Raw genomic sequence first — 115,343 nt, forward strand, 5'->3', positions numbered from 1 at the left:
CGCATAAACACCGACCGCAGACACCGCGGCAATCGCCGGTACCAGGAACCACAGTGGAATGGTCAGCATGCGGGTGAACAGACCAACCAGCGGCAGGTTCATGATCAACAAAATGACGTTGGCAATCAGTAGTGCGGCGATCAGCCCCCAGACAATATCCGGCTGTTCGGTGAACATTGCCGGGCCTGGCGTGATGTTGTACAGCGTCAGTGCGCCCATCATCACCGCCGTGGTACCGGAACCCGGCACGCCTAGCGTCAGCATCGGAATGAACGATCCGCAGGCCGAGGCGTTATTGGCCGCCTCAGGAGCCGCCACGCCACGGATATCTCCTTTACCGAAGGTGTCGCTGTTGCCGCTGATTTTCTTTTCGGTCATATAGGTCAGCGCACTGGCGATGGTGGCACCCGCACCCGGCAGAATGCCGACGAAGAAACCGATCACCGAAGAACGCAGCGTTGGGCCAACACATTCGGCAGCCTCTTTGCGATTAAACAGTAAGCGGCCGGTTTTACGCACCAGCTTCTGCCCGGTGCTGGTACTTTCCAGCATCAGTAAAATTTCACTGACCGAGAACAGGCCGATCACCACCACGATAAACTGTACGCCGTCGGAGAGATGAACGCTGTCGAAGGTGAAACGATAAACACCGGTATTGGCATCTACCCCGACCGTCGCCAGCCCCAAACCAATCAGCGCCGCCAGCAGCGACTTCAGCGGGTTCTGGCTCATCATGCTACCCAGGCAGGCGATGGCGAATACCATCAGGGCAAAATATTCCGCCGGGCCGAACGCCAGTGACCAGCGTGCCAGCAGCGGGGCAAACAGGATAATGCCACCGATAGCGATCATCGAACCGATGAAAGAACTTACCGCCGAGATTGATAGCGCCACACCGGCGCGGCCCTGTTGCGCCATCGGATAACCGTCCAGTGCGGTCATGATCGCCGCCGCGTCACCCGGTACGTTGAGCAGTATCGAGGAGATACGACCGCCGTACTCGCAGCCGATATACACCGTCGCCAGCAGGATCAGAGCGGACTCAGCCGGCAGTTTGAGAGCGAATGCCAGAGGCAGCAAAATAGCCACGCCGTTGATCGGCCCCAATCCCGGCAGCAGTCCGACAATGGTGCCAACGAAGCAGCCGATCAGGGCGATAATCAGGTTCTGTGGCACCAACGCCACCTCGAACCCTTGAGTCAAATACATCCAGGTTTCCATCGTCGCCCCCGTTAGCTCAGCCAAACGCCGAGTGGCAGTGTCACATCAAGTAAGCGGTCAAAGGCGTAATACAGCGCCACGCCCATCACCACGCCGGACACCAAGGCCGCTTTCAGGCTGGCCTGGAACAGCAGGCCAATGCTGAAGGTCAGCAGTGCGGTTGCCAGCGGGAAGCCCAGCCATTCGAAGCCCCAGGCGTACAGCACCAGGGTTATTACCAGCACCAGCAGGCGTTGCATCACCTTGTTATGCGGCCATTCAACCACCTGCGGCTTATTCAGCAGCAACAACGCTGCGCACAGCGCCATCAGGCTGAGAATTGCCAGCGGGAAGGGACGGGGTCCCAGCGGCTCGTAGCTGTATTCGCTCTGAATACCCCAGCCGATAAACAGGCCGCTGATGCACAGCAGCAGCCAGAAACCGGCGAAAATGCGATCGCTCATGGTAGCCTCCGGTTACTTGGCCAGACCGAAAACTTTGGCCTGTTCGCGGTACTGATTGACCTGGTTTTTCACGTAGGCATCCAGTTCCTTGCCGGCCAGGTTGAATTCAAACAGACCGCGCAGATCGCGTTGTTTTTTGAACTCGTCGGTTGCCATCATTTTTTGGAAGGTGTCGAGCCACCACTGGTACTCCTCTTCGTTGACCTTCGGGCCAACGTAGAAACCGCGGATAATCGGCCATACCAGATTGAAGCCTTGCTCTTTAGCGGTTGGCACATTGGCTAACTGGCCCGGCAGGCGTTGATCCGAGTACACCGCCAGCACGCGGATTTTGTCGCCCTGCAGGTAAGGCACCATCTCGCTCAGATCGCCGGAAACGGCCTGAATGTGATTGCCGAGCAATGCGGTAACCGGCTCGCCGCCGCCTTCGAATGCCACGTAACGCATCTTGTGAGGATCGACCCCAACTTCACGGGCCAGCAGGGCGGTTTTCATCCAGTCTTGGCTGCCGATCGAGGCACCGGCGCCGAATACCACGCTGTTCGGATCTTTTTGGAAGGCGTCCATCAGGTCTTTCAGGGTTTTGTAAGGCGAATCGGCACGGACGGCAATCATGCCGTAGTCGGTACCGACGGCGGCCAGCCATTTCACGTCGTCCACGTTATAGCGGCCGAATTTCCCTTGAGAAAGGTTCAGTAACGAGCCACCGGAGAAGGCGACGACCGTGCCGAACTCTGCCGGACGTTGGGCAACGATGGCGTTGTAGGCTACTGCGCCAACGCCGCCGGGCATATAGGTAACGCGCATCGGTTTATCGATGGCTTTGGTTTCCTGCAACGAAACCTGAATCAGCTTGCAGGTCAGGTCAAACCCACCGCCGGGCTTAGCAGGGGCGATACATTCGGTGCGTTTCGGTGCTTCTACGGCAAAGGCCAGATTGGCTGCCAGCAGCAGGGCGGTGGCGGTCAGAGTGTGGGTGATTATTTTTTTCATTGCTTTCCCCAAGGTATTTTTCAGTCGGTGCGGATCCCCGCCGATACGGGTTGCTGGATTGTTAAATCAACAACCTTTCATTTACCTTTCAACCGGCGGAAAAGTTTTCGGGATGTGATATGCATCTCCTGGCTGGGATAATAATGTTGTACTCACCGTCCAGGTTGACCGCTGCACTAACACATGCCACGGGGCAATAACAGCCCGTAAACCTTGCTTAAAGTCTACGTAATATCATTTTTGCCTTTTCGACCTTGGGATAAAATGACTAAAAATAAAATCATGACAGGTGTGCGTTTATGTTTTCATTAGGGAAGTTATTCGGTGGCAGGGAAAGTGATAAAATTAAAGCTATCAAGATGTTGCCGTCGGTGTATGCCGGCATTTATGGAGAGGAAGGCGAGTGCCGGTTGAAACGTCTGCGTCCGGAACTCGGTGTTTTTGAGCTGCATTTCGCCGATCCCAAAGGCGATAAATACGTATGCCCTATGACGGCTTGTATTACCGGTATTGATATTGTGTTTGCCGCCAATAATCGCTCGGTATTGGTTTCCCCGCCGTTCACGCCAGCCAAATTGCAGCCGGTGTTGGATATTGCTCTGGCCTACAGCGAAAAATAACGGCGAACCAACGCAATCAACCGCAGTGGCTGGCCGACTGTGGTTTATTGCGTGTTGCAATTGTGCCCCAGCTCCCAAAACTGACCCGGTGTAACTCTTCTTTCCCTGCGTTTTCCATGCCATCCTGCTGTTATAAATATGTTAATTGACCGTCGTCCTGGCCTGATTGTTATTTCACACAGAGCATAGGCATAGGTAAATCAATGGAATGGAAACATGCGTCTGTTATTGGTTGAAGACCATCCCGAGCTATCCCACTGGCTGCAAAAGGCGTTAACCGGCGTCGGTTTTGCTGTTGACGTTGCGCCGGACGGACTGGCAGCCGACCACCTGTTGTTAAACGAGACCTATGCGCTGGTGGTACTGGATGTCGCGCTGCCGCGGCTTAATGGTCTGGAATTGTTGGCCCGACTGCGCAAACGCGGGCAGGATTTGCCGGTACTGTTGCTGACGGCCAGAACCGACGTTACCGATCGCGTCAAGGGGCTGAATCTGGGGGCCGACGACTACCTGACCAAGCCGTTCGAACTCGATGAATTGGAAGCGCGCATTCGGGCGTTGCTGCGCCGTAGCGTTGGCGTCACTCAGCAGGCGTTGCAGTATGGCGCGCTAACCTATCACGATGAAGGTTATTTCCAACTCGACGACAAGCCGCTGCAGTTGACGCCCCGAGAGTTGGCGGTGCTGACCGCTTTGATCCACCGGCGTGGCCGCCCGGTTGCCAAACAGCAACTGTTTGAACAGGTGTTTACCCTGTCCGATGAGGCTAATCCAGAAAGCATCGAGCTGTACGTTCATCGGCTGCGGAAAAAGCTGCAGGGCAGTAATGTGGCGATCATCACTCTGCGTGGTCTGGGCTACAGCCTGGAGCTTTGCAATGAGGTGGTTTAACGCACCGCGATCGCTGTTTTATCAACTGTTATTGTTCTTTGGCCTGCCGTTGTTGGTGCTGGGCGGTATCTCGATTTATACCCACTACTTCAGTGCGATGAATGCCGCTACGCTGGCCTACGATCGCACGTTGCTGGCGTCGGCACGTACCGTGGCGGAAAGACTGGTAGTGCGCAATGGTCGACTGGAAGCGGACGTGCCCTATGTGGTACTCGACAGTTTCGAGCGCAACATGAACGATCAGCTTTATTACGAAGTGATCTCCCCGCAGGGCGACAGTATTTCAGGCTATAACGATTTACCGCCGATGCCGCCCCATATCCTGCGTTCCAGCCTGTATCCGGCGCTGGTCCATTTTTATGATGCGCAATATCGCGGCCGACCGATTCGCGTGGCCGCGCTGTACCAGCCGATTAACGAATCCGGCGTTATGGGCATGGCGACCATTCTGGTCGCGGAGACGCTGGAATCACGGCGCTATCTGGCGCGGCAAATGATGCTTTCCGCTTTGCTCAGCCAGGGAACGGTGGTGGTTTTGACCATGCTCCTGGCCTTCGCGCTACTCAAGCGGGTGCTGAAACCGATGCGTAAGCTTTCCGGTATCATGCTGCGGCGCGATCCGGGCGAACTGACGCCGTTGCCGATGGTGTTGCCCTGGTCGGAAATGCAGCCGCTGTTGCTGGCATTCAACCGTTATATTGAACGACTGCGGCTGATGGTGGCGCGTCAGGAGCGTTTTAGCGCAGACGCTTCGCACCAGCTACGCACGCCGTTAACCGTGCTGAAAACTCAGGTGGGGGTGGCACTGGCCAGTGATCAACCGCAGCAGTGGCGGGAAAGCCTGCTAGCGATGAGCAGCACGCTGGATAACACCGTGGCACTGACCGATCGCCTGCTTTATCTTTCCAGACTTAAAGCCCATGAACACCAGGCTGACCACCAGTTACAGCCGGTGAATCTGGCGCAGGTTCTGCGCGATGCCTGTTTTTCACGGCTGCCGCAGGCGCGCAGTAAGCGCATCGATCTGGGGTATGAGGGGGAATCAGTCTGTTGGGTCGGTGGGGAGGTGTTGCTGCTGACTGAATTGTGCGCCAATCTGCTTGATAATGCGCTGAAATATACTCCGAATCAGGGCACGGTTACGGCCCGGTTAAGCATCGATAAGTTGGCTGGGGAGTGCGTGCTGGAAATTGAAGACAGCGGTCCGGGGATTGCCGAGCAGGACACGGCGCAGGCGCTGCAGCCGTTTCATCGGCTGGATAACGTGGGCAATCAGCCCGGTGCCGGTTTGGGGTTGGCGCTGGTGAGCGACATCACCCGTTATCACGGCACCCGCCCGGAGCTGCTGACCTCGGCCACCCTCGGGGGCCTGTTGGTGCGGGTGCGTTTTCAATTGCTGCCTTAGCTTTCACACTCTGTGGTTTGCTTGGCCTTGCGGCCCAGAGGTGTGCGCAGACGCTGCGACAGGATCACCCCCAACAGGGTGATGCCGCCACCGAGCAAATGGTAGCTGTGCAGATGTTCATGCAGGAACACTACTGCAATGATGGCGGTAAATACCGGAGCCAGATTCATAAAGATCGACGCGGTATTGGCACCCAGGCGCATCACGCCGTGGATCCACAGATATGGCGCGATGATCGAGGCCGGGATACCGGCGAATAGCACCAGCGGAATATTTTGGCGGGTCAAGGCAACGTCCTGCGCCATCAGGAAGTTAGGCAGCAGCAACACCACGCCGAACAGGATCTGCACATACAATGATTGCCAGTTTGGCAGCGCAATCGCCCAGCGCTTGGTCAGCACGCCGTACAGCGCATAGGCGGCGGTGGCGGCAAACATCATCAACTCGCCTTTGCCTATGCCATGTTGCAGCAACTCGGCCGGATTACCAGCGCTCACCAGCCAAATCAAACCGGCCAGCGACAACAGGCTGCCGATCGCAATACCCACCGTCGGTGCCACTCGCAGCAGCACTATGCTGATCAGAATAGTCAGTAACGGGATCAGGGAAACAATAATCCCCATAAACAACGCGCTGACGCTGTGGGCCGCGTAATAAGCCAGACTCTGGTACAACACCATACCCAGCATGCCGAGGATCATTAATTTCCACCAGTTGGCGCGTATCGCCGCCCAGTGGCGGATCACGCCGGGCAACACGAAAGGCGTCAGTGTGATCAGCGCCAGTAACCAGCGATAGAAGGAGATGGCGGCCGGATCAATGGCGGTAGCGGAGAGCTTGCTGACCACGGCATTAATGGACCAAATCAACACCGCCAGCAGGGGGAATAGCATATTCATGATAATTATTCTCATTAACAACGGACATGCTGGCTAGTTTACCCGTGTCCGGTTTATTATATATAGTGATATCCAGACAATATTTGCCCTAAACAAGACAAGTCACGGGACGAAACCATGCCAGAAATTCGTCATTACCCCGAATCACTGATCCCGGCACCATGTCCGGTGCAGTTCCGCTGCGAGGAATTCAACGCCCGTACGGAGTTCCAGCCGCACCGGCACAGTTGGGGGCAACTGATGTGGGTCAAGGCCGGTGTTATGGTGCTGCGCATCGGCGGTCAACGTTTTCTGGCACCGCCGGAATTTGTGCTGTGGGCGCCGGCGGAAATTGAACACTCTTGTTATAACCAGCGCTTGGCGCAGTGCCGCATGGTCGATATTGCGTTGCCGCTGTGCGCCGGGATGCCGGTCGATCCCTGTCTGGTCAGCGTGACGCCCATTTTCCGCGCCATTGCCGAAGATTTTTACGCACGCAAACAATATATCCCACAGAGTAAACAGGACTTGCGCCTGTGCCGGGCGCTGATCGACCAACTGCATCTGTCGCCGGTTCAACAAACCTACCTGCCGTCATCCGAAGACAAATTCCTGGCACCGGTGCTGGAGGCGCTGGAACACTGTCCTTCGGACAATACGTCGCTCGCCAACTGGGCTGCCCGGGTGTATACCACCGAACGTACGCTGTCGCGCCGTTGCCAGCAGGATCTGGGCATGTCATTTAGCGAATGGCGCCAGCGTTTGCGTTTCCTACATGCCGTGTCCCTGCTGGAACAGGGCAAAACCGTGCAGGAGGTGGCGCTGGAGGTAGGGTACAGCTCGGCCTCGGCGTTTATTGTCATGTTCCAGCAAATCGCCGGTACCACCCCCGAGCGCTTTCGCCGGGCCTGATTCAGTGGCACACTATTTCCCAGATAACTCTTCATACTTGACGCCGCCTCTGTGTTGGCTGCGAGCACTCACCCCAGTCTAAGCTCCTGGGGACTCCTGCTCTTACCGCCTTGATGCAGCGCCAATTATTTTGGGTATAAATAGCCGTAAACCGTCGGAGCAATAAGTGAAAATCCTGGTTGATGAAAATATGCCGTACGCGACTGATTTGTTCAGTCGTTTGGGGAATGTGCAGGCGGTACCTGGCCGCCCGATCCCGAGTGATTCGCTGGCCGATGCCGATGTGCTGATGGTGCGTTCGGTGACTAAAGTGAACGAGGCCTTGCTGGCCGGTACCCGCATTGGTTTTGTCGGCACCGCGACCGCCGGTACCGACCACGTAGACGACGTTTGGCTGCAACAGCAGGGCATCGGTTTTTCTGCGGCACCGGGCTGCAACGCCATTGCGGTAGTGGAATATGTGTTCTCCGCGCTGATGCTGCTGGCCGAACGCGATGGTTTCCAACTGCGGGATAAAACCGTCGGTATTATCGGCGTCGGCAACGTAGGTTCACGCCTGGATGCCCGCCTGAAAGCCTTGGGCGTCCGTACCTTGCTATGCGATCCGCCGCGCGCTGAACGCGGTGATGCTGGTGAGTTTTGGCCGTTGGAAAAGCTGGTGGCAGAAGCCGACGTGCTCACTTTCCATACGCCATTGAATAAATCCGGCCCTTATAACTCGCTGCATCTGGTGGACGCAGAATTGCTTTCGGCGTTGCCGGACAATCGCATTCTGATCAACGCCTGTCGCGGTGCAGTGGTGGACAATGCTGCGCTGTTGCAGGCATTGGAGAAAGGCAAAAAACTGAGTACCGTGCTGGACGTGTGGGAGCCGGAACCGGAGCTTTCGCTGCCGTTGCTGGCACGGGTGGATATTGGCACCGCGCATATTGCCGGTTACACGCTGGAAGGCAAGGCACGTGGCACCACTCAGGTGTTTGAAGCCTTCAGCCGCCACTTGGGCCAGCCGCAACAGATCGAGCTGGCCTCGCTGTTGCCGGTGCCTGAATTCAGCCAGGTCCAACTCAATGGGCCGCTGGACGAAGGCAAATTAAAACGATTGATGCACTTGGTGTATGATGTGCGCCGCGATGATGCGCCGCTGCGCAAAGTGGCCGGGCAACCGGGCGAATTTGATCGTCTGCGCAAGTATTACCAGGAACGCCGCGAATGGTCTTCATTACGCGTCCAGTGCGATGACAGCGCCAGTGCGGAGCTGCTGCACAAGCTGGGTTTCCTGACGGCATAAGGCTTTCTTAAGCCACAACGACTAATTTTGTTATCAGGGCGGTGCAGTAGCCGCCCATCTGCATTTGAATAAATACTCTGGAGAAACCCAATGTCTGACGGCTGGAATATCGCTCTGCTTGGTGCCACTGGCGCGGTAGGTGAAGCGTTGCTGGAATTATTACAGGAACGCCAGTTCCCGGTGGGCGAACTCTATCCATTGGCAAGTGAACGCAGCGCCGGTGCCACGGTGCGCTTCAACGGCAAATCGGTACTGGTGCAAAACGCGGAAGAATTTGACTGGTCACAGGCGCAGTTGGCTTTCTTCGTCGCCGGTACCGAAGCCTCGGCTCGTTACGCGGAAGAAGCCGGCAACATGGGCTGCCTGGTGATTGACACCAGCGGCCTGTTTGCGCTGGAGCCGGACGTGCCGTTGGTGGTCCCTGGGGTGAACCCACAGGTGCTGGCGGATTACCGTAACCGCAATATCGTTGCCGTGGCCGATAGCATGGTCAGCCAACTGCTGACCGCAATCAAACCGCTGACCGAACAGGCCGGGCTTTCCCGTCTGCACGTCACCACCCTGATGTCGGTATCGGCACGCGGCAAAGTGGCGGTTGACGATTTGGCTGGCCAAAGTGCGCGCCTGCTGAACGGCATTCCGGCTGAAGCGGGCGTTTTCGCCAAGCAGTTGGCGTTCAACCTGTTGCCGTTGCTGGTCGACGAACAGGGCAGCGTGCGTGAAGAGCGTTTGATTGTCGATCAGGTACGTAAAGTGCTGCAGGACGAAGGGCTGCCGATTTCCGTGAGCTGTGTCCAGTCGCCGGTGTTCTACGGCCATGCGCAGGTAGTTCACCTGGAAGCGTTGCGCCCGATGTCTGCGGAAGAAGCGCGCAGCGAGCTGGAACAGGTGGATGATATCCAACTGAGTGAAGAAGACGACTACCCGACCCAGGTGACGGAAGCGTCTGGCAGCGATGCGTTGAGCGTCGGCTGTTTGCGTAATGACTATGGCATTCCGGAAATCCTGCAGTTCTGGTCGGTGGCCGACAATGTGCGTTTCGGTGGCGCGCTGATGGCGATCGAAACTGCAGAACGTCTGGTGCAGGAGCAGATGTACTGATGTCTGAAGTTGCCTTACCCACCCAGCCGACGTTGAAAATCGCGCTGGGGATTGAATATGACGGCAGCCAGTATTACGGCTGGCAGCGTCAGCAGGAGGTTGCCAGCGTGCAGGCCTGTCTGGAAAAGGCGTTGAGCAAGGTAGCGGATGCACCGATCAGCGTGTTGTGCGCCGGACGTACCGACGCCGGGGTGCATGCTACCGGTCAGGTTGTGCATTTCGAAACTACCGCGCAACGCAAGGACGCGGCCTGGACGATGGGCGTTAACACCCACCTGCCGCCGGATATCGCCGTGCGTTGGGTGACTGGCGTGCATGAAGATTTTCATGCGCGTTTCAGCGCGACTGCGCGTCGTTACCGCTACATTATTTATAACCATCGCTACCGCCCGGCGGTATTACAGCAGGGGATGACCCATTTTTATCACCCGCTGGATGCCGAACGGATGGAAAGGGCGGCGCAGGCGCTGCTGGGCGAGAACGACTTTACTTCGTTCCGCGCCGTGCAATGCCAGTCGCGTACGCCGTGGCGTAACGTAAAACACGTTAAAGTTACGCGCTACGGTGAGTATATTGTGGTAGATATCAAGGCGAATGCCTTTGTACATCATATGGTTCGCAATATTGTCGGTAGCCTGATGGAAATTGGCTGCGGCAATCAGGATGAGAACTGGATGGCCGAGTTACTGGCACTGAAGGATCGTAATCTGGCTGCGGCGACGGCGCGGGCCGACGGGTTATACCTGGTTAGCGTCGATTACCCTGAGCACTTTGCCCTACCCCGGCCGGCAATGGGGCCACTGTTTTTACCCGACGATTAAACGCCGGCGCGCCTGACGCGTTGTTCCCTTGTGTACCTACCGGGTGGGTGAGACACCCGGTAAAAGAGAGAACCTATGGACATCATCAAGTTTGTAATTGATTTTATTCTGCATATTGACGTGCATCTGGCAGAACTGGTGGCGCAATACGGTATGTGGGTGTACGCCATTTTGTTCCTGATCCTGTTTTGCGAAACCGGGCTGGTGGTGACACCTTTCCTGCCGGGCGATTCTCTGTTGTTTGTGGCCGGTGCTCTGGCGGCATTGCCGACCAACGATCTGAATGTACATGCCATGGTCGCGTTGATGATAGGCGCGGCAATACTCGGCGATGCGGTGAACTACACCATTGGCCGGCTGTTCGGGGAAAAGTTGTTCAGTAACCCGAATTCGAAAATTTTCCGCCGCAGCTACCTGGATAAGACCCACCAGTTTTATGAAAAACACGGCGGGAAAACGATTATTCTGGCGCGATTTGTGCCAATCGTGCGTACTTTTGCGCCGTTCGTTGCAGGTATGGGGCATATGTCCTATCGCCATTTTGCCGCCTACAACGTGATTGGTGCACTGGTTTGGGTGCTGCTCTTCACTTATGCTGGCTACCTCTTCGGCGATCTGCCGGTCGTGCAGGAAAACCTGAAACTGTTGATCGTGGGTATCATCATTGTTTCAATTCTGCCGGGTGTCATTGAAATTTGGCGCCATAAGCGTGCGGCTGCCCGCCAGCAAAAACAGTAAAAACATCGCTTAACCTGTCGGTTCGACCAGTTTTTTGTCCACAGAGTCGGGCCGATATGGTTTAATGAGCGACATTTATGGTCTGTTCCTGTTAACAACCTTGAAACCTGTGCCTTGCTCGCGCGCATGCCGCGTTTTGTCCAGGCATTTTTTCATTGGTGTTCTCGGGGGGATTGTTAAAGCATGAACAGCGGACTGGCGTCTGCCAGGTTCAAACAGAAAGGTCATCGATGAGCTGGATTGAACGAATTCTTAACAAGAGCAATATCACCCAAACCCGTAAGGCGAGTATTCCTGAAGGGGTGTGGACTAAATGCGATAGCTGCGGTCAGGTTCTCTACCGCGCCGAGCTGGAGCGTAATCTGGAAGTGTGCCCGAAATGCGACCACCACATGCGCATGACTGCGCGTATGCGTCTGCATACCCTACTGGATGAAGGCAGTGAAGTGGAGCTGGGCAGCGAACTGGAACCGAAAGACGTTCTGAAGTTCAAGGATTCCAAAAAGTATAAAGACCGCCTGGTAGCCGCACAGAAAGCGACCGGTGAAAAAGACGCGCTGGTAGTGATGAAAGGCACGCTGTACGGCATGCCGATTGTCGCCGCTTCGTTCGAATTTGCCTTTATCGGCGGTTCCATGTCGTCCGTGGTCGGTGCGCGCTTTGTGCGTGCGGTTGAGCAGGCGCTGGAAGACAACTGTCCGCTGGTGTGTTTCTCAGCCAGTGGCGGTGCCCGTATGCAGGAAGCGCTGATGTCGCTGATGCAGATGGCGAAAACCAGTGCCGCACTGGCGAAACTGCAGGAGCGTGGTCTGCCGTACATTTCGGTACTGACCGACCCGACCATGGGTGGCGTTTCCGCCAGTCTGGCGATGCTGGGTGATATCAATATCGCCGAGCCGAAAGCGCTGATCGGCTTTGCTGGCCCACGCGTTATCGAGCAGACGGTGCGTGAAAAGCTGCCGCCGGGCTTCCAGCGCAGTGAGTTCCTGATTGAAAAAGGCGCAATCGACATGATCGTACGCCGTCCGGAAATGCGTCAGACCCTGGCGAGTATCCTTTCCAAGCTGACCAACCAGCCGCAGCCGCATTTCGATGAAGCCGCGCCGGTGTCCGAGCAGGAAAATCAGACCGACGCCTGAGAGCAATAAGTTCCCCGCGCCGGTATCCATCGGCGCGGGGTTCAGCCGCCATTTTGTGGCTAAATGACGGCTGAAAACGGAGAGCATCGCCTTTACCGCGGTGAGGGTGGTGCCCTGATGGATTAATGAACCCAAGTTCAGTGACGGGACTCATGCAAAACCACCAAATTCCCCAAGCCACGTCGCCATTGAGCTCGTGGCTTTTCTATCTGGAACGTCTGCACAGCCAGGCGATCGAACTCGGCCTGGAACGTGTACAGCGTGTTGCGGCGCATCTTGATTTACTCACTCCTGCACCGACGGTATTTACCGTAGCCGGTACCAATGGCAAAGGCACCACCTGTCGCACCCTGGAAACCATCCTGATGGCGGCCGGTTTGCGCGTTGGCGTCTACAGCTCTCCACATCTGGTACGTTACACCGAGCGGGTACGCATTCAGGGCGATGAACTGAGCGAGGCAGAACACTGCCGCTCGTTCGCCGCCATTGAAGCGGGCCGGGGTGAAACTTCACTGACTTACTTCGAATTCGGCACCCTGTCGGCGCTGCAACTGTTCAAACAGGCTAAGCTTGACGTGGTGATCCTGGAAGTCGGGCTCGGCGGCCGCCTGGATGCGACCAATATCGTCGATCCGAGCGTGGCGGTAGTGACCAGCATCGCGTTGGATCATACCGACTGGCTGGGCAACGATCGCGAAAGCATTGGCCGTGAAAAGGCCGGGATCTTCCGTAGCGGCAGACCGGCGGTGGTGGGTGAACCGGATATGCCGGCCACCATTGGGCAGGTAGCGGAAACCCTGGGTGCCCAACTGTATCGCCGTGGCGATGCCTGGACCTTCAGCGAACAGGGCGAACGCTGGCAGTGGCAAGGCGGCGGCACCTTACTGACCGATTTGCCGATGCCCAACGTGCCGTTAGCCAATGCGGCGACGGCACTGGCGGCACTGCATTTTTCTGCGTTGGAAATTGATGAGCGGGCCATCTTCACCGGCTTGCAGCAGGCGACATTGCCTGGACGTTTCCAGATTGTGCGACGCGATCCGATGTTAATCCTCGACGTGGCGCATAATCCCCACGCGGCAGGTTACCTGGCCGGGCGTCTGGCGACCTTACCGTGCAATGGCGGCAAGGTGCGTGCGGTGGTGGGAATGTTGTCGGATAAAGACATCGCCGGCACCCTGGCCTGTCTGAGTGAGCAGGTCGATGAGTGGTATTGCGCGCCGCTGGACGGGCCGCGCGGGGCCAGCGGCGAACTTTTGGCGCAATATTTGACGGAACCGCGGCAGTTTGCCGATGTCGAAACTGCCTGGCGTCAGGCTATGCAGGACGCAGATATTCAGGATATTGTGATCGTCTGTGGATCGTTCCACACCGTTGCACAGGTTATGGCGGCGTTAGACGAGCGGGGAGTGTGAGTGGCAAGTAAATTTCAAAACCGATTGGTCGGTACCGTGATTTTGGTCGCGCTGGGGGTGATTATCCTGCCAGGACTGCTGGACGGTAAAAAGAAACATTATGAGGACGAGTTCGCCGCCATCCCATTGGTGCCGAAGGCCGGTGATGTGGAAGAAAACGACGTGGTGCCACCGGTAAGCCAACCGCTACCGGCGCAGCCGCCGGAAGGGGCGGGGGCACTGGTTGAGCAGCAGGCGGCCAATGAGGCAGCAACGCAGCAGGCAGCTCGCCAACCGACGCAGCAGCCGACATTGGTTACGCCGCCGGTCGAAACCCGTCCACAACCGACGCCGCAGCCGCAGGTGAAGCCTAAACCGGTAGAAACCAAACCGGTGGAAGCGAAGCCAAAACAGGTACCGCAACCGAAACCGGTGGTGAGGCCTGAGCCAACGCCAGTACCCAAGCCTGAGCCTGCACCCGTGCAGAAACCGGCGGAAGAGAAAGCGCCGGCAGGGCAGGCTTATGTGGTGCAGCTTGGTGCGCTGAAAAACGCCGCCAAGGTGAACGAGGTGGTGGCATCGCTCAGGCTGTCCGGCTACCGTGCCTTTACCGTGCCATCAACGCCGGTACAGGGCCAGATCACCCGGATCTACGTCGGCCCGGATGCCTCAAAACAGAAGCTGCAGTCTTCGCTGTCCGCGTTGAATTCGATCAGTGGTTTGAGCGGTCAGGTGAAGCCGTACGGCGTACGTTAAGATTATAGGGCGCAGTATGCTGTGCCTCATAATCGGTACATGCCGATATAATCATTAAAAATAATGTGCCTTTCGTAGTTGAAATGGCCTATGTAGGCGCGGCGATTGGGAATTTTGTTATCGCCGTTTTTTATTTGTAGCGGGGCAGGAAAACCCCTACGCAAACGTTTACGTTTTCTGTTAGAATTCGCCGCGAATTGGATATACCCAAGAGAATTCAAGTTGCATCAAGGCGGCAACTGAACGAATCGCCAGGAGCTTGGTTCACCAAGTGACGGGTGTGAGTAAAGGCAGCCAACGCCGATGCGGCTTGAAGGATGAAGGGTAGGCAGGGGCGATTCATCATTGGAATAGTTCATGGTCTGGATTGATTACGTCATTATAGCGGTGATTGGGTTTTCGGCTCTGGTGAGCCTGATCCGAGGGTTTGTTCGCGAAGCATTGTCACTTGTGACATGGGGATGTGCGTTTTTTGTTGCCAGCCATTTCTACTCTTACCTTGCAGTCTACTTCACTCGTTTTGAAGATGAACTGGTGCGAAACGGCATCGCGATTGCCATCTTGTTTATCGCGACCCTGATCGTAGGCGCTATTGTTAACTATGTGATTAGCTCACTGGTAGAGAAAACCGGGTTATCGGGCACTGACCGGGTGCTGGGCGTCTGTTTTGGCGCACTGCGCGGCGTGTTGATCGTTTCGGCGATACTGTTTTTCCTGGATACCTTTACCGGTTTCTCACAAAGTACCGACTGGAAACAGTCGCAGCTGATCCCCCAGTTCAGTTACATCATCAGGTGGTTCTTTGACTACCTGCAGAGCACGTCGAGTTTCTTGCCGACCCATTTACCGGGGCGGTAGCGCTGATGAGGAAAAGACAACATGTGCGGTATTGTCGGTATCGCCGGTTTTATGCCGGTAAACCAGTCGATTTATGATGCGTTGATGGTGCTTCAGCACCGTGGCCAGGATGCCGCAGGCATCGTCACCATAGATGCCCACAATGGGTTCCGTCTGCGTAAGGCAAACGGTCTGGTGAAGGATGTGTTTGAGGCACGCCATATGCAGCGCTTGCAGGGCAACATGGGTATTGGCCATGTGCGCTACCCAACGGCTGGCAGCTCCAGTGCCTCAGAGGCTCAACCCTTCTATGTAAACTCGCCGTTCGGCCTGACGCTGGCCCACAACGGCAACCTGACCAACGCCCATGAGCTGCGCCAAAAGCTGTTTGAAAGCGGCCGCCGCCATATCAACACCACCTCCGATTCCGAGATCCTGCTGAACGTACTGGCCAGTGAGCTGGACCGTTTCCAACATTATCCGCTGGAATCCGACAACATTTTCACCGCCGTTGCCGCCATGCATCAGCAACTACGTGGTGCTTACGCCTGCGTGGCGATGATCATCGGCCATGGTCTGCTGGCATTCCGTGACCCTAACGGTATCCGCCCGCTGGTGATCGGCAAGCGTCAGCTTGAAGATGGCCGCAATGAATATATGGTGGCTTCCGAGAGTGTCGCACTCGATACGCTGGGCTTCGAGTTCTTGCGTGATGTGGCACCGGGCGAAGCGGTGTATATCACTGAGAAGGGTCAACTGTTCACTCGCCAGTGTGCAGAGAACCCGAAAACCAACCCGTGTCTGTTCGAATACGTCTATTTCGCTCGTCCGGACTCCTTTATGGACAAGATTTCGGTCTACAGCGCACGCGTGCGTATGGGGCAGAAGTTGGGTGAGAAGATTGCCCGCGAATGGGAAGATTTGGACATCGACGTGGTGATCCCAATCCCGGAAACGTCCTGTGATATCGCCTTGGAAATCGCGCGTATCCTGGATAAGCCATATCGTCAGGGTTTTGTGAAAAACCGCTATGTCGGCCGTACCTTTATTATGCCGGGCCAGCAGGCGCGCCGTAAGTCGGTGCGCCGTAAGCTGAACGCCAACCGTGCCGAATTCCGCGACAAGAATGTGCTGTTGGTGGATGATTCCATCGTACGCGGCACCACTTCGGAACAGATCGTGGAGATGGCGCGTGACGCCGGGGCGAAACGAGTTTATCTGGCTTCCGCAGCGCCGGAAATCCGCTTCCCTAACGTTTACGGCATCGACATGCCGAGTGCCAACGAACTGATTGCCCACGGCCGTGAAGTGGATGAAATTCGCCAGATCATCGGTGCCGACGGCCTGATCTTCCAGGACCTGGACGATCTGATTGAAGCGGTACGCGAAGAGAACCCGGACATTACCCAGTTCGAATGCTCGGTATTCAACGGTATCTACGTCACCAAAGACGTCGACCAGAGCTACCTCGAGTATCTGGAATCGCTGCGCAATGACGACGCCAAAGAAATACGTGGTCAGACCGAAGCGGAAAATCTGGAAATGCACAACGAAGGTTAAGTTTCCCCCTTGACCAAAACAGTGCACCGCGGCGTTTGCTGCGGTGCATTATCCCTCCCTGACTTGCTTATGTAGCCCCATTGCGGCAAAGTCTGCCTGATCCTATTTTTTCCTCGGCAGGGGCCAGTTTATGAAACGACTCATCATCGGTATTTCCGGCGCCAGTGGCGCAATCTATGGCGTGCGCCTGTTGCAGGTATTGCGTGACGTCGCAGAGGTGGAAACCCATTTGGTGATGAGTAATGCGGCGCGGCAGACGCTGTCGCTGGAAACCGATCTCAGCCTGCGTGAAGTGCAGGCGCTGGCTGATGTGGTGCATGACTCGCGCGATATTGGCGCCAGTATTTCTTCCGGCTCGTTCAAAACGGCCGGCATGGTGATTTTGCCTTGTTCAATCAAAACCTTATCTGGCATTGCCAATAGCTACAGCGACGGTCTGCTGACGCGTGCCGCCGACGTGGTGTTAAAAGAACGCCGCCGGCTGGTGCTGTGCGTACGCGAAACCCCGTTACATCTTGGCCATTTGCGTCTGATGACTCAGGCGGCGGAAATGGGCGCGGTGATTATGCCGCCAGTACCGGCGTTTTATCATCGTCCTGCCAGCGTAGAAGACATCATCGATCAAACGGTAAACCGGGTGGTCGATCAGTTTGACATTGAATTACCGCAAGATTTATTTACCCGCTGGCAAGGTGCCAATTAACAAATTTCTCCCCAATTTAGCACATTTGTGCAACACCGCACTGAATTAGGGCGGCGCATGCACCATAATGATCTCACTTCATCACGCTCACTGTTTCAAGGCGCTGGTATTTATCCATTGCCCGTGGCGCGGCCAACACTGGCCGATTTAATTTTGCGGTTATCGTCCCAGGAAACAGTTTTGTGAAGGCCGGAGCCGTTCCCTCCGCCTACAGCAACAAATGTGGCACGATTACTGCAAATTGATTTGGTGGAAAAGTAATGCCCGCAGTGGCATCAAAAAATCAATTTGAGGGTGAATTATGAAAAAGCAGGTTTTGGTTCTTCCTTTAGTCTTGGCTTTAAGCGCGGCAAGCAGCGCATTTGCCGCAGTACCATCAACGCTGAAGATCGGCACCGATCCGACCTATGCACCCTTTGAATCCAAAAATGCCAAGGGCGAGTTGGTCGGTTTTGATATCGATCTGGCCAAAGAGCTGTGCGAACGCATAAATACCAAATGTACCTTTGTGGAAAGCGATTTTGACGCGCTGATCCCGTCCCTGAAAGCGAAGAAAATTGACGCCATCATCTCTTCTTTGTCGATCACCGAAAAACGCCAGCAGGAAATTGCCTTCACTGACAAGCTGTATGCTGCCAACGCCCGTCTGATCGCGCCGAAAGGTTCCAAGCTGCTACCTACCGTAGATGCGCTGAAAGGCAAGAGCGTCGGCGTGCTGCAGGGCACCACCCAGGAGGCCTATGCCAACGCCATGTGGCAGCCTAAGGGCATCACCGTGGTTCCTTATCAGAACCAGGATCTGGTGTACGCCGATCTGGCATCCGGCCGTATCGATGCCGCCTTCCAGGACGAAGTGGCAGGCAGCGATGGCTTCCTGAAACAGCCTCCAGGCAAGGATTATGCTTTTGCCGGTGAATCGGTGAAGGATGACAAATTCTTCGGCGTGGGGACCGGCATGGGCTTGCGCAAAACCGATACCGAGCTGAAGGCGGCGCTGGATAAAGCCTTTGCTGAAATGCGCAAAGACGGCACTTACGACAAGTACGCGAAGAAATACTTCGACTTTGACGTCTACGGCGGTTAATACCGCATACCGTTCCATGTTGTGACTACGGGGCTAGCCCACCGGCCCCGATGGTTCGGGATCCAATGACGACAGGGTGAAGTAAATGCTGCAAGGCTATTCCCAATTGATATTAGAGGGGGCTCTGGTGACGCTGGAGCTTGCCCTCAGTTCCGTACTGCTGGCGCTGGTCATCGGTTTGATCGGTGCCGGCGGCAAGCTTTCCCAAAACCGTCTGCTTTCTACCGTGTTTGGCGCTTATACCACGCTGATCCGTGGCGTGCCCGATCTGGTGCTGATGCTGCTGATTTTCTACGGCTTGCAAATTGCGCTCAACAACCTCACCGAACTGCTTGGTTTCGCGCAAATCGATATTGATCCGCTCAGCGCGGGGATTATCACCCTCGGGTTTATTTATGGTGCCTATTTCACGGAAACCTTTCGCGGTGCCTATATGGCCGTGTCGAAAGGGCAGATCGAAGCGGCAACGGCCTACGGCTTCACCGGTTCACAGATTTTCCGCCGCATTTTGTTCCCAGCGATGATGCGCTTTGCCCTGCCGGGCATTGGCAACAACTGGCAGGTGATCCTGAAGGCCACGGCGCTGGTGTCTATTCTGGGCCTCAATGACGTGGTGAAAGCCACTCAATTGGCCGGTAAGGGCACCTATCAGCCGTTCTTCTTTGCGATCGTGGCCGGTGTGGTTTATCTGATTTTTACTACCGTTTCCAATGGTGTGCTGCTGTGGCTTGAACGGCGTTATTCCCTGGGCGTCCGGAGGGCCGAGCTATGATCGAAATTTTACAACAGTACTGGCAATCGCTGCTGTGGAGCGACGGCTATCGTTTTACCGGGGTCGCCGTCACTCTGTGGTTGCTGATTTCCTCGGTGGTGATGGGGGGGGTGCTGGCGATCCCGATGGCGGTGGCGCGCGTTTCCTCCATCACCTGGGTGCGTTTCCCGGTTTGGCTCTACACCTATATATTCCGTGGCACGCCACTTTATGTGCAGTTGCTGGTGTTTTACTCCGGTATGTACAGCCTGGAAATCGTGCGTGGGACGGACTTCCTCAACGCCTTCTTCCGCAGCGGGCTCAATTGCACTATTTTGGCGCTAACGCTGAACACTTGTGCCTATACCACCGAGATCTTCGCCGGGGCGATACGCTCGGTGTCGCACGGTGAAATCGAAGCGGCCAATGCTTACGGTTTTTCACGTTTCAAAATGTACCGCTGTATCATTTTACCTTCAGCACTGCGCACCGCGCTGCCGGCCTACAGCAATGAAGTGATCCTGATGCTGCACTCGACCGCGCTGGCGTTTACCGCTACCGTGCCGGACCTGCTGAAGATAGCGCGAGATATCAATGCAGAGACCTACCAGCCGTTCTATGCCTTTGGCATTGCAGCGGTGCTGTATCTGATCATTTCTTACGGATTAATCAGCCTGTTCCGCAAGGCGGAAAAGCGCTGGATGGCACACGTTAATCACTGATAATGACGGGAACCTATTATGTCTGAGAATAAATTAGCCGTCACCGAACTGCATAAACGCTATGGCGAACACGAAGTGCTGAAGGGCGTCTCGCTGGCGGCCAACGCAGGGGATGTGATTAGCATCATCGGGTCCTCCGGCTCCGGTAAAAGTACCTTTTTACGCTGCATTAACTTCCTGGAGAAACCAAGTGAAGGCGCCATCAGCCTGAACAATGAAGATATCCGCATGGTGCGCGACAAGGACGGCCAGCTCAAGGTTTTTGATAAGAAACAACTGCAGTTGCTGCGCACTCGCCTGACCATGGTGTTCCAGCATTTTAACCTGTGGAGCCACATGACGGTGCTGGAGAACGTGATGGAGGCACCGGTGCAGGTATTGGGGCTGAGCAAGACCGAGGCGCGCGAGCGCGCGGTGCGTTACCTGGACAAGGTGGGGATTGACGAGCGTGCCCGTGGTAAATACCCGGTGCACCTGTCCGGCGGCCAGCAACAGCGCGTGTCTATCGCACGGGCGTTGGCGATGGAGCCGGAGGTATTACTGTTTGATGAACCGACGTCGGCACTGGATCCGGAACTGGTGGGCGAAGTGCTGCGCATTATGCAGAAGCTGGCGGAAGAAGGTAAAACCATGGTGGTGGTGACGCACGAAATGGAGTTTGCACGTCATGTTTCCAGCCACGTGATCTTCCTGCACAAAGGGCTGATCGAAGAGCAGGGGCCACCGGCTGAGCTGTTCGGCAATCCGAAAAGTCCTCGCCTGCAGCAGTTCCTCTCCGGCTCGTTAAAATAACGGGCCGTTGGGGCCAGATCTTTCTGGCCCCAAGAGGCTCTTCAGCGGGGTGTGCCCCGCTGATTAATCACATCATCTAATGCCTGCTCCAACTCCAAAAAGCGGAAGCTAAAACCGGCTTCTTCCAGCCTTTTCGGTACCGCTCGCTGTCCACTCAGCACCAATACCGCCGCTTCCCCCATCAATAAACGCATGGCAAAGGCCGGCACGCGTAAAAACGCAGGTCGGTCGAGCACGTTGGCGAGTTGAGCGGCAAACTGTTCGTTGTGAACCGGATAGGGGGCTACCATATTAAATGGCCCCTGCAGGGTTTGGTGATCCAGTAAATAGACGATGCCATCAACCATGTCTTCCAGGTGGATCCACGGCAGATATTGGCGGCCGTCACCTATCGGCCCACCCAACCCAAGGCGGAATGGCGGTAACATTTTAGTCAACGCGCCGCCTTTGGCCGCCAGCACCACGCCGGTACGAAGCAGACAGACGCGGGTAGCCTCGCTTTGCGCTTGCAAAGCCAGAGACTCCCAGCGTTGGCATAGCTGATGGGTGAACTCGTCATGCGGGACTTCGTCTTCGGTGACTACCGCTTGGCCCTGATCGCCATAATAGCCGGTTGCGGAACCGGAAATCAGCACGCCGGGCGGGGTGCTGCCGGCGTTAATCAGCTTGGCCAGCTGTTCGGTCAGATCCCAGCGGCTGTGGCACAGGCGTTCTTTCTGTGTTTTGCTCCAGCGCTTGTCGGCGATAGGCTCACCGGCCAGGTTGATTACGGCGTCAAAACCGTCCAGCGAGGGCTTGTCCTGCAGCGTCGACCAATAGCTGACCTGCTCGCCAAAGCGCTCACGTGCGCGTTGCACGTTGCGGCTCAGCACCGTAATTTGATGAGAAAGGCCCAGCAGCCGTTGCGTCAGGCTGCTCCCTATCAATCCTGTGGCGCCGGTGATCAGGATCCGCATGGTCGATTCTCCCTGAAACTGTGGTTTTCAGGCCCGACGATAGCTCATGGTCATCGAAACCGAGTCGGCGTAGCGCAGGGCCAATAGTTTATCTATCTCCACTTCAGCATAGGTTACCCAGGCGTGTTGTTTCACGATATCGAGCACATCCTGAGTTAATTTTTCCAGCAGGGCGAAGCGGTTATCTTCCACGTGACGAATGATGGCCTTGGTGATGGTGCGGTAGTTGAGTGCGTCGTCGATGTTTTCACTGTCGCGAGCCTTATCCGCCGGGTAGTGGATCACCACGTTAATCAGGATGTCCTGACGGTTGTTGATTTCTTCTTCCTTGATACCGATGAATGTACGCAACCGCAGATTTTTTATACGAATAATAGCGTCGGGTTGGCTGAGTGACATCAGAGAATCTCCACTGGTCTGATTATTGGTGCTCAGAATACACGGAAAGTAGGGAAATGATAACGAGCCGGGGAAAACTCCCCGGAGGCCGGGGAGTCGGAAAATTAACCCTGCTCAGCCAGCTTGTAGGCGCGCTCGGTTGCCGGGCGGTTGCTGATGCGTTCGAACCAGTTGCGTACCGCTGGATAGTCCGCCAGATCGATGCGTTGACGCGGGTGTGACACGACCCAGGGATAAGTGGCGATATCGGCAATGCTGTAGTTGTCACCGCCCAGATAAGGGTGTTTTTGCAGCTCGGCTTCCAGCACTGCATACAAACGCTTGGTTTCCAGGTGATAACGCTCGATGGCGTAGGGCACCGGCTGCGGCGCGTAGTGGTTGAAGTGGTGGTTTTGCCCCAGCATCGGCCCAAAACCCGCCACCTGCCAGAACAGCCACTGTAACGTGGTCGCTCGCTCGCGTAGCCCTTTGCTCAGCAGCTTGCCGGTTTTCTCCGCCAGGTACAGCAGAATTTCGCCGGACTCGAACAGGCTGATTGGCGCACCGCCATCCACCGGCTGCTGGTCGACGATGGCCGGAATTTTGTTGTTGGGTGAAATGCTCAGAAAATCCGGCTTGAACTGATCGCCGGCGCTGATATTTACGCGGTGGATACGGTAGGGTAAGCCAACCTCCTCCAGAAACAAGGTAATTTTGTGACCATTGGGAGTAGGCGCGTAATACAGGTCAATCATGTTGCCTCCTGCGGTAAGGTGAGCTGTAAGTCATTACACGTTGTTGCGGTCTTCGCCGCGCACAAAGGTATATCAGAGATCTTTCTAAAGGGTACCAACAATAGCAGCTAAGAATAGCAGGCTATGTGAGATTCGTCCGATGCTATCGCCATAAGATGCATTACAATTTTCTGCAGGCACATCTGTGGGTTGTCGCGCAGCGATGGCGCGCTAAAATAGGGCCTGTTTGCTTATCAGGACAAGGTTATGAAGCTGATATTTGCCTCGGATATACATGGTTCGCTTCCCGCCACCGAAAGCCTGTTGGCGTGTTTTGAACAAAGCGGTGCCGACTGGCTGATTCTGCTGGGTGATTTACTGAATCACGGGCCGCGCAATACACTGCCGGTGGGCTATCAGCCGGCGCAGGTTGCCGAGCGATTGAATCGCTATAGCGACAAGATCATCGCCGTTCGCGGCAACTGCGACAGTGAAGTCGATCAGATGCTACTGTCCTTTCCTATCACCGCGTCCTGGCAGCAGGTGCTATTACAAAAAAGACGATTGTTTTTAACCCACGGTCACCTTTATCATCCCTCGGCACTGCCGCCGTTATCTGCCGGAGATGTGCTGGTCTATGGACACAGCCATTTGCCGCAGGCGGAACGGCAGGGGGATATTTACTGCTTTAATCCAGGCTCGGTCAGCATTCCGAAAGGGGGCTTTCCTGCCAGCTATGGCATACTGGAGGACGACGTTTTAAGTGTGGTCACTTTGCACGGCGGCAAGGCTGTTGCAGAGGTGGCGTTAACGCACTAATTTATACACACAATAAAAATCTTTGAAAAACACTCATTGATTAACCAGTGCGCGGGATGCATCGCGCCAAAATAGAAGGTTTTGAGGATGGCGGAACAGGATCAGGCTGCAGTTACCGAGTGGGTTGATATCGTCAACGAGCAAAACGAAGTGATTGCTCAATCCAGTCGCCAACAGATGCGTGCCCAACGGCTGCGTCATCGTGCTACCTATATTGTGGTACATGATGGAATGGGAAAAATTCTGGTGCAGCGTCGCACCGACATTAAAGACTTTTATCCGGGCTGGCTTGACGCCACTGCGGGTGGGGTGGTGCAGAGCGGGGAGAACGTGCTGGATTCCGCCCGTCGCGAAGCGGAAGAGGAGCTGGGCATTGCCGGCGTGCCTTTCGCCGAACATGGCCTGTTCTACTTCGAAGAAGATCAATGCCGGGTGTGGGGTGCATTGTTCAGCTGCGTATCACACGGCCCGTTTGCGTTGCAGGAAGAAGAAGTGGTTGAGGTGAGCTGGCTGACGCCGGAAGAGATCACCGCACGCTGCGACGAATTCACGCCGGATTCGCTAAAAGCGCTGTCGCTGTGGCTGACGCGCAACAACGAGCAGGCTTATGGCAAACCGCTACGCGATAGCGATGAAAATGCCTGATGTGTTTTCAAAAATAAAAAGCCGGTCAAATGACCGGCTTTTTTTATCTGATTGACCCGTAGGTTATCAGGCTTTCGCTGCTGCTGCATCAGCCTGGGAAGACTGAATGGCGGTCAGCGCCACGGTGTAAACGATATCGTCTACCAGTGCGCCACGCGACAGGTCGTTCACCGGCTTGCGCATGCCTTGCAGCATTGGCCCGATGGACACCAGGTCAGCAGAACGCTGTACCGCTTTGTAGGTGGTGTTACCGGTGTTCAGATCCGGGAAGATGAACACGGTAGCCTGACCAGCAACCGGCGAGTTAGGTGCCTTGGATTTGGCTACGTCAGCCATGATCGCTGCGTCATACTGCAACGGACCGTCGATGATCAGGTCAGGACGTTTTTCCTGCGCCAGACGGGTTGCTTCACGCACTTTCTCAACGTCGCTGCCCGCACCTGAGTTACCAGTGGAGTAGGAGATCATCGCTACGCGTGGTTCGATACCGAAGGCGGCGGCAGAGTCGGCTGACTGAATGGCGATCTCGGACAACTGCTCGGCGGTTGGATCAGGGTTGATTGCACAGTCGCCGTACACCAGAACCTGGTCAGGCAGCAGCATGAAGAACACGGAGGAGACCAGCGAGCTGCCCGGTGCGGTTTTGATCAGCTGCAGCGGTGGACGAATGGTGTTGGCGGTGGTGTGAACCGCGCCAGAAACCAGTCCGTCAACTTCGCCTTTCTCCAGCATCAGGGTGCCGAGAACTACGTTGTCTTCCAGTTGCTCGCGCGCAACCACTTCGGTCATGCCTTTGCTCTTGCGCAGCTCAACCAGACGCGGCACATACTGTTCGCGGACGGCGACCGGATCAACAATCTCGATGCCTTTGCCCAGTTCAACGCCCTGAGCGGCAGCAACGCGCTGGATCTCTTCCGGATTACCCAGCAGCACGCATTCTGCGATACCACGTTCGGCACAGATAGCCGCCGCTTTCACGGTACGTGGTTCGTCGCCTTCAGGTAGCACGATGCGTTTGCCGGCTTTACGTGCCAGTTCGGTCAGCTCGTAGCGGAACGCTGGAGGAGACAGACGGCGTGAACGCTCGGAGGTGGCGGTCAGAGACTCGATCCACTCGGCGTTGATGTGGCTGGCCACGTAGTTCTGCACTTTTTCGATGCGCTGGTGGTCATCCGCCGGCACTTCGAGGTTGAAGCTTTGCAGGCTGAGCGAGGTCTGCCAGGTGTTGGTGTCGACCATAAATACCGGCAGGCCGGTCTGGAAGGCACGTTCACACAGCTTTCTGATAGGTTCGTCGATGGCGTAGCCACCGGTCAGCAGGATGGCACCGATCTCTACGCCATTCATCGCTGCCAGACAGGCAGAAACCAGCACGTCAGGACGGTCTGCCGAAGTTACCAGCAGTGAGCCTGGACGGAAGTGTTCCAGCATGTGCGGGATGCTGCGCGCACAGAAGGTCACGGACTTCACGCGGCGGGTCATGATGTCGCCTTCATTGACCACAGAGGCCTTCAGGTGACGGGCCATGTCGATAGCGCGGGTGGCGATCAGCTCGAAGCTCCACGGCACGCAGCCCAGTACTGGCAACGGGCTGTTGGCAAACAGTTGCGCCGGGTCAATGTTGGTCACGCTGGCCTTGGTGGAATCATCAAAGATTTCGGACAGGTCAGGACGGGTGCGGCCCTGCTCATCAACCGGAGCGTTCAGTTTGTTGATGATCACGCCGGTGATGTTTTTGTTTTTGCTGCCGCCGAAGCTGCTGCGCGCCAGCTCGATACGCTCTTTCAACTGTGCTGGGGAATCGTTGCCCAGCGCCAGCACGAAGACGATTTCTGCATTCAGCGTTTTGGCGATTTCATAGTTCAGCGCGTTGGCGAACTGATGCTTGCGGGTCGGCACCAGGCCTTCGATCAGCACCACTTCTGCGTCTTTGGTGTTCTCGTGGTAGCGAGCCACGATCTCTTCCATCAGCACGTCTTGCTGGTTGGAGCTTAACAGGCTCTCAACGTAGCTCATGCGCAGCGGTTCGGCCGCCGTGATGGTGGAATTGCTGCTGCGGATGATGGTGGTGGTCTGATCGAGCGAATCGCCGCCAGTACGTGGCTGTGCGATAGGTTTGAATACGCTCAGGCTAACGCCTTTTTGCTCCATGGAGCGAATGACACCCAGGCTGACGCTGGTCAGACCGACGCTGGTGCCAGTGGGGATCAACATAATTGTACGTGACACAGAATAGTCCTCTTCACGATTTAACATGAGGCTAAAACAGCACCGTCAGCCTGGGCTGACGGTGTCGGAGAGCGTTACGCGGTCAGACGGGATGCGTCTTGCGCGATGACCAACTCTTCGTTGGTCGGGATAACCAGCGCCAGACGGCTACCGTCTTTGGTGATGGCACCGGATTTACCGAAGCGAGCGGCCATGTTGCGGTCGTGGTCAATCTCGAAGCCCAGCAGGCCCAGCTTTTTCAGGGTCAGCTCACGCACCATACCGGCGTTTTCACCGATGCCGCCGGTGAAGACAACCGCATCCAGACGGCCGTCCATCAGTGCGCTGTAGGCACCGATGTATTTGGCCAGGCGGTGGCAGAAGACATCCATCGCACGCTTGGCGTCGGCTTTGCTTTCGTAGTTGTCTTCAACATAACGGCAGTCGCTGGTGACTTCGGTCAGGCCCAGCAGGCCAGACTCTTTGGTCAGCATTTTGTTGATTTGATCAACGCTCATGCCCAGGGAGTCGTGCAGGTGGAAGATGATGGCCGGATCGATGTCACCGCTGCGGGTGCCCATGACCAGGCCTTCCAGTGGGGTCAGACCCATGGAGGTGTCAACGCATTTGCCGTTGCGCACTGCGGTAACGGAACCGCCGTTGCCCAGATGGCAGGTGATCAGGTTGACTTCTTCAACCGGCTTGTTCAGGGCCTTGGCTGCTTCCTGAGTTACGTAGAAGTGGCTGGTGCCGTGTGCGCCATAGCGACGAACGCTGTGGTCGCGGTACAGGCTGTACGGCAGGGCGTACAGGTAGGATTCTTCCGGCATGGTCTGGTGGAATGCGGTGTCGAACACGGCAACGTTTTTATCCGCCAGTTTAGGGAAGGATTTCAATGCCTCAGCGATACCGATCAGGTGTGCCGGGTTATGCAGTGGTGCAAATGGCACCGAATCTTTGATACCCTGTAGAACTTCGTCGTTGATCACGGCAGAAGCGGTAAACTTCTCGCCGCCGTGCACAATGCGGTGACCGATAGCGGTCAACTGGGCAGAAAGCTCAGGCTTTTGTGCCAGAATAGTATTAACAATGTAGTTCAGTGCTTCGCTGTGCGCAGCGCCGGCACCCAGAGCCGCTTCGTGTTTGGCGCCGTCCATCTTCCATTTGAGGCGAGCCTCAGGCAGGTGGAAACATTCGGCCAGGCCGGAGAGGTGTTCTTCACCGTTGACAGCATCGATGATAGCGAACTTCAGGGAAGAACTGCCGCAGTTCAGGACCAGTACTAGCTTACTCGACATGGAAGTACCTACTTAAATAGTTCGTGTTGTTAAAGGAAAGACCAAAACACGTGGTGAATTAATCGTCAATCAGACAACAAGCGTAGCGCATAATGCTGTTGACATTTATGATTAACATCATGTGAATTGAACAAAGCACATGACAATGAAAAAACCGATGATTTCTCTGCGGTTTAAATAATCTTGATTTTTATAGGGCTAAAAGTTGACAGAATTCTTGTCATCTTCTACCGGCCAAAAGGCCGGCTTAGGATACCGATAGCCTGAGGCAAACACAAAATAAATTTAAAGCTTCAACTTTTTTAGTATTGTGTTGGCTGTGTCCTTATTTTCTTTGTGACGTTGAGGTACGCGATGACGAGCAAACCGTCCGGTTCCGTAAGCTGGTTTCAGGTCTTCCAGCGTGGGCAGCATTATATGAAAACCTGGCCGTCAGACAAACGTCTGGCTCCGGTCTTTCCGGAGAATCGCGTTGCGAGTGCCACCCGTTTTGCCGTCCGCTTTATGCCGCCGTTGGCGGTGTTTACCCTGACCTGGCAGATAGCCATGGGCGGCCAGTTAGGCCCGGCGATCGCCACCGCACTGTTCGCCTGCAGCATGCCGATGCAGGGGTTGTGGTGGTTGGGCCGCCGCTCGGTCACCCCGTTGCCGCCAACGCTGCTGCAATGGTTCCACGAAGTACGTAACAAGCTGACGGAAGCCGGGCAGGCGGTCGCGCCGGTAGAAGGCACGCCGACCTATCAGGCGTTGGCGGATCTGCTGAAACGTGCCTTCAAGCAGTTGGATAAAACCTTCCTGGATGACCTGTAACCTCAAAAATGGCCGCATTGATTGCGGCCTTGTTACCTGTTCCGGCCAATAACCCCGGTCTAAATCAAAGAACCGGCGAGTTGTGATTTCCTGCGATATTGCGCTGTGCGATGCTTCCGCCATAAGCAATTTATCGAGGAAATTATGATGGAAATGACCCATGCCCAACGGCTGATCCTGTCGAACCAATACAAGATGATGACCCTGCTAGATCCGGACAACGCCGAGCGTTATCGCCGTCTGCAAACTATTATCGAACGTGGTTTTGGTCTGCAAATGCGCGAGCTGGATCGCGACTTTGGCGAAATGAGCGAAGACGTGTGCCGCACCATTATCAACGTGATGGAAATGCACCATGCGTTGCAAGTTTCCTGGGATAACCTGAAAGAAAAACAGGGCATTGAGGCACGCCGCCTGGCGTTTCTCGGTTTTGATACCGCGACTGAAGCGCGTCATCTGAGCTATGTGCGTTTCCTGGTGACCACGGAAGGACGCTATACTCATTTCGATTCCGGCAGCCACGGCTTTAATGCCCAAACAAAAATGTGGGAAAAGTACCAGCGGATGCTGGCTATCTGGCTGTCATGCCCACGCCAGTATCATCTGAGCGCCGTAGAGATAGCGCAAATTATCAATGCCTGATTAAAAGAGGTTTCCTGTGGAGTGTAAGGGTTTTCTGTTCGATCTTGATGGGACGTTGGTTGATTCGCTGCCGGCGGTAGAGCGCGCCTGGATTAACTGGGCCAAACGCCGCGGCATTAATCCGCAGGACGTACTGGATTTTATTCACGGTAAACAGGCCATTACCTCGTTGCGTCATTTTATGCCGGATGAAAGTGAGGCGGCCATTCAGCAGGAATTTCTGCTGCTGGAGCAGGTGGAAGCGCAGGACACCGACGGCGTCACGGCATTACCGGGGGCTGCTGCCTTGCTCGATTGCCTCAATCGCCTCGATATCCCATGGGCGATCGTTACCTCAGGGTCGATCCCGGTTGCCAGCGCCCGCCGTAACGCCGGTGGTTTGCCGCAGCCGGAGGTGTTCATTACCGCCGAGCAGGTGAAGCGTGGCAAACCACAGCCGGATGCCTATTTGCTGGGTGCCGAGCGCCTGGGGTTGGCACCACATGATTGTGTGGTGGTGGAGGACGCCGCCGCAGGTATTCTTTCCGGCCTGGCTGCGGGCTGTCAGGTGATTGCGGTCAACGCACCGGCCGATGCCCCCAAGCTGGATCAAGTCGATCTGTTACTGTCGTCGCTTGAACAGATTGCGGTAAGTAAAACCGAGCAGGGCGCGACGATTAGCCTGGTGGCATAACGGCCCTATCTTCACCCTAATTGATTAGACCCCGCATCGGCGGGGTTTTTTTATGCTAATTTTTAAGCCCTTGGATATTTCTGTCGGATGAGACCGTTTTGAACAGCGAATTACTGTGGGTGCTGAGTTTACTGTTGATTGCCATCGTGTTGTTCACCACCAACAAACTGCGTATGGACGTAGTGGCGCTGCTGGTGATCATTGCCTTTGTGCTGAGCGGCACGCTGACCCTGTCGGAGGCCACGGTGGGCTTCAGCGATCCCAACGTGATCCTGATCGCCGCGCTGTTCGTGATTGGTGAAGGGCTGGTGCGTACCGGCGTGGCTTACCAGGTGGGCGACTGGTTGGTGAAGGTGGCCGGCAGCAGCGAAACCAGAATGCTGATGTTGCTGATGGTCACCGTGGCCGGCCTGGGGGCTTTTATGAGCTCGACCGGCGTGGTGGCGATCTTTATTCCGGTGGTGATCAGCGTGGCGGCGCGGATGAAAATCCCCCCCGGCAGGTTGATGATGCCGTTGAGTTTTGCCGGTTTAATTAGCGGCATGATGACGCTGGTGGCGACGCCGCCGAACATGGTGGTGAACAGTGAACTGGTGCGCGAGGGTATTGGCGGCTTTGGCTTCTTTGCCGTGACGCCGGTTGGCCTGGCGGTGCTGGTGCTGGGCGTGGGTTATATGCTGGTGGCCCGGCGCTGGCTGGGCAATGACGACGGTGATAAAACGCGTGAAACCTGGCAGCGCCGTACCTTCCGCGATCTGATCCGCGACTATAAGCTGACCGGCCGTGCCCGTAGACTGGCACTGCGCAGCGGCTCGCCGCTGATAGGGCATTCGCTGGATGAGTTGCATCTGCGTGCCCGTTACGGTGCCAACGTGGTGGGGATTGAACGCTGGAAGCGCTTCCGGCGGGTGATGGTCAGCGCGTCCGGCAGCACCGAACTGCGAGAAGGGGATGTGCTGCTGCTCGATATGTCGGATAGCCAGGTCGATTTGCGCGAGTTCTGCAGCGAGCAGCAGTTGGAGCCGATGGTTCTGCGGGGCGATTATTTCTCTGAGCAGTCGCGCAACGTCGGCATGGCGGAAGTCTCGCTGATCCCCGATTCAACGTTGTTGGGCAAAAGCCTGCGCGGTTCCACTTTCCGTAGCCGTTATGATTTGAACGTGGTCGGTATTCGCCGCAATGGCGAAACCCTGGCAGGCAAGTTGGTGGATGAGCCCCTGGCGTTGGGCGATATTCTGTTGGTGATCGGTGACTGGAAGGCGATCCGCCAGTTGCAGGCCAAAACCCATGATTTTATCGTACTCAATTTGCCGGCCGAAGTTGACGAAGTGGCACCGGCCATCACCCAGGCGCCACACGCCTTGTTCTGCCTGGCGCTGATGGTGGCGATGATGCTGACCGATGAAATCCCCAACCCGATCGCTGCGCTGATTGCCTGTCTGCTGATGGGCAAGTTCCGCTGCATTGACATGGAAAGCGCCTACAAATCGATTCACTGGCCGAGCATTATTTTGATTGTCGGCATGATGCCGTTTGCCCAGGCGTTGCAAAAAACCGGTGGGGTAGATTTGATCGTGCGTGGGTTAATGGACGTCGCTGGTGATGCCGGACCGCGGGTGATGCTGGTGTGCCTGTTTGCGCTGTGCGCCACTATCGGCCTGTTTATCTCCAATACCGCCACTGCCGTACTGATGGCACCAATCGCCATTGCCGCTGCGCGTGAAATGGGCGTTTCACCGTATCCCTTCACTATGATTATTGCCATCGCCGCTTCGGCGGCGTTTATGACGCCAGTTTCTTCGCCTGTGAACACGCTGGTCTTGGGGCCGGGGAATTATAAGTTCGGGGATTTCGTGCGTATCGGCGTGCCGTTCACGCTGTTGGTGATGTTGGTCAGCGTGATTATTGTGCCCTGGCTATATGCGTTTTGATTGAAGGCGCAGCGTGCTGCGCCATGAAAATTATAGGGAAGAGTCCAGGCTGATTTCATCCAGCGACAGGCTGAAACTAGGAATAAACACCTTCATGAAATAATCCATCTCAGGGCTGCTGCGCTGCTGCAGGGTCTTTTCCAGCCGCGCTTTCGCCAGCTTGAATTCGTTATTGCCGGCGGACAGCTCCTCCAGACATTTCAGGTAGGCGCACAGCGCATCGGCCTGTTTCACCACCAATTTTTCGTCTTCGGTATAATAGTGCTCATCGAGGATCGAACGGAAATCGTTGCGCAATTCTTGCGGGATCATATCCAGCAGCTTCTGCTGGGCGATCTTTTCGATCTTTTTGTACTCGTGGGCGATCTGCGGATTGTAGTATTTGATGGGCGTCGGCATGTCGCCGGTAATCACTTCGCTGGCATCATGGTACATCGCCAGCAGGGCGACGCGATCGGCGCTCAGGTTGCCATTGAACTTGCGGTTTTTGATCACCGCCAGCGCATGGGCAACAAATGCCACCTGCAGGCTGTGCTCGGAAACGTTCTCGGTGCGGACATTGCGCATCAGCGGCCAGCGGTTAATCAGTTTCAAGCGTGACAGATGGGCAAAAAAGTGGCTCTGGCTCATGGTGCTCTCTTTTACAACGGCAAGTGAGGACTCCATTGTGAGCAGTGACGGAGGGTTATGCAAATATCCTTCATGCTTCACGCTGCCTCTTTGTTGGCTGCCTTCGCCCACTCCGGTCACATAGCTATCTATGCTCCCGGAGATGTGCTCAGTTGCCGCCTTGATGCAACGCGAAGCATTTCGGCTATTACGAGAGTGTCGTTAATTTTTACTGGCGGTAACCTTCCAGGAAACGGCCCAGCTTGCCTACAGCCATTTCCAGTTCATCCACCCGCGGCAGCGTCACGATGCGCACGTGGTCCGGGTACGGCCAGTTGAAAGCGCTGCCCTGCACCAGCAGCACTTTTTCTTGCAGCAGCAGATCCAGCACCAATTTCTGGTCATCGTGAATATTAAAGCGTTTGGCATCGATGCGCGGGAACATATACAGCGCGCCCTGAGGCTTCACGCAGGAAACGCCCGGGATCTGATTCAACAACTCCCAGGTGCGGTTGCGCTGTTCATACAGACGGCCGCCAGGTTGAATAAATTCGTTGATACTCTGGTAACCGCCCAACGCCGTTTGGATCGCGTGCTGCATCGGCACGTTGGCGCACAGGCGCATCGACGCCAGCATTTCCAGCCCTTCGATGTAGCCCTTGGCGTGCTTCTTCGGCCCGTTCAGTACCATCCACCCCTGGCGGAAACCGGCCACGCGGTAAGTTTTGGACAGCCCGTTGAAGGTGACGGTCAGCAGGTCCGGCGCCAGCGCAGCGATCGAATGGTGTTCGGCTTCGTCATACAGGATCTTGTCGTAGATCTCATCGGAGAAGATGATCAGGTTGTGCTGACGGGCGATCTCAACAATCTGCTCCAGCAGCTCTTTGCTATAGACCGCGCCGGTCGGGTTATTCGGGTTGATGATCACAATGCCACGGGTGCGTGGGGTGATCTTGCTGATGATATCATCCAGGTCCGGGAACCAGCCGGCCTCTTCATCACACAGGTAGTGCACGGCTTTGCCGCCGGACAGTGAAACCGCTGCGGTCCACAGCGGGTAATCCGGCGCCGGCACCAGCATTTCGTCGCCACTGTTGAGCAGCGCCTGCATGGATTGCACGATCAGCTCGGAAACTCCATTGCCGATGTAGATATCCTCAACGGTCACGTCACGTATGTTGCGCGCCTGGTAGTGCTGCATGATCGCTTTACGTGCCGAGAAGAGCCCTTTGGAGTCGGAATAGCCTTGCGCCGTGGGCAGATTGCGGATCACGTCGACCAGGATTTCGTCAGGGGCGTCAAAACCAAACGGGGCAGGGTTACCGATGTTCAGTTTGAGGACTTTATGGCCTTCTTCTTCAAGACGTTTAGCTTCTTTGAGCACCGGGCCGCGAATGTCATAGCAGACGTTGTCCAGTTTGCTGGATTTCTCAATGGGGGACATAGAAAGTTGAGCCTTTTGCTGGGATGGGGGCGTTCCTACCGTGGAACACCGCAACCTGCCCAATGTACTCCTGGCGCTGACGCTTTTGAAGGGTTATGCACGCCTTTGGTGCAAACGAAGGGTGCAGAGGTTGATTCCAGGGGGGATAAACAAGCTTAAAACGTTTTTATGGTTTTTAATTCTTTTATTTTTGCTTTTTTAAGATATTTTAACTGCCATAGTGAGGCGTGAAGCCGTATAAAGGGGCAGATAATCAATGCAGTGCTGATCAAAGGGGCTTTACGGTTAGACTATAACTGTTAAGCCATAGAGGGGATTTAACGGAGATAAAATGTAAAGAAATGATAATGCCAGAGTCATCTGATGGCCGCTTGTCCATCGGCGATCCAAACTAAATCATAATAAAATTCACATTAGCGCTATTTTAGTTTCTTTGTTAAGCCGCGTTTAAGTCTTTATTCCTTAGTTATTGACGGGGTAAATGTTACCGATTGAATTTATTAAAATCATTAAAAAATGTACCGACTGTTACAACAGGAAACTCTTACTCGTTCACGTATAGAAATACCCCCAAGCCAGTCTGGCTGCGGAGGTTGTACAGCACAATTGGAGTGGTAATCCCACTATCTGAATGAGTAAAATATTTCGTTCGGTAAAAATGCAACACTTGCACCACTTATAACGTCAGGCGTTGTATAAGCATTCCCGATAGATCACATTTTAAAAGGCGATAGAGGTAACGAAATAAAAGTAATTTTTTTGCCCTCCACTAATGAGTGGGGTACTGTCATGTCTGGCATCGTCCCTTTTAAACGATGTCTTAGAAACACACCAGGGTAGTTTGTAAATTAGAATTTAAAAAGTGAAGAAAACACTATGACAACTGCAAATCGTCCGATACTCAATCTCGACCTCGATCTGCTAAGAACCTTTGTGGCTGTTGCTGATTTGAATACTTTTGCGGCGGCGGCTGTCGCCGTTTGTCGCACTCAATCAGCCGTCAGTCAACAAATGCAGCGGTTAGAGCAACTGGTTGGCAAAGAGTTGTTCGCCCGTCATGGGCGCAATAAATTACTGACCGAACACGGTATTCAGCTTCTCGGTTACGCCAGGAAAATCCTGCGCTTCAACGATGAAGCCTGTACTTCACTGATGTACAACAATATTAAAGGTGTTCTGACTATTGGCGCTTCTGATGATACCGCCGATACCATCCTGCCTTTCCTGCTTAACCGCGTCACTTCGGTGTACCCAAAGCTGGCAATTGATGTCCGGGTGAAACCTAGCTCGTTCATGATCGACATGCTGGAAAACGGTGAAGTCGATCTGGCGATTACCACTATGGCTACCGCAGATCGCCCACACATTGTGCTGCGTACTTCGCCAACCTTGTGGTATTGCGCGGCGGATTACCATTTCCAGGCCGGTGAACCGATCCCGTTGGTGGTGATGGACGAACCCAGTCCGTTCCGCTCGATGGCGATCAAGCATCTGGATGAAGCCGGGATCCCATGGCGGATTGCTTATGTGGCTTCGACGTTGTCCGCTGTCCGTGCCGCCTGCAAGGCCGGATTGGGCATCACCGTTCGGCCGATTGAAATGATGAGCCCGGACCTGCGGGTGCTCGGCGCAATAGAAGGGCTGCCGGCACTGCCAGATACTCAATATAGCCTGTGCCAGGATACCCAGTGCGGCAATGAGCTGGCGATAGCGATTTTCAGCACCATGCAGAACGGCGACGACAACTACAGCTTCAGCTTCAGTGGGCCGAGTACCTCGCTGGAAGATGATACCTGTCTGGTTGACGATGAGGAATAACGCCCAAAGGCAAACCGGGTAATAAAACCTCTGCTTCGGCGGAGGTTTTTTTTGCCCTGAATTTGATGAAAAGTCAGTTTATGGGTGCTTCGATTAATTTTAAAAGCGAAGTCACTATTTGTTTGACTCTAAGATGGCTAATGAGAACGGTTATCAGACGAAAAAACAGGCTTCCGATTATTTTTTGAACGAATAATTATGAAGGTAAAGGCCTGGAATTAATATGGTTATTTTGGTAATTTGTGGCGAGCCGATTTGACCGGCGGAATTGACAAAAATTATTAAAGGGCCACACTTTTTTTGAGGGTTTATGCTGAAAACGTGTCCTGGATCAAAAAAATACCCCTAGCTAGTGAGTGGAAGAGCAGGAGATTCCTGAGACAATGGTATAGTAAAACTGAAATGAGCATGTTGGTTTATATCTATCTGTTTCTACACATCAATTAACTGACACGATTTAGCCTAAGCCGGTCGCATCAAATGTTAATTAAATGATGAGTATGTAAACTAGTGTGTAGATACTTTTGTCAAAGTTGACAAAAGGTTATAGAAAGGAGTAAAAAGCCCACAGTAAAACGCTGGCTAACTTGCTGTAATAGCAGTTTGTTTGTGTGGTTTATTTATCCTTCCCTTAAATCGATGTGGTGCACTAACTGCCAGAAACAAGAGCAGAGCGATCGACGCCACTTTTGATGAGTAAGCATAGAGTATGTCAACAACCACTGAAGTTATCGCTCATCACTGGGCGTTCGCCGTATTTTTTGTCGTGGCAATCGGGCTTTGCTGTTTAATGCTGATGGGTGCGTTCTTCCTGGGTGGGAGAGCCCGTGCGCGCGCCAAACATACCCCGTTTGAATCTGGTATCGACTCGGTTGGTACGGCGCGTATGCGTCTGTCCGCCAAGTTCTACCTGGTCGCCATGTTCTTCGTTATTTTCGATGTTGAAGCCTTGTATCTTTACGCCTGGTCGGTCTCCATACGTGAGAGCGGTTGGGTAGGCTTTATCGAAGCCGCCATTTTCATTTTGGTGTTATTGGCTGGGCTGGTTTATCTGGTGCGTATTGGCGCATTGGATTGGACTCCGGTGCGCTCCAGACGCCAGAGCAAGCCAGGCACAATCAAAAACGCCACCAACAGTCACCCGCAGTAGTCGGTTAAAAACGAGGCATTAAGATGGACTATACGCTCACCCGCATAGACCCGAACGGTGAGAACGACCGTTACCCCCTGCAAAAACAGGAGGTCGTCGCCGATCCCCTGGATCAACAGGTTCACCGCACGGTTTACATGGGTAAACTCGAACATGCATTGCATGACATGGTGAACTGGGGGCGTAAAAACTCTATTTGGCCGTATAACTTCGGTCTTTCGTGCTGCTACGTGGAGATGGTGACGTCGTTTACCGCCGTTCACGACGTGGCCCGCTTTGGTGCTGAAGTTCTGCGTGCATCACCACGTCAGGCTGACCTGATGGTGGTAGCCGGTACCTGCTTCACCAAAATGGCACCGGTTATTCAACGTCTGTACGAACAGATGCTGGAGCCAAAATGGGTGATCTCCATGGGTGCCTGCGCCAACTCCGGCGGCATGTATGATATCTATTCCGTGGTACAGGGCGTGGACAAGTTCCTGCCGGTCGACGTGTACATTCCTGGCTGCCCACCGCGTCCGGAAGCTTACATGCAGGCACTGATGCTGTTGCAGGAATCTATTGGCAAAGAACGCCGTCCTCTGTCCTGGGTTGTCGGCGATCAGGGTGTTTACCGCGCCAACATGCAGTCTGAAAGAGAGCGTAAACACGGCGAGCGTATCGCGGTGACCAACCTTCGGACGCCTGACGAGATTTAAGACGTTCATTTAACGTCCATCTTAGTGCGCTATTGGTTAACACAGCGAAAAGTGAACTTGCGGCGAAATAACCCTTCAGTGTGGTGAAAAAAATTATGACAGATTCAACGACGCACGACGCATTGCCGGCCTGGCAAACCAGAGATCACCTTGACGACCCGGTGATTGGCGAACTGCGCAACCGTTTTGGGCCGGAAGCCTTTACTGTTCAGCCCACCCGTACCGGAATGCCCGTGGTATGGGTCAAACCTGACCAGTTACTGGAAGTAATGACGTTTTTGAGAAAACAGCCGAAGCCTTACGTCATGCTGTTCGATCTGCATGGCGTGGACGAGCGTCTTCGCACCCACCGCGACGGTTTACCGGCTGCGGATTTTTCTGTTTTCTATCATCTGATTTCTATCGAACGCAACCGCGACATCATGCTGAAAGTGGCGCTGTCTGAAAAAGACCTGCACGTGCCCACAGCGACCAAGATTTTCCCGAATGCCAACTGGTATGAGCGTGAAACCTGGGAAATGTTCGGTATTACCTTCGACGGCCACCCACACCTGTCGCGCATCATGATGCCGCAAACCTGGGAAGGCCACCCGCTGCGTAAAGACTACCCGGCGCGCGCCACCGAGTTTGATCCCTTTGTGTTGACCAAACAGAAAGAAGATCTGGAAATGGAAGCGCTGACCTTCAAACCTGAAGACTGGGGCATGAAGCGCGGCACCGAGAACGAGGACTTCATGTTCCTTAACCTCGGCCCGAACCACCCGTCTGCGCACGGTGCATTCCGTATCATTCTGCAGTTGGATGGCGAAGAGATTGTCGACTGCGTACCGGATATCGGTTACCACCACCGTGGCGCCGAGAAGATGGGCGAGCGTCAGTCCTGGCACAGCTACATTCCGTACACCGACCGTATCGAGTACCTCGGCGGCTGCGTGAACGAAATGCCTTACGTGCTGGCGGTTGAGAAACTGGCCGGTATCAAGGTGCCGGATCGCGTTGATACCATTCGCGTGATGCTGTCCGAACTGTTCCGTATCAACAGCCACCTGCTGTACATCAGTACCTTCATTCAGGACGTCGGCGCGATGACCCCTGTGTTCTTCGCCTTTACCGACCGTCAGAAAATCTACGATTTGGTTGAAGCGATCACCGGTTTCCGTATGCATCCGGCCTGGTTCCGTATTGGCGGTGTCGCACACGACCTGCCACGCGGTTGGGATCGCTTGCTGCGTGAGTTCCTTGAGTGGATGCCAAAACGTCTGGATTCCTACGTCAAGGCTGCGTTGAAGAACAGCATCCTGAAGGGCCGTTCCGTCGGCGTGGCATCCTACAATGCTAAAGAAGCGTTGGAGTGGGGCGTCACTGGCGCGGGCCTGCGTGCCACCGGTATCGAATTCGATGTGCGCAAATGGCGTCCGTATTCCGGCTATGAGAATTTCGATTTCGAAGTTCCGGTCGGAGACGGCAACAGCGACTGCTACACCCGCGTAATGCTGAAGGTGGAAGAGCTGCGTCAGAGCCTGCGCATTCTCGAACAGTGTCTGAACAACATGCCGGAAGGCCCGTTCAAGGCCGATCACCCGCTGACCACGCCGCCGCCGAAAGAGCGCACGCTGCAGCACATTGAAACGCTGATCACCCACTTCCTGCAGGTTTCTTGGGGCCCGGTGATGCCAGCCAACGAATCATTCCAGATGATTGAAGCCACTAAAGGGATCAACAGCTACTACCTGACCAGCGACGGCAGCACCATGAGCTACCGCACCCGGGTACGTACGCCAAGCTTTGCACACCTGCAGCAAATCCCGGCGGTAATCCGTGGCAGCCTGGTCTCCGACCTGATCGTCTATCTGGGTAGTATCGATTTTGTAATGTCAGATGTGGACCGCTAACTATGCATGATCAAAAAGACAATCACGCGAATAACCAAGCGCTTGAACCTATCAATGCGGCCGCTCACCAGAGCGGCGTTGATGCATTTGAGCTGAGTGCGGAAGAACGTGATGCGATCGAGCACGAAAAGCACCATTACGAGGATCCACGCGCAGCCTCCATTGAAGCACTGAAAATTGTGCAGAAGCAGCGCGGCTGGGTTCCGGATGGGGCGATTCATGCCATCGCTGAGCTGTTGGGCATTCCTGCCAGCGACGTAGAAGGCGTGGCCACGTTCTACAGCCAGATTTTCCGTCAGCCAGTAGGGCGCCACGTGATCCGTTATTGTGACAGTGTTGTTTGTCACATCACCGGTTACCAGGGCATTCAGGCCGCCATTGAGAAGAAGCTGAGCATCAAACCGGGTCAAACCACCTTTGATGGCCGTTTCACTCTGCTGCCAACCTGCTGCCTGGGCAACTGCGATAAAGGGCCAACCATGATGATTGATGAGGACACTCACAGTCAGCTGAAGCCTGAAGATATCGAGACGCTACTGGAGCAGTATCAATGATTAAAGACATTGTACGCACTCCCGAAATGCACCCGCTGACCTGGCGGCTGCGCGATGACAAACAGCCGGTCTGGCTGGATGAATACCGCAGCAAGAACGGCTATGCCGGTGCGGAAAAGGCCATCAAGGGCCTGGCCCCGGACGAGATCGTCACCCTGGTGAAAGACGCCGGGCTGAAAGGTCGCGGCGGTGCAGGTTTCTCCACCGGTTTGAAGTGGAGCCTGATGCCGAAAGACGAATCCATGAACATCCGTTACCTGCTGTGTAACGCCGATGAAATGGAGCCGGGCACCTATAAAGACCGCTTGCTGATGGAGCAACTGCCGCACCTGTTGGTGGAAGGCATGCTGATCTCGGCGTTCGCGCTGAAGGCTTATCGCGGCTATATCTTCCTGCGCGGTGAGTACATCGAAGCTGCGGTGCATTTGCGCCGGGCGATCGCCGAAGCCACCGAAGCCGGTTATTTGGGCAAGAACATCATGGGCAGCGGCTTCGACTTCGAGCTGATTGTTCATACCGGTGCCGGTCGTTACATCTGTGGCGAAGAAACCGCCTTGATCAACTCGCTGGAAGGCCGCCGTGCCAACCCGCGTTCCAAGCCACCTTTCCCGGCTTCCTCCGGCGTTTGGGGCAAACCAACCTGCGTCAATAACGTAGAAACCCTGTGTAACGTTCCGGCGATCCTGGCGAACGGCGTTGAGTGGTACAAGGGGATCTCCGCCGGTAAGAGTAACGATGCCGGTACCAAACTGATGGGCTTCTCCGGCCGGGTGAAAAACCCAGGCGTTTGGGAGCTGCCGTTTGGCACCACCGCACGTGAAATTCTGGAAGATTACGCCGGTGGCATGCGTGACGGTCTGCGTTTCAAAGCCTGGCAGCCAGGCGGCGCGGGCACCGACTTCCTGACCGCCGATCACCTGGATCTGCCGATGGACTTCGAGAGCATCGGTAAAGCCGGTAGCCGTCTCGGTACCGCGCTGGCGATGGCGGTAGACCACGAGATTGGCATGGTTCCGCTGGTGCGCAACCTGGAAGAATTTTTCTCTCGCGAGTCTTGCGGCTGGTGTACGCCATGCCGTGACGGTCTGCCGTGGAGCGTGAAGATCCTGCGTGCGCTGGAAAATGGCGAAGGGCAGCCGGGGGATATCGAAACCCTTGAGCAGCTGTGCCGTTCTCTCGGCCCGGGCAAAACCTTCTGCGCCCACGCGCCAGGTGCCGTAGAGCCACTGCAAAGCGCAATTAAATATTTCCGTGAAGAGTTCGAAGCGGGCATCAAAGTGAAGCACTTCAGCAACGCGCATGCGATTGGCGGTATTCAGGCCAATAATCTGCTGAAGCAACGCTGGTAAGCCGACTCGCCCCGACGACACGGCCAGAATTTTTGATTAACGCCTGCCGCAAGGCAGGCCACTTGGAAGCATGCTGACTATGGCTACGATTCATGTAGACGGCAAAGAATACGACGTAGATGGGGCCGACAACCTGCTGCAGGCTTGTCTCTCCCTCGGGCTCGATATTCCTTACTTTTGCTGGCATCCGGCGCTTGGAAGCGTCGGCGCTTGCCGCCAATGTGCGGTAAAGCAATACCAAAACGCGGAAGATACGCGTGGCCGTTTGGTGATGTCTTGTATGACACCGGCATCCGATGGAACCTTTATTTCCATCGACGATGGCGAAGCCAAACAGTTCCGTGAAAGCGTGGTTGAGTGGTTGATGACCAACCACCCACACGACTGTCCGGTATGTGAAGAAGGCGGTAACTGTCACCTGCAGGATATGACAGTAATGACCGGCCACAGCTTCCGTAAATACCGTTTCAGTAAGCGTACTCACAATAACCAGGAACTGGGGCCGTTTATCTCGCATGAGATGAACCGCTGTATCGCCTGTTACCGCTGTGTGCGCTACTACAAGGACTATGCGGACGGCACCGACTTCGGTGTTTACGGCGCGCACGACAACGTCTACTTCGGCCGTACCGAGAGCGGCACGCTGGAAAGCGAGTTCTCCGGTAACTTGGTGGAAGTGTGCCCGACCGGTGTGTTCACCGACAAAACCCACTCCGAGCGTTATAACCGTAAGTGGGACATGCAGTTTGCGCCAAGCATCTGCCAGCAGTGCAGCATCGGCTGTAACACCAGCCCGGGCGAGCGCTATGGCGAACTGCGTCGTATTGAAAACCGTTATAACGGCAGCGTGAACCATTACTTCCTGTGTGACCGCGGTCGCTTCGGTTATGGTTACGTAAACCAGAAAGATCGTCCGCGTCAGCCACAGCAACTGCGTGGCGACGACTGGATCACCCTGAACGCCGAGCAGGCGATGCAGGGGGCGGCGGACATTCTGCGTCAGGCGAAGAAAACCATCGGCATTGGCTCACCACGCGCCAGCCTGGAAAGTAACTTCGCACTGCGTGATTTGGTGGGTGCCGAGAACTTCTATACCGGTATCTCGCAGGCCGAACAGGGCCGTCTGGATCTGATGCTGAACGTGCTGCAAAACAGCGGCGTTCACACGCCTGCGCTGCGTGAAATCGAAGGGTATGACGCCGTGTTGGTGTTGGGTGAAGACTTGACCCAGACCGGCGCACGTATTGCCCTGTCGGTACGTCAGGCAGTGAAAGGCAAGGCTCGCGCTATGGCTGCGGCCCAACGCGTTGCCGACTGGCAGATTGCTGCGGTGCAGAACATCGGCCAGCACGCCAAACACCCGCTGTTTGTCACCAACGTGGATAACACCCGTCTGGACGATATCGCGGCATGGAACTACCGCGCACCGGTGGATGAGCAGGCGCGCTTCGGCTTCGCTATCGCCCATGCGCTGGACAACGCGGCACCGGCAGTCAACGATTTGGCTGACGGCCTGAACAAGAAAGTCGACATCATCGTGCAGGCGCTGACCGACGCGCGTAAACCGCTGATCATTACCGGCAGCAACGCCGGTAGCGAAGCCATCATCGAAGCGGCGGCCAACATCGCCAAAGCGTTGAAGGATCGCGGTTCTGACGTCGGCATTACCTTCGTCGCCAGCGCGGCCAACAGCATGGGCTTGGCGATGATCGGCGGCGGTTCGCTCGATCAGGCACTGATCCAGTTGGAAAGCGGCGAAGCCGACACGGCTATCGTGATGGAAAACGATCTCTACCGGCAAGCGCCGGCGGCGAAAGTTGACGCTGCACTGGCCAAGGTCAGTAACCTGATCGTGGTCGATCATCAGCGTACTGCCATCATGGATAAAGCTAATCTGATCCTGTCGGCAGCCAGCTTCGCGGAAAGCGACGGAACTCTGGTCAATCAGGAAGGTCGCGCCCAGCGTTTCTTCCAGGTTTACGATCCGGCGTACTACGACGATGCGAAGAAAGACGTTCACACAGTGATGCTGGAAAGCTGGCGTTGGATGCACTCGCTGCATTCCACCTATACCAGCCGCCATGTGGATTGGACGCAGCTTGATCATGTGATCGAAGCCTGTGTCACCGCGTTGCCGCAGTTGCAGGGGATCGTCGATGCCGCACCGGACGCGAGCTTCCGTATCCGTGGCCAGAAACTGGCGCGTTCTCCGATTCGCTCCAGTGGTCGTACGGCGATGCGCGCCAATATCAGCGTGCACGAACCGCGTCAGCCTCAGGATAAAGACACCATGTTCGCCTTCTCAATGGAAGGGAACAACAGCCCGTTGGCCGACCGCCAGCAGATCCCATTTGCCTGGGCACCAGGTTGGAACTCACCGCAGGCATGGAACAAGTTCCAGGCCGAAGTGGGTGGCAAGCTGCGTCATGGCGATCCGGGCGTGCGCTTGATCGAAGCGGGGGAGGGCAAGTTGGGTTACTTCGACCGCGTGCCAGCCGCCTTTGGTCAGCAGCAAGGCTGGCGTGTCGCGCCGTATTATCACCTGTTCGGCAGTGATGAAATGTCACAGCGTTCCGGGGTGATTCAGCAGCGCATGCCGGACGCCTATGTGATGGTCAATCCTACCGATGCTGCTGCGCTGGGCGTCAATGCTGGTGCGTTGGTGGAGTTCAGCTGTGCAGGCCAGACCTTGCGTCTGCCGGTGCGTCTGAGTGAAACCCTGACCCAGGGCCAGGTGGGCTTACCGCTTGGCTTGCCAGGGATCCCGCCGGTACTGGTGGGTGCAACGGTTGAAAATCTGCGGGAGGCTACACGATGAGCTGGTTTACCCCTGAGGTGATCGACATTCTGATCTCCATTGTTAAAGCGGTAGTGATCCTGCTGGTCGTAGTCACCTGTGGGGCATTCATGAGCTTCGGCGAACGCCGTTTGCTCGGTCTGTTCCAGAACCGTTATGGACCAAACCGTGTCGGCTGGGGTGGCTCGCTGCAGCTGGTCGCCGACATGATCAAAATGTTCTTCAAGGAAGACTGGGTACCGAAATTCTCCGACCGGGTGATCTTTACCCTGGCGCCGATGATCGCCTTTACTTCCCTGTTGCTGGCATTTGCCATCGTCCCGGTCAGTCCGACCTGGGCGGTGTCCGACCTCAACATCGGTATTTTGTTCTTCCTGATGATGGCCGGCCTGGCGGTATACGCCGTGCTGTTTGCCGGCTGGTCGAGCAACAACAAATACTCGCTGTTGGGGGCAATGCGTGCTTCTGCGCAAACCCTGAGCTACGAAGTGTTCATCGGCCTGTCGCTGATGGGGGTGGTAGCACAGGCGGACTCCTTCAATATGCAGGCGATCGTTGAGTCTCAGGCGCATATGTGGAACGTCATCCCGCAATTCTTTGGTTTCATTACCTTTGCGATTGCCGGCGTGGCGGTGTGTCACCGTCACCCGTTTGACCAACCGGAAGCCGAGCAGGAACTGGCTGACGGTTACCACATTGAATATTCCGGCATGAAGTTCGGGCTGTTCTTTGTGGGCGAATACATAGGTATCGTCACCGTTTCTGCCCTGATTGTGACGTTGTTCTTCGGTGGCTGGCAGGGGCCTTTCCTACCGCCATTCGTCTGGTTCGCGCTGAAAACGGCTTTCTTCATGATGATGTTCATTCTGATTCGTGCTGCTCTGCCACGTCCGCGCTATGACCAGGTGATGTCCTTCGGCTGGAAAGTCTGTCTGCCGTTGACGCTGCTGAACCTGCTGGCGACTGCCGCAGTCATTTTGTACAACGCTCAATAAGGGGTGAATAAACCATGACATTGAAAGAGTTATTGGTTGGTTTCGGCACCCAGGTGCGCAGCATTTGGATGATAGGCCTGCACGCCTTCGCCAAGCGCGAAACCCAGATGTATCCGGAAGAACCGGTTTACCTGCCGCCGCGCTACCGTGGCCGCATCGTGCTGACGCGCGATCCGGACGGCGAAGAGCGCTGCGTGGCTTGTAACCTGTGTGCGGTTGCCTGCCCGGTGGGCTGTATCTCGCTGCAAAAAGCAGAACAGAAAGATGGCCGTTGGTATCCGGAGTTCTTCCGCATCAACTTCTCGCGCTGCATTTTCTGCGGCCTGTGCGAAGAAGCTTGCCCAACTACCGCCATTCAGCTGACGCCGGATTTCGAAATGGGTGAGTTCAAGCGCCAGGATCTGGTGTACGAAAAAGAAGATCTGTTGATCTCGGGGCCGGGTAAATATCCGGAATATAACTTCTACCGGATGGCCGGTATGGCGATTGACGGCAAAGCCAAGGGCGAAGCCGAAAACGAAGCCAAACCGATCGACGTCAAAGGTCTGTTGCCTTAAGGAGCCAGCAAGCATGGAAATTGCCTTTTATCTGGCAGGTTTTATTGCGGTGATCGCGACAATTCGCGTGATCTCGCATACCAATCCTGTGCATGCGTTGCTGTATCTGATCGTCTCGTTACTGGCGATCTCTGCAGTCTTTTTCTCACTCGGTGCCTACTTCGCCGCGGCTTTGGAAATCATCGTCTACGCCGGTGCCATCATGGTGCTGTTTGTGTTCGTGGTGATGATGTTGAACCTCGGCAACGCGGTGCAGCAACAAGAGCGTGATTGGCTCAAACCGTCGGTGTGGATCGGCCCTGGCATCTTGTCGCTGGCGCTGTTGGTGGTGCTGATTGTTGCTATCCGCAGCGTGTCCGATCAGGGCATCAGCGGTGAGATGGTTGACGCTAAAGCGGTGGGGATCAGCCTGTTTGGTCCTTACGTTCTGGCGGTTGAGCTGGCTTCAATGCTGCTGTTGGCAGGTCTGGTTGTTGCCTTCCACATTGGCCGTGAGCACAAACCGGGTGAGGTGTTGAGCAATGCCCCGGCCAGTAGCGAAATGGCGAGAAGAAAATCGGAGGAGCAAGCATGATCCCTCTTCAACATGGCCTGATCCTGGCGGCAATTCTGTTCGTCCTGGGTCTGACCGGGTTGCTGGTGCGTCGCAATCTGCTGTTTATGCTGATCAGTCTGGAAGTGATGATCAACGCCGCAGCACTGGCGTTTATCGTGGCGGGCAGCTATTGGGGCCAACCGGACGGGCAGGTGATGTATATCCTGGCGATCAGCCTGGCAGCCGCCGAGGCCAGTATTGGTCTGGCATTGCTGCTGCAGCTTTACCGTCGTCGTCATACCCTGAATATTGATACTGTCAGTGAGATGCGCGGATGAACCTATTATATTTAACTATTCTGCTACCGCTGATCGGGTTCCTGCTGTTGGCCTTCTCCCGAGGCCGCTGGTCTGAGAACACCTCGGCAATCGTCGGCGTAGGCTCTATCGGCCTGGCTGCTCTGGTCACGGTCTATGTGGGTATGGACTTCTTCGCCCAGAAAGCCACTGGCGTGCAGCTGTTTGAGCAAAGCCTGTGGAACTGGATGAGCGTTGGTAATTTCAATATTGGTGTGACCCTGACGCTGGACGGCCTGTCGCTGACCATGCTGTCAGTGGTGACCGGCGTGGGCTTCTTCATCCACATGTTCGCTTCCTGGTACATGCGCGGTGAAGAGGGCTACTCACGTTTCTTTGCTTACACCAACCTGTTTATCGCCAGCATGGTGGTATTGGTACTGGCAGACAACCTCTTGCTGCTGTATCTGGGTTGGGAAGGTGTGGGCCTGTGCAGTTACCTGTTGATCGGCTTCTATTACAAGGATCCGGCCAACGGTGCGGCGGCGATGAAAGCCTTCATCGTGACTCGCGTCGGTGACGTGTTCCTGGCATTTGCGTTGTTCATCCTCTACAACGAGTTGGGCACGCTGAATATCCGCGAACTGATGATCCTGGCACCGCAAAAACTGGCGATTGGTGATACGGCGATCACCTGGGCTACCCTGATGTTGCTGGGTGGTGCGGTCGGTAAATCGGCGCAGTTGCCGTTGCAGACCTGGCTGGCAGATGCGATGGCGGGTCCAACCCCGGTTTCTGCACTGATCCACGCTGCAACCATGGTGACCGCGGGCGTTTACCTGATTGCCCGTACTCATGGCCTGTTCCTAATGGCACCGGAAGTGCTGCATCTGGTGGGCATTATCGGGGCAGTGACCCTGGTGCTGGCCGGCTTTGCCGCGCTGGTGCAGACCGATATCAAGCGCGTGCTTGCCTACTCCACCATGAGCCAGATTGGCTACATGTTCCTGGCGTTGGGCGTGCAGGCGTGGGATGCGGCTATCTTCCACCTGATGACCCATGCGTTCTTCAAGGCGCTGCTGTTCCTCTCCTCCGGTTCGGTGATCCTGGCCTGCCATCACGAGCAGAACATCTTCAAGATGGGCGGCCTGCGCAAGAGCATCCCGCTGGTTTACGTCTGCTTCCTGGTGGGTGGCGCTGCGCTGTCGGCACTGCCGCTGATCACCGCCGGCTTCTTCAGTAAGGATGAGATCCTGGCCGGTGCGATGGCTAACGGTCACATCAACCTGATGATTGCCGGTCTGGTCGGTGCGTTCATGACCTCGCTGTACACCTTCCGTATGATTTTCATCGTGTTCCATGGCGAAGAGAAAATCAAAGCGCATGCAGGTTTTGGCATCACTCACCACCTGCCGCTGTTGGTTCTGCTGGTGCTGTCCACCTTCGTTGGCGCGATGATCGTTCCGCCATTGCAGGGCGTACTGCCAGATACCACCGAGCTGGCGCACGGTAGCGTGCTGCAACTGGAGATTACCTCCGGCGTTGTGGCTATTGTCGGCATCCTGCTGGCGGCGGCGCTGTGGCTGGGCAAACGTAGCCTGGTGACCCGCATTGCCAATAGCGCACCGGGGCGTTTCTTCTCAACCTGGTGGTTCCATGCCTGGGGCTTCGACTGGCTGTACGACAAAGTATTCGTCAAGCCGTACCTGGGTATTGCGAAGTTGCTGCAACGTGATCCGCTGAACTCGATGATGAACCTGCCGGCCATCTTCTCCCGCTGGGGGAACCGAGGTCTGACAGTGAGCGAGAACGGTCAGGTGCGTTGGTATATAGCGTCTATGGGTGTGGGTGCAGTGGTCGTATTGGCGCTGTTGATAATAATTTAAAGCATTTATCGGGCATAGCTCTGTGCTATGTACAATGTTTTATACCGTATGGATTTCGCGTTGTAGCTAGGCGGCAAGTGCGAGCATCCCCTGGAGCTTACTTAGGTAATTGACAGGGGTAAACGCCCGCAGCCAACAACGCTACAGCGTGAAAGACAACGGTAGAATAAGGGACACAAAACGCCATGCTATTACCTTGGCTAATTCTTATCCCCTTTATTGGCGGTCTGCTGTGCTGGCAGTTTGAGCGCTTCGGTACTAAGGTGCCGCGCTGGATTGCGTTGATCGCAATGGGGCTGACATTGGCGCTTTCTCTGTATCTGTGGATGCAGGGTGGCTACACATTGACTACGCCGAAAGGCATTCCGCAGTGGCAGTCTGAATTCCTGCTGCCGTGGATCCCACGCTTTGGTATTTCCATCCACCTGGCGCTGGACGGCCTGTCACTGCTGATGGTGGTGCTGACCGGCCTGCTGGGCGTGCTGGCTATTCTCTGTTCCTGGCGTGAAATCCAGAAATACCAGGGCTTCTTCCACCTGAACCTGCTGTGGATCCTTGGTGGGGTCATCGGCGTGTTCCTCGCCATCGACATGTTCCTGTTCTTCTTCTTCTGGGAAATGATGTTGGTGCCGATGTACTTCCTGATTGCACTCTGGGGTCACAAGGCTTCGGACGGGAAGACCCGTATCACTGCGGCTACCAAGTTCTTCATCTATACCCAGGCCAGTGGTCTGGTGATGTTGATTGCTATCATGGGCCTGGTGTTCGTGCACTATAACGCGACCGGCGTGTGGACTTTCGATTACGAAGACCTGCTGCAGACGCCAATGTCCCATAACGTGCAATACCTGTTGATGCTGGGCTTCTTCATCGCCTTTGCGGTGAAAATGCCGGTGGTGCCATTGCATGGCTGGTTGCCTGATGCGCATAGCCAGGCACCCACTGCAGGTTCTGTTGACCTGGCGGGGATCTTGCTGAAAACCGCGGCCTACGGCATGTTGCGTTTCAGCCTGCCGCTGTTCCCGGAAGCGTCGCACGAGTTTGCGCCAATCGCCATGTGGCTGGGCGTGGTCGGTATCTTCTACGGTGCCTGGATGGCGTTTGCGCAGACCGATATCAAGCGTCTGATTGCTTATACCTCGGTTTCCCATATGGGCTTCGTGCTGATCGCCATCTATACCGGCAGCCAACTGGCTTACCAGGGTGCGGTGATCCAGATGATTGCACACGGTCTGTCTGCGGCTGGTATGTTCATCATCTGTGGCCAGCTGTACGAACGTCTGCATACTCGTGACATGCGTGAAATGGGCGGCCTGTGGGGGCGTATCAAATACATCCCTGCGCTGTCGCTGTTCTTCGCAGTGGCGACCCTGGGGATGCCGGGTACCGGTAACTTCGTCGGTGAATTCATGATCCTGTTCGGCAGCTATCAGGTTGTGCCGGTGATCACCGTGATTTCTACTTTCGGTCTGGTGTTTGCTTCGGTTTACTCGTTGATCATGATGCAGCGCGCCTATTACGGCAAAGCCAAGTCTGATCAACCGTTACCGGGCATGACCGCGCGTGAGCTGTTTATCATTCTGCTGCTGGTGGTGTTGCTGGTTCTTCTGGGGGTTTACCCACAGCCGATTCTGGATACTTCCAATGCGGCGATGAGCAACGTGCAACACTGGTTTGGTTCGTCAGTTTCAGCAATTTCAACAACAAGGCCGTAATTCGCCATGACAATAACTCCTCAACAACTGATCGCATTGTTACCACTGTTGATCGTCGGATTGACGGTGGTGGTTGTGATGCTAGGCATTGCGTGGCGACGCGACCATTTTATCAACGCCACCCTGACCGTGATCGGTCTAAACCTGGCGCTGCTTTCGCTGTACTTTGTCGGCCAGGCAGGCCCAATGGACGTCACCCCGCTGCTGCGGGTTGACGGCTACTCGATGTTCTATACCGGGCTAGTGATACTGGCGAGCCTGGCGACCTGTACCTTCGCCTATCCATGGTTGGTGGGTTACCCGGACAACCGCGAAGAGTTCTACCTGCTGGTGCTGATTGCCACGCTGGGTGGCATTCTGCTGGCGAGCGCCAACCACCTGGCGTCGCTGTTCCTCGGTATTGAACTGATCTCGCTGCCGCTGTTCGGTCTGGTGGGTTATGCCTACCGCCAGAAGCGTCCGCTGGAAGCGGCCATCAAGTACATGTTGCTGTCCGCTGCCGCGTCGTCATTCCTGCTGTTTGGTATGGCGCTGCTGTATGCCGAGTCCGGTGACCTGTCACTGGCCGGCCTGGGCAAAAGCCTGCAAGAAAACATGATGCACCAGCCGCTGGTCCTGGCGGGTATGGGCATGATGATTGTCGGTCTGGGCTTCAAACTGTCGCTAGTGCCGTTCCAACTGTGGACGCCGGATGTGTATCAGGGGGCGCCTGCGCCGGTTTCAACCTTCCTGGCGACCGCCAGCAAGATTGCTATCTTCGCCGTGGTGATGCGTTTGTTCCTGTATGCACCGGCCGCCGACAACGAAGCGCTGCGCATGGTGCTGTCGATCATTGCCGTCTGCTCCATTTTGTTCGGCAACCTGATGGCTATCAGCCAGACCAATATCAAGCGTCTGCTGGGTTACTCGTCGATCGCCCACCTGGGTTATCTGCTGGTGGCGTTGATTGCGGTGCAAACCCATCAGCTGTCGTTGGAAACCGCCGGGGTTTATCTGGCCGGTTACCTGTTCAGCAGCCTGGGCGCGTTTGGTGTCGTCAGCCTGATGTCCAGCCCGTACCGTGGCCCGGACGCCGATTCACTGTTTTCCTACCGTGGTCTGTTCTGGCATAAGCCAATTCTGTCTGCGGTAATGACGGTGATGATGCTGTCGCTGGCCGGTATCCCGATGACCCTGGGCTTTATCGGTAAGTTCTTTGTTATCGCGATGGGCGTCAGTGCTCATCTGTGGTGGTTGACCGGCGCAGTGGTGCTGGGCAGCGCCATCGGTTTGTACTATTACCTGCGCGTGACCGTCAGCCTGTTCCTCAGCGCGCCGGAAGCGCTGCAGCGCGATACTCCGAACAACTGGGCGTTGACCGCAGGTGGTGTGGTGGTGTTGATCTCCGCCGCGTTGGTGTTGCTGTTGGGTGTTTATCCGCAACCGCTGATTACGCTGGTACAGATGGCACAGCCGATGTTCTGATTGGCATCAAGGCAGTAAAAAGGTCGCTTCGGCGACCTTTTTTTATGGGCGGGTGGCAGATTAGAGCGTCATCTGCGCTGGGCGACATTGGTATAATTCTGCCAACTTTTCCCGGTTTTTTTTTGCGGTTTAGAGTCGATGGCTTCCCACTGAGAAACGGCAGATTGGGTAGTGCCCAGTTTTGTCGCCACATCGTACTGCGAGAGGCCGCGGAAAACTCGCCATGCGGCTATCAGGCTGATGTTCTGATCCAACATGATAGAGACCACTTCGTGAGGAACTGTTTCATCATCGTGCGCATCGATATTATAGGGAACAGACTTATATTCATCTTGCCGGCCTACCAGCTTTTTATATTCATCGAGAGGCAGTGCTACATATAGGGGGCTGCCTGATTCATCATGGATATACTGTAACTTCGCCATCATACCCCCAACAGTGGTGTACATTATTCAGACAATAAGTCTTTTGTCTAATTATGGCAATGCGGCGAAACGGGATAGGAGGGGCGGGTAAGTCACCCTAACCCCTGAATGGGTGAGATCAACCGGGATTGTTTTGAAACGAGGTTTCCAGCGCCTGCACTACGGCACGCACCCGTGCGGCACGCTGCAGATCGGGGTGTAGCACCAGCCAGATATCTACCCAGTCTTTATTCTCCGGGAAAATGCGTACCAGATCCGGATCCTTGTCCGCCAGGAAGGAGGACAGCAGGCCGATGCCCAATCCGTTACGCGTTGCCGAGCGCAACAGCAACTGTGAATTGCACTGCAAAACTACGTTGGGGTCGATCAGCGCTTCGCCACAGAAGTCGTTCCAGTGGCGCGGCACCAGCTCGCGTGGAAACATCAGCAGATCATGGCCACGCAGGTGGTCACCCTTGGTCGGCAGTCCGTGTTTGTCGAGATAGCCTTGAGTGGCATACAGCCCCATTTCGATGGTTGCCATACGTTTGATAATCAGCTCATCAGACTCGGGCCGTGCGCCACGGATCGCCAGGTCCGCACCTCGGTAGGAAATATCAGAGATATTCACCGCCGTCAGCAGAGTGACGGTGATTAATGGGTGTTGCTCCCGCAGCGCTTTCAAGGCCGGAATGACAAAGGCCTCGGCCATGGTGTCGGTAGTGGCGATGCGTACGTTACCGCACAGGCTGTCGTCGCCGCTGGTGGCTTTGCGGCCAATCGCCTGCACCGCATTTTCCATATTCATCACGTCCGCCAGCATTTCTTCACCCAAAGGGCTGAGGGAGAATGATTTCGGCGTGCGGATAAACAGCTTGGACCCCAGGCTCTCTTCAAAAGCGGTAATACGCCGTCCGACGGTGGCCTGGTCGACGTGTAGTTCATTAGCGGCCTTTCGTAAAGTGCCGCAGCGGGCTACTGCCAGGAAGAAGCGTGCGTCATCCCAATTCATCATGCCATTTCCTTTATGCCGGCTTATCGGCCTTATCGGTGTTCATTCTTGCGCAACCTTACGGGCACGGGGTTAGGCTACAAGTCAGGGCTGGTATCATAATTATTTATTATGTTTCAGGATATGAATAAATGCATTAACGTGAAGCAATTTTGCATCTTTATTTTTACCCGACAATCTTTATCCTTATCAACGTTTATGCTGTGATCTGGCGCACATTTTGTGCCAATGTCACTCTAAACGCGAAAGCAGATACGCATGAGAGCCTGTCTCTGTTGGCTAACAGCCTGGTGGGATCGACTCTGAATCAGGTTGGCCAACCACGACTGGACATTAAAAATGGAGTCTCACGCAGAGAAGTTATACACCCCCGTAGCACTGGCAACTGCGGATGGTGTCAGAGTTATTGCAACGCCCGGCACGAAAGCGGCGGAGCAAACAAACGCTGATGTGATTATCCAGGGGCTTGAAGCACGCGGCATTCAGCACATATTCCTGGTACCCGGCAAGCTGGTGTACCCACTGATTAAATCCATTGAACATTCAGCCATTCGCGGCATCGTCGGCGCTCATGAAACCGCCTGCGGCTTTATGGCCGACGGCTACGCCCGTGCCACCCGCAAGTTTGGCGTTTGTCTGGGCATCTCCGGCCCCGGCACCATGAATTTCCTGCCGGCGATGGCGGCGGCACAGGCAGATAAAATCCCGGTGCTGTATCTGGCCGGCGGTATCGCCACTTATCATGAAGCGCAGGGCGCTTTCCAGGACGGCAGCAATAGCGGCATTGATGAGCTGACTATCGTCAAACCGCTGCTTTCCGCCGCGATAGAAGTGAAAAATAACCTTACGTTGCAGCACGAGCTGCGGCGCAGTTTGTCCTGCCTGAACACCCAGCGTAAAGGCCGTGCCTATTTAAGCGTGCCGGTCGATATGCAAAAGAAAGCGGTGGCAGGCAATTATGAAGCCAGCCCACAGCGTACGCCACAGTGCCGTGAAGCGGCGATCGACCAACAGGCGCTGGAGCAGATGTTGGATGATTATCTGCTGCGCGGACTGAACGTTGCCTGCCTGGTGGGTAATCGCATGAATAATCCGTTGGATGCCGCACTGCTGCTGCGCCTGGCGGAGAAATACCGTTTGCCGGTGGCCACTACGCTGTCCGGAAAGGGCGCTTTTCCCGAAGGGCACGAGCTGGCGTTGGGGCTGTATGGTTTTGCCGGTCACACCCGTGCGGTGGAAACCATCAATGGCGACGAGGTCGATGTGCTGCTGGTGTTGGGCTGCGATCTCAACCAGCGTGACAGCCTGAACTGGAATCCACGGCTGCATGGCACCAAAACGCTGGTGGTGATCGATGAGGATTTCGACAAGGTCAGTTCGCATTATCAGCCGGACATGCAGATTTTCTCCAGCCTGACCGATACGCTGCGGCACCTGCTGGATGCGGTCAGCGACGATGACGCGCACCTGGTTGCTATCAAGAGCCTGCGCAATGGCTGGCTTGAACAGGTGCGCCAACTGCCGTTGGAGCAACAGCAGCCCGATTTGCAGGCGCGGCTGGCCCAGGGTGAAGCCAATATGTACCCCGGTGACGCCATCAAACGCATTCGCAGCCGGATGAGCCCGGATACCAACGTTGTGGTAGACTCCGGCGCGCACCGTATCTTTATGGCGCACCATTGGCTGGCCAGTGGGCGCGGTGATTACCACACCTCAAGTTCCCTGGCACCTATGGGCTGGGCGATTTGTGCCGGCATTGGCATCAAGCTGGCGGCACCGCACCGCGACTGCGTGGTGGTGACCGGTGACGGATGCATGTTGATGCACGGTATGGAGATCCAGACTGCCGCCCGTTATCAGGTCAAAATGACCTTTGTGGTGATGAACAACTGTGCACACGGGGCGATGCATATAGATACCTTGCAGAACCGTGGGGTATCGGCGGACTACACGGCATTGCCAAACCACGACTGGAAGGCTTTCGCCAACAGTCTGGGGGTGTCCTCCGCCAAAGCGGCGACGCTGGAAGAGCTGGACGAGGCACTGGTCGCGGCGGCTGAGCACGAAGGCCCGTTCCTGATAGAAGTGTTGGTGGGAAATCATGTGGCACCTAATCGCTACTATGCCGAGAGCATCGTAGAATACGAGCAGCGTATCAAAGGCTTGTAAGGGCGTAGCCCTGTTATTGCGGGAGTCGTCATTATTATCCTTTGTATCACGCCATTCTATTTTACTTACAGTAGTCATGGAGCGATAACGATGTATAAATTGACACTTCTGGCATTAATGATGGCATTTCAGGGCTATGCACAGGCCGCTGACGATCACGGCGAAGGCATTACCAAAGAAACCCTGCTGAAAACCGAGACCTCGTGGGAGGGATCGCCTTACCAGCACTATCCGGCCGGTGCCCCGCAGATCACCATGCTGAAAGTCACCGTGGAACCGAACAAGGTTCTGGCCTGGCATACCCATCCGTGCATCAGCGCGGTGTATATGACCGGCGGTAGCGTTTCGTTGACGGTAAAGAAAACCGGTGTGAAGCACACCTTTAAGCAGGGCGACTCCTTTACCGATACGGTAGATATCGTGCATCAGGGCGTCTCCGGCGATAAGGGTGCCGAAATGCTGGTGTTCTTCGCCTGTGCCGATAACCAGTCCTTGACGGTGAAAGCCGGCGAATAATAGCCCGTCATCTTTCATACTGCGGTGCTGTCGCCGTAGGGGGCGAATAGATTCGCCCCGTTTTATTTTTGTTGCCCGTGGGGGCGGCACACTGAGGAAATCATGGTTGCTTTGTGGATGGTTGTCGCCAGCGGGTTCTTTGCGCTGATGGGGGCCAGTATCAAGCTGGCTTCGGCCAAGGTCGGCTTTTTCGACATCATTTTTTATCGTTCTGTGATTAACGTGCTGATCGTTGCCGCGTTAATTCAGGTTAAAAACCTCGGTTTTCGCACCCGGCATCTGGGCCTGCATATGAAGCGTGCCGCCATCGGCAATGCGGCGATGTACTGTGGCTTCTACTCGCTGATCCATCTGCCGATCGCCACCGCCACCACGCTGGGCTACACCAACCCCATCTTTCAGTCGGTGATCGCCTTTGTCACCGCCAAAGGCCAGTTGACCGGCAAGCTGCTGTTCTCGGTAATGCTGGGGTTTATTGGCATTCTGGTGTTGCTGCGGCCCGATACGCCGAACGGTGAGTATGCCGCCACGCTGATTGGCCTGCTTTCCGGCCTGCTGACTGCGTTGGCCTATTTTAACGTCGGCAAGCTTGTGCGCACAGGCGAACCCGAGTTGCGGGTGGTGTTTTACTTCTCGCTGGTAGGTACGGTGGTGGGGGCAGTGATGACTACGGTGGTGGGGTTCACTACGCTTGATAGCGCCATGATACTGTGCGTCTGCGCTATCGGCGTGTTCGGCAGCCTGGGGCAAATCACCATGACCCGTGCCTATGGCAGCGGCAATGCGGTAATCGTCAGTATTCTGTCCTACAGCACCATCATTTTCTCCACGCTGCTCGGTTATCTGCTGTTTGGCGAGAAACTGTCTTATATTGCCGCGGGCGGCATGGCGCTGATTATTCTTTCCGGCGCGCTGGCTATTTTGAAACGCGCTCCGGCGAAGGTCGCCAAGGCTGAAGCCGTGTAATTCTGCATTCAATAGAATGCATTAATGAATCACTATGATGCATTCTTGGCTATTTTGACGGTTATACCCGAAAGGTATGATAGCCGCGTTTCCTGATGAGTTTGGTTTCAGGGCTTAGCGTTTATCCAGATTGTTTCGGGAGAGAAAAATGTCTGAAGGTGTAGCTGTTGATGAAGCGGCTAAAGCGAATTCGGGCACGTCGCATTTTGCCATTCTGCTGTTTTTAGCGCTGGCATTAATGTCTGCATTGCTCAACAGCAGTGCGCCGACGCCGCTTTATCCGCTTTATCAACATGAGTTGGCGTTAAGCTCGGTCAGCCTGACAGTCATTTATGGCGCCTATGCCGCCGGCGTACTTATCTCTCTGTTCGGCGTGGGCAACATGGCCGGCAAGGTCAAAGACCTGCGCAGCATGATTGTGCCAGCGTTGCTGGTGGTGCTGGCCGGGGCTTTGCTGTTCTCGATGGCCGATTCGTTTCTGATGATGTTTATGGCGCGTTTGCTGGCCGGGATCGGCACCGGGGCATTAACCGGAGCGGCCAATATTGCGCTGGTACGTTTTGGGCCGAAAGACGGCGGTAAAAATGCGGCGCTGATTGCCACGCTGTCATTTACCACCGGTCTGGCGTTGGGGCCGATTTTCAGCGGTGTGGCGCTGCAAACCGGGTTCCATACCACTTCGCTGCCGTTCATTATCATTATGGCGGTGGCGGCAGTGGCCGCGCTGGGCGTTATGCTGAAATGGCCGGTTGATGTTGTGGTCGCGCCGTTAAGTGGGGCGACGGCGGCTGATAGCGTAGCGGAAAAAAGTTCATTGGCTGAAGGACTGCGTGCGACCGGTGGCAAGTTCTTCCTGTGTGCTGGTGCCTTGTTTATCTGTTGGGCGGTGGCTGCCAGCATTTTGGCGATTGGCCCCAGCGTGTCGGAAAAGCTGTTGGGCATGCATAGCCGTGGTATTTATGGTTACGTGATTGCGGTTTACCTGGTGATCGCCGGTATCAGCCAAATCCTGAGTCGTCGCGTTAATGCGCGCCATTCGCTGATGTTTGGCTGTCTGGCACAGGCGTTGTCGGTGGTGGTGTTCGCCGAAGCGATTCAAATTCACTCGTTGGCTCTGGCCAGTGCCGGTATGGTGATTGCAGGTTACGCCTACGGGGCAATTTTTGTCGGTAGCGCTACGTTAGTGAATCTGATTTCGCCAAAGGCCAGCCATGCGAGACTGATTTCGCTATTTTATGTTATTGCTTATATCGCCAACTGGGTACCTATCCTGTTGGGGGTAGTGATCGACCATGCCAGCCTGCATCTGGCGGTCAACCTGTTATTTATGGTCAGTGCCGTGGTGTGCCTGATTTTGAGCTTTATGGTGACCCGTGTGGGCTTCCCGCGCTGAAATATTGTTGTTCTTTTAAGCTGAAGTTTTGCTGACTGAACGTTGAAATAAATATGTTCTCGCTGCGCAATGTAGCGAGCCGATTTCCCTGGTGTTGTTGTGTGTCATTTCCAGCGTGCTTGCCACGCTGGTTTTTTTTGTGACAAATTCCACATTAATGTAATTCTCAATTTTCTCATTACATATTTTATGTGAGATTTATCACATAAAAATGCCTGTTTTCGAGTAAACTGCGCGCTTTCTCTGCTGCGGGTCGGTTTATGAACGTTATCTTTGCCATTGCTGTGACAACCGGGATCCTCTCCGGCGTTTGGGGTTGGGTAGCCGTCAGCCTGGGCTTGATTAGCTGGGCCGGTTTCCTCGGCTGTACGGCCTATTTTGCTTGCCCGCAGGGTGGGTTGAAAGGGTTGTTGATAAGCTTGTTGACCTGCGGCAGCGGGGTATTTTGGGCAATGGTGATTATTCACGGCAGCGAGTTGGCCCCTGGCTTGAGCATCCTCGGTTACCTGCTGACTGGTGCCGTGGCTTTCCTGATGTGCATTCAGGCAAAACAGCAGTGGCTGGGGTTTGTGCCCGGTACCTTTATTGGCGCCTGTGCCACCTTTGCCGGTGGTGGCGACTGGCCGCTGGTGACCCTGTCCCTGGTGGTGGGATTGGTGTTCGGCTACGCGATGAAAAACAGCGGTCTTTGGCTGGCGGCACGCAATGAGAAACCCAAACAAACGGGTGCTGTTACCGAGCATGTTAACCGCTGATTTAAATGGTGCCGCCGAGTGAAATGCGGTAGTGCAGGTCAACGCGCTCGATGCACGGCACCCCTTTAATCCGTTTGAGTAAAATCTCTGTGGCGACTTTGCCCATATCAAACCTTGGGGTGATCACGCTGGCGATGCCCGGCGTGGTGGCCTTGCCAATATCCAGACCGTGAAAACCTGACAGGGCAATGTCCTGTGGCACCTTCAAGCCGAGCCGCAGACACGCCTGCAGCACGCCAACCGCCAGATCGTCATTGGTACACAAGATACCGTCCAGGTCGGGGTAGAGCTGGCGGGCCATCGCCAGCATGTCGGAGCCGACCGAGACCGACGAGACGTGATTTGCCGTGGTGTCAGTCCCTGATTTTCCATCGCCCGACAATAGCCCTGGAAACGTTTGGTGTCGCGTGCGTCGGACATGGCGCCAAAGTAAACCACCTGGCGTTTACCGCTGGCGAGCAGCGCTTCGGTCATGTCAAAACCCGCCTGATAGTTATCAAACCCTACGGCGATCCGCCCCTCGGGCCCTTCAAGATCCATCACCTGCGCCACCGGGATTTTAGCTGCCGCCAGGTATTTTTCCGCCCGCAGGGTGTGCTCGGAATCGGTGAGGATCAACCCGGCGCTCGGGTAGGCCAGCAGTTGGATAATGTGCTCCCGTTGTCTGCATGCCGGTAATGACGACTTTAGTTTCTATCAGCAGGAAAAGGGGTACTTTGATATCGTTTTTGAAGTCTCCGGCCATCCGTCGTCGTTGCAGCGCTGTCTGGAAGTCACCCGTGCCAGGGGCACTGTCGTGCAGGTCGGGATGGGTGGCAGTTTCCCGGATTTCCCGTTGATGTTGCTGATCGCCAAAGAGTTGAACTTACTGGGCTCGTTCCGTTTTGTTGAAGAATTTGATTTGGCGGTGGCCTGGTTGGCGGAAGGGACAGTCAATCCACTGCCGCTGCTTTCTGCCGAGTTTGATAACCAGCAACTGGCGCAGGCGTTGGCCTTTGCCGGTGACAAGAGTCAGGCGGCCAAAGTGCAACTGGTGTTCTGATTTTAGCCAATAGTCTGATGGCGAAGAGCGGCGATCCTTGTCTATAGTTAAGGACCGTATCATTTTTAAACACGGAGAACTTAACATGGCGAGAAATACGGATAGGGATCAAACCACGCTCGATGACGATCTGAGAATGCTGAGCGACACGCTGGAAGAAGTGTTGAAGTACTCCGGCGATCGCGCCGATCAGGCCTATCTCGACATCAAGTCACATGCCGAAGAGGCATTGAGTGAGGTCAAGTCGCGACTGGCTGATACTACCGAGTCCTACTATGCGCGAGCCAAGGGCGCGGTGTGCCGCACCGACGGTTACGTGCGTGAAAACCCATGGCACAGCGTCGGTATTGGTGCGACGGTCGGTCTGGTGATGGGCTTGCTGCTGTCACGTAAATAAGCTCCCTGGAAGTTGGGCGCGGCCACTGCCGCGCCCCGATGTTTATTGACCCAGCGTCACCTCCACCTGATGGGTTTTTCCATCGTCTACCAGCGTTATCACCGCCTCCGGCTGTATTTCACCGTCGATAGCCACCTGGGCCACTCCCTGACCCTGACGGACGGTTAGTTGATACTCGCTGCCGCCTTCCCGATAATTCAGTGTCACCTGCGGCCAGTCCGCCGGCAGACGGGTGTTTACGGTCAGTCTGCTGCCATGGCGTTTCAACCCCAGCAGTGACTCGACGATCAGCCGATACATCCAGCCGGCGGAGCCGGTATACCAACTCCAGCCGCCACGGCCAACATGGGGTGCCACCGCGTAAATATCGGCGGTAACCACGTAAGGCTCGACCTTGTAGCGTTCGGCGGCGGTGCTGTCCAGGCTGTGGTTGATCGGGTTGATCAACGCCATCAACTCCCAGGCACGTTCAATATTACCCATCTCGGCAAAGGCCATCACTGCCCAAACCGCGCCGTGGGTATACTGGCCGCCGTTCTCGCGCACGCCGGGCAGATAGCCACGGATATAGCCCGGATTCGGGCCGTTGCCGTCAAACGGCGGCGTCAGCAGTTTGATCAACCCGGCCTGGTCGTCGACCAGATGTTTATCCAGCGATTGCATCGCCTGCAGGCTGCGTGGCTCATCACCGGCGCCGGACAGCACCGACCAACTTTGGGCGATGGCATCGATGCGGCACTCTGTCGATTCATGGGAACCCAGTGGTTCCCCACTGTCGAAATAACCCCGGAGGTACCACTCGCCATCCCAGGCGTGATTGCGCAGGTTTTCGCGCAAGGTGGCGGCCTGTTGACGGCACTGTGCGGCCAGCCCGGTATCGTTGCGACGCTGCGCCAGTTCGCCGTAGCGCTGCAGAATATGGAACAGGAAGAACCCCAGCCACACGCTCTCACCGCGGCCCTCCAGGCCGACCATATTCATGCCGTCGTTCCAGTCACCGGCTCCCATCAGCGGCAGGCCATGTTCACCAAAGGTCAGCCCGTGTTTCAACGCCCGCACGCCATGCTGGTACAGAGTCTCCTGTATCGCGCTTGGCGCCGGTTGTTCGTAAGAGGACTCCTCGCCCGGTGCCAGTTTGCGTGCCTCCAGATAGCCCACCAGTTCTTCCAGAATGGCTTCATCGTCAGTGGCGTCCAGGTAGTGACAAATCGCCAGCGGCAACCACAGATAGTCATCCGAACAGCGCGTGCGCACGCCATTGCCCTGCGGCGGATGCCACCAGTGCTGTACGTCGCCTTCGATAAACTGGCGTGAGGCGCACAGCAGGATCTGTTCCCGCAGGCGTTCGGGGGCGGCATGGGTCAGCGCCAGCGTATCCTGCAATTGATCGCGGAAGCCAAAGGCCCCGCCGGATTGATAGTAACCGCTGCGTGCCTGAATGCGGCACGAGAGGGTCTGGTACAGCAACCAGCCGTTGGCCAGCAGGTTGACGGCCGGCTGTGGCGTGGTTATTTGCACCTTGTTGAGAATAGCGTCCCAGTGTGCCGCGACCTGCTGCAGTTCATCCTGCAGGCTGTCTTCCCGCAGGTATTTTTGCAGCAACGTTTCGGCTTCATCGGCGTTTTGTCCAAGGCCCAGAGCGAAGACAAAGCTGCGCTGATCGCCGTCGATCAGGCTGATGGCTGACTGAACCGCACCGCAAGGATCCATGCCCGCGCCGGTCTTGCCGGACAGCCGTCGCAGCTTCAGCACCGCCGGATTGGTTAAGGTTCCGTTGCGGCCAATGAATTCACGCCGATCGCCACTGACAGAACAGTGCACACCGGTTACGCCGAAGAAAGCCGTTCGTTCCGATCCGCTGCTACCGTAGTGGTTGGTGGCCAGGATGCCGCAGCCGATATCGAGGGTAGCCGCCTGGGTGACGATGTGCATGGCCGATTTCTGCCGCAGATCGCCGAGGATAAATTCCACATAGCCGGTGGCCGACAGCTTGCGTGTGCGTCCGGAAGTATTGGTCAGCGTCAGCAGGAACAGTTTTACCGGTGCCTCTTTGGCCACCAGCACCTTGAACTGGCTGTCGATGCCATTCTCGCGGTGATCGAACACGCTATAACCGAAACCGTGACGGGTCAGATAGTGGCCGCGGCCACGGGCAGGCAGCGGTGTCGGTGACCAGAAGTGACCATTCTCTTCGTCACGTAAATAAAAGGCTTCCCCGCTGCGGTCACAGACAGGATCGTTATCCCACGGAGTCAGTCGGTATTCGTGGGCGTTTTCATACCAGGTGTATGCCTGTCCGCTTTCCGAAATTACCGAGCCGAACATCGGGTTGGCCATCACGTTTGACCAGGGGGCCGGGGTGATTTTGCTTTCGTTCATCGCAATGACGTATTCACGGCCATCTTCCGAGAAGCCGCCTAGGCCGTTATAGAACTGCAGGGCGTCGATGGCGGGCAACTGCGGCGAATGCAGGTTACGCGGCAGATTATCTACCGTTGCCAGTTTCGACGAGGCGGTGACCGGCGACAGCGGTTGTTGCAGAACCTGCGGCAGTTGCAGGCGTTGGTTGAGCTGTTCGGTTAGTCCGCCGCGCCGATCGTCGAGATAAATTCGTGCCACGCTGAGCAGCAGCCGGTGATCTTCCGGCGACATATGCTCGCTGGTGCGTACGAAGATACCGCCGGGCTTGTCGGTTTGGGTGGATTCCATGCCGGCGGCGATCAGGCCCATTATCTGGTTCTGCAGTTCCTGGCGGTAGCCGCCGACATCTTCGTTAAGGATCACCAAATCGACCTGCAGGCCTTTCAGGCGCCAGTAATTGTGTGCCTGGATCAACTGTTGAACCAGCTCGATATTTTCGCCGTCGGTGACGGTCAGCAACACAATTGGCAGATCGCCGGAGATCGAGTGTCCCCACAACCCTGACTGGCCACGACGGTTCTGGACGATCTCGTTACTGGCGGCGCGCATTTCCTGTGCCGGGAACACTACCGCGCTGGCCAGACGGTTGAACAGGTTGGCATCTTCCTCATTGGCGTTCAGTTGACGCAGTACTACCTGGCTGTGTGACCAGGCCAGTTCAAACACGCGATCCGCCAGATGACGGTCGCGGTATTTTTCCAGCATCGCCAGGCCGCTGGCGCGGTCCTCACTGACACCGTAGAAGATATCCAGTGTCAGCGGGACATTTGGCTCCAGCACCACGCGTTGGCGAATAGCGATGATAGGATCAATGACCGGCCCGGCGCTGTTGCTCAGCGGCGTGTTTTGATACAGCGCCTGTGGGTTGGCCGGGGTGCGGCCACGACCGATAAACCTGGCGCGATCGGTTTCAAACGACGTTTGGCTGGAACGTCCCTGTACCGTCATCATATGCAGTAACCACGGGCATTTTTCCTTGGGTTCACGCGGGCGGCGGTGGCATAAAATGGCGTCCTGATCCGGTAGCAGTTCGGTTTGTACAAACAGATTGCTGAACGCCGGATGAGCCAGATCGTTACCCGCCGGTGCCAGCACCACTTCGGCATAGCTGGTGATTTCGATGGTACGCGGTTGTTTACCGCGATTGAGCAACGTCATCCTACGCAGCTCGATATCATCTTCCGGTGAGACCACGATCTGTGTTTTCACCGACAGCGCCCCCTGCTGGCGCTGGAATTCGGCGCCGGCATCATTGAACACGGCGCTGTAGCCCTTGGCAGCCCCTCCTATCGGTTGCCAGGTATTACTCCATACCTCGCCAGTTTGCGGATCGCGCAGGTAGCAGAATGCCCCCCAATTATCACAGGTTGCATCTTCGCGCCAGCGGGTCAGCGCCAGGTTTTGCCAGCGGCTGTAGCTGCCGCCGGCCTGGGTCAACATCAGGTGATAATTGACGTTGGACAGTAGCTGCACTTCCGGGATCGGCGTGTCCACCCGGTTAAATTCGCGTGCGGCGAAGCTGGCCGGGGTGATGGTGCCTTCGTGCGTTTCGAAGTGGCGGCGGGCGCTGTACAGCTCAACCGCATCCGGCACCCGTTCCTGCAGTAGCAAACGTGCCGACTGGAACGCCGGATAGTCGGCAAAGCGCGAGACCATCGGCGCATCCAACAGCAGGTGCGACAGGGCCAGGAAGCTCATGCCCTGATGGTGCGCCATATAAGAACGGATAATCACGTACAGCTGGCCACGGCTGAGGCGAGCGGTGGTGTAATCCAGCGCTTCGTAGAAACCGTAACGGCCTTTGGCGCCATTTTGCTCCAGCGTGACCAGGTTATTGCAGGCAGCTTCCGGGTCAACAATCAGCGCCATCACCGTAGCGTAAGGGGCGACCACCATATCGTCACCCAACCCGCGCCTCAGGCCTAGTCCTGGCACGCCAAAGGCGTGGTATTGATAGTTTTGATCGGCATCGAAGCCAAAATAGCCGGATTCGGAGATGCCCCAGGGCACGCCGCGCTCCTTGCCCCAGGCAATCTGTCGTTCCACCGCTGCCCGGCACATTTGTACCAGCAGCGAGTCAGGGTAGGCGGGCATCACCAACTGTGGCATCAGGTATTCAAACATCGACCCGCTCCACGACATCAGTGCTGCTTTATGGTCGATCAGGGTGAACAGGCGGCCAAGCGCAAACCAACTGCGTTGGGGAACCTGGTTGGTCGCTATGGCGACATAGTTGGTCAGGCGGATTTCTGAGGCCAGCAAATCGTACTTACTTTCGTCCATGCGGTTTTGATCGCAGTTAAAGCCGACGGTCAGCAAGTGGGTCGATTCGTCGTACAGGAAGTGGAAGTCCATTTGCGCCATTTTTTCCAGCCGTTGCTGCAGACTGTGCAACTGGGTCAGTCGTTCCTGTGCCAGTGCAGTCGCTGTGTCAAGCTTGCCCTGTTGATCGACCGACAGGGCCAATGAAACCGGTGGATTAGTCAACCAGTGCAGACTGGGCACCTGCTCCAGCTCTGACTGTCCATCGCTCAGCCAGCCAAACCACTGTGCCCATTCGCTACAAAGTTCGTTGAGCTGTTGATGCAGCGCACCGGCCCAACGCCGGGTTTCCTCATCGTGATTCAGCGCCGGTTCCTGCAGTCCATTGCTGTAATTGCGCATGGCATTCAGCTCTGCCAGCAGCGCGACGGGATGGCAGTGGCGCGCCTGCTCCCAATGGTTGCGCAGTTTAGGCAGGTTTTTCGGTGCGGCGTCACCCCAGTGTTGCTCCAGCAATTGCAGGCTGTCGCCCAGCCCGGCCAGTATCCGTTGCGGGTCAATGACCGGTTTTTGGGCCAAAGCCGGCAGGCCGGCGCTGAGCGTCAGCAGATGGCCGGCCAGGTTGCCGCTGTCGACGCTGGAGATATAACGCGGAGTCAGCGGCTCCAGCGTGCGGGTGTCATACCAGTTGTATAAATGGCCGCGATAATGTTCCATGCGGTCCAGAGTATTGAGCGTCAACTCGATGCGCCGCAGCGCTTCACTGAGCGTCAGATAGCCGAAGTCATAGGCGGTGAGGTTGGCCAATAGCGACAGCCCGATATTGGTTGGTGACGTCCGGTGCGCCACCACCGGTTCTGGTACCTCCTGATAGTTATCCGGTGGCAGCCAGTTCTCCTGCTGGTTGACGAAGGTATTGAAGAAGTCCCAGGTCTGGCGGCTGGTATGACGCAGGAAGCGCCGCTGTTCGTCATTAATTGCGGTTTGACTGCGCTGCGGTTCGTGGCTGAGGTAGTACAGCAGCAAGGGAGCCAGGATCCACAGGGCGGCAAGGGGCAGCGTTATAACCAGTGCCATCGGGTTATGCAGAACGGTGAAAAACAGTAACGTCAGGCCCGTCACTGGGTTAATCCACATGGCGCGGTAGAAGTTTTGCAGCGTGACCTGTTGACGGGCTTTGGATTGATCGTAGCTGGCCCACTCTTGCAGATTGCGTTTAGTGACCAGTAGCCGCCAGAGGGTGACCATAATCGCTTTTAGGCTGTACAGCGTTTCATGCGGTAACGTCGCCAGCCGCAGCCCAACCTGTGCCAAGCGGTGCAGCGAGCCGTTCAGCGCCAGCCGCAGGTGCTGCAGAAAGGGTCTGCGCGGTGGTTTACGCACAATATCTTGCAGCAGTGCCAGCAGGGTGGGGAGCAGCAGAATAATGGCGAACACCGCCAGCCAATAGCGGGTATTCGGCAGCCAGACGAAACCGCAAAACAGCAACAGTAACAGGCTGGATGCCGTCAGGCTGCGGCGCAGGTTATCGAACAGTTTCCAGCGCGACAGGGTACTCAGTGGATTGGCGGTGCGGGTGCCGTCGGCGGTTTTCACCCGTGGCAGCAGCCAGTTGAGCAGTTGCCAGTCCCCACGGATCCAGCGGGTACGGCGTGCGACATCCACCAGATAGTTACAGGGATACTGTTCGTACAACAGGACGTCACTCAACAGGCCTGAGCGGGCGTAGCAACCTTCGAGCAGGTCGTGGCTCAGTACCAGGTTTGCCGGGCAGGTGCCCTTCATGCTGTGCGAGAACACATCCACGTCGTAGATGCCCTTGCCAATAAACGAGCCTTCGCCAAATAAATCCTGATAGATATCCGACGCCATCAGGGTATAGGGGTCATTACCCGGCGTGCTGCTGCACAGTGCGGCATAGCGACCTTGCCCATAGCTTGGGATCTCTTCGGCCATGCGCGGTTGCAGGATGGCGTAGCCTTCCACCACCCGCTGCAGACGGGCGTCATACTGCGGCTGATTGAGCGGATGCGCCATGGCGGCGATTAACTGGTGAGCGCTTTCCCGCGGCAGGACGGTATCGCTGTCCAGGGTAATGACGTATTTGACGTTTTTCAGCACCTCCAGCCCGTCGCCAATCTGGGTACAGAAGGCGTTGCCGCGGTTGCGCAGCCAGTCGTTCAGCGCGTTCAGTTTGCCGCGTTTACGCTCCAGCCCCATCCACACGTCCTGTTTTTCGTTCCATTCGCGGTTGCGGTGAAACAGGAAAAAGTGGCTTGGGCCTTCGCAGGGGTAGCGTGCGTTCAATGCCATCATCCGTTGGCTGGCATAATCGAGCAGGGCAACGTCATCGGCATGCTGCTGCTGGGGGGCATCGATAAAGTCGGTAAGCAGGGCAAAGTGCAGGTGTTTCATCGCGTTGCCCAGATAACAAACCTCAAGGGCATTGATTAACTTATCAATGCCACTTTTGCTGTCGATTAACGTCGGTATTGCCACCAGAGTACGGAATTCGGCGGGAATACCGCAGGAGAAGTCGAGCCTGGGCAACGGCTGCGGTGTGCGGCTGCGGGTTGTGACCTCGCTGAGCAGGTTGAGTACGAATTGACTGATGACGATCGCCATGGGGAAAAACAACAGCGCCAGTCCCCAACTGATGCCGGTGTTGTAAGCGTGGCGCAGCAGTTCTGCACAGCAGGCGGTAGTAATCAGGCTCAGGCTGCCGAGCCAGGAGAGCAGGGGAGCCTGACTTAACGCATGGCGCAGCCGGGTAATTCGGCCCAGACGTACGTCAAGCTGCTGCTCCAGCTCCGGGCGGCCATCGTCAATCAGGTAGTAACCGATGTGGTTGCAGCGGGGATCGCTGGACGGAATTTCTGCCGCCACGCGCACCATATTCAGTACCTGCTGGGCGACCTGCACCTCATTGTGCGGGCAGTGCCGCGCTAGCATCTCAATCACGTGGCGATAATTGTCGCGGGTGTGGAAGTGCATCAACGGGTAAACGCCGGCCGGATCCTGACGCAGGGTTTGCTCTACCTGGCTCATGGTTTCGACAAACTCGGCCCAGTCCATTTCGCTGAGCTGGCGCAGGCCGGAAATGCTGTTGCTGACCGACAATTGGCTGACGGCGAGCTGTTGGTTAAAACGGTAGATCAATTCATCCGACGTCAGACTGACCTCTGCCAGACGTTGCTCGACCCAGGTGAGCGGCAGCGCCAGCATGGTGCCGTGGCCATGCAGGCGACGAACCAGTTCCGCGACAAAGGCGCTGGTGCGTGGGGGATTGGAGCGCGCCATATCGGCAATCACCACGATCAGGTTGGCCGGATCGTTCTCCGCTGCCTCCAGCATTTTAGTCACCCAGCTGTCGGCCAGGTTACGCTCCTGTTGGGCTTGAGCCACCTCAATGCTGACGCGTCGCAGGTTTTCAATCAACGCCAGGCGTAGCATGCCGGGCAGTGCCCAAAGCTCGCCCAGCGTCAAATTGGCTTCTTTTTGATAGGCGGCGATATAGCGCGTAAGGCTTTCGGCGTCCCAGCGGCCATCTCCGTGGGCTATGGCTTCGGCGGCAATGTCATAGATGCGCGGACAGTTATGTGGCGTGCCCAGTTGGGGCAGACCACGACCGAAGGTTTTAGGCAGATGATGGCGTACAACGCGGATTTGTTCTTCGATCAGATAGTAGTTGTCCAGCAGCCATTCGCCGGCCGGCGTCATGCTGGCTTTCTTGCCGTTGCTGAGCTGATGGCAACTTTCCGCCAGAACGCGTTCGTTATCGTCCAGCCGCTTCAGCAAATAGTAGGGAGTTTTGCGTGTCGCCAGCTTGTGTGAACGTGCCAGGCGGTGGCCATAACGCTCCATTTGGTCGACAGAAAACAGCTCGGCCTTGATGGTGTCAACTGTCGGTTCCGGCTCACCTTTGGCACGCCGGACAGGCAACGAATTTACTTTGGTTGTTTTGCGTTTCTTTTTTAACCAATTGATTAATATTTCTTTCAAAAAAAGGCTCCTTACATCTGACCCAAAGGGCAGCCGGTGTAACCGCTGGGAGATCGTGAATATCCTGTTTTTTGCGCCGGGCAGATCTGGCGTGGGTTTTTAGCAGGCAGGAACATGCCTTTTCAGTATAGCCGCACAATGCTGTACCTGGCGTTTTTTGAACTAATTGTTTAGATTTAATAAACTATTTTTCGCCGGGGTGTTGATTAGTGACGCTATTTTTCCGCCGCTGTGCTTTGATTTGCCGTATAATTCCCTACATTAAGCTTGGTTATTGAGGTGGTCGTGGAACAACTTTCGCCATTGCTGAGGCGGTTACGCCGGCAGCTTGAGCAACCTTTGCCCTCTGAGGGTGGTTTCCGCCAGGTTTCACTTCCCGTTCCGGCATCGTTAGCCGCCAACTTGCTGGAATGGCTGGCGGTGCAACCGGCATTCCCACAGTTTTACTGGCATCACCGCGATGGGCATGAAGAGGTCGCCGTGTGCGGTGCGCTGCGGCGGTTTACTCGGCCACAGCAGGCGCTGGCCTTTCTCAGGGCACATCAGGGCGCGCGGGTATGGGGGCTGAATGCTTTTGACGGCGCGGCATATTTATTTTTGCCGCGTCTGGAAATCCTCAGCCGTGACGGTGAGACACAATTAACGCTGAATCTGTTTTCCGAGAGTTCGTTGCGCGACGATGCGGCGTTGGCCGGCCGCTGGCTAGAACAACTGTCGATGGCCCAGCCGATCGCGCCATTAAAGGCGCAGGTGAGTCGGATACAACATCAACCGGATCGCGCCGGGTGGGAGGCCATGCTGTGTGAGGCCTTAGAGGCCATCAACGGGCGGCAGATGGAAAAAGTAGTGCTGGCGCGCAGTACCTTACTGGCTCTGGATGGCCCACTGTCGGCACCGGCGATGATGGATGCCAGCCGCCGGGTCAATCATCGCTGCTATCACTATATGCTGCGCTTTGATGCGCACAGCGCCTTCCTCGGTTCCAGTCCGGAAAGACTGTATCTGCGAAATGACCATCGTCTGCTGACCGAAGCGCTGGCGGGCACCGTCGCCAATCATCCCGACCGACAGCAAGCCCAGGCGCTGGCGCAATGGCTACTGCAGGACGGCAAGAATCAGCATGAGAATCTGCTGGTGGTGGATGATATCTGCCAGCGTCTGCAAGGTGGTGCCGATGCGGTGGATGTGTTGCCGCCCGAAGTGGTGCGCTTGCGTAAGGTGCAGCATTTGCGGCGGCGCATTGAAGGCCGGCTCAACGATAACGACGATGCCGATTGCCTGCAACGGTTGCAGCCTACGGCGGCGGTGGCCGGATTGCCGCGTCAGGCGGCGCGTGAGTTTATCCTGCAACATGAGCCTTTCCCCCGTGGCTGGTACGCCGGGTCTGCCGGCTATCTGTCCTCCTCTCGCACTGAGTTTTGTGTAGCGCTGCGCTGCGCGCAAATTGACGACCAGGAATTACGCCTGTATGCCGGAGCCGGCATTGTGGCCGGTTCTGACGCGGCGGCAGAGTGGCAGGAAATCGAAAACAAGGCCGCCGGGCTGCTGACTTTATTGCTGCCAGAACCATTGCGTTGAATTTCCCTGCATATGCTCCGGATTTATTGAGTGAATGAAGCGGCGGGTGTAAACTGCTTGTGATTTTTATGTTTATTTTTTGTTCTAAATCAATTAATTGTCTACCATAAAGTCACCGGGATATACGGCGTTTTTGCGCTGGCGCAAAAATCGTAAAGATAACTACTCATATAATGCAGAACATCACTCTCGGCGTGCCGCTGCCAGGCGGGTGCGAGAGGCGGATTCAGTTAACCGACTTGTGAGCGAATTATGTCGACAAGTGTTTTTAATCGCCGGTGGGCGGCGTTGCTGTTGGAAGCGCTGGCTCGCCATGGAGTACGGCATGTCTGTATCGCTCCGGGATCGCGTTCTACGCCGCTGACGCTGGCTGCGGCGGCTAACAAGTCTTTTATCTGCCATACCCATTTTGATGAACGCGGGCTGGGCCATTTGGCACTAGGCCTGGCGAAGGCGTCGCGCGAGCCGGTGGCGGTGATCGTCACTTCCGGCACCGCCGCCGCCAACCTTTACCCTTCTTTGATCGAAGCCGGGCTGACCGGTGAACGGCTGGTGTTTCTGACCGCCGACCGTCCGCCAGAACTGATCGACTGCGGTGCCAATCAGGCGATCCGCCAAAATGGCCTGTATGCCAGTCACCCGACGTTGAGTATTGATCTGCCGCGGCCGACGACGGATATCCCCGCCAGTTGGCTGGTATCAACCGTCGACAGCGCAATGGCGCGCCTGCAGCATGGGGCATTGCATATTAACTGTCCGTTTGCCGAACCCTTGTACGGCGGTGATGAGCAACAGTATGCCGACTGGTCGGCGACGCTCGGCGACTGGTGGCAAGGCAGCCACCCTTGGCTGCGTGAAATGGATCCACACCAGGTGCTCAAACAACCGGACTGGTTCTTCTGGCGGCAAAAGCGCGGCGTGATAGTAGCGGGGCGCATGAGCGCGCAAGAGGGCGAGCAACTGGCCCAATGGGCCGAACTGCTCGGTTGGCCGCTGATTGGCGACGTGCTGTCTCAGACCGGACAGCCGTTGCCCTGCGCCGATTTATGGCTGGCTCAGCCGCAGGCGCAAAAGCTGCTGGATGATGCGCAGTTGGTGGTGCAGTTCGGCAGCAGCCTGACCGGCAAGCGCCTACTGCAGTGGCAAGAGCAGTGCCAGCCGCAAGAGTATTGGCTAATCGATGAATTACCGGGACGGCTCGATCCGGCGCAACATCGTGGACGTCGCGTTCGTGCCAGCGTGGCTCAGTGGCTTGAACTGCACCCGGCACAGCCGCGTACCCCGTGGGCCGATGAGTTGACGACGCTGGCGGGCAACGCACTGGATGCCGTCTCCGGCCATTTGGTTAACCGTTTTGGTGAGGCGCAGTTGGCGCATCGCCTGCCGGAACTGCTGCCGGAAAACGGCCAACTGTTCCTCGGTAATAGCCTGATCGTACGGCTGATTGATGCGTTGACCCGCTTGCCGACCGGTTATCCGGTATTCAGCAACCGCGGTGCCAGCGGCATCGACGGTCTGATTTCCACTGCCGCAGGCGTACAGCGGGCGACAGCCAAACCGACATTGGCGGTGGTGGGGGATTTATCCGCACTGTATGACCTGAATGCGCTGGCGTTGCTACGCCAATGTTCAGCGCCGACGGTGCTGATTGTGGTTAATAACAACGGCGGTCAGATTTTTTCACTGTTACCAACGCCGGAAGAAGATCGGCAACGGTTCTACTGCATGCCGCAGGACGTGGAGTTCAGCCATGCGGCAGCGATGTTCAAGCTGGCTTACGCTTGCCCGGAAAATTGGGGGCAGCTGTTGCAGGCGGTGGAACAGGGCTGGCGCCACAGTGGCGCCACGTTGATTGAGCTGCAGGTGCCGCCGAGTGATGGCGCACAAACGCTGCAGCATCTGGTGCAACAGATGGCGGAGCAATGATGCTGGCAACAAAAGTATTGCAGCAGGGTGAGGCCGATCGGCCGTGGCTAATCTGGTTACACGGTTTGCTGGGTAATAATAATGAATGGCGAGTGATCGCTACTCGCTGCCCTGAATGGCCGTCGTTGGCAATTGACCTGCCCGGTCACGGTGATTCGGTTGCGGTCAGCTGTACCCACTTTGACGATATCAGTGCGCAGATCAGCGCGACATTGCAGATGCACAATATCGAGCGCTATTGGCTGGTGGGTTATTCGCTCGGCGGGCGCATTGCCATGTATCACGCCTGCTACGGTGAAAACCGGGGCCTGCAGGGAGTGATTATTGAAGGCGGCAATCCGGGGCTGGCCGACGCAGCACTGCGCGAACAGCGGCTGGCGCATGATGTGGCCTGGGCCGAGCGTTTTCGCAGTGAACCTCTCGCCGAGGTGCTGGCCGACTGGTATCAACAACCGGTGTTCGCCAATCTCAGCGTGGTACACCGCGATGCGCTGATCGACGCCCGTTCTGACAACAGCGGCGCGGCCGTGGCGGACATGCTGGAAGCCACTTCGCTGGGCAGACAGCCTTATCTTGCCCCGCAACTGCAACAACTGGCGGTGCCGCTGGTGGTGCTATGTGGCGCTGACGATCACAAATTTCAACAGCTGGCGCGCGACGCCGGGCTGCCGTTACGCATCGTGCCGCAGGCCGGGCATAACTCGCACCTGGCCAATCCGCAGGACTTCGCCGTCGAGCTGCGCAATTTTCTCGATAACCCTGGTTAAAGGAACCGAATATGCTCTATCCAAATGAAGAACAATTGTATGCCGCCATCGAATGGCAGGATTGCTCCGGTGATTTCGAGGATATCCTGTACCACAAGTCCAGCGACGGCATCGCTAAAATCACCATCAACCGTCCACAGGTACGTAACGCCTTCCGCCCGCACACGGTAAAAGAGATGATTGAAGCGCTGTCCAATGCCCGTTACGACGACGGCATTGGCACTATTATCCTCACCGGCACCGGTGACAAAGCCTTCTGCTCCGGCGGCGATCAGAAAGTCCGCGGCGACTACGGCGGCTATCAGGATGACAGCGGCGTACATCACCTGAACGTGCTCGACTTCCAGCGCCAGATCCGTACCTGTCCGAAGCCGATAGTGGCGATGGTGGCCGGCTATTCAATCGGTGGCGGCCACGTGCTGCATATGATGTGTGACCTGACCATTGCGGCGGACAACGCCATTTTCGGCCAGACCGGGCCGAAAGTCGGCTCGTTTGACGGCGGTTGGGGCGCTTCCTACATGGCGCGCATCGTCGGTCAGAAGAAGGCGCGCGAAATCTGGTTCCTGTGTCGTCAGTATGATGCCGCTGCGGCTTTGGACATGGGTCTGGTCAATATCGTGGTGCCTTTGGCCGATCTGGAGAAAGAAACCGTGCGCTGGTGCCGCGAAATGCTGCAGAACAGCCCGATGGCGCTGCGCTGCCTGAAAGCGGCCCTGAACGCTGACTGCGACGGTCAGGCCGGCCTGCAGGAATTGGCGGGTAATGCCACCATGCTGTTTTACATGACCGACGAAGGTCAGGAAGGGCGCAACGCGTTTAACGAAAAGCGCCAGCCAGACTTCAGCAAATTCAAGCGTAATCCGTAATGAATACAAGCCCCCGTAACGCGGCCCTTTACCGTTACAGCCTGCCTATGGACGCTGGTGTGGTGCTGCGTAATCAGAGGTTAAAAACTCGTGATGGCTTGCTGATCCATCTGCAGCAGGGTGAGCAAGAAGGCTGGGGCGAGATCGCGCCGCTGCCGGAGTTTAGCCAGGAAACGCTGGTGCAGGCCGAGCAGGCGGCGCTGAGCTGGCTGCAGAGTTGGCAAGGTGGGGGATTAGTGCCCGAAAGCCCGTTGCCTTCAGTGGCGTTTGGTACCAGCTGCGCATTGGCGGAGTTGGAACAGCGGCTGCCGCAGCAGGCTGATTACCGAAAAGCCCCGCTGTGCACCGGTGACCCAGATGAGCTGTTCGAGGTATTGACCGCTTTGCCGGGTGAGAAGGTCGCCAAGGTGAAGGTTGGGTTGTATGAAGCGGTGCGTGACGGCATGATAGTCAACGTGTTGTTGGAGGCTCTGCCGGATCTCAGGCTGCGGCTGGACGCCAACCGCAGTTGGACGCGCGCCAAAGCTGACGGGTTTGCCAAATATGTCAACCCGGCGCTGCGCGAGCGCATTGCTTTCCTGGAAGAACCTTGCAAAACCCGTGATGAATCGCGGGATTTCGCTCAGGCGACGGGCATTGCCATCGCCTGGGACGAAAGCGTGCGTGAAGCGGATTTTGTGGTGCAGGCGGAACCGGGCGTGGCCGCGATAGTGATTAAGCCGACGCTGGTCGGCAGCCTGACCCGTTGCCGCTCGTTGGTGGAGCAGGCTCATGCGGTGGGGTTGACGGCGGTGATCAGCTCCAGCATTGAATCCAGCCTGGGGCTGACGCAGTTGGCGCGCATTGCGCACTGGCTGACGCCGACCACCGTGCCTGGGCTCGATACGCTGAGCTTGATGCAGGCTCAATTGCTGCGGCGCTGGCCGGGTAGCAAGCTGCCGTTACTGAATCAGCAAGCGCTGGCGTGTTTATGGCGCAGTTAAATGACTGGCCGTGGCGACATTGGGCGCAGCGACGGCCACAGACGGCGGCACTGATTGTCGGCCATCAGCCGTTGAGTTGGCTGGTGTTACGGCGTCAGGTGGACAAACTGGCGGCGAATTTTCAGCACCAGGGGGTTGAGCCGGGCTGTGGCGTTGCGCTGTGCGGCAAGAACAGTTACCCACTGTTGTTGGCCTATCTGGCGCTGTTGCAGTGCGGTGCGCGGCTGCTGCCGCTGAATCCGGCGTTACCCGTTTCTCTGTTGGCGACGCTGTTGCCCGAGCTGGATATCGATTTTGCCTTCAGCCCGGATCAACTACCGGCTTTGCCGGCCAGGATCATCCGTTTAAATCCCCCGACTACCGAATCCCGCTGGCTGAATCCGCCGCTCTGGGACCCTCAGCGGTTGGCGACCCTGACCCTGACCTCCGGCTCCAGCGGCAGGCCGAAAGCGGTCGCGCACAGTTACGCCGGTCATTTGGCCAGTGCCGAAGGCGTACTGCAGTTGATGGATTTCCAGGCGCAGGATCGCTGGTTGCTGTCATTACCTTTGTTTCACGTTTCCGGACAAGGCATTGTCTGGCGTTGGCTGCTTGCCGGGGCCGCGCTGATGGTACGTGAGATGCATCCGTTGGCCGATGCTCTGGTGGGCTGTACTCATGCATCCTTGGTGCCGACCCAGCTCTGGCGCTTGCTGGCACAACCGCTGGCGGCTCTGACGCTGAAAAAAGTGCTGCTGGGGGGCGCGATGATCCCGGTAGAACTGACCAAACAGGCAGAGGCTGTGGGTATCCGCTGTTGGTGTGGCTATGGCCTGACGGAACTGGCTTCCACGGTATGTGCCAAGCGTGCCGATGCACGACCAGGCGTTGGGCTACCGCTGGCAGGTCGGGAAATTCAATTGGTGAATGAAGAGGTGTGGATCCGCGGGCGGAGTCTGGCGCTGGGATACTGGCTGCAGGGACGCTTGTCGCCGATCGTCGATGATCAGGGCTGGTTCCATACCCGCGATCGTGGCGTCATGGAGCAGGGCGAGCTGCGAATTATCGGCCGGTTGGACAACCTGTTTTTCAGCGGTGGTGAAGGTGTTCAACCAGAGGATATTGAGCGCGTATTGTCGGCCCATCCGCAGATTTCACAAGTGGTGGTGGTGCCGGTCGATGATGCCGAGTTTGGCCAACGGCCGGTGGCGGTGATCGACAGTGAGGAGCCTCTCTCGCTGGAGGAACTGCTGGCCTGGTCGCAGGAGCGGCTGGTGAATTTCCAGCGGCCAATGGCGCTGTTGGCGATGCCGAAAGAGTTGAAGGCCGGGGGTATCAAGATCTCGCGCCGTCAGGTGCAGCAATGGGCGGCGGAACAGCTTTCGGCTCAATAAAAAAGGCCGCCTTCAGGCGGCCTGAGCGTTGAAGCGGAGTTTATTTCAGACCTAACGCCTTGGCTACGCCGGCACCGTAATTCGGGTGCACTTTGGTAAACAATTCAACCTGACGACGTTGGATTTGCTCCGGTACCTGCGACAGTTCACCGGCGATGCGGGTGAACATGCGTTGGTGCTCTTCGGCACTCAGCAGGTTGAACAACGCGCGTGGCTGGCTGTAGTAATCATCGTCTTCACGGTGATTCCAGTGGTCGGCAGCGCCCTCAATGCTCAACGGGGGTTCGCTGAAGTCCGGTTGCTCTTGGAACATACCGAAGCTGTTCGGCTCGTAGGTTACTCCGTTGCCGCTGTTGCCATCCACGCGCATTGCACCGTCACGGTGATAGTTGTGGAACGGGCATTTTGGGCTGTTAACCGGGATCTGATGGTGGTTGACCCCCAGACGGTAACGGTGCGCATCCCCGTACGAGAACAGGCGCCCCTGTAGCATTTTGTCTGGCGAGAAGCTGATGCCAGGCACCACGTTGGCTGGGTTCACCGCCACCTGTTCCACTTCCGAGAAGTAGTTTTCCGGGTTGCGGTTCAGTTCGAAGAAGCCAACGTCGATCAGCGGATAGTCACCATGCGGCCATACCTTGGTCAGATCGAACGGGTTATAGGGGGTCTGAGAGGCTTCGTGTTCTGGCATGATCTGAATTTGCAGTTTCCAGCGTGGGTAGTCCCCCCGTTCGATGGCTTCGTACAGATCGCGCTGTGAGCTCTCACGGTCTTTGGCGATAATCGCTTCCGCTTCATCATCCATCAGGTTTTCAATACCCTGCTCGCTGCGGAGGTGGAACTTCACCCAGAAGCGCTCGTTGTTGGCATTGATAAAGCTGAAGGTGTGGCTGCCGAAGCCGTGCATATGGCGATAGGATTTAGGAATACCCCGGTCGCTGAAGTCGATGGTCAGCTGATGCAGGCTTTCCGGTAACAGCGAGAAGAAGTCCCATTTGTAGGTTGTGTTACGCAGGTTGGTGCGCGGATCGCGTTTGACTACGTGGTTGAGATCGGGGAATTTCAACGGATCGCGCAGATAGAATACCGGCGTATCGTTGCCCACCAGATCCCAATTGCCTTCCTCGGTATAAAACTTCATGGCGAAACCACGAATGTCCCGCTCGGCGTCGGCAGCCCCACGTTCACCGGCTACGGTGGAGAAACGGGTGAACATATCGGTTTGCTTGCCGATTTCAGAAAAGATTTTTGCGCGGGTGTACTGGGTAATATCATGGGTAACGGTGAAAGTGCCGTAGGCGCCGGAGCCCTTGGCGTGCATACGACGCTCGGGGATCACTTCACGGTCAAAGTGAGCCAGTTTTTCCAAGAACCAGACGTCCTGCAGCAGCATCGGGCCGCGTTTGCCTGCGGTGATCACGTTATTATTATCGACAACCGGGGCACCGGCGGCGGTAGTTAATCCTTTCTTGCTCATCACTTGCTCCTTAGCGTATTGCAATCGAGTGAAGACTCGGGCGAATTAAGTGTTCATCATCATAATCTAGCAGGGCGTTGTCACCTTGACTTGGGTCAATGCCATTACTAGTTGTAGACCTATTGGACGCCTGCGGCAAATAGGTCTGAGTTATCGCTGTCATTACCTCAGGGAATGGGGTTTTTGCTTTCAGAAATTTACATTTCTTTGATTAATTAAGGATTTATCACTTAAAGACCGGCTGCGCTTTGGTATAGACTTGTGACGGTATTATTACGGGTTAATTCATATCATTCGTAATGGATGAAGTAGCAAGAGGGATAGATGATGAAAAAAACTTTGGTCGCCTGCGCAGCAAGTATGTTGTTTGTGACCGGTGCAGCGAGTGCACTCAGCCTGTCGGGCGAGGCCGGACAGCATTACACCAACCTTGGTTTCGGCCAGGATACCGGCAATTCTGGCTTGGGAATAACCGGCAACTGGGCGCGCAGCGATCATGACGGCAACGTCGGTAGCCTGGGGCTGAGTTTCGGTGTGCCGCTGGGGCCGTTGACCGCCACTGTGGGTGGGAAGGCGTTGTATCTAAGCCCGAAAGATGGCAGTGACGGCGGCGCATTGGCGTTGGGTGGCGGCCTGGACTGGGCTATCAACCGTTACTTCAGCCTGCATGGCGAAGGCTATTTTGCCCCGGATTCGCTGACCAGCGGCGTGAAGGCGTATAACGAGGCCAGCGGTGGCCTGCGTTGGAATGTTTTCCGCCCGCTCAGCGTGGATGTGGGTTATCGCTACATGAAGATGGAAGGGAAGGACGGACGTCGTGACAACACCTTGGTCGATGGCCCGTATATTGGTGTCGGTCTGAGCTTCTGATACCAACAATAAAGGGGCCAAGCGGCCCCTTAGGTTGCTGACAAAGCAGGAAAAAGCGTGGTTTTTCCTGCTTTATGGTGAGCAGCCGAAAATCAATAAATTGATTTTCCTGATTTTTATTTATCGGCCTCTACTCGCTCTGGGCAGGAATGAGGTTTGTCATCAGTCTGAGGGGCCAAGCGGCCCCTTTATTTAATGGTTCTATCTATTACCCTACCGCCGGCAGAATGCCGCTGGCAATGCCCAACTGAATGGCAATCACCGTTATTCCGCAAACAAATACCAGCGCCAGTGCTGGTGTGCCACCCCAGACGCGGTATTTTGCCCGATGCTGCTGACGTGTTTTCCACACCAGCAATGACGGCAGCAACAACGCCAGCACCGCCAGTGCAATGGCGGCAAACCCCAGAGCCAATACAAAGCCACGCGGATAGAACAGGGCGAAAGCCAACGGTGGCAAGAAAGTGATGGCGCCGGTCTGCAGACGACCACGCACGTTGTCCTGGCGTTTAAACAGGTCGGCCAGAAAATCAAACAGCCCGAGTGCAACCCCAAGGAACGAGGTAGCTAACGCCAGATCGGCAAACAGGTGCACTGCCAGTTCGACATGGGGGGACGCCACGACGTCGCGTACCGCCTGCAGCAGACCGTTCAGGCCGGCTTGCTGCGCCAAAATGCCGACGAAAGTGGTGGAGCTGATGCTGCCGAGCGTCGCCAACTGCCAGAAGATATAGGCCACCAGCGGAATGGCGCTGCCGATAATGAACACCCAGCGCAGTTTGCGGATATTCCCGCCCATGTAGTTAACAATGCTGGGCACGCTGCCGTGGAAGCCGAACGAAGTGAAAATCACCGGAATGGCCGACAGCGCCAGCCCTTGCTCCAGCGGCAGGGTCATCAGGTTGGTTTGATGGATATTTGGCAACATCAGGCCCAGCATCACAATCAGGAAGACCACTTTGGCGCTGAACAGGATGCGGTTAAATAAGTCGACCGAATGGGTGCCGATGCAGACGACGCCGCCCGCCACCAGAGTAAACAGCAGCACGCCGAGGGTGGTAGGGAAATCCTGCGAGGTCCATTGGCTGATGCTGGCCGCCAGTAATTCACCGGCACCGCTGATATAGGCCGCAGTCAGGGCATACATCAGGAACATCATGCTAAAACTGGTCAGCCATTGCCCGCCGCCGCCAAGATAGCGCTTTGCAAGAGTACCGAGGCCGGTATCCGCCTGTTCATGCTGATAAACCTCGACCAGCAGCAGCGCGGTATAACACATCAACAGCCACAGGCCGACCAACAGACCCAGCGTGACGCCAAAGCCAACACCGGCCGCCGCCAGTGGCATCGCCAACATCCCTGCGCCAATGGTGGTTCCTGCCACGATAAAAACACTGCCAAGCGTGCGATTCTTCACGTTTTTCTCTACCAGCCAAAGATTTTGGAAAATTATAGGTAAATCATTCTAAGTGCGGCAGGATAGATGATTGATTATTTTGTGTCAAACAGGCGTTACGGCATATGTAATCTTATGTTTACGCGCTAGTGATCCACGTGATATCGCAAAAAAGTGCCCTCAACAGAAATTAACCGGCAATGCGTAGTGAAAACTTATTTACAGGCTTCTATAGTGGAATGATCAGAAAATGTGGGAGAGATCAATGTTAAGGGTGGAGATGCTTAGCACTGGTGATGAGGTGCTGCACGGCCAAATTATAGATACCAATGCCGCCTGGCTGGCAGACTATCTGTTCCAGCAGGGTATGCCGATGAGCGGTCGCGAAACGGTGGGGGACAGCCTCTCCTCTTTGATCGAAACATTACTGGAACGTAGCCACATCGCCGATGTGCTGATCGTTAACGGCGGTCTGGGGCCGACCAGTGACGATCTCAGCGCACTGGCGGCGGCTAGCGCTTGTGGTGTTGAACTGGTGGAACATGCCCAATGGTTGGCGCGTATGGAGGCTTATTTTGCCGAACGTGGTCGACCGATGGCGGCTTCCAACCGTAAACAGGCGCAGATCCCGGCAAACGCCGAGATGCTCGATAACCCGGTGGGTACCGCCTGTGGTTTTGCGTTGAAGCTGAACCGGTGCACGATGTTCTTCACCCCCGGTGTCCCTTCTGAATTCAAAGTGATGGTCGAACAGCAAATTGTCCCGCGCCTGCGCGAGCGCTTTACCTTGCCGGCAGCGCCGCTGTGTTTGCGTTTAACCACCTTTGGTACCTCCGAAAGCGATCTGGCCGCCGAACTCGATGGCATGCCGCTGCCGCCGGAAGTGGTGCTCGGTTACCGATCCTCCAGCCCGATCATTGAGCTGAAGCTGACCGGCCCGGTCAGCCAGCGTGCGGCGATGGAGCAGGCCTGGGAACGGGTACGCCAGGTGGCGGGTGACAACACCTTGTTTGAGGGGACTATCGGCTTGCCGGCAGTGCTGACGCAACGCTTGAACCAGTTGGGGTTGAAGCTGGCGCTGAGCGAACAGTTCAGCGCCGGATTGATCAATCTGCAGTTGCAGACCGAAGGCGCACCGCTGGCCGGTGGCGAGTTGCTGCCGTCGCATTGTGTGGAAACGCTGGAAACCACACTGGCCCGTGCGCGTTCACTGGCGGAACTGACCGGGGCGCAACTGGCACTGGCGGTCAGTGCCATGAATGGCAACCAGGTGAGCGTTGCGTTGCACACGCCGAAGGGGGGGATCGGCCAGACGGTACGCTACCGGGCGGCGCGCCATGGCTTGCGTCTGCGGCAGGAGTCGGTGGCAATGCTGGCATTGGATATGCTGCGGCGTTGGCTGAACGGTGGACCCGTGTGTGGGAAAAACGGCTGGCTGGAGAACGTCGAAATTATCGAGTAGAGAATGCTTGATGGCAGTGATATATCCCTTATTAATCATAATGTTATAAGGGGTTATCGTGTTGAGGAGAGGCTGCTACGATCGCTGCGGGTGCTTGAGACTATTCGTCTTGGGCATTGTGTGGCAAGGCGGATAGATGAAAGCCCCAAACTGACTATCAATCAGAATGGGGCTGCCCTAACGCCTAGACACCGTTATGGTAGCCCCTTCACAGCAAGGAGGCAAGCATGCGGTTAAAGCATGTGTTTCACTCGTTAACTGTTGTATGTATTACGATTTTGGTATTTATCTGGATGATAAGAGGTTCACTGTGTGAGCTGGCAATCTATCAGGAAAGTATCACTATTTTGATCAGGTTAGCTTGTGATGTGAAGCGGTAATCATAGGGCGGGGGAAACCCCGCCTTCTGGTCTCTAGGCGCGGTTTCAGGCACCCAACTTTTTACAGTTCCAGTTCGATATCGGTCAGTGGCATGCAGCAGCAGGGCAGGATCTCGCCGTCGTTGATAAACGCCAGCGGCTGCTGGTGATAGGTCACTTCGCCTTTTATCAATTTCAGGCGACAGGCGCCGCAATAGCCGGAGCGACATTGGTATTCTACCTGCACGTCGTGCAGTTCCAGTACGTCGAGCAGGCAGCTTTCACTTTTCGGGCAGGATAGCTGCGTGCCGGAGGCACGCAACGTGACGATTGATGATGCCATCGCTTAGAGTTCGAAGTCGCTCAGGTCGTCGGCGTGTACTTCCGAATCGATCTGGCCGACCAGGTAGGAGCTGACTTCTACTTCTTGCGGTGCTACCTGAACGTTGTCTGACACTAACCAGGCGTTGATCCATGGGATCGGGTTAGAGCGGGTGGCGAACGGCAGGCCGAGACCCACTGCCTGCATGCGGATATTGGTGATGTATTCCACATACTGGCACAGAATGTCTTTGTTCAGGCCGATCATCGAGCCGTCACGGAACAGGTATTCCGCCCACTCTTTTTCCTGCTCGGCTGCCAGTACAAACAGGTCATAGCACTGCTGCTGACACTCAACGGCGATTTCCGCCATCTCAGGGTCATCTTCGCCGGAACGCATCAGGTTCAGCATATGCTGGGTGCCGGTCAGGTGCAGCGCTTCGTCACGGGCAATCAGCTTGATGATTTTTGCATTGCCTTCCATCAGTTCACGTTCCGCGAAGGCAAATGAACAGGCAAAACTGACGTAGAAGCGGATTGCTTCCAGTGCGTTAACGCTCATCAGGCACAGATAGAGCTGTTTCTTCAGGGCACGCAGGGTAACGGTCACTGTCTTGCCGTTGACCTGATGGGTGCCTTCACCCAGCAGATGATAGTAGCCGGTCATCTCGATCAGCTCGTCGTAGTAGCCGGAGATGTCTTTCGCGCGCTTGAGGATCTCTTCGTTGGTGACGATGTCGTCAAACACCAGCGCCGGATCGTTAACGATGTTACGGATAATATGGGTGTAAGAACGCGAGTGGATGGTCTCAGAGAAGGACCAGGTTTCTATCCAGGTTTCCAGCTCCGGGATCGAGATCAGCGGCAACAGGGCGACGTTCGGGCTGCGGCCCTGGATCGAATCGAGCAGCGTCTGATATTTCAGGTTGCTGATGAAAATGTGTTTTTCATGTTCCGGCAGCGCCTGGTAGTCGATACGGTCGCGGGAAACATCAACTTCTTCCGGACGCCAGAAGAAGGACAGTTGCTTCTCAATCAGTTTTTCGAAGATTTCATGTTTTTGCTGATCGAAACGTGCAACGTTAACCGACTGACCGAAGAACATCGGTTCCAGCAACTGGTTGTTTTTATTTTGAGAAAATGTGGTGTAAGCCATAAGCCTGAATCCATTAGTGCCGTGCTGAATTAGAAGGGGCCGGAAGAGTTCCGGCCCGCTGTGTCAAACTTTAGATCTTGCAGGCGCCGCTTTCGCAGTCATCATCGCCGCCCTTTGCCGGCAGCAAATCTTCCTGAATATCATCGGCACCGTCGCGGGTGTTCTGATAGTACAGTGTCTTGACACCAAACTTGTAGGTAGTCAGCAGGTCTTTCAACAGCTGCTTCATTGGCACCTTGCCGCCCGGGAAACGGGTTGGGTCATAGTTGGTGTTGGCAGAGATCGACTGGTCGATAAATTTCTGCATCAGACCGACCAGTTGTAGGTAGCCGTCGTTGTTCGGCATTTCCCACAGTAGTTCGTAATCGTTTTTCAGACGCTCATACTCTGGCACCACCTGGCGCAGAATGCCGTCTTTCGACGCTTTAATACTGATATGCCCGCGCGGCGGCTCAATGCCGTTGGTAGCATTGGAAATCTGCGAAGAGGTTTCCGAAGGCATCAGCGCCGACAGGGTCGAGTTGCGCAGACCGGTTTCCTTGATCTCTTTACGCAGGGTTTCCCAGTCGTAGTGCAGAGGTTCCTGGCAGATGACATCCAGATCTTTCTTGTAGGTGTCAATCGGCAGGATGCCCTGTGAATAAGTGGTTTCATTGAACCACGGGCAGGCGCCCTGTTCCTGAGCCAGACGGTTCGAGGCTTTCAGCAGGTAATACTGAATGGCTTCGAAAGTCTTGTGGGTCAGGGCATTGGCGCTGCCATCGGAGTAGCGCACGCCGTTCTTCGCCAGGTAATAAGCGTAGTTGATTACGCCGATACCCAGGGTGCGGCGGCCCATGGCGCCACGATGAGCGGCTTTGATTGGGTAGTCCTGGTAATCCAGCAGGGCATCCAGCGCACGTACCGCCAGGGTAGCCAGCTCTTCCAGATCGTCCAGGCTTTCGATGGCGCCGAGGTTGAAGGCGGACAGCGTACACAGGGCGATTTCACCGTTTTCGTCGTTGACGTCATCGAGTGGCTTGGTCGGCAGGGCGATTTCCAGGCACAGGTTGGACTGGCGTACCGGTGCGATCTGCGGATCAAACGGGCTGTGGGTGTTGCAATGGTCAACGTTCTGGATGTAGATACGGCCGGTAGAGGCGCGTTCTTGCATCATCAGTGAGAATAGCTCAACCGCTTTTACACGCTTCTGGCGAATGCTGTCGTCTTGTTCGTACTTGGTGTACAGACGTTCGAATTCGTCCTGATCGGCGAAGAATGCGTCATACAGGCCCGGGACGTCAGACGGGCTGAACAGGGTGATGTCCTGGCCCTTGATCAGGCGCTGGTACATCAGGCGGTTCAATTGCACGCCGTAGTCCATGTGGCGCACGCGGTTGCCTTCAACGCCGCGGTTGTTTTTCAGCACCAGCAGACTTTCAACTTCCAGATGCCACATTGGGTAGAACAGAGTGGCCGCACCGCCACGCACGCCGCCCTGGGAACAGGACTTCACCGCGGTTTGGAAATGTTTGTAGAACGGGATACAACCGGTATGGAAGGCTTCACCGCCACGGATCGGGCTGCCCAGCGCACGGATGCGGCCGGCGTTGATGCCGATGCCGGCGCGTTGCGAAACGTATTTCACAATGGCGCTGGAGGTGGCGTTGATGGAATCCAGGCTGTCGCCGCACTCGATCAGCACGCAAGAGCTGAACTGGCGGGTTGGGGTGCGCACGCCGGACATGATTGGTGTAGGCAGAGAAATCTTGAAGGTGGAGATCGCATCGTAGAAACGTTTAACGTAGTCCAGACGGGTATCACGTGGGTAGTTGGAGAACAGGCACGCGGCAACCAGGATATACAGGAACTGAGCGCTCTCGTAGATCTCGCCGCTAACGCGGTTCTGTACCAGATACTTCCCTTCCAGCTGTTTAACGGCCGCGTAGGAGAAGTTCATGTCACGCCAGTGATCGATAAAGGAGTCCATCTGCTCGAACTCTTCAGAGCTGTAGTCTTCCAGCAGATGCTTATCGTACTTGCCCATTTCTACCATGCGCGTTACGTGAGCGAGCAACTTCGGTGGCTCGAATTGGTCGTAAGCTTTTTTACGCAGGTGGAAAATGGCCAGGCGTGCTGCCAGATACTGATAGTCCGGCGCGTCGCGCGAGATCAGATCGGCTGCAGCTTTGATGATGGTTTCATGAATATCAGCAGTTTTGATGCCGTCATAAAACTGAATATGGGAACGCAACTCTACTTGAGAAACCGAGACGTTGTTTAACCCTTCCGCGGCCCAATCGATGACGCGGTGGATTTTGTCGAGGTTGATGCGCTCTTTACGGCCATCGCGTTTAGTTACAAGCAGACTTTGGTTCATGTGGTGTTTTACCTGTCCGTATGATGCCCCTAAGCAGAAGTGTAGTAGCTCTGCTCAGTATGTAAACACTATATATAGGGGTTGTATGTCGGTGAGGTAACAAGATAGTGAGAAAACAGGGCGTTTGCAAGTGAACAAAAGTGGCCTAATTTGTGGATAACTTGGGGGTGAAATGTGACTTGTCTTTCGCAGTGCGCGCTGTGACTGGCGCGACAAGCTTGTCAATAAGCGGGATAAGAATTTCCCTAGAATCAGAAAAACGTGATCGTTTGCCGCTTTATTAAACGTTAGAAAAAATCGGCATATTGATCTGATTTAATATTCTTAAAAACTGTTTACAACGGCGATTTTGATCGAAAGCGGAAAAATTGGGTATTTATCTTAATGTTATCGGCGTACCGGAACTGGCAAGCCAGTCCCGGCGCGGTTTGGCAGGCTTAACCTTCGTGCTGGGTATGTACCATATAGTTCACATCGACGTTGCGACCAAGCTTGAAATGGTCGGTGATTGGGTTGTAATGCAGGCCAATCATATGCTTTTCGCGCAGTGGCGTGCCATCAACCCAACCGATCAGCTCAGAAGGGCGGATGAATTTCTTATGGTCATGGGTACCCTGTGGCACCATCTTCAGAATATATTCCGCACCGACTACCGCCATCAGCCAGGCTTTGGTGTTGCGGTTAATGGTGGAGAAAAACACGTGCCCACCCGGTTTGACCAGGTGAGCGCAGGCGCGTACCACCGAGGCCGGATCGGGAACGTGCTCCAGCATTTCCATGCAGGTTACTACGTCATAGCGTTGCGGGTTGGCCTGCGCATGGCTTTCTACCGTTTCCTGGATGTAAGTCACATTCACGCCGGTTTCCAGTGCGTGCAGCCGGGCAACCTGCAGCGGTTCGGCCCCCATGTCCAGCCCGGTGACCTGTGCGCCTTCGCGCGCCATGCTTTCCGCCAAAATGCCGCCGCCGCAGCCAACGTCGAGTACGGTTTTGTCAAAAATGCCGCCGGCACGCTGCAGGATGTAGTTCAGACGCAGCGGGTTGATACGGTGCAGCGGCTTGAATTCACCTTCCAAATCCCACCAGCGTGAGGCTACGGCCTCGAACTTGGCGATTTCATGATGGTCTACATTTTGCGCTTGGCTGGATGATTCTGCATTCATGGGCGTATTTGGCTCCTGGTTCTCGTTGCGCGGATTATACATGTTCCGGCGCAGCACCGTCTGTGCTGATGCATTTTTACTGCACATATATGCACAATTTAAGTTAAACAGCGGCGGTTATTTTCCCGTAAAGCGTGCTTTGTGATATAGTTTTACACCTTTGCCACTATGGCAGCGGGCAGATGAATCATTAGTAGAGGGATAGCAGCTCCATGAGCGACCTTGCCAGAGAAATCACACCGGTAAACATCGAAGACGAGTTGAAAAACTCGTATCTGGACTACGCGATGTCCGTAATTGTCGGACGTGCGCTGCCAGATGTTCGTGATGGACTGAAGCCGGTGCACCGTCGCGTTTTGTTCGCGATGAGTGTATTGGGTAACGACTGGAATAAACCATACAAGAAATCGGCCCGTGTCGTTGGGGACGTAATCGGTAAATATCACCCACACGGTGACAGCGCGGTTTACGACACCATTGTGCGTATGGCTCAACCGTTTTCACTGCGCTATATGCTGGTGGACGGTCAGGGTAACTTCGGTTCTGTCGATGGCGACTCCGCTGCGGCGATGCGTTATACCGAAGTGCGCATGTCCAAAATTGCTCACGAACTGCTGGCGGATCTGGAAAAAGAAACCGTCGACTTCGTGCCTAACTACGATGGCACCGAGCAGATCCCAGCCGTCATGCCAACCAAGATCCCGAACCTGCTCGTAAACGGCTCGTCGGGCATCGCTGTGGGTATGGCCACCAACATTCCGCCGCATAACCTGTCAGAGGTTATCAACGGCTGCCTGGCCTATATCGATGATGAAAACATCAGCATCGAAGGCCTGATGGAACACATCCCGGGGCCGGACTTCCCGACTGCGGCGATCATCAACGGCCGTCGCGGCATTGAAGAGGCTTACCGCACCGGGCGCGGCAAAATCTACTTACGCGCACGCGCTGAAGTAGAAGCCGATGCTAAAACTGGTCGCGAAACCATCATTGTTCACGAGATCCCGTATCAGGTGAACAAGGCGCGTCTGATCGAGAAGATCGCCGAGCTGGTCAAAGAAAAACGCGTGGAAGGCATCAGCGCTCTGCGTGACGAATCCGACAAAGACGGCATGCGCATCGTAGTTGAAATCAAACGCGACGCGGTCGGCGAAGTGGTGTTGAACAACCTGTATTCGTTGACTCAACTGCAGGTCACTTTCGGCATCAACATGGTGGCATTGCATCAAGGCCAGCCAAAACTGCTGAACCTGAAAGACATTCTGCAGGCGTTTGTTCGTCACCGTCGTGAAGTGGTGACTCGCCGTACCATCTTCGAACTCCGTAAAGCCCGCGATCGCGCCCATATCCTGGAAGCTCTGGCTATCGCACTGGCGAACATCGATCCGATTATCGAGATGATCCGCCGTGCGCCAACCCCTGCGGAAGCGAAAGCCGCGTTGGTGGCTCAAGCCTGGGATCTGGGTAATGTGGCTGCCATGCTGGAGCGCGCCGGTGACGACGCCGCTCGCCCTGAGTGGCTGGAGCCGGAGTTCGGTATCCGTGACGGTAAATACTATCTGACCGAGCAGCAGGCTCAGGCGATCCTGGATCTGCGTCTGCAGAAACTGACCGGCCTGGAGCATGAAAAACTGTTGGACGAATATAAAGAGCTGCTGACGGCGATTGCCGCGCTGATCTTTATTCTGGAAAACCCGGACCGTCTGATGGAAGTGATCCGCGAAGAGCTGGTGGCAATCAAAGAGCAGTACAACGACGGCCGCCGCACCGAGATCACCGCCAACACGTCAGATATTAATATCGAAGACCTGATCAACCAGGAAGACGTGGTCGTTACGCTGTCGCACCAGGGTTATGTGAAGTATCAGCCGTTGAGCGACTATGAAGCGCAACGCCGTGGCGGTAAAGGCAAGTCAGCGGCACGTATTAAAGAAGAAGACTTTATCGATCGTCTGTTGGTGGCCAACACCCACGATACGATCCTGTGCTTCTCCAGCCGTGGCCGCCTGTACTGGATGAAGGTGTACCAACTGCCAGAAGCCAGCCGTGGTGCGCGCGGTCGCCCAATCGTCAACCTGCTGCCGCTGGAAGCCAATGAGCGTATTACCGCCATTCTGCCGGTACGCGAGTATGAAGAAGGGCGTCACGTGTTTATGGCCACCGCCAGCGGCACCGTGAAGAAAACCGCATTGACCGATTTCAGCCGCCCACGCAGCGCCGGCATCATCGCCGTTAACCTCAACGAGGGTGACGAGTTGATTGGTGTTGACCTGACTGACGGTAGCAATGAAGTCATGCTGTTCTCTGCCAATGGTAAAGTGGTTCGCTTCCCGGAAACGCAGGTGCGTTCTATGGGTCGTACTGCCACCGGGGTACGTGGTATTAATCTGGGCGAAGGCGATAGCGTTATTTCCCTGATTGTGCCACGCGGTGAAGGCGACATTCTGACCGTCACTCAGAACGGCTACGGTAAACGTACCGCAGTCACCGAGTATCCGACCAAGTCACGCGCTACCCAAGGGGTTATCTCCATTAAGGTGAGTGAGCGTAATGGTCAGGTGGTTGGTGCGGTTCAGGTGGATACCACCGATCAGATCATGATGATTACAGATGCCGGCACGCTGGTGCGTACCCGCGTATCGGAAGTTAGCGTGGTGGGTCGTAATACCCAGGGTGTTACGCTGATCCGTACTGCGGAAGACGAGAACGTCGTCGGTCTGCAGCGTGTAGCCGAGCCGGTGGAAGACGAAGAGCTGGACAGCCTCGAACCGGGTGCGGAAGTTGCAGAAGAAGACGCTGCACCGCTGGACGAAGGTGATGATTCTGAAGCGCCAGATGACGCAGAAGAAGACAACGCCTAAGCCATAGGGGCTGGCAGCCCCTATGGCACTGAGGTAACAAGGGCCTGGCAGCGATGCTAGGCCCTTTTTCAGTTCTATGGTTTAATTGCCGGATCCAAGCCAGATCTCCCGGTTCTGACATGAACGCGCTGGTCGCCACTGACATTCGTATGGTATCCGATTGAAATATTTAGCTTCTTTTCGCACCACGTTAAAGATATCCCGCTATTTGTTCCGGGTGCTGGCGATCATGTTGTGGTCGTTGGGGGCGTTGCTCACCACCTTCTATATCCTGAATATCCTGCATCAGAAAGAGTCTGACATTCGGCAGGACTACAATCTGAACTTCGATCAGGCTCAAGGCTATATCCGTCATTCGGCTGATATCATTCGTGATATCAAATACATGTCGGAAAACCGTCTCAACGGTTCAGTTAGTAGCATGGACATGTTTAGCGGCATCTTTCCCGGCAAAAATAGTCCGCTGGAGTTTGTGCCGCTGTATCCAGAGTCTAGTTGCTCACTGAATACCACCTACCGCAGCTCGCTCAATTCTCTGAGCGGGTTGATCCAGTATTGGAAAGAGAACTTCGTCGCGGCCTACGATCTCAACCGGGTGTTTTTCATCGACGGCGATACGCTGTGCATGGCGGAGTTTGGCGGCAGCAGCAGCGGCGTGGCCAATCGAGCCGACGCGCTGAAAACTCTGCATGAGCGCATCCTTAAATACCGTAATGCCAAGAACCAGGACAAAGACAATAATCTGTACTGGATCAGCCCAAGCCAGCAGCGGCCGGATGTCGGTTATCTGTATGTACTGACGCCTATTTATATTGGTAACAAGCTGGAGGCGTTGCTGGGTATTGAGCAAACCATTCGCCTTGAGGACTTTGTCACCGCAGGCAGCTTGCCAACCGGCGTAACCCTGCTGGATGAGAATAACCAACCGATACTGCGGCTGGCGGATGATGAGCGAGATGTACAAGCACCCAACAGCTATCCGGACGAGCCGGCTTACTTTGGTTATGTTGATAATTACCGCGACCTGATCATGAAAAAAGCGCTGCCGCCGTCGTCGCTCAGTATTGTTTATTCTGTGCCGGTGAAGACGGTGGTTGAGCGCTTCAGGATGCTGATCCTCAATGCGGTGCTGCTGAATATATTGTCCGCCATTGTGTTATTCAGCCTGGCCTGGCTGTTTGAGCGCAAAATGTTCCTGCCGGCAGAAGACAACGCCTTCCGGCTGGAGGAACATGAACAGTTCAACCGCAAGATTGTCGCCTCGGCGCCGGTGGGGATTTGTATTTTGCGTATCAGCGACGGCACCAACATTCTGAGTAATGAATTGGCGCATAACTACATCAACCTGCTGACTCACGAAGATCGTGACCGCATTACGCGCATCATCTGCGAACAGCAGGTGAATTTTGTCGATGTGATGACCAGTAATAACAATAACCTGCAAATCAGCTTTGTTCATTCCCGTTACCGCAACGAGGATGTGGCGATCTGTGTGCTGGTGGATGTCAGCGCCCGCGTGAAAATGGAAGAGTCGCTGCAGGAGATGGCGGCAGCGGCGGAGCAGGCCAGCCAATCCAAATCGATGTTCCTGGCGACCGTCAGCCACGAATTGCGTACCCCGCTGTACGGCATCATCGGTAACCTCGATTTGTTGCAAACCAAGGCGCTACCCCAAGGCGTTGACCGATTGGTCAATGCGATGAATAACTCGTCCGGGCTGTTGTTGAAGATCATCAGCGATATACTGGATTTCTCCAAAATCGAATCCGAGCAACTGAAGATTGAACCGCGAGAGTTCTCCTGCCTGGAGGTGATCACCCATATCGCCGGCAACTATTTGCCGCTGGTGGTGAAGAAGCGACTGGGGTTGTACTGTTTTATCGAACAGAACGTACCGGAGCGCATTTCCGGCGATCCGGTACGGTTGCAGCAGGTACTGTCCAATTTGTTGAACAACGCGATTAAGTTTACCGATACCGGCTGCATCATTCTGCAGGTGTGTACGCGCGGCAGCTATCTGGAGTTTAGCGTTCGTGATACTGGGGTCGGCATCCCGGAGAAAGAAATTACCCGCCTGTTTGATCCGTTCTTCCAGGTGGGCAGTGGCGTGCAACGCCATTTCCAGGGCACCGGGCTGGGGTTGGCGATTTGCGAAAAGCTGATCAATATGATGGATGGCGATATTGCCGTTGAGTCTGAGCCGGGATTAGGCAGCCTGTTCACTATCCGCATTCCGCTGTTTAACGCCCAGTTCCCGATCCCGCAGCCCAGTGATACCTGGCAAGGTAAAACTCTGTGGTTGGCTATCCGTAACCAGCGGTTGGAAAGTTATCTGATGGAGGTTCTTGGCGGCTATGGCGCGACGGTACTGCGTCATCAGGGGCAGGATACTGCGGCAGGGGATGTGATGCTCAGCGATCACCCGTTGATGATCAATACACCGCTGCTGGCGCAGATCCAGTTCTCTATTGAGCATATCGGCCCGTCTCAGGAAACCCGACCGGGCTATTGGATGCACAGTACCTCGACGCCGCGTGAAACCCTGGCGCTGCTCAACCGCTTGTTTGGTACCCGTGATGAAAGTGGCAATACTCTGATGCAATTGCCGTTGCCGGCCAAGGCCAACAGGGTAGACAATGGGGATATTCATTTGCTGGTGGTGGATGACCACCCGATTAACCGTCGGTTGCTGTCCGACCAGCTTGGCTCGCTGGGTTATCAGGTAGTGACGGCCAATGATGGGGTTGATGCGCTCGACGTGTTGAATCGCAATACCGTCGACATCGTGCTGACCGACGTCAACATGCCTAATATGGATGGCTACCGTTTGACCCAACGCCTGCGCCATATGCACTTTACCGCTCCGGTCATCGGCGTGACGGCAAATGCCCTGGCGGAAGAAAAACAGCGCTGTATTGAGGCCGGGATGGATAACTGCCTGTCTAAGCCGGTGACCCTGGAAACGCTGGAACAGACATTAGGGTATTACAGCCAACAGGTTCGCCGCATGCGCGCTGAATCTGAGGACGCCTGAAAGCAAAAGGGCGCGGCATAATGCCACGCCCTCTGTTAACTACCGGGATTTTACTCTTTGTCCAGCGGTGCCATGCTGACGGACGAGAGGTAGTTGAGCAGCGCAATATCGTTCTCAACACCCAACTTCATCATCGCCGATTTCTTCTGGCTGCTGATGGTTTTGATGCTGCGATTGAGCTTCTTGGCGATTTCGGTCACCAGGAAACCTTCGGCGAACAGGCGCAATACTTCGCTCTCTTTTGGTGACAGACGCTTGTCACCGTAACCACTGGCGCTGATCCTCTCCAACAGTTTGGAGACGCTTTCCGGCGTGAATTTCTTGCCTTTCTGCAGTGCGGCCAGCGCTTTCGGCAGGTCGGTCGGCGCCCCCTGTTTCAACACGATGCCTTCGATATCCAGATCCAACACGGCGCTAAGAATGGCCGGGTTGTTGTTCATGGTCAGAACGATGATCGACAACTGCGGATAATGGCGTTTGATGTATTTGATCAGCGTAATGCCGTCGCCATACTTATCGCCTGGCATCGAAAGGTCGGTGATCAGGACGTTTGCATCCAGTTTGGACAGATTGTTGATCAGTGCTGTTGAGTCTTCAAACTCCCCAACGACATTTACCCATTCAATTTGCTCAAGTGACTTCCGGATGCCAAACAGTACGATAGGATGGTCATCAGCAATAATTACGTTCAGGTTATTCATGTTGTTGGCTACCTTGCTGCAGCAGTCTACTGACGAAAAAATCAATCTGACTGATGTTATTCTCGATCTTGAGCGCATCACCGTCTGCGATGTGCTGTTCTAACGATTCACACAGTTGCTTGCCGGGAAGCAGATTTAACATGGCAAACACGCCTTTCAGGCGGTGTGCTGTCTGTGACAGAGCATTGAAATCACTGCTGCCCGCCTCAGTATACAGTTTTTTGACATCGTCGGGTACTGTATCAATAAATAGGCCATAGTAATCACTTGATTTCAATTGTTTTTCATAGAGTTGGATGTCATCTGCGGTCAGTGATAATGCACTTTCCTGCTGTTCCAATGCGGCCATTTGCTGCTCAATCAGCATCAATACGGCGTCGATCATGGCACCACTCAGGTTATAGTTCACCCGAATATACCGTTTTTCAAGCCGTTGCCATCCGGCCTCATCACTGGTCAGCAGCAGGGTGTAATCATCTGCTCTTTGCGGGTTATCGGTCAACAATACGTCGTAGTCGCGATTAATCTGACGCTCGTCAGCAACGATGCAACTCGCGCCATAGGCGTGCAGCAGGCGGGTGACAATGCTCCGTATTTCCTCAGAAGTAATGTCCAGCAAGGCGGTTACACCGTCGAGCAGTTTTTCCTGCGCCTCCGTCTCTTTTTTCTCCATCTCCATAGGGACGCGGATGGTGTAGCGAGTGCCGATATCTATCTTGCTGCGGATATCCAACTGGCCGTTAAGCTTTTTGCACAGTTGATTACACAGGAAGAAGGTGAGACCGGAGCCATGATCAAAGCGGTCCACCAGCGTTTGGCTGAGGAACGGGTAATTCAGGTTGCTGATTTCTTCGTTGGAAATGCCCGAACCGGTGTCATTGATATGGAATACCAGGCGATCGGGGTGATCGGGCTCATGATCGATCACCAGCGAAATCTTGCCGCAGGTGGTAGTGATAATGGCGTAATGCACCAGCAGCGAGATCACCTTGCGCAGTGCGTTGGCATCGCCGATATATTGCTGTTCAACGTCAAGATGGAAATGGTTGAACAGCGACAGGCCTTTTTGATTGATGGACGGCAGGGCTTCCTGCAGCAATTCATCTATCAGGGCCGATGGGCTGAAGGGATGACGCGAAGGCTGCCAGTCCTGGGTTTCCAACCGCGTGAGCAGGGTGATATTTTCAATCAGCCCCAGCACCGTTGACGATTGAACCGCCAGTTGCTTTTGCAGCGCTTGCTGTTGTTCTTCATCTGCTTGCGTGCGCAGGCGATCGACCAAATCGTGCATTTGCTGGACCGGTTGATTCAGCTCAATGCCCAGATTATGCAACATCAGTTTGCGTGCCTGCACGTTCTTGTCGTACTCGCGTTGTGCCTGCTGCAAACGTTTATTGACCATCACTTCCTTGTCCTGATCGTTAAGCAGGAACAGGTAAGTTTCCGGCGACAGCTGGCTGCGGAAGATGCGGATTTCATACACTTCGTTGTTTACCGTCGCCTGAATCACGCCGTGATGCTGTTCGGCCATATGGGCGATTTTTTGCAGGCTGAGGTGTGGCAGCAGGTGCTGGGCGATCTTGTTACTGGCGATGACCGTATTGCTGGCGAAGTTGTACACCAGCAGGCCTGAAGGCAGGCTGGCGATGATTTCCTGATTCAGTGCCCGCTCGGCTTCCAGCTCAACCGCCATGTTTTCGCTCGGGCGGATATATTGGCGACGGATAAAGTAAATGCCCACCAATGACAACGCCAATAGCAACAGATTGATGGCGATCAGCCAGATATTATTCCGCAGCAGGTCAATCGCCAGGCTGATAGCAGAAACACGGTAAACCACTTTCAGTGATGCATTAGGCAGGGAAGCGCTGAACTCCACCCAATTGCCGCTCATCGAAATGCCAGAGCTGGTCGCGCTATCGATCGGCAAGGTACCGTCGTCCATGCTGCTATCATCAGGCAGCAGCATAAAGTTGGACCGTGCCATATTAATGGGGATGATGTCGTTAATCGGCAGATCGAAGGCGATCACCGTGGCCAAATGCCCCGGTTGGTTAAAAGTAGTGCGGATAGAGAACGAATAGGTGTTCTGGAAGCGCTGTTTGCGCAAGGCAGAGAAGCTTTCACGCTCATCGAGCATATTGGCCTGTTGCAGCATTTCAGCCCGGCGGTCCTCTGCCGAGGTCGTCAGATAGCTTTCTTTGAAGCGTGAGGCCAGTTCTTTTAACGGCTGAGTGGTGATTAGGCTCAGGCTGTTATCCTGACCGTTAAGGTAATACATGGCGTAATTTTCAGTCTTGGCCCCCCAGCGGGCATCCAGATAGTCTGAAATATTGGCGATCATCGCCAGGGTGCCTTCTTCATGACTGCCAAAAATAACCGCGTCGGTTTTTTTATGCGGTTTCTCCAGGTAGTAAACGTCCGGGCGCAGTCGGGTTTCCTGCAAGCTGGGATCGACATTCAATGAAGGCGCATTACCGAACTTGTCGTAAATCTGATAGGTGACGTAACGGTAGTTGTCGATGCGCTTTTGCAGGCCGTTGGCGATGCTGTTCAGGGCGTATTTTTTTTCCGCCAGCCAGGCGTTGGTATAGTTGTAGCCGTACAGGCCGATGGCAATCGTCAGCAGTACGGAAAATAGCAGGAAGCAGCGGGTAATATTGCTTGAGCTGATGGTCAGTTGTTTATTTTGCATAGTTGATTGCGCATTCCTGAATCAACGGGTTATCGCCCGGGCGCTGGCGGTGACCACCAGGAGTAAAACTGCAACGCAGGCAAAAGCCACCGTAAGGCTGGAGAACTGAGCGATAAATCCAATCAGCGCCGGTCCGGCGAGGATGCCGGCGTAGCCTACGGTGGTCACTGAGGCGATGGCCAGATTGGCCGGCATATCCTGCTGGTTCCCGGCAGCACTGAACAGGATCGGTACCACGTTGGAAGCACCGAGGCCCACCAGCATAAAACCAATCAGTGAAACCATGGCGTTGTTGAAGATAATGGCCAGACTCAGGCCAATGGCCGCGCACAGGCTGCCCAGCAGCAACACCTTATATCTGCCCAGCGTATTCACCACCCGATCGCCGTTTAGTCGGCCAAGAGTCATGGTGATGGAGAACAGCGCATAGCCCAACCCGGCCTGGCTGTGGTCAACGCCTCGCAGGGTGGTGAGAAACAGGGCGCTCCAGTCGAGCATCGAGCCTTCTGCCAGGAACATGATGAAGCACAGGATGCCAATGAACATCACCCAACCGCGTGGCAGCACAAACATGGGGCCACCTTCGTCACCGCCGCTTTCACGCAACAAATTGCGACTGGCCAGTATCAGCAATGCGGCAATGGTCAATACGGCGACCCATGTTGCCAGTAAAGGCGACAGCCCCAGCCACAGCATCACACTAATACCGCCGGCGCCGGCAATGCCGCCAACGCTGAAGAAACCGTGAAAACCGGACATCATTGCTTTGCCGCTGGCGCGCTCGACCACTACCGCCTGTATGTTCATCGCCACATCGATCATGCCGATTGCTGCACCAAACAACAGTAGGGCCAGTGCCATACCGGTGGTGGTGTCCATCAGGACCAGCAGGGGCAAATCAATACACAGTGCAAGCCCGGCAAGCAGGATCACCGGGCGACAGCCCAACCTGCCGGTCAGGAAGCCGGTAAGTGGCATAGCCAACATCGAACCTGCGCCAATGCACAGCAGAAGCAAACCCAAGGAGCCGTCGTCTATGCCGATACGCGCTTTGGCGAAGGGGACCAAGGGAGCCCAGGCGGCCATGCCGAAGCCGGCGACAAAAAAAGCCAAACGTGTTGCGACCTGTGCCGGGACGCCAGGTTTCTGCTGTTCATTACACAAGGTGGAAGTCATGTGGGCATCAGGATCTATTGTGGAAATGCGGGCTGAAAGTTATGGAGTGTTTTTATCACAATCCGCGATCCGGGTCGAAAGGATTTGCGCTCGCCCGCGGTTCTGGTCACAAGGTAATGACCTGAGCAAGGGGGCTGGATATTTTCCCAGACTATCAAAAGAGAGGGGGGGGGGCCAATATTGCTGTATCGAACAGAATGCCAGCTCAGGTTGCAGACACTTTAGCAATAAAACGCTTTCCTAATTAAAGCGATTAACCTGTAGCCTGATTTAGGTTAATAAATTAGCAATTTGTGCGAAATTTAATTGTGGGGATAATATCTTTGCGTGATTATTTTTTTGGCAAAAAGTGCGCATTATGGTGAATTGTGGTGAGGGTTTCAGACAATAAAAAAACCGGCCATAAGCCGGTCGAAGTGTACAAAAATTATCTTACAGATAATGAAGGTAATAATGAAAATAATGATGATAGCGGGGTTATTATAACGTCAGCGTTCTTAGAATATTTTGGCACAATGTGCTTATTGATAATGTCTTTTGTATACCGGTCTTTTTTTTCTTAAAGTTTTGTATAAATATATGATTTTATATCTATAAATGTATTTTTTGTCATTACGTGCTTTATTTTTCATGTCTGTAATGTTTTGTGGGAGTTCGCGCAAATTTACATTTTGAAACCTTTATTAATCATGCTGAAACACTATCGGATACTTGGTATCATTTTCTTTCTGGATTAATATAACCCTTGTTACCAGAATGGTAATGCACAGTCGTGCTAATAATGCTCAAAAGGGCAGTGGCCATAGCTCGACATAATTAATGAGGATAATAACGATGAAACTTCGAGTACTCTCTCTGATAGTACCCGCACTGCTGGTTGCAGGCACAGCAGGCGCGGCGGAAATCTACAATAAAGACGGCAATAAACTGGATCTGTACGGCAAGATCAATGGTCTTCACTATTTCTCTGACAACAATGGCTCCGATGGCGACATGTCTTATATGCGTTTCGGCCTGCGTGGCGAAACACAAATCAGCGACCAGTTGACCGGTTATGGTCAATGGGAATATCAGGCAAACCTCAACCGCGCTGAAAGCCAAGACAACAAGAACTTTACCCGTTACGGCTTTGCTGGCCTGAAGTTTGGCGATTACGGTTCATTTGACTACGGCCGTAACACCGGCGTGCTGTATGACGTTGCCGCTTATACCGACTTGCAGCCAGAGTTCGATGGCTCCACTTACGGTGCCGACCAATTCATGTTCCAACGTTCCAGCGGTTTGGCAACTTACCGTAACACCGACTTCTTTGGTCTGGTCGACGGCCTGAACTTTGCTCTGCAGTACCAGGGTAAAAACGGCAACGGCGAAGAGTCTAACAACGGCCGTGAAGTTCTCAATCAAAACGGCGACGGCTACGGCATGTCGGTGAACTACGACATCGGCTATGGCATCAGCGCTGCAGGTGCCTTCTTTAGCTCCAAACGTACCAGCGAGCAAAATGGCAGTGGCGTATACAGCGACATCATGGGCCGTGGCGATCGTGCTGAAGGTTATTCTGGCGGTCTGAAATATGACGCCAACGACGCTTACCTGGCCGTGATGTTCACCCAGTCTTACAATGCCGCACGCTTTGGTTCTACCAGCAGCGATGCTTACGGTTATGCCAACAAGGCGCAAAGTATCGAAGCTTACGCACACTACCAGTTTGACTTCGGTCTGCGTCCATTCGTTGGTTATAACCAAACCAAAGGTAAAAACCTGGGTCTAGCCGCTAACGGCAAGGATTACGGCGACGAAGATCTGGTCAAATTTGTGGATCTGGGTGCGACCTACTTCTTCAACAAAAACATGTCCACCTACGTTGACTACAAAATCAACCTGTTGGACGACAACGACTTCACCAAGTCTGCCGGTATCAACACCGACAACGTGGTTGCCTTGGGCCTGGTTTACCAGTTCTAAGCTAAGCAACAGAGTGTGAATATGATTACGCGGCCTTCGGGCCGCGTTTTTTATGCCTGCGCTTTGGCACAAATTGGCATTTTCGCGGCACGGATTGCCATTCTGATGTACAGGGGGTTACCTACACTTTCGCCGTAGAGAGAAATCAGGAGGTTAATATGGAACTCAAGATAGATCGGGTGATTGAAACGGTACTGTACGTCAAGGATATCGAGCGGGCTGCGGTTTTTTATCAGCAGGTATTAAAGCTGTCACCGATGGTGGCCAACGAGCGTTTTCGCGCCTATGACGTGGGCCAACAAAGCGTATTGCTGCTGTTTATTGAAGGCGACTCGGTCAAAGGGGCACGGTATCCGGAAGGCTATATCCCCCCGCATGACGGCAGCGGGCCGCTGCATATTGGGCTGGCAGTCGCCAAAGAACAGCTGCCGCATTGGGAACAACATCTGGCGGCACATGGCATAGAGATAGAAGGGCGCATGAATTGGGAACACGGTGGCGAGAGTATTTATTTCCGCGACCCCGATCATCATTTACTCGAGCTGGTAACACCGGGGATTTGGGCTAATTACTGATGCTTCCAGGCGGCAGCCAAAGTTTTTAGCATTTCACTCAGTAGCAGCAGCGAATTATGGGCTTGCTGCTCAATTTGCACCTTGACGATGGCTCCGTCGATCAGCATAGACAGCATTTCCGCTCGCTGTTCCCGCTCAGGGCTTGTGGGCAGGTGGCTGGCAATGAGTTCGGCCATCTGATTCTTATGCCGGCACGCGATTTTTAGGCTCTCCGGTAACATATCCGCCAGCTCCACCGCCGTATTGATAAAAGCACAGCCGCGGAAATGTGGACTGCTGAACCACTCTTCAAGGCAGGGCACCAAAGCGAGCATCACATCCCCTGACCGTGCGACCTGTTGCTCTAGAGAGCGGTTGAACCAGCTCAGCCACCGCTCGTGGCGGTAGGCCAGAAACGCCTCAATCAGCTCATTTTTACTGGGGAAATGACGATAAAACGTGACCTTGGCTACGCCTGACTCGCTGATGATGCGATCGATGCCGGTTGCGCGGATGCCATCGCGGTAAAACAAATCATGTGCTGTCTGCAAGATGCGCTGCCGTGGCGGCAGAGTGCTGGGGGCAACAGTCATCAAAACATCTCCTGAAATATCGACCGGAATGATTGTAGACAACTCTGTCTACATGCGCTAGCTTAATTGTGTAGACAAATCTGTCTACTTGATTGCAACCCAGCAGAGGTGAGCTATGAGCATTAAACCCCCACTCCCACCGTTTACCCGTGAGTCGGCGATAGAGAAGGTCCGCCTGGCGGAAGATGCCTGGAACAGCCGCGATCCTGAACGAGTCTCGCAGGTCTATTCCGTTGATACCCACTGGCGTAACCGGGCGGAGTTTGTTGATGGCCGCGAGGCCGTTTGCGCTTTCTTGCAGCGTAAATGGGCGAAAGAGCTGGAGTATCGGTTGATTAAGGAGTTATGGGCGTTTGATGGGGCGCGTATCGCGGTGCGCTTTGCCTATGAATGGCGTGATGACTCGGGCAACTGGTACCGTAGTTTTGGCAACGAGAATTGGGAGTTTAACCCGAACGGTCTAATGATAAACAGGCACGCCTGCATCAACGATATGCCGATCCGCGAACAAGATAGGAAATTCCACTGGCCTCTTGGCCGCCGCCCAGACGATATTGCGGCGTTGGGTGAATTCGGCTTCTGATTGTCGTTACTGATAATATGGCCGCAGTTCCGCATGAAGCGCGGAAATAAGACGCTTTTTCCACTCAACTTCTCCCTGCCGATAGTGCGAAAACAGATGCCCAATTGCCAGGTTGTCCAGGATGGGCAGGGTGAATAACCCTCGTTTATCGGGTTGTGCACTGAACCAGGGCTGCGGAACCACCGCCATCAGCGGGGCCGCCCGCAACACTGGCGGCAACTGGGCATAATCGACACAACTGAGCTGGATCCTGCGTTGTAAACCCTGGCGTTCCAACTGACGATCCAGCTCATTTTCCGCCTGTGGCCAAGGGTGACAGTAATAGTGCGCATAGTTTGCCAGTTCGCTGAAGGCCAGAGCGCTCTTGTGCTGCAACATCTGCTGCAAGGGGGCCCCAAATACTGCGACCAGGCGAGTGCTGCCAATCAGAACATAACGCAGTGCGCTGGTACGCTGTTGATGATCGCCCACTGCGATCACCATATCGATGCTGCCTTCCAGTAGATCGTTCCGCCATGAGCGCCGCTCAAAGTTCTGACAACGGATATCCACATTGGCGAGTGTGCTTTTCTGTGCCAGCAGCGGCAGCAATATCGGATGTAGTGCCGGTGGTGCAACCAGGTTGAAATGTCGTGGTACGTCCTGCATATGGCCGAACAGTTCACTGTCCAGCGAAGAGAACAATGGCGTTAGCTTCTCTTTAAGCGACAGGGCAAACAGCGTCGGCACTTGGCGATGCCCCTCCCGGCGAAATAAAGGCTCATTCAGTACTTCACGCAGACGGGCCAATGCATGGCTGACGGCCGAAGTACTGATGCCCAACTTGTCCGCCGTTTTCTGGCTGGAGCCGGTGCTGGTCAACAGGTAAAGCACTTTCAGCAGGTTCATGTCCATTTGCAGGATGTTCATTAATGGTTTTCTTAATTGAGTACGTTTCAATATTGGGTTGAGTATACTTCAGCCCCGTTTACCTCCATAGAATTGGATCATGAAAAAAAACCTTGGTTATCTGACGGCTATGACGGTTGCTCTGTGTTTCGGCGCTCAGGCGCAGCTTAATCCGGCACAGCCGTTGTCCAGTGCGCCGCCCTATTCGCTTTTTGAACAGTGGGCGCAGCCGGTCGCGCCATTTCAGATGTTCCCGCATGTTTATTACGTGGGCACCCGCAACCTATCGTCCGTGCTGCTGAGCACGCCGAAAGGACTGATTCTGATTGACGCCGCGCTGGACGCCAGCGCGCCGGCGATAAGAGCGCACATAGAGGCTTTGGGTTTTAACATCAAGGATCTGCGCTATATCCTCAATAGCCACGCACGTCTCGATCAGGCGGGTGGCATTGCGCGTCTGCAAGCCTGGAGCGGGGCAAAAGTTGTCGCCAGCGCTGCCAATGCCCAACAGTTGGCGCTTGGTGGCAAACAGGATTTTGCTCTGGGAGATGCGCTGAGCTTCCCGCCGGTGAAGGTCGATATTATCGTCGAGGAGGGGGACAGCATTACCTTGGGCGGCCTGAAGTTAACGGCATTGATGACGCCAGGCCATTTGCCGGGGGCCACCTCATGGCTGACCACGCTACATCAGGGTGGGCAAAGCTACCGACTGGTCTATGCCGACAGTCTGGCAACGCCGGACTACTATCTGATCGACAATAAAAACTACCCCAGTCTGGTGCAGGATATCCGTGGCAGTTTTGCTCGGTTGGCTCTGCAGCAGGCGGATATTTTTATCGCCAACAAGGGGACGCGCTTCGATCTGGATAATAAAATGAAACGCCTGCAGGCCGGTGATCTGGACGCGTTTGTCGATCGTCAGGGGTTGCAGCAATATGTACAACAGTCACAACAGACATTTGAGGCACAGTTAAAACAGCAACAAAGTAAAATGTGAATTACGTTGGTCTGCCCATCGTGAACTGGTGAGGATATTGGCGGGAAGCGCACCTATCGACAAAGCGAAATTTGTAGAAAAGCCTTCTCTCTTCTAGACTTAGAGGACAATAAACGTACTCCAAGAGGACAAACCATGACGAATAAGCTGGTTTTAGCCATTTGCACTGCAGCGACTTTCACCCTTCTTGCCGGTTGTACGGCTTATGACCGGGCCGCCAGTTATGTTCAGGAACCTGTGGTCAGTGATGTTAAAGTAGGGATGACCAAACAGCAGGTTCGTGCAATTGCCGGGCCACCGTCAACTACAGCTACTCTGGTTCATGCACAGGGAACCTGCGACACCTACGCGGTGGCGCCACGTGACGGAAAAGTACAAACCTATTTCGTCAGCTACAGCGATACAGGTCATGTGATGAACAAAGGTTATCAGACCTGTTCAGACTATGACTCACAGCCGAAATAACGGCTGTTATGCTGAGCAATCCGACCCCGCTTCGGCGGGTTTTTTCATTTTTTAACCGCCAGTGGCATGAAGTTTAACCAAACGCACTTTTCCCTGCTTTTTTTTGCATGAAACGATAGACATTTCATAACGGTAGCGCTAATATCTGCGCCCATTGGAAGGATGGCCGAGTGGTTTAAGGCAACGGTCTTGAAAACCGTCGAGTGTAACAGCTCCCAGAGTTCGAATCTCTGTCCTTCCGCCAAATTTAGCCGGCTTAGCTCAGTAGGTAGAGCAACTGACTTGTAATCAGTAGGTCACCAGTTCGATTCCGGTAGCCGGCACCATACAGTTATACAGGCGCTTAATCCCGTCTACGAACCCCAGCAATCTTAATGATCGCTGGGGTTTTTCGTTTTCCGCCCGCGCCGACCTGGCCCAGAGAGGGCATTGTCAGGCGCAAGATGTTAATCTGCATAAATTGCAACTGGAGGTAGTTATGGGCAGCGGCTTCGAAGATTCAAAAGCTTTGTATATCGGCATATGCACAGTGATAGGTGATGCGGTTTTGGTGTTAATTAATGAAGAACGCGCCACGGAAAAGGCCGATATTATTGATGTGTTGAAAACGGCAATCACCAGAGAGGGCAGGGATGTCAGTCTGGATGAGGCACGCATACTGGCCGTTGAGTGGTTGGAGCGTTAAGCGCTAAAAGCCCTGGCTCGCCGGCATTTTCACGAAAACTGACAGTTTGTTGAAAGACAGTGAGTCATGAATGAGCTATAACCAGATAGCGAAAAGATAAGGAGTGTTGGATGAAAAGGGCATTGTTTCTTTTGGTTATTTTAACCCTATCTGGATGTACAGGCTCTTTGGGGTCAATATTGGGTGTTATTCCGCAAAGTTCAGACGTTTGCCCGCAGGGGAAAAACTCAATCACGGGTGAATGCCGGGTTTAAGGTATAAAAAAACCAACCACAAAGGGTTGGTTTCCCTAAGGATTTTGGTCGGCATGAGAGGATATCACCTCTGTTCAGGTGGCCAAATTCAGTGCGCCACTACACTGAAGCAGTGGTGGGTATCTGGCGGGAGATTGTCATGAAAATTATTGCACAAGAAAATAGTACAACAATCTGGCTAGCTGGCGTAGAAATTGAAAAGCCCGTATTGAACGGGCTTAATGTCATAGAGAAAGATTATGAGCAATATACGCGAGCTTCGCGCGGGGTATAGATACCAAAGGTCACAAGGCCAAGCAGTCCATTAACGAAGGTTTGCTGTACTTCTGTGCGGACAACTTTATCCGCTCCGCCACAGACCGCAGCAGCATCAATAGTTTTCTTCTGACCAATGCCGGACACAAAGAAGTGATGGGTAGTCGTCTGTTTTGGGGCGGCCGCTACGTCATTTTTTACAGAAAATGTTTGTTGGGCGCAGCCAGTGACAGCCATTGCGAGAACTATAGTGGCAAGCAACTTCTTCATAAATATCCCTTTTGTAAGTAATTAAAAGCGCGTTAATAATGCCATTTTTACAGAAATTTACAAGTGGACATCATTATAATTAAAACCACTATCTCCCTGCACCTATCGCGCACCCAGCACATCGGCAGGTTGATGGCTTTTAATATTAACAATACAAATGATTGTCATTTTCATTAGTGGGTCCTTTCTGGAGGTTGGGTCGTTACGGGGTGCGAACTCACGGGAAACCGCTATTTATGAGTTTTTTGGCCGCGGATCCTACTTCCTTCTCACTTAACAACTAACTCATTGTTTTAAATATATTCATAAATCGCCACAGAGTGGGAAACGATCCAGCCTGGATCCTCTCAATATTTGGGAAATCACTTCCCGGTTAAATAATTGTTAAAAATAGGGGTTCGCGGGGGATAAGTGAACGTTACCAAGGCACAGTTGGCGGATCTTTTTGAAGCATCAACGCGCACGATCACCACTTGGCAATCGCAGGGGATGCCGGTAGTTGCTGGCGATGGTAATGGCGGCAAGGGTGGGGAAGAGGCCTTGCAACTCGGTACGATCGACTATGAACGCCACCGTTTAACCTGTGCTCCGGCTGATGGTCAGGAACGAAAGAACGCCAAAGTCTCCGCCGAGGTAGTGGAAACCGGCTTCTGCATGTTTGTCCTGTCAAAAGTGGCAGGGGAGATGGTCGGCATTCTTGACGGTATTCCCCTCAACTGGAGCGACCCACTGATGGTTCCCCTTTCCCTGGGTTGAGCCATTATCCGAATAATCCGGAGGTATTCTCATTGTGAAGACCACCATAGCTGAAGTGGATCGTGGTTTGGCTGAGTTGAAAACTCAGGTTCACGGTAACTTACCGGACTGAACCGCCGTGACGCTTTTGCCCGCAGCCCCTGACGCCGCAGGCTGGAGGCTATCGTTTTCACATTGTATGTCAGGCCCTGCGCACGCAGCTCTTCTGTCAGACGGGGTGCGCCGTAGCGCTGTTTAGCCCGGCTGAATGCGTTACTGACGACGCTGTCGCAATCATGGCGGAACCGCTGGCGTGCATTGATTACCGTGCACCGGCTCCGCCAGGCGTACCAGCCGCTTCGGGCCACACACAGTACCCGGCACATGGCTTTAATACTGAATTCAGCCTGGTGTTTTTCGATAAAGACATACTTCATTTCAGGCGCTTCGCGAAGTATGTCGCGGCCTTTTGGAGAATGGCCAGCTCCTCGTCCTTTTCAGCCAACTGGCGTTTAAGGCGGACGATCTCGGCAGCCTGTTCGTTCTCACGTTCAGAGGCAGTTGTCTGGCCCTGCTGTTTGCTGCGCCAGTTGTAGAGCTGGGATTCATACAGACTGAGTTCGCGTGCGGCGGCAGCGACACCGATGCGCTCAGCCAGTTTAAGGGCTTCTGTACGGAACTCGGGTGTGTGTTGCTTACGTATTTTTTTGCTGGTTGTGGCCGGTTTTGTCATGTGAGTCACCTCTGGTTGAGAGTTTACTCACTTAGCCGCGTGTCCACTATTGGTGGGTAAGATCATAATTCCCCGATAGGACCATTTCTGCTAGATACATTTTAGGCAGAATGCACAGTAGGTAGTGTCCCCCCTAGTCCCCCAGTGGAACAGTTCACCAGAAAATTTCCAAAGGAATAATAATCTAGCTCCGTGTCTCATGTAGTCTGTGTTACTTGCTTTACCTTCAATGCGTTAGCCTGATGCGTTCACATTGTATTGATGCGTATGGCATGTAGCGCAGCTTGGTAGCAGCTCTAGGGAAGGGGGCTGCACTTGGGCTGCACACTGACTACCGTCATGGATATAAAAATGAAAGGATGTGCACAATTGAGTGTTGCACATGTGCAGTGTTGTGCATAAAGTAAAGGGGCTAACCTTTCGATTAACCCCTTGACCTATCTGGAATGTTTGGTCGGCATGAGAGGATTCGAACCTCCGACCCCCGACACCCCATGACGGTGCGCTACCAAGCTGCGCTACATGCCGACGCTATGACAAATAATACTACCCGTTCCCAATTTCAAATCAAGAGCCCCCCCAGCTGACTGATTGTATTTTAAGCAGTTAGTTGGCGATAAAGCGTTTCACATCGGTCAACACCTGCAACAGCAGGGCCAGCTGTGGCTTCTCGTCTTTGATCTCTTTGTCGTTCTTATCGTACGCACGGTAGTTACCGCCGCTATCCAACACCAGGGTTTGCGTAGGAGTGGTGATCACTAACAGGCTGTTATCGCCGGTAGCGACCCAGTTATTCCTGCGCTGGGCGGTAAACAGGTCTTCACCCTGCGAATAATCATTAGGGTTGGTTTTCACGTGCAGCAGACGTTGCATCAGCGTACGCATCACGTCGTTATGGCCAGTCAGCTTACTGATGGTCTGCGCCGGAGTGCCCGGCCAGTGGATAACCAGCGGTACCTGCAACTGTTGCTGGTTGAAACTGGTACCCGCACCCCAGTAACCTTTGCCGGTGTCATTAAATTCAACGCCGTGCTCCGCGGTTATCACCACTACGGTTTTATCCAGAACACCACGTTCTTTCAACGTACCAAGCACCTGAGCAATTTGCGCATCCACATCCTGCGCACCTGCGCGGTAGCGCTGAATAAAATCGGCCGGGGTGGGTGTTTTCTCATTGGCCGCAGGCTCAGCACCACGGTAATTGATATAGGAGAACCATGGACCGTTACTGTTTTGGTCAGCCAGCCAGCGTTGCCATTGTTGCGTGGTCGCCGCATCATTTTGCTGTTTTGCTGCCGGCAGCGTGAAGTCGGTCAACAGCGCCTGGCGATACAGGCTGGCGTTAAAGCCATCAGACGAGAACAAACCAAACTGATAACCCTGGGCGCTGAGAGCACTGACCAGAGCAGAAGGTTTACGCGCGGCGAGAACGCTGTCCAGATAGGTAGGTGAAATGCCGTAGAACAGGCCAAACAGGCCGGTATCCGCATGATTACCGGAACTGTAGTGATCGCTGAAGCGAACATTTTCCTGCGCGAAACGGGTCAGGGCAGGCATATCCTGTTTCATATCCTGCTCGCGAACGCCGTCCACCACGATCATCAGCAGGTTATAGCCGCTGCCTTTATCGCTGTAGCTAAGATCGTTCAGCGGATATTCCACCGCAACGGCTTCCGGATTCCCTTGCTGCACCAGACGGCGTTCATATTCCTGAGAATCGAGCAGGCCGTGTTTTTCAAGGAATTTGCGCGCCGTCATCGGGTATGACAACGGCAGGTTGGCGCGCTGCATGGTGATCGGGCGGTAGAAGTTGGCGTCGGCCCAGATATAAATCAGGTGCGAGGCGAAAAAGGCACTGATAAACATTGCAGCCAGCGGCTTACCGAACCTTTGACGGTTCAGACTGCGCAGCTTTTGCCAGCTCCAGGTGCCAAACAGCATCTCCACCAGGAAGATAACCGGCACGCAAATAAACATCAGCTGCCAGTCGCGCGCCAGCTCGCTTTGATCCGGGTTAATCACCAGTTCCCACACCACCGGGTTAAGGTGAAGGTGGAAATGCGTGAACACTTCACTGTCTACCAGCAATAGCGTTAACCCGGCGGTAGCCAGGGCGGCGGAAATGAATCGCAACAGCCGCTGTGACATCACTACAAAGGTGAGCGGGAATATCACCAGCAGGTAGCCGGCGAAAACGATAAAGCTGAAATGCCCCAACAGGCTGACCAGCGCATAAACCCGACCCAGCAGGGAAGAGGGCCAGTCGGTGACAAACAGGTAGCGGCTACCCAGCCCGAGTGCAAGCAGGATATTGAATAAGGCGAACCAGTGCCCCCAGCTAATCATCTGGGAGACTTTTTCGCGATAACGCTGACGGTTTGTCACCATAATTAATTATTAATGCGCTTTATCTTCACGAATAGAAGCTTGCAGAGCTTCTGCAAACGATTTTGCCAATGTTTTCCGCTGCGCGGGAGTCACACTGGTATTGATCAGATTAGTTACCATGTTGCCCAGCACCATCAAAGAAAGATCGGTGGGAGTATGGTGTTTTTCCAGAACATTAACCAGCTCGGAGAGCAGCTGTTCAACGTGTTCGTCACTGTAACGGGATGATTGTGGCATAAAAATTGCGCTCAAAGCCTGACAAAGTCCCATATCTTACCGTATAGGACAGTGATTTTCCGCTCTTTTATCGATTCCCTTTCTCTTTCAAACCGCAGCGTAGCGGGTTGCACTTGCGGCTCCCGGCACGTTGCCTGAAATCCATCGGTTCTGCCAGCTATTTACCTATTGTATGGGCGCTGGAAATTTATAGATTTCTGGTGATGTAAGCACAGCTTTAAAGTTGCAGGCTGGGGCCTTCAGTGATTGAATACGCGCTCAAAGAACAGGAGGATTTACCATGAGTCTGGATATCGACCAGATCGCTCTGCACCAGTTGGTCAAACGCGATGAGCAAACCTTGGACGTGGTGCTGCGCGATTCACTACTGCCCACCAATGCTGCGGTGGAAGAGATGATGGAAGAGCTGCATCGTGTCTATAGTGCCAAGAGTAAGGCTTACGGCCTGTTCAATGAAGGCAGTGAGCTGGCTGAAGCGTTGCGTACCTGCCGTAAGGAAGATAAGGACTTTTTGGCCTTCAGCCGTGCGGCGACCGGTCGCCTGCGCGATGAGCTGGCCAAGTATCCCTTTGCTGAAGGCGGCGTGGTGCTGTTTGGTCAGTACCGCTACCTGGCGGTGGAGTATTTGCTGATTGCGGTGCTCAATAGCCGCAACAGTTCGCGCGTTAACGAAGAGCTGGATATCAATACCACCCATTATCTGGATATCAACCACGCCGATATCGTGGCGCGTATCGACCTGACTGAGTGGGAAACCAATCCGGAGTCGACCCGTTACCTGACTTTCCTAAAAGGGCGAGTGGGCCGCAAGGTTTCCGATTTCTTTATGGACTTCCTGGCGGCGGCCGAAGGGCTGGATACCAAGGCGCAAAACCGGGGCTTGCTGCAGGCGGTTGACGATTACTGCGCCGATGCCCAACTGGACAAGAATGAGCGCCAGTCGGTACGCCAGCAGGTTTACAGCTATTGCAACGAACAGCTGCAGGCCGGCGAGGAAATTGAACTGCAGGAGTTGTCGAAAGAGCTCGCGCCCGTGGGCGAGAAAGATTTTCTGCAGTTTTCCAGCGAGCAGGGTTATCAACTGGAAGACAGCTTCCCGGCCGATCGTGGCACGCTGCGTCAGTTGACCAAATTTGCCGGCAGCGGCGGTGGCATCAGCATGAATTTTGATGCGATGCTGCTGGGGGAGCGAATTTTCTGGGATGCGGCTACCGATACGCTAACCATCAGAGGAACTCCGCCAAACCTGCGCGACCAGTTACAACGTCGTTTGAACAACGGCAATAAGTAATTTCACCTGATCGTAAACAATAAAAAACGCCGCAATTGCGGCGTTTTCTACTTCGGCGTCCCGAAAGGTTCGATTTCGTTGCGATTAAACGCGACGGAAGTCGATGTGAGCCAGTTTCGGCTTGAACGGGTGACGCTGTACAGCCTGAACTTTCACTTTGGTTTCTTTACCGTCGATAACCAGAGTTACTGCTTCGCTGTAGAATTCTGGTTTGGTTTCCATGTTCTTAACAGAATCATGGTCCAGTTCGATGGAAACTGGAGCTTCTTCGCCACCGTAAACGATAGCTGGGAATTTGTTGGCAACACGCAGGCGGCGGCTCGCACCCTTACCCTGGTCTTTACGTACTTCTACATTGATAGTGAACATTGTTTTTTCTCTAAAAAGAAAATTTACCCTGCTACAGGCGACCCAGTAGCAAGTTCGATTTACCCGTCGCCTTTCAAGTCACAGCTTGAAATTCGTAGGATATAACCTGCTTTAGCACCGGGCGAACCCAGGCAAAGCGGGCGGCAGTTTAACGGAAAGCTGTCCGCAGGGCAATGGAAACCTGCCTGATTTGCCAGCTGTCAGGATCAAGACAGTTCGTTGGCACGGCGGAAGCGGCCTTGATAATCGAACACTTTTTCCCGTATCTGCCAGAACTGCCCACGTTTGCGTGCCACCACAAAATCCGGATGGCGTAAGGCCGCTTGCTGGGCCAGCACGTCGGCAGCGGTTTGCCAGGCAAAAGGTACCCCTGGAGCACGTTGATGTGGGCGCAGGAACAGCATTTCGAAGGCTTTGCGCTGTGCTGGGGTCTGTAGCCGGAAACGCTCACTGGTGCTGGCGCTGTCTTCGTCGTAATAGGTAGCTTTCAGCCACTCGCCTTTTTCATCACGGCCGCTTTGCAGTTCCATGCCGCCACAGCGCAATACCAAAGCATCTTTCAACTTCAGCGCTGCTTTCAGCATATCGTCAGGATCGACCAACACCTCCTGACACTGGTGGCAGCGGCGGGCGGCAATGTCATTCTCAGCGCCGCAATGCGGACAAATCTTGAAACGGAAGCGGTAATCGCACTGCTCGCGATGGCCTTCATCATCCTCCAGCCAGCCCTGGCAGCGGCGACCGTAGTGTTCAATGATATCGCCGTTCTCGGTGCACTTGCCCCAAAACAGGTTGGCAAAGCCGCAGCCGGGGCAGAATACCTGTACCGGCTGACTGTCGCTGTGTGGCTTGCTGACCCCGACCTCTGGGGTAAACAGGTCGTGCGGGTTACCGGCGTAGTCGAGGATCAGGCAATCTTCCTTGCCGGGGGCCAACCGCAGCCCACGTCCGACGATTTGCTGATACAGGCTGACGGATTCGGTTGGGCGCAGAATGGCGATCAGATCGACATGCGGCGCATCAAAGCCGGTGGTCAGTACCGCCACGTTGACCAAGTAGCGCAATTGCTGTTTTTTGAAAGCCTCAATCAGCGCATCACGCTCGCTGGCCGGCGTTTCGGCGCTGACCAGCGCGGCTTCTCCGGGCGGCAGCAGGCCGTGGATCTCTCGCGCATGCTCAACGGTGGAGGCGAAAATCATCACTCCCTTACGCGTTTCAGCATATTCAACGATCTGGCTGATGATGTGCGGCGTAATGCGGTTTTGCTGTTTCAGCTCACGGTTCAGATCGACCTCACTGAACAGACCGTTGCTTCTGGCCTCCAGGCGGCTGAAGTCATACTGAACAATCGGCATATCCAGCCTTTCCGGTGGCACCAGAAAGCCGTTTTTGATCATGTAGCGCAGCGGCAGTTCATAAATGCAGTCGCGGAACAGACTGTTGGCATCGCCACGGGTAAAACCGTGATAGTGATACTGATAAATCCAGCCTTTGCCCAGTCGGTAGGGCGTGGCGGTCAGGCCCAGCAGCCGCAGCTGTGGATTGGTTTTTTGCAGATGCTGAATAATCTGCTGGTACTGGCTATCGTCATCGTCGCTGATGCGATGGCATTCGTCGATAATCAACAGCGAAAATGCACCGTCAAACAGGGGCAGGTTACGCGCCACAGATTGTACGCTGCCGAATACCACCTTGCCGGCGCTGTCTTTTTGCTGCAGCCCGGCGGCAAAGATATCGGCTTCCAGCCCGTAGGCGCGGTATTTGGCGTGGTTCTGTGCCACCAGTTCTTTCACATGGGCCAGCACCAATACCCGGCCACGCGCGCGCTTCGCCAGCTCGGCGATCACCAGGCTTTTACCGGCCCCGGTCGGCAGCACGATCAGCGCCGGTTGTGGGTGCTGACGAAAATGTTTGATAGTGGCTTCGACCGCTTCCAGTTGGTAGGGGCGTAGAGTAAAGGCCATAAATTAACGCCGTGGGTTGAGAAGGGCCACAGGGAACAGGTTTTGTAACATCTGAGCCCACAAAAACCGTGACATTTTACTCCCCTGATGGCTAAAAAATTTCTATTATTATGCCTTCTGAGCGCCGATGGTGCGAGAAGCGTGAAAATTACCTCTGTCAGGGGGCCGTTTCCACCGCTATACTTGCGTAACAGTAATCGCTGTTTCCCCCTCTTCGAACCTGCCCTGTTGCACCTGGTGCAACGGTGGGTGTCATATTTTAGCAATACGATCAATGCGATCATAACAACGACAGGCAAAGCAGATTCAATGCGACTGGACAAGTTTTTATCTCAGCAGTTAGGTGTTAGCCGTGCGCTGGTAGCGCGTGAACTTCGGGCAAAACGCGTCACCGTAGACGGTGAAGTGGTGAAGAGCGGGGCTCTGAAACTGACTCCGGAGCAGGAGGTGACGTTTGACGGCAACCCACTGCAACGCCAAAACGGCCCGCGCTATTTTATGCTTAACAAACCGCAGGGTTACGTTTGCTCCACGGATGATCCCGATCATCCTACGGTGCTGTATTTCCTCGATGAGCCGGTGGCCTACAAGCTGCACGCCGCCGGTCGCCTGGATATCGATACCACCGGCCTGGTGCTGATGACCGACGACGGCCAATGGTCGCACCGCATCACCTCACCCAAGCATCACTGTGAGAAAACCTATCTGGTGACACTGGAGCATCCGCTGGCGGAAGATACCGTGCAGCAATTTGCCGAAGGTGTGCAATTGCATAACGAAAAAGATCTGACCCGACCTGCGCAACTGGAAAAAATTGAAGACAAGCTGGTGCGCCTGACCATCAGCGAAGGGCGTTATCACCAGGTGAAACGCATGTTCGCGGCGGTCGGCAACCGGGTTCTCGAACTGCATCGCGAACGTATTGGTGCCATCGTGATGGATGAGGATCTGGCAGAGGGCGAATACCGTCCGCTGACGGAAGAAGAAATCGCCAGCGTCGGTGCCCCGCATCTGCAAGATTAATTCATTACAAGACTACGGCTGATGAAGGAGTCGTCGAACGTGTTACAGAACCGGTCATCTCACCTCGGTTTGATTTTTATTCTGGGCCTGCTTTCCATGCTGATGCCGCTGGCTATCGACATGTACCTGCCCAGTATGCCGGTGATTGCCAAACAGTTCGGCGTCGAGTCGGGCAGCGTGCAGATGACGCTCAGCGCCTATATGCTCGGCTTTGCCCTGGGGCAGTTGTTCTACGGACCGATGTCGGACAGTATTGGCCGCAAGCCGGTGATCCTGTGGGGAACGCTGATCTTCGCGATTGCCGGTGGTGCCTGTGCGATGGCTCAGTCGATTGATCAATTGATCAATCTGCGTTTCCTGCATGGGCTGTCGGCGGCGGCGGCCAGCGTAGTGATTAACGCTCTGATGCGCGATATGTTCACCAAGGACGAGTTCTCGCGCATGATGTCGTTTGTCATCCTGGTGATGACCATTGCCCCCTTGCTGGCACCGATGATTGGTGGCGCGCTGCTGCTGTGGTTCAGTTGGCATGCGATTTTCTGGACCATGGGCGCCGCGGCGCTGATCGGTTCATTGCTGGTGGCGTTTTTTATTAAAGAGACGCTGCCGAAAGAGCGGCGGCAAAAATTCCATCTGCGTACCACGCTGGGTAACTTCGCCTCCTTGTTCCGCCATAAGCGCGTGCTGAGCTATATGCTGGCCAGCGCCTTCTCCTTCGCCGGTATGTTCTCGTTCCTCAGCGCCGGGCCGTTCGTGTATATCGAACTGAATCATGTTTCACCGCAGCACTTTGGTTACTATTTTGCGCTGAATATTGTTTTCCTGTTCCTGACCACGCTGGTTAACAGTCGTAATGTACGGCGGTTGGGTGCGATCAAAATGTTCCGTTTGGGGCTGTTTGTGCAGTTGGCGATGGGGCTGTGGTTACTGGCAGTGAGCGGTATTGGCCTGGGGTTCTGGGCGTTGGTGTTGGGCGTGGCGGTTTATCTGGGCTGTATCGCCATGATTTCCTCAAACGCCATGGCGGTGATCCTGGACGATTTCCCGCATATGGCAGGTACGGCATCCTCTCTGGCAGGTACCTTGCGCTTCAGCATCGGTGCGTTGGTGGGGGCGATACTGGCAATGGCGCCCGGCAAGAGTGCCTGGCCGATGGTTTCCTCAATGGCGCTGTGTAGCATTGTTGCGGTGTTGTTCTATTTGTATGCCAGTCGGCCACGACAAAAATCCTCGTCTGATACCCCCTAGTCTTTTCTTCCTGATCCAGGCTCAGCGTAATGTTGGGCCTGGGTGAAATATCCCCTTCGGCCCAAGCCTGCTCTGAAAT

General features: G+C 55.1%; 94 protein-coding genes, 3 tRNA genes and 4 pseudogenes (1 of these 101 cut by a window edge). 68 read left to right on the top strand and 33 right to left on the bottom strand.

Annotated features, from left to right (window positions below):
• The 3 genes in view from ACUTSU_RS09285 to ACUTSU_RS09295 are tightly spaced (at most 12 nt apart) and all read right to left on the bottom strand, a layout consistent with a single transcriptional unit that may run on beyond the window.
• A protein-coding gene (locus ACUTSU_RS09285; protein WP_445650251.1) for a tripartite tricarboxylate transporter permease crosses the window boundary here: on the bottom strand, positions 1 to 1,221 show its 5' portion. The gene continues 297 nt to the left of window position 1, outside the view; the window shows 1,221 of its 1,518 coding nt (coding positions 1-1,221); its start codon is at positions 1,219 to 1,221; its stop codon lies beyond the left edge, outside the window.
• 11 nt (positions 1,222 to 1,232) lie between these two features.
• Positions 1,233 to 1,664 (bottom strand): tripartite tricarboxylate transporter TctB family protein, encoded by a 432-nt coding sequence (locus ACUTSU_RS09290; RefSeq protein WP_445650252.1) that lies wholly within the window; start codon positions 1,662 to 1,664, stop codon positions 1,233 to 1,235.
• A gap of 12 nt (positions 1,665 to 1,676) precedes the next feature.
• Positions 1,677 to 2,657, bottom strand: coding sequence for a Bug family tripartite tricarboxylate transporter substrate binding protein (locus tag ACUTSU_RS09295; RefSeq protein ID WP_445650253.1), 981 nt, complete (start codon positions 2,655 to 2,657; stop codon positions 1,677 to 1,679).
• 299 nt (positions 2,658 to 2,956) lie between these two features.
• Here ACUTSU_RS09295 and ACUTSU_RS09300 point away from each other — a divergent pair, with 299 nt between their 5' ends.
• The 3 genes from ACUTSU_RS09300 to ACUTSU_RS09310 all read left to right on the top strand — a co-directional run bounded on the left by ACUTSU_RS09300 (position 2,957) and on the right by ACUTSU_RS09310 (position 5,573).
• Positions 2,957 to 3,277, top strand: coding sequence for a hypothetical protein (locus ACUTSU_RS09300; protein ID WP_445650254.1), 321 nt, complete (start codon positions 2,957 to 2,959; stop codon positions 3,275 to 3,277).
• Positions 3,278 to 3,493: 216 nt separating this feature from the next.
• Positions 3,494 to 4,168, top strand: coding sequence for a transcriptional regulator TctD (gene tctD, locus ACUTSU_RS09305; protein ID WP_445650255.1), 675 nt, complete (start codon positions 3,494 to 3,496; stop codon positions 4,166 to 4,168).
• Positions 4,155 to 5,573 carry a sensor histidine kinase N-terminal domain-containing protein gene (locus tag ACUTSU_RS09310; protein ID WP_445654081.1) on the top strand — a complete coding sequence of 473 codons (1,419 nt, stop codon included), beginning with the start codon at positions 4,155 to 4,157 and terminating at the stop codon, positions 5,571 to 5,573. Before tctD ends, ACUTSU_RS09310 begins: the two co-directional genes overlap by 14 nt.
• On the opposite strand, the gene ACUTSU_RS09315 is transcribed toward ACUTSU_RS09310, so the two are convergent.
• Positions 5,570 to 6,472 carry a DMT family transporter gene (locus ACUTSU_RS09315; protein WP_445650257.1) on the bottom strand — a complete coding sequence of 301 codons (903 nt, stop codon included), beginning with the start codon at positions 6,470 to 6,472 and terminating at the stop codon, positions 5,570 to 5,572. The genes ACUTSU_RS09310 and ACUTSU_RS09315 overlap by 4 nt on opposite strands.
• Before the next feature lie 117 nt (positions 6,473 to 6,589).
• Here ACUTSU_RS09315 and ACUTSU_RS09320 point away from each other — a divergent pair, with 117 nt between their 5' ends.
• From ACUTSU_RS09320 to hisP, 15 genes are all read left to right on the top strand, one after another.
• Positions 6,590 to 7,363, top strand: coding sequence for an AraC family transcriptional regulator (locus ACUTSU_RS09320; RefSeq protein WP_445654082.1), 774 nt, complete (start codon positions 6,590 to 6,592; stop codon positions 7,361 to 7,363).
• Between the two features lie 166 nt (positions 7,364 to 7,529).
• Complete coding sequence (gene pdxB / locus ACUTSU_RS09325; RefSeq protein WP_445654083.1) at positions 7,530 to 8,651, top strand: 4-phosphoerythronate dehydrogenase PdxB; 1,122 nt, start codon at positions 7,530 to 7,532, stop codon at positions 8,649 to 8,651.
• A 90-nt stretch (positions 8,652 to 8,741) separates the two neighbouring features.
• A complete protein-coding gene (locus tag ACUTSU_RS09330) occupies positions 8,742 to 9,752 on the top strand; it encodes an aspartate-semialdehyde dehydrogenase (RefSeq protein ID WP_445650260.1) in 1,011 nt (336 codons plus the stop codon).
• Complete coding sequence (gene truA, locus ACUTSU_RS09335; RefSeq protein ID WP_445650261.1) at positions 9,752 to 10,573, top strand: tRNA pseudouridine(38-40) synthase TruA; 822 nt, start codon at positions 9,752 to 9,754, stop codon at positions 10,571 to 10,573. The genes ACUTSU_RS09330 and truA overlap by 1 nt, the downstream gene beginning before the upstream one ends.
• Before the next feature lie 75 nt (positions 10,574 to 10,648).
• Positions 10,649 to 11,311 carry a DedA family protein gene (locus ACUTSU_RS09340; protein WP_445650262.1) on the top strand — a complete coding sequence of 221 codons (663 nt, stop codon included), beginning with the start codon at positions 10,649 to 10,651 and terminating at the stop codon, positions 11,309 to 11,311.
• Between the two features lie 230 nt (positions 11,312 to 11,541).
• Positions 11,542 to 12,450 (top strand): acetyl-CoA carboxylase, carboxyltransferase subunit beta, encoded by a 909-nt coding sequence (gene accD, locus ACUTSU_RS09345; RefSeq protein WP_445650263.1) that lies wholly within the window; start codon positions 11,542 to 11,544, stop codon positions 12,448 to 12,450.
• A gap of 152 nt (positions 12,451 to 12,602) precedes the next feature.
• A complete protein-coding gene (gene folC, locus ACUTSU_RS09350) occupies positions 12,603 to 13,865 on the top strand; it encodes a bifunctional tetrahydrofolate synthase/dihydrofolate synthase (RefSeq protein WP_445650264.1) in 1,263 nt (420 codons plus the stop codon).
• On the top strand, positions 13,866 to 14,600 hold the full coding sequence (dedD, locus tag ACUTSU_RS09355) for a cell division protein DedD (protein WP_445650265.1): 735 nt from the start codon (positions 13,866 to 13,868) through the stop codon (positions 14,598 to 14,600).
• 357 nt (positions 14,601 to 14,957) lie between these two features.
• The gene (cvpA, locus tag ACUTSU_RS09360) at positions 14,958 to 15,458 is read left to right on the top strand and encodes a colicin V production protein (RefSeq protein ID WP_012146043.1); all 501 of its coding nucleotides are present in this window, start codon (positions 14,958 to 14,960) and stop codon (positions 15,456 to 15,458) included.
• Between the two features lie 21 nt (positions 15,459 to 15,479).
• Complete coding sequence (gene purF, locus ACUTSU_RS09365) at positions 15,480 to 16,997, top strand: amidophosphoribosyltransferase (protein WP_012146042.1); 1,518 nt, start codon at positions 15,480 to 15,482, stop codon at positions 16,995 to 16,997.
• A gap of 130 nt (positions 16,998 to 17,127) precedes the next feature.
• Positions 17,128 to 17,700 carry a UbiX family flavin prenyltransferase gene (locus tag ACUTSU_RS09370; RefSeq protein WP_445650266.1) on the top strand — a complete coding sequence of 191 codons (573 nt, stop codon included), beginning with the start codon at positions 17,128 to 17,130 and terminating at the stop codon, positions 17,698 to 17,700.
• Positions 17,701 to 18,001: 301 nt separating this feature from the next.
• A complete protein-coding gene (hisJ, locus tag ACUTSU_RS09375) occupies positions 18,002 to 18,784 on the top strand; it encodes a histidine ABC transporter substrate-binding protein HisJ (protein WP_445650267.1) in 783 nt (260 codons plus the stop codon).
• 85 nt (positions 18,785 to 18,869) lie between these two features.
• Positions 18,870 to 19,556, top strand: a complete 687-nt coding sequence (gene hisQ / locus ACUTSU_RS09380) for a histidine ABC transporter permease HisQ (RefSeq protein WP_445650268.1) — start codon at positions 18,870 to 18,872, stop codon at positions 19,554 to 19,556.
• Entirely contained in the window at positions 19,553 to 20,257 is a 705-nt protein-coding gene (locus ACUTSU_RS09385; protein WP_445654084.1) for an ABC transporter permease, read from the top strand. Before hisQ ends, ACUTSU_RS09385 begins: the two co-directional genes overlap by 4 nt.
• 18 nt (positions 20,258 to 20,275) lie before the next feature.
• Positions 20,276 to 21,049 carry a histidine ABC transporter ATP-binding protein HisP gene (gene hisP, locus ACUTSU_RS09390; RefSeq protein WP_445650270.1) on the top strand — a complete coding sequence of 258 codons (774 nt, stop codon included), beginning with the start codon at positions 20,276 to 20,278 and terminating at the stop codon, positions 21,047 to 21,049.
• Positions 21,050 to 21,090: 41 nt separating this feature from the next.
• On the opposite strand, the gene ACUTSU_RS09395 is transcribed toward hisP, so the two are convergent.
• The 3 genes from ACUTSU_RS09395 to yfcG form a co-directional block, all read right to left on the bottom strand.
• The gene (locus ACUTSU_RS09395; RefSeq protein WP_445650271.1) at positions 21,091 to 22,005 is read right to left on the bottom strand and encodes a TIGR01777 family oxidoreductase; all 915 of its coding nucleotides are present in this window, start codon (positions 22,003 to 22,005) and stop codon (positions 21,091 to 21,093) included.
• A gap of 27 nt (positions 22,006 to 22,032) precedes the next feature.
• Entirely contained in the window at positions 22,033 to 22,404 is a 372-nt protein-coding gene (gene folX, locus ACUTSU_RS09400) for a dihydroneopterin triphosphate 2'-epimerase (RefSeq protein WP_445654085.1), read from the bottom strand.
• A gap of 104 nt (positions 22,405 to 22,508) precedes the next feature.
• Positions 22,509 to 23,138, bottom strand: a complete 630-nt coding sequence (gene yfcG / locus ACUTSU_RS09405) for a GSH-dependent disulfide bond oxidoreductase (RefSeq protein WP_085117806.1) — start codon at positions 23,136 to 23,138, stop codon at positions 22,509 to 22,511.
• Positions 23,139 to 23,384: 246 nt separating this feature from the next.
• On the opposite strand from yfcG, the gene yfcE reads away from it, so the two are divergent.
• Both yfcE and yfcD read left to right on the top strand, forming a co-directional pair.
• The gene (gene yfcE, locus ACUTSU_RS09410) at positions 23,385 to 23,936 is read left to right on the top strand and encodes a phosphodiesterase (protein WP_445650272.1); all 552 of its coding nucleotides are present in this window, start codon (positions 23,385 to 23,387) and stop codon (positions 23,934 to 23,936) included.
• Positions 23,937 to 24,023: 87 nt separating this feature from the next.
• Entirely contained in the window at positions 24,024 to 24,581 is a 558-nt protein-coding gene (gene yfcD, locus ACUTSU_RS09415) for an NUDIX hydrolase YfcD (protein ID WP_445650273.1), read from the top strand.
• 66 nt (positions 24,582 to 24,647) lie between these two features.
• On the opposite strand, the gene pta is transcribed toward yfcD, so the two are convergent.
• Positions 24,648 to 26,810, bottom strand: coding sequence for a phosphate acetyltransferase (pta, locus tag ACUTSU_RS09420; RefSeq protein ID WP_445650274.1), 2,163 nt, complete (start codon positions 26,808 to 26,810; stop codon positions 24,648 to 24,650).
• A 74-nt stretch (positions 26,811 to 26,884) separates the two neighbouring features.
• A complete protein-coding gene (gene ackA, locus ACUTSU_RS09425) occupies positions 26,885 to 28,087 on the bottom strand; it encodes an acetate kinase (RefSeq protein ID WP_445650275.1) in 1,203 nt (400 codons plus the stop codon).
• 354 nt (positions 28,088 to 28,441) lie between these two features.
• On the opposite strand from ackA, the gene yfbV reads away from it, so the two are divergent.
• The 4 genes from yfbV (at position 28,442) to ACUTSU_RS09445 (ending at position 32,143) form a co-directional block, all read left to right on the top strand.
• Positions 28,442 to 28,897, top strand: coding sequence for a terminus macrodomain insulation protein YfbV (yfbV, locus tag ACUTSU_RS09430; protein WP_017893496.1), 456 nt, complete (start codon positions 28,442 to 28,444; stop codon positions 28,895 to 28,897).
• Positions 28,898 to 29,044: 147 nt separating this feature from the next.
• Positions 29,045 to 29,539: a YfbU family protein gene (locus ACUTSU_RS09435; protein ID WP_445654100.1), complete on the top strand. Its 495-nt coding sequence runs from the start codon at positions 29,045 to 29,047 to the stop codon at positions 29,537 to 29,539.
• Positions 29,540 to 29,555: 16 nt separating this feature from the next.
• Positions 29,556 to 30,212, top strand: a complete 657-nt coding sequence (locus ACUTSU_RS09440; protein WP_445650276.1) for a sugar phosphatase — start codon at positions 29,556 to 29,558, stop codon at positions 30,210 to 30,212.
• Between the two features lie 98 nt (positions 30,213 to 30,310).
• A complete protein-coding gene (locus ACUTSU_RS09445) occupies positions 30,311 to 32,143 on the top strand; it encodes an SLC13 family permease (RefSeq protein ID WP_445650277.1) in 1,833 nt (610 codons plus the stop codon).
• Positions 32,144 to 32,173: 30 nt separating this feature from the next.
• Here ACUTSU_RS09445 and yfbR read toward each other — a convergent pair whose 3' ends face one another.
• Positions 32,174 to 32,773, bottom strand: coding sequence for a 5'-deoxynucleotidase (gene yfbR, locus ACUTSU_RS09450; protein ID WP_445650278.1), 600 nt, complete (start codon positions 32,771 to 32,773; stop codon positions 32,174 to 32,176).
• 208 nt (positions 32,774 to 32,981) lie between these two features.
• A complete protein-coding gene (locus ACUTSU_RS09455; protein ID WP_261434192.1) occupies positions 32,982 to 34,196 on the bottom strand; it encodes a pyridoxal phosphate-dependent aminotransferase in 1,215 nt (404 codons plus the stop codon).
• A gap of 876 nt (positions 34,197 to 35,072) precedes the next feature.
• Here ACUTSU_RS09455 and lrhA point away from each other — a divergent pair.
• The 14 genes from lrhA to nuoN all read left to right on the top strand — a co-directional run bounded on the left by lrhA (position 35,073) and on the right by nuoN (position 51,902).
• Positions 35,073 to 36,014: a transcriptional regulator LrhA gene (lrhA, locus tag ACUTSU_RS09460; protein WP_445650279.1), complete on the top strand. Its 942-nt coding sequence runs from the start codon at positions 35,073 to 35,075 to the stop codon at positions 36,012 to 36,014.
• Positions 36,015 to 36,723: 709 nt separating this feature from the next.
• Positions 36,724 to 37,164 carry an NADH-quinone oxidoreductase subunit A gene (locus tag ACUTSU_RS09465; protein WP_012146022.1) on the top strand — a complete coding sequence of 147 codons (441 nt, stop codon included), beginning with the start codon at positions 36,724 to 36,726 and terminating at the stop codon, positions 37,162 to 37,164.
• A gap of 23 nt (positions 37,165 to 37,187) precedes the next feature.
• Positions 37,188 to 37,862: a NuoB/complex I 20 kDa subunit family protein gene (locus ACUTSU_RS09470; RefSeq protein WP_012146021.1), complete on the top strand. Its 675-nt coding sequence runs from the start codon at positions 37,188 to 37,190 to the stop codon at positions 37,860 to 37,862.
• A 95-nt stretch (positions 37,863 to 37,957) separates the two neighbouring features.
• A complete protein-coding gene (gene nuoC / locus ACUTSU_RS09475; protein ID WP_445650280.1) occupies positions 37,958 to 39,754 on the top strand; it encodes an NADH-quinone oxidoreductase subunit C/D in 1,797 nt (598 codons plus the stop codon).
• Positions 39,755 to 39,756: 2 nt separating this feature from the next.
• On the top strand, positions 39,757 to 40,308 hold the full coding sequence (gene nuoE / locus ACUTSU_RS09480) for an NADH-quinone oxidoreductase subunit NuoE (RefSeq protein WP_445650281.1): 552 nt from the start codon (positions 39,757 to 39,759) through the stop codon (positions 40,306 to 40,308).
• Positions 40,305 to 41,657 (top strand): NADH-quinone oxidoreductase subunit NuoF, encoded by a 1,353-nt coding sequence (gene nuoF / locus ACUTSU_RS09485; protein ID WP_012146018.1) that lies wholly within the window; start codon positions 40,305 to 40,307, stop codon positions 41,655 to 41,657. Before nuoE ends, nuoF begins: the two co-directional genes overlap by 4 nt.
• A 79-nt stretch (positions 41,658 to 41,736) precedes the next feature.
• Positions 41,737 to 44,475, top strand: a complete 2,739-nt coding sequence (nuoG, locus tag ACUTSU_RS09490; protein WP_445650282.1) for an NADH-quinone oxidoreductase subunit NuoG — start codon at positions 41,737 to 41,739, stop codon at positions 44,473 to 44,475.
• Positions 44,472 to 45,449: an NADH-quinone oxidoreductase subunit NuoH gene (gene nuoH / locus ACUTSU_RS09495; protein ID WP_012146016.1), complete on the top strand. Its 978-nt coding sequence runs from the start codon at positions 44,472 to 44,474 to the stop codon at positions 45,447 to 45,449. The genes nuoG and nuoH overlap by 4 nt, the downstream gene beginning before the upstream one ends.
• A gap of 14 nt (positions 45,450 to 45,463) precedes the next feature.
• On the top strand, positions 45,464 to 46,006 hold the full coding sequence (gene nuoI, locus ACUTSU_RS09500; RefSeq protein WP_004947256.1) for an NADH-quinone oxidoreductase subunit NuoI: 543 nt from the start codon (positions 45,464 to 45,466) through the stop codon (positions 46,004 to 46,006).
• Positions 46,007 to 46,019: 13 nt separating this feature from the next.
• The gene (gene nuoJ, locus ACUTSU_RS09505) at positions 46,020 to 46,580 is read left to right on the top strand and encodes an NADH-quinone oxidoreductase subunit J (RefSeq protein WP_174353862.1); all 561 of its coding nucleotides are present in this window, start codon (positions 46,020 to 46,022) and stop codon (positions 46,578 to 46,580) included.
• Positions 46,577 to 46,879, top strand: coding sequence for an NADH-quinone oxidoreductase subunit NuoK (nuoK, locus tag ACUTSU_RS09510; RefSeq protein ID WP_012146014.1), 303 nt, complete (start codon positions 46,577 to 46,579; stop codon positions 46,877 to 46,879). Before nuoJ ends, nuoK begins: the two co-directional genes overlap by 4 nt.
• Positions 46,876 to 48,723, top strand: coding sequence for an NADH-quinone oxidoreductase subunit L (gene nuoL / locus ACUTSU_RS09515; RefSeq protein ID WP_445650283.1), 1,848 nt, complete (start codon positions 46,876 to 46,878; stop codon positions 48,721 to 48,723). The genes nuoK and nuoL overlap by 4 nt, the downstream gene beginning before the upstream one ends.
• Before the next feature lie 185 nt (positions 48,724 to 48,908).
• Positions 48,909 to 50,438: an NADH-quinone oxidoreductase subunit M gene (gene nuoM, locus ACUTSU_RS09520; protein WP_012146012.1), complete on the top strand. Its 1,530-nt coding sequence runs from the start codon at positions 48,909 to 48,911 to the stop codon at positions 50,436 to 50,438.
• A 6-nt stretch (positions 50,439 to 50,444) separates the two neighbouring features.
• Entirely contained in the window at positions 50,445 to 51,902 is a 1,458-nt protein-coding gene (nuoN, locus tag ACUTSU_RS09525) for an NADH-quinone oxidoreductase subunit NuoN (RefSeq protein ID WP_012146011.1), read from the top strand.
• 60 nt (positions 51,903 to 51,962) lie between these two features.
• On the opposite strand, the pseudogene ACUTSU_RS09530 reads toward nuoN, so the two are convergent.
• Both ACUTSU_RS09530 and ACUTSU_RS09535 read right to left on the bottom strand, forming a co-directional pair.
• Positions 51,963 to 52,327, bottom strand: a pseudogene (locus ACUTSU_RS09530) (helix-turn-helix domain-containing protein).
• 118 nt (positions 52,328 to 52,445) lie between these two features.
• Positions 52,446 to 53,321 (bottom strand): LysR family transcriptional regulator, encoded by an 876-nt coding sequence (locus ACUTSU_RS09535; RefSeq protein WP_445650284.1) that lies wholly within the window; start codon positions 53,319 to 53,321, stop codon positions 52,446 to 52,448.
• A 336-nt stretch (positions 53,322 to 53,657) separates the two neighbouring features.
• Here ACUTSU_RS09535 and ACUTSU_RS09540 point away from each other — a divergent pair, with 336 nt between their 5' ends.
• From ACUTSU_RS09540 to ACUTSU_RS09560, 5 genes are all read left to right on the top strand, one after another.
• Positions 53,658 to 55,487 (top strand): thiamine pyrophosphate-binding protein, encoded by a 1,830-nt coding sequence (locus ACUTSU_RS09540; RefSeq protein WP_445650285.1) that lies wholly within the window; start codon positions 53,658 to 53,660, stop codon positions 55,485 to 55,487.
• A 90-nt stretch (positions 55,488 to 55,577) separates the two neighbouring features.
• Complete coding sequence (locus tag ACUTSU_RS09545; protein ID WP_445650286.1) at positions 55,578 to 56,003, top strand: cupin domain-containing protein; 426 nt, start codon at positions 55,578 to 55,580, stop codon at positions 56,001 to 56,003.
• Positions 56,004 to 56,105: 102 nt separating this feature from the next.
• The gene (locus tag ACUTSU_RS09550) at positions 56,106 to 56,969 is read left to right on the top strand and encodes a DMT family transporter (protein WP_445654086.1); all 864 of its coding nucleotides are present in this window, start codon (positions 56,106 to 56,108) and stop codon (positions 56,967 to 56,969) included.
• A 148-nt stretch (positions 56,970 to 57,117) separates the two neighbouring features.
• Positions 57,118 to 58,362, top strand: a complete 1,245-nt coding sequence (locus ACUTSU_RS09555; RefSeq protein ID WP_445654087.1) for an MFS transporter — start codon at positions 57,118 to 57,120, stop codon at positions 58,360 to 58,362.
• A 260-nt stretch (positions 58,363 to 58,622) separates the two neighbouring features.
• On the top strand, positions 58,623 to 59,117 hold the full coding sequence (locus ACUTSU_RS09560; RefSeq protein WP_261118155.1) for a DUF1097 domain-containing protein: 495 nt from the start codon (positions 58,623 to 58,625) through the stop codon (positions 59,115 to 59,117).
• 1 nt (position 59,118) lies between these two features.
• On the opposite strand, the pseudogene ACUTSU_RS09565 reads toward ACUTSU_RS09560, so the two are convergent.
• Positions 59,119 to 59,783: pseudogene (locus ACUTSU_RS09565) on the bottom strand (substrate-binding domain-containing protein); the annotation flags it as partial.
• Here ACUTSU_RS09565 and ACUTSU_RS09570 point away from each other — a divergent pair.
• Together ACUTSU_RS09570 and elaB are read left to right on the top strand one after the other, a co-directional pair.
• Positions 59,776 to 60,159, top strand: a pseudogene (locus tag ACUTSU_RS09570) (zinc-binding dehydrogenase); the annotation flags it as partial. The pseudogenes ACUTSU_RS09565 and ACUTSU_RS09570 sit on opposite strands and share 8 nt — an antisense overlap.
• 85 nt (positions 60,160 to 60,244) lie before the next feature.
• A complete protein-coding gene (gene elaB, locus ACUTSU_RS09575) occupies positions 60,245 to 60,556 on the top strand; it encodes a stress response protein ElaB (protein WP_445650289.1) in 312 nt (103 codons plus the stop codon).
• Positions 60,557 to 60,598: 42 nt separating this feature from the next.
• Here the strand turns inward: elaB and ACUTSU_RS09580 are convergent, their stop codons facing one another.
• Positions 60,599 to 69,241 (bottom strand): GH36-type glycosyl hydrolase domain-containing protein, encoded by an 8,643-nt coding sequence (locus ACUTSU_RS09580; protein ID WP_445654088.1) that lies wholly within the window; start codon positions 69,239 to 69,241, stop codon positions 60,599 to 60,601.
• A 285-nt stretch (positions 69,242 to 69,526) separates the two neighbouring features.
• Between ACUTSU_RS09580 and menF the strand changes: the two genes are divergently transcribed.
• The 6 genes from menF to menE all read left to right on the top strand — a co-directional run bounded on the left by menF (position 69,527) and on the right by menE (position 76,737).
• Positions 69,527 to 70,819 carry an isochorismate synthase MenF gene (menF, locus tag ACUTSU_RS09585; protein WP_445654089.1) on the top strand — a complete coding sequence of 431 codons (1,293 nt, stop codon included), beginning with the start codon at positions 69,527 to 69,529 and terminating at the stop codon, positions 70,817 to 70,819.
• A gap of 252 nt (positions 70,820 to 71,071) precedes the next feature.
• The gene (gene menD / locus ACUTSU_RS09590; RefSeq protein ID WP_445650292.1) at positions 71,072 to 72,745 is read left to right on the top strand and encodes a 2-succinyl-5-enolpyruvyl-6-hydroxy-3-cyclohexene-1-carboxylic-acid synthase; all 1,674 of its coding nucleotides are present in this window, start codon (positions 71,072 to 71,074) and stop codon (positions 72,743 to 72,745) included.
• Positions 72,742 to 73,512, top strand: a complete 771-nt coding sequence (menH, locus tag ACUTSU_RS09595; RefSeq protein WP_445650293.1) for a 2-succinyl-6-hydroxy-2,4-cyclohexadiene-1-carboxylate synthase — start codon at positions 72,742 to 72,744, stop codon at positions 73,510 to 73,512. Before menD ends, menH begins: the two co-directional genes overlap by 4 nt.
• Positions 73,513 to 73,523: 11 nt before the next feature.
• A complete protein-coding gene (gene menB, locus ACUTSU_RS09600) occupies positions 73,524 to 74,381 on the top strand; it encodes a 1,4-dihydroxy-2-naphthoyl-CoA synthase (protein ID WP_445650294.1) in 858 nt (285 codons plus the stop codon).
• Complete coding sequence (menC, locus tag ACUTSU_RS09605) at positions 74,381 to 75,364, top strand: o-succinylbenzoate synthase (protein WP_445650295.1); 984 nt, start codon at positions 74,381 to 74,383, stop codon at positions 75,362 to 75,364. The genes menB and menC overlap by 1 nt, the downstream gene beginning before the upstream one ends.
• Positions 75,352 to 76,737 (top strand): o-succinylbenzoate--CoA ligase, encoded by a 1,386-nt coding sequence (gene menE / locus ACUTSU_RS09610; protein ID WP_445654090.1) that lies wholly within the window; start codon positions 75,352 to 75,354, stop codon positions 76,735 to 76,737. The genes menC and menE overlap by 13 nt, the downstream gene beginning before the upstream one ends.
• A gap of 40 nt (positions 76,738 to 76,777) precedes the next feature.
• Here menE and katA read toward each other — a convergent pair whose 3' ends face one another.
• A complete protein-coding gene (gene katA / locus ACUTSU_RS09615; protein ID WP_445650297.1) occupies positions 76,778 to 78,214 on the bottom strand; it encodes a catalase KatA in 1,437 nt (478 codons plus the stop codon).
• Positions 78,215 to 78,541: 327 nt separating this feature from the next.
• Between katA and ACUTSU_RS09620 the strand changes: the two genes are divergently transcribed.
• On the top strand, positions 78,542 to 79,084 hold the full coding sequence (locus ACUTSU_RS09620; RefSeq protein ID WP_445650731.1) for a YfaZ family outer membrane protein: 543 nt from the start codon (positions 78,542 to 78,544) through the stop codon (positions 79,082 to 79,084).
• Positions 79,085 to 79,292: 208 nt separating this feature from the next.
• On the opposite strand, the gene tyrP is transcribed toward ACUTSU_RS09620, so the two are convergent.
• The gene (gene tyrP, locus ACUTSU_RS09625) at positions 79,293 to 80,501 is read right to left on the bottom strand and encodes a tyrosine transporter TyrP (RefSeq protein WP_445650298.1); all 1,209 of its coding nucleotides are present in this window, start codon (positions 80,499 to 80,501) and stop codon (positions 79,293 to 79,295) included.
• A 244-nt stretch (positions 80,502 to 80,745) separates the two neighbouring features.
• Here tyrP and ACUTSU_RS09630 point away from each other — a divergent pair, with 244 nt between their 5' ends.
• Positions 80,746 to 81,942 (top strand): nicotinamide mononucleotide deamidase-related protein YfaY, encoded by a 1,197-nt coding sequence (locus tag ACUTSU_RS09630; protein WP_445650299.1) that lies wholly within the window; start codon positions 80,746 to 80,748, stop codon positions 81,940 to 81,942.
• Positions 81,943 to 82,169: 227 nt separating this feature from the next.
• Complete coding sequence (locus tag ACUTSU_RS09635) at positions 82,170 to 82,322, top strand: Hok/Gef family protein (RefSeq protein WP_135317318.1); 153 nt, start codon at positions 82,170 to 82,172, stop codon at positions 82,320 to 82,322.
• A 61-nt stretch (positions 82,323 to 82,383) separates the two neighbouring features.
• Here ACUTSU_RS09635 and yfaE read toward each other — a convergent pair whose 3' ends face one another.
• The 4 genes from yfaE to ubiG all read right to left on the bottom strand — a co-directional run bounded on the left by yfaE (position 82,384) and on the right by ubiG (position 87,300).
• Positions 82,384 to 82,644 carry a class I ribonucleotide reductase maintenance protein YfaE gene (yfaE, locus tag ACUTSU_RS09640; RefSeq protein WP_445650300.1) on the bottom strand — a complete coding sequence of 87 codons (261 nt, stop codon included), beginning with the start codon at positions 82,642 to 82,644 and terminating at the stop codon, positions 82,384 to 82,386.
• A 3-nt stretch (positions 82,645 to 82,647) separates the two neighbouring features.
• The gene (nrdB, locus tag ACUTSU_RS09645) at positions 82,648 to 83,778 is read right to left on the bottom strand and encodes a class Ia ribonucleoside-diphosphate reductase subunit beta (RefSeq protein ID WP_445650301.1); all 1,131 of its coding nucleotides are present in this window, start codon (positions 83,776 to 83,778) and stop codon (positions 82,648 to 82,650) included.
• A 70-nt stretch (positions 83,779 to 83,848) separates the two neighbouring features.
• On the bottom strand, positions 83,849 to 86,137 hold the full coding sequence (gene nrdA / locus ACUTSU_RS09650) for a class 1a ribonucleoside-diphosphate reductase subunit alpha (RefSeq protein WP_174353843.1): 2,289 nt from the start codon (positions 86,135 to 86,137) through the stop codon (positions 83,849 to 83,851).
• 437 nt (positions 86,138 to 86,574) lie between these two features.
• Positions 86,575 to 87,300 carry a bifunctional 2-polyprenyl-6-hydroxyphenol methylase/3-demethylubiquinol 3-O-methyltransferase UbiG gene (ubiG, locus tag ACUTSU_RS09655; protein ID WP_135317314.1) on the bottom strand — a complete coding sequence of 242 codons (726 nt, stop codon included), beginning with the start codon at positions 87,298 to 87,300 and terminating at the stop codon, positions 86,575 to 86,577.
• A gap of 212 nt (positions 87,301 to 87,512) precedes the next feature.
• Here ubiG and gyrA point away from each other — a divergent pair, with 212 nt between their 5' ends.
• Complete coding sequence (gene gyrA / locus ACUTSU_RS09660) at positions 87,513 to 90,161, top strand: DNA topoisomerase (ATP-hydrolyzing) subunit A (protein ID WP_445650302.1); 2,649 nt, start codon at positions 87,513 to 87,515, stop codon at positions 90,159 to 90,161.
• A 160-nt stretch (positions 90,162 to 90,321) separates the two neighbouring features.
• Positions 90,322 to 93,195 carry a two-component system sensor histidine kinase RcsC gene (gene rcsC, locus ACUTSU_RS09665; protein WP_445650303.1) on the top strand — a complete coding sequence of 958 codons (2,874 nt, stop codon included), beginning with the start codon at positions 90,322 to 90,324 and terminating at the stop codon, positions 93,193 to 93,195.
• A gap of 50 nt (positions 93,196 to 93,245) precedes the next feature.
• Here rcsC and rcsB read toward each other — a convergent pair whose 3' ends face one another.
• From rcsB to ACUTSU_RS09680, 3 genes are read right to left on the bottom strand one after another with little or no spacing between them, the layout of a single operon-like run.
• Positions 93,246 to 93,896 carry a response regulator transcription factor RcsB gene (rcsB, locus tag ACUTSU_RS09670; RefSeq protein WP_004947156.1) on the bottom strand — a complete coding sequence of 217 codons (651 nt, stop codon included), beginning with the start codon at positions 93,894 to 93,896 and terminating at the stop codon, positions 93,246 to 93,248.
• A complete protein-coding gene (gene rcsD, locus ACUTSU_RS09675; protein ID WP_445650304.1) occupies positions 93,889 to 96,591 on the bottom strand; it encodes a phosphotransferase RcsD in 2,703 nt (900 codons plus the stop codon). The genes rcsB and rcsD overlap by 8 nt, the downstream gene beginning before the upstream one ends.
• A gap of 21 nt (positions 96,592 to 96,612) precedes the next feature.
• Positions 96,613 to 97,767, bottom strand: coding sequence for an MFS transporter (locus tag ACUTSU_RS09680; protein WP_445650305.1), 1,155 nt, complete (start codon positions 97,765 to 97,767; stop codon positions 96,613 to 96,615).
• Between the two features lie 834 nt (positions 97,768 to 98,601).
• Between ACUTSU_RS09680 and ompC the strand changes: the two genes are divergently transcribed.
• Positions 98,602 to 99,732, top strand: coding sequence for a porin OmpC (ompC, locus tag ACUTSU_RS09685; RefSeq protein ID WP_445650306.1), 1,131 nt, complete (start codon positions 98,602 to 98,604; stop codon positions 99,730 to 99,732).
• Between the two features lie 158 nt (positions 99,733 to 99,890).
• The gene (locus ACUTSU_RS09690; RefSeq protein WP_445650307.1) at positions 99,891 to 100,307 is read left to right on the top strand and encodes a VOC family protein; all 417 of its coding nucleotides are present in this window, start codon (positions 99,891 to 99,893) and stop codon (positions 100,305 to 100,307) included.
• Here ACUTSU_RS09690 and ACUTSU_RS09695 read toward each other — a convergent pair.
• Positions 100,301 to 100,879, bottom strand: coding sequence for a TetR/AcrR family transcriptional regulator (locus ACUTSU_RS09695; protein WP_445650308.1), 579 nt, complete (start codon positions 100,877 to 100,879; stop codon positions 100,301 to 100,303). The genes ACUTSU_RS09690 and ACUTSU_RS09695 overlap by 7 nt on opposite strands.
• Positions 100,880 to 100,994: 115 nt before the next feature.
• Between ACUTSU_RS09695 and ACUTSU_RS09700 the strand changes: the two genes are divergently transcribed.
• A complete protein-coding gene (locus ACUTSU_RS09700; RefSeq protein WP_445654091.1) occupies positions 100,995 to 101,462 on the top strand; it encodes a nuclear transport factor 2 family protein in 468 nt (155 codons plus the stop codon).
• Positions 101,463 to 101,468: 6 nt separating this feature from the next.
• On the opposite strand, the gene ACUTSU_RS09705 is transcribed toward ACUTSU_RS09700, so the two are convergent.
• Positions 101,469 to 102,371 (bottom strand): LysR family transcriptional regulator, encoded by a 903-nt coding sequence (locus ACUTSU_RS09705; RefSeq protein ID WP_445654092.1) that lies wholly within the window; start codon positions 102,369 to 102,371, stop codon positions 101,469 to 101,471.
• A gap of 79 nt (positions 102,372 to 102,450) precedes the next feature.
• On the opposite strand from ACUTSU_RS09705, the gene blaSPR reads away from it, so the two are divergent.
• From blaSPR to ACUTSU_RS09730, 5 genes are all read left to right on the top strand, one after another.
• Positions 102,451 to 103,347 (top strand): SPR family subclass B3 metallo-beta-lactamase, encoded by an 897-nt coding sequence (blaSPR, locus tag ACUTSU_RS09710; protein WP_445650310.1) that lies wholly within the window; start codon positions 102,451 to 102,453, stop codon positions 103,345 to 103,347.
• Positions 103,348 to 103,482: 135 nt separating this feature from the next.
• Complete coding sequence (gene osmE / locus ACUTSU_RS09715) at positions 103,483 to 103,812, top strand: osmotically-inducible lipoprotein OsmE (RefSeq protein WP_012145974.1); 330 nt, start codon at positions 103,483 to 103,485, stop codon at positions 103,810 to 103,812.
• A gap of 156 nt (positions 103,813 to 103,968) precedes the next feature.
• Positions 103,969 to 104,056, top strand: a tRNA-Ser gene (locus tag ACUTSU_RS09720).
• A 6-nt stretch (positions 104,057 to 104,062) separates the two neighbouring features.
• Positions 104,063 to 104,138: transfer RNA gene (locus ACUTSU_RS09725), tRNA-Thr, on the top strand.
• A gap of 152 nt (positions 104,139 to 104,290) precedes the next feature.
• Positions 104,291 to 104,497, top strand: coding sequence for a DUF2767 family protein (locus ACUTSU_RS09730; protein ID WP_017893457.1), 207 nt, complete (start codon positions 104,291 to 104,293; stop codon positions 104,495 to 104,497).
• 491 nt (positions 104,498 to 104,988) lie between these two features.
• On the opposite strand, the gene ACUTSU_RS09735 is transcribed toward ACUTSU_RS09730, so the two are convergent.
• The gene (locus ACUTSU_RS09735) at positions 104,989 to 105,276 is read right to left on the bottom strand and encodes a Bor family protein (RefSeq protein WP_445650311.1); all 288 of its coding nucleotides are present in this window, start codon (positions 105,274 to 105,276) and stop codon (positions 104,989 to 104,991) included.
• Between the two features lie 411 nt (positions 105,277 to 105,687).
• Here ACUTSU_RS09735 and ACUTSU_RS09740 point away from each other — a divergent pair, with 411 nt between their 5' ends.
• Complete coding sequence (locus ACUTSU_RS09740; protein WP_445654093.1) at positions 105,688 to 106,032, top strand: terminase small subunit; 345 nt, start codon at positions 105,688 to 105,690, stop codon at positions 106,030 to 106,032.
• A gap of 92 nt (positions 106,033 to 106,124) precedes the next feature.
• On the opposite strand, the pseudogene ACUTSU_RS09745 reads toward ACUTSU_RS09740, so the two are convergent.
• The 4 genes and pseudogenes from ACUTSU_RS09745 to ACUTSU_RS09760 form a co-directional block, all read right to left on the bottom strand.
• Positions 106,125 to 106,744, bottom strand: a pseudogene (locus ACUTSU_RS09745) (IS3 family transposase); the annotation flags it as partial.
• Between the two features lie 451 nt (positions 106,745 to 107,195).
• A tRNA-Pro gene (locus ACUTSU_RS09750) sits at positions 107,196 to 107,272 on the bottom strand.
• A 78-nt stretch (positions 107,273 to 107,350) separates the two neighbouring features.
• The gene (gene yejM, locus ACUTSU_RS09755) at positions 107,351 to 109,132 is read right to left on the bottom strand and encodes an LPS biosynthesis-modulating metalloenzyme YejM (RefSeq protein ID WP_445650318.1); all 1,782 of its coding nucleotides are present in this window, start codon (positions 109,130 to 109,132) and stop codon (positions 107,351 to 107,353) included.
• A gap of 9 nt (positions 109,133 to 109,141) precedes the next feature.
• Complete coding sequence (locus tag ACUTSU_RS09760) at positions 109,142 to 109,369, bottom strand: YejL family protein (RefSeq protein WP_445650733.1); 228 nt, start codon at positions 109,367 to 109,369, stop codon at positions 109,142 to 109,144.
• Positions 109,370 to 109,649: 280 nt separating this feature from the next.
• Here ACUTSU_RS09760 and yejK point away from each other — a divergent pair, with 280 nt between their 5' ends.
• Positions 109,650 to 110,660 (top strand): nucleoid-associated protein YejK, encoded by a 1,011-nt coding sequence (gene yejK, locus ACUTSU_RS09765; RefSeq protein WP_445650319.1) that lies wholly within the window; start codon positions 109,650 to 109,652, stop codon positions 110,658 to 110,660.
• A gap of 84 nt (positions 110,661 to 110,744) precedes the next feature.
• On the opposite strand, the gene rplY is transcribed toward yejK, so the two are convergent.
• Together rplY and ACUTSU_RS09775 are read right to left on the bottom strand one after the other, a co-directional pair.
• A complete protein-coding gene (gene rplY, locus ACUTSU_RS09770) occupies positions 110,745 to 111,029 on the bottom strand; it encodes a 50S ribosomal protein L25 (RefSeq protein WP_445650320.1) in 285 nt (94 codons plus the stop codon).
• Positions 111,030 to 111,235: 206 nt separating this feature from the next.
• Positions 111,236 to 112,993, bottom strand: coding sequence for a DEAD/DEAH box helicase (locus ACUTSU_RS09775; RefSeq protein ID WP_445650321.1), 1,758 nt, complete (start codon positions 112,991 to 112,993; stop codon positions 111,236 to 111,238).
• 309 nt (positions 112,994 to 113,302) lie between these two features.
• Here ACUTSU_RS09775 and rsuA point away from each other — a divergent pair, with 309 nt between their 5' ends.
• Both rsuA and ACUTSU_RS09785 read left to right on the top strand, forming a co-directional pair.
• Positions 113,303 to 114,016 (top strand): 16S rRNA pseudouridine(516) synthase RsuA, encoded by a 714-nt coding sequence (rsuA, locus tag ACUTSU_RS09780; protein WP_445650322.1) that lies wholly within the window; start codon positions 113,303 to 113,305, stop codon positions 114,014 to 114,016.
• 39 nt (positions 114,017 to 114,055) lie between these two features.
• On the top strand, positions 114,056 to 115,264 hold the full coding sequence (locus ACUTSU_RS09785) for a Bcr/CflA family multidrug efflux MFS transporter (RefSeq protein ID WP_445650323.1): 1,209 nt from the start codon (positions 114,056 to 114,058) through the stop codon (positions 115,262 to 115,264).
• Positions 115,265 to 115,343 lie beyond the last annotated feature (79 nt).

It is taken from the genome of Serratia sp. NA_13, assembly GCF_052691735.1.

What these genes read in the sequence shown, in the direction of transcription:
- nuoJ (WP_174353862.1), top strand. Translation starts at nt 46,020, where the DNA reads ATGGAAATTGCCTTTTATCTGGCAGGTTTTATTGCGGTGATCGCGACA.
- ACUTSU_RS09535 (WP_445650284.1), bottom strand. Translation starts at nt 53,321, where the DNA reads ATGATGAATTGGGATGACGCACGCTTCTTCCTGGCAGTAGCCCGCTGC.
- rsuA (WP_445650322.1), top strand. Translation starts at nt 113,303, where the DNA reads ATGCGACTGGACAAGTTTTTATCTCAGCAGTTAGGTGTTAGCCGTGCG.
- rcsB (WP_004947156.1), bottom strand. Translation starts at nt 93,896, where the DNA reads ATGAATAACCTGAACGTAATTATTGCTGATGACCATCCTATCGTACTG.
- ACUTSU_RS09545 (WP_445650286.1), top strand. Translation starts at nt 55,578, where the DNA reads ATGTATAAATTGACACTTCTGGCATTAATGATGGCATTTCAGGGCTAT.
- ACUTSU_RS09630 (WP_445650299.1), top strand. Translation starts at nt 80,746, where the DNA reads ATGTTAAGGGTGGAGATGCTTAGCACTGGTGATGAGGTGCTGCACGGC.
- nuoL (WP_445650283.1), top strand. Translation starts at nt 46,876, where the DNA reads ATGAACCTATTATATTTAACTATTCTGCTACCGCTGATCGGGTTCCTG.
- menE (WP_445654090.1), top strand. Translation starts at nt 75,352, where the DNA reads ATGGCGCAGTTAAATGACTGGCCGTGGCGACATTGGGCGCAGCGACGG.
- ACUTSU_RS09300 (WP_445650254.1), top strand. Translation starts at nt 2,957, where the DNA reads ATGTTTTCATTAGGGAAGTTATTCGGTGGCAGGGAAAGTGATAAAATT.
- ACUTSU_RS09555 (WP_445654087.1), top strand. Translation starts at nt 57,118, where the DNA reads ATGTCTGAAGGTGTAGCTGTTGATGAAGCGGCTAAAGCGAATTCGGGC.
- ACUTSU_RS09455 (WP_261434192.1), bottom strand. Translation starts at nt 34,196, where the DNA reads ATGTCCCCCATTGAGAAATCCAGCAAACTGGACAACGTCTGCTATGAC.
- ACUTSU_RS09775 (WP_445650321.1), bottom strand. Translation starts at nt 112,993, where the DNA reads ATGGCCTTTACTCTACGCCCCTACCAACTGGAAGCGGTCGAAGCCACT.
- ACUTSU_RS09550 (WP_445654086.1), top strand. Translation starts at nt 56,106, where the DNA reads ATGGTTGCTTTGTGGATGGTTGTCGCCAGCGGGTTCTTTGCGCTGATG.
- ACUTSU_RS09385 (WP_445654084.1), top strand. Translation starts at nt 19,553, where the DNA reads ATGATCGAAATTTTACAACAGTACTGGCAATCGCTGCTGTGGAGCGAC.
- nuoH (WP_012146016.1), top strand. Translation starts at nt 44,472, where the DNA reads ATGAGCTGGTTTACCCCTGAGGTGATCGACATTCTGATCTCCATTGTT.
- ompC (WP_445650306.1), top strand. Translation starts at nt 98,602, where the DNA reads ATGAAACTTCGAGTACTCTCTCTGATAGTACCCGCACTGCTGGTTGCA.
- hisJ (WP_445650267.1), top strand. Translation starts at nt 18,002, where the DNA reads ATGAAAAAGCAGGTTTTGGTTCTTCCTTTAGTCTTGGCTTTAAGCGCG.
- ACUTSU_RS09315 (WP_445650257.1), bottom strand. Translation starts at nt 6,472, where the DNA reads ATGAATATGCTATTCCCCCTGCTGGCGGTGTTGATTTGGTCCATTAAT.
- ACUTSU_RS09340 (WP_445650262.1), top strand. Translation starts at nt 10,649, where the DNA reads ATGGACATCATCAAGTTTGTAATTGATTTTATTCTGCATATTGACGTG.
- rcsD (WP_445650304.1), bottom strand. Translation starts at nt 96,591, where the DNA reads ATGCAAAATAAACAACTGACCATCAGCTCAAGCAATATTACCCGCTGC.
- folX (WP_445654085.1), bottom strand. Translation starts at nt 22,404, where the DNA reads ATGTCACTCAGCCAACCCGACGCTATTATTCGTATAAAAAATCTGCGG.
- ackA (WP_445650275.1), bottom strand. Translation starts at nt 28,087, where the DNA reads ATGTCGAGTAAGCTAGTACTGGTCCTGAACTGCGGCAGTTCTTCCCTG.
- cvpA (WP_012146043.1), top strand. Translation starts at nt 14,958, where the DNA reads ATGGTCTGGATTGATTACGTCATTATAGCGGTGATTGGGTTTTCGGCT.
- ACUTSU_RS09730 (WP_017893457.1), top strand. Translation starts at nt 104,291, where the DNA reads ATGGGCAGCGGCTTCGAAGATTCAAAAGCTTTGTATATCGGCATATGC.
- katA (WP_445650297.1), bottom strand. Translation starts at nt 78,214, where the DNA reads ATGAGCAAGAAAGGATTAACTACCGCCGCCGGTGCCCCGGTTGTCGAT.
- nuoC (WP_445650280.1), top strand. Translation starts at nt 37,958, where the DNA reads ATGACAGATTCAACGACGCACGACGCATTGCCGGCCTGGCAAACCAGA.
- yfaE (WP_445650300.1), bottom strand. Translation starts at nt 82,644, where the DNA reads ATGGCATCATCAATCGTCACGTTGCGTGCCTCCGGCACGCAGCTATCC.
- menH (WP_445650293.1), top strand. Translation starts at nt 72,742, where the DNA reads ATGATGCTGGCAACAAAAGTATTGCAGCAGGGTGAGGCCGATCGGCCG.
- menC (WP_445650295.1), top strand. Translation starts at nt 74,381, where the DNA reads ATGAATACAAGCCCCCGTAACGCGGCCCTTTACCGTTACAGCCTGCCT.
- ACUTSU_RS09330 (WP_445650260.1), top strand. Translation starts at nt 8,742, where the DNA reads ATGTCTGACGGCTGGAATATCGCTCTGCTTGGTGCCACTGGCGCGGTA.
- lrhA (WP_445650279.1), top strand. Translation starts at nt 35,073, where the DNA reads ATGACAACTGCAAATCGTCCGATACTCAATCTCGACCTCGATCTGCTA.
- yejK (WP_445650319.1), top strand. Translation starts at nt 109,650, where the DNA reads ATGAGTCTGGATATCGACCAGATCGCTCTGCACCAGTTGGTCAAACGC.
- nrdA (WP_174353843.1), bottom strand. Translation starts at nt 86,137, where the DNA reads ATGAACCAAAGTCTGCTTGTAACTAAACGCGATGGCCGTAAAGAGCGC.
- ACUTSU_RS09370 (WP_445650266.1), top strand. Translation starts at nt 17,128, where the DNA reads ATGAAACGACTCATCATCGGTATTTCCGGCGCCAGTGGCGCAATCTAT.
- ACUTSU_RS09760 (WP_445650733.1), bottom strand. Translation starts at nt 109,369, where the DNA reads ATGCCACAATCATCCCGTTACAGTGACGAACACGTTGAACAGCTGCTC.
- tctD (WP_445650255.1), top strand. Translation starts at nt 3,494, where the DNA reads ATGCGTCTGTTATTGGTTGAAGACCATCCCGAGCTATCCCACTGGCTG.
- purF (WP_012146042.1), top strand. Translation starts at nt 15,480, where the DNA reads ATGTGCGGTATTGTCGGTATCGCCGGTTTTATGCCGGTAAACCAGTCG.
- yfbV (WP_017893496.1), top strand. Translation starts at nt 28,442, where the DNA reads ATGACGAGCAAACCGTCCGGTTCCGTAAGCTGGTTTCAGGTCTTCCAG.
- accD (WP_445650263.1), top strand. Translation starts at nt 11,542, where the DNA reads ATGAGCTGGATTGAACGAATTCTTAACAAGAGCAATATCACCCAAACC.
- ACUTSU_RS09700 (WP_445654091.1), top strand. Translation starts at nt 100,995, where the DNA reads ATGAGCATTAAACCCCCACTCCCACCGTTTACCCGTGAGTCGGCGATA.
- menD (WP_445650292.1), top strand. Translation starts at nt 71,072, where the DNA reads ATGTCGACAAGTGTTTTTAATCGCCGGTGGGCGGCGTTGCTGTTGGAA.
- gyrA (WP_445650302.1), top strand. Translation starts at nt 87,513, where the DNA reads ATGAGCGACCTTGCCAGAGAAATCACACCGGTAAACATCGAAGACGAG.
- ACUTSU_RS09705 (WP_445654092.1), bottom strand. Translation starts at nt 102,371, where the DNA reads ATGAACATCCTGCAAATGGACATGAACCTGCTGAAAGTGCTTTACCTG.
- nuoK (WP_012146014.1), top strand. Translation starts at nt 46,577, where the DNA reads ATGATCCCTCTTCAACATGGCCTGATCCTGGCGGCAATTCTGTTCGTC.
- yfcE (WP_445650272.1), top strand. Translation starts at nt 23,385, where the DNA reads ATGAAGCTGATATTTGCCTCGGATATACATGGTTCGCTTCCCGCCACC.
- yfbR (WP_445650278.1), bottom strand. Translation starts at nt 32,773, where the DNA reads ATGAGCCAGAGCCACTTTTTTGCCCATCTGTCACGCTTGAAACTGATT.
- nuoN (WP_012146011.1), top strand. Translation starts at nt 50,445, where the DNA reads ATGACAATAACTCCTCAACAACTGATCGCATTGTTACCACTGTTGATC.
- nuoF (WP_012146018.1), top strand. Translation starts at nt 40,305, where the DNA reads ATGATTAAAGACATTGTACGCACTCCCGAAATGCACCCGCTGACCTGG.
- hisQ (WP_445650268.1), top strand. Translation starts at nt 18,870, where the DNA reads ATGCTGCAAGGCTATTCCCAATTGATATTAGAGGGGGCTCTGGTGACG.
- hisP (WP_445650270.1), top strand. Translation starts at nt 20,276, where the DNA reads ATGTCTGAGAATAAATTAGCCGTCACCGAACTGCATAAACGCTATGGC.
- nrdB (WP_445650301.1), bottom strand. Translation starts at nt 83,778, where the DNA reads ATGGCTTACACCACATTTTCTCAAAATAAAAACAACCAGTTGCTGGAA.
- osmE (WP_012145974.1), top strand. Translation starts at nt 103,483, where the DNA reads ATGACGAATAAGCTGGTTTTAGCCATTTGCACTGCAGCGACTTTCACC.
- nuoI (WP_004947256.1), top strand. Translation starts at nt 45,464, where the DNA reads ATGACATTGAAAGAGTTATTGGTTGGTTTCGGCACCCAGGTGCGCAGC.
- yejM (WP_445650318.1), bottom strand. Translation starts at nt 109,132, where the DNA reads ATGGTGACAAACCGTCAGCGTTATCGCGAAAAAGTCTCCCAGATGATT.
- ACUTSU_RS09470 (WP_012146021.1), top strand. Translation starts at nt 37,188, where the DNA reads ATGGACTATACGCTCACCCGCATAGACCCGAACGGTGAGAACGACCGT.
- nuoE (WP_445650281.1), top strand. Translation starts at nt 39,757, where the DNA reads ATGCATGATCAAAAAGACAATCACGCGAATAACCAAGCGCTTGAACCT.
- ACUTSU_RS09540 (WP_445650285.1), top strand. Translation starts at nt 53,658, where the DNA reads ATGGAGTCTCACGCAGAGAAGTTATACACCCCCGTAGCACTGGCAACT.
- ACUTSU_RS09395 (WP_445650271.1), bottom strand. Translation starts at nt 22,005, where the DNA reads ATGCGGATCCTGATCACCGGCGCCACAGGATTGATAGGGAGCAGCCTG.
- menB (WP_445650294.1), top strand. Translation starts at nt 73,524, where the DNA reads ATGCTCTATCCAAATGAAGAACAATTGTATGCCGCCATCGAATGGCAG.
- ACUTSU_RS09635 (WP_135317318.1), top strand. Translation starts at nt 82,170, where the DNA reads ATGCGGTTAAAGCATGTGTTTCACTCGTTAACTGTTGTATGTATTACG.
- elaB (WP_445650289.1), top strand. Translation starts at nt 60,245, where the DNA reads ATGGCGAGAAATACGGATAGGGATCAAACCACGCTCGATGACGATCTG.
- ACUTSU_RS09295 (WP_445650253.1), bottom strand. Translation starts at nt 2,657, where the DNA reads ATGAAAAAAATAATCACCCACACTCTGACCGCCACCGCCCTGCTGCTG.
- ACUTSU_RS09620 (WP_445650731.1), top strand. Translation starts at nt 78,542, where the DNA reads ATGAAAAAAACTTTGGTCGCCTGCGCAGCAAGTATGTTGTTTGTGACC.
- ACUTSU_RS09735 (WP_445650311.1), bottom strand. Translation starts at nt 105,276, where the DNA reads ATGAAGAAGTTGCTTGCCACTATAGTTCTCGCAATGGCTGTCACTGGC.
- rplY (WP_445650320.1), bottom strand. Translation starts at nt 111,029, where the DNA reads ATGTTCACTATCAATGTAGAAGTACGTAAAGACCAGGGTAAGGGTGCG.
- ACUTSU_RS09465 (WP_012146022.1), top strand. Translation starts at nt 36,724, where the DNA reads ATGTCAACAACCACTGAAGTTATCGCTCATCACTGGGCGTTCGCCGTA.
- truA (WP_445650261.1), top strand. Translation starts at nt 9,752, where the DNA reads ATGTCTGAAGTTGCCTTACCCACCCAGCCGACGTTGAAAATCGCGCTG.
- yfcD (WP_445650273.1), top strand. Translation starts at nt 24,024, where the DNA reads ATGGCGGAACAGGATCAGGCTGCAGTTACCGAGTGGGTTGATATCGTC.
- ACUTSU_RS09310 (WP_445654081.1), top strand. Translation starts at nt 4,155, where the DNA reads ATGAGGTGGTTTAACGCACCGCGATCGCTGTTTTATCAACTGTTATTG.
- yfcG (WP_085117806.1), bottom strand. Translation starts at nt 23,138, where the DNA reads ATGATTGACCTGTATTACGCGCCTACTCCCAATGGTCACAAAATTACC.
- ACUTSU_RS09695 (WP_445650308.1), bottom strand. Translation starts at nt 100,879, where the DNA reads ATGACTGTTGCCCCCAGCACTCTGCCGCCACGGCAGCGCATCTTGCAG.
- blaSPR (WP_445650310.1), top strand. Translation starts at nt 102,451, where the DNA reads ATGAAAAAAAACCTTGGTTATCTGACGGCTATGACGGTTGCTCTGTGT.
- ubiG (WP_135317314.1), bottom strand. Translation starts at nt 87,300, where the DNA reads ATGAATGCAGAATCATCCAGCCAAGCGCAAAATGTAGACCATCATGAA.
- folC (WP_445650264.1), top strand. Translation starts at nt 12,603, where the DNA reads ATGCAAAACCACCAAATTCCCCAAGCCACGTCGCCATTGAGCTCGTGG.
- nuoM (WP_012146012.1), top strand. Translation starts at nt 48,909, where the DNA reads ATGCTATTACCTTGGCTAATTCTTATCCCCTTTATTGGCGGTCTGCTG.
- ACUTSU_RS09690 (WP_445650307.1), top strand. Translation starts at nt 99,891, where the DNA reads ATGGAACTCAAGATAGATCGGGTGATTGAAACGGTACTGTACGTCAAG.
- ACUTSU_RS09680 (WP_445650305.1), bottom strand. Translation starts at nt 97,767, where the DNA reads ATGACTTCCACCTTGTGTAATGAACAGCAGAAACCTGGCGTCCCGGCA.
- ACUTSU_RS09435 (WP_445654100.1), top strand. Translation starts at nt 29,045, where the DNA reads ATGGAAATGACCCATGCCCAACGGCTGATCCTGTCGAACCAATACAAG.
- ACUTSU_RS09290 (WP_445650252.1), bottom strand. Translation starts at nt 1,664, where the DNA reads ATGAGCGATCGCATTTTCGCCGGTTTCTGGCTGCTGCTGTGCATCAGC.
- ACUTSU_RS09560 (WP_261118155.1), top strand. Translation starts at nt 58,623, where the DNA reads ATGAACGTTATCTTTGCCATTGCTGTGACAACCGGGATCCTCTCCGGC.
- nuoG (WP_445650282.1), top strand. Translation starts at nt 41,737, where the DNA reads ATGGCTACGATTCATGTAGACGGCAAAGAATACGACGTAGATGGGGCC.
- ACUTSU_RS09320 (WP_445654082.1), top strand. Translation starts at nt 6,590, where the DNA reads ATGCCAGAAATTCGTCATTACCCCGAATCACTGATCCCGGCACCATGT.